111 protein-coding genes are annotated in these 102,047 nt (G+C 55.5%); 54 read left to right on the top strand and 57 right to left on the bottom strand.

The genetic code is table 11. The features are described from left to right. The 5 genes from WKI84_RS03595 to WKI84_RS03575 form a co-directional block, all read left to right on the top strand. Positions 1–256 (top strand): hypothetical protein (locus WKI84_RS03595; RefSeq protein ID WP_337862153.1); only part of this gene is annotated, 256 nt, incomplete at its 5' end. A 339-nt stretch (positions 257–595) separates the two neighbouring features. Further along, the gene (locus tag WKI84_RS03590) at positions 596–1,135 is read left to right on the top strand and encodes a hypothetical protein (RefSeq protein ID WP_337862152.1); all 540 of its coding nucleotides are present in this window, start codon (positions 596–598) and stop codon (positions 1,133–1,135) included. 197 nt (positions 1,136–1,332) lie between these two features. After that, complete coding sequence (locus WKI84_RS03585) at positions 1,333–1,518, top strand: hypothetical protein (protein WP_337862151.1); 186 nt, start codon at positions 1,333–1,335, stop codon at positions 1,516–1,518. Between the two features lie 97 nt (positions 1,519–1,615). Then, positions 1,616–2,071: a universal stress protein gene (locus WKI84_RS03580; RefSeq protein WP_337862150.1), complete on the top strand. Its 456-nt coding sequence runs from the start codon at positions 1,616–1,618 to the stop codon at positions 2,069–2,071. 105 nt (positions 2,072–2,176) lie between these two features. Continuing rightward, positions 2,177–3,337: a hypothetical protein gene (locus tag WKI84_RS03575; RefSeq protein ID WP_337862149.1), complete on the top strand. Its 1,161-nt coding sequence runs from the start codon at positions 2,177–2,179 to the stop codon at positions 3,335–3,337. A 115-nt stretch (positions 3,338–3,452) separates the two neighbouring features. On the opposite strand, the gene WKI84_RS03570 is transcribed toward WKI84_RS03575, so the two are convergent. The 4 genes from WKI84_RS03570 to WKI84_RS03555 all read right to left on the bottom strand — a co-directional run bounded on the left by WKI84_RS03570 (position 3,453) and on the right by WKI84_RS03555 (position 6,286). Next, the gene (locus WKI84_RS03570; RefSeq protein ID WP_337862148.1) at positions 3,453–3,788 is read right to left on the bottom strand and encodes a hypothetical protein; all 336 of its coding nucleotides are present in this window, start codon (positions 3,786–3,788) and stop codon (positions 3,453–3,455) included. An 84-nt stretch (positions 3,789–3,872) separates the two neighbouring features. After that, complete coding sequence (locus tag WKI84_RS03565) at positions 3,873–4,481, bottom strand: hypothetical protein (RefSeq protein WP_337862147.1); 609 nt, start codon at positions 4,479–4,481, stop codon at positions 3,873–3,875. A 66-nt stretch (positions 4,482–4,547) separates the two neighbouring features. After that, a complete protein-coding gene (gene phaC / locus WKI84_RS03560; RefSeq protein WP_337862146.1) occupies positions 4,548–5,723 on the bottom strand; it encodes a class III poly(R)-hydroxyalkanoic acid synthase subunit PhaC in 1,176 nt (391 codons plus the stop codon). Next, positions 5,720–6,286 carry a poly(R)-hydroxyalkanoic acid synthase subunit PhaE gene (locus WKI84_RS03555; RefSeq protein WP_337862145.1) on the bottom strand — a complete coding sequence of 189 codons (567 nt, stop codon included), beginning with the start codon at positions 6,284–6,286 and terminating at the stop codon, positions 5,720–5,722. The genes phaC and WKI84_RS03555 overlap by 4 nt, the downstream gene beginning before the upstream one ends. A gap of 1,006 nt (positions 6,287–7,292) precedes the next feature. Between WKI84_RS03555 and WKI84_RS03550 the strand changes: the two genes are divergently transcribed. Next, entirely contained in the window at positions 7,293–7,703 is a 411-nt protein-coding gene (locus WKI84_RS03550) for a hypothetical protein (protein ID WP_337862144.1), read from the top strand. Positions 7,704–7,964: 261 nt separating this feature from the next. Here the strand turns inward: WKI84_RS03550 and WKI84_RS03545 are convergent, their stop codons facing one another. Further along, entirely contained in the window at positions 7,965–8,558 is a 594-nt protein-coding gene (locus tag WKI84_RS03545) for a hypothetical protein (protein ID WP_337862143.1), read from the bottom strand. A gap of 81 nt (positions 8,559–8,639) precedes the next feature. Further along, complete coding sequence (locus WKI84_RS03540) at positions 8,640–10,760, bottom strand: 3-hydroxypropionate--CoA ligase (protein ID WP_337862142.1); 2,121 nt, start codon at positions 10,758–10,760, stop codon at positions 8,640–8,642. A 266-nt stretch (positions 10,761–11,026) separates the two neighbouring features. Between WKI84_RS03540 and WKI84_RS03535 the strand changes: the two genes are divergently transcribed. Continuing rightward, positions 11,027–11,560, top strand: a complete 534-nt coding sequence (locus WKI84_RS03535) for a thermonuclease family protein (protein ID WP_337862141.1) — start codon at positions 11,027–11,029, stop codon at positions 11,558–11,560. A 23-nt stretch (positions 11,561–11,583) separates the two neighbouring features. Here the strand turns inward: WKI84_RS03535 and WKI84_RS03530 are convergent, their stop codons facing one another. Next, positions 11,584–12,267, bottom strand: a complete 684-nt coding sequence (locus WKI84_RS03530) for a gamma-glutamyl-gamma-aminobutyrate hydrolase family protein (RefSeq protein ID WP_337862140.1) — start codon at positions 12,265–12,267, stop codon at positions 11,584–11,586. 86 nt (positions 12,268–12,353) lie between these two features. Between WKI84_RS03530 and WKI84_RS03525 the strand changes: the two genes are divergently transcribed. The 3 genes from WKI84_RS03525 (at position 12,354) to WKI84_RS03515 (ending at position 15,093) form a co-directional block, all read left to right on the top strand. Beyond that, entirely contained in the window at positions 12,354–12,815 is a 462-nt protein-coding gene (locus tag WKI84_RS03525) for a toprim domain-containing protein (protein WP_337862139.1), read from the top strand. Positions 12,816–12,909: 94 nt separating this feature from the next. Further along, entirely contained in the window at positions 12,910–14,361 is a 1,452-nt protein-coding gene (gene dnaG / locus WKI84_RS03520) for a DNA primase DnaG (protein WP_337862138.1), read from the top strand. A gap of 27 nt (positions 14,362–14,388) precedes the next feature. Beyond that, positions 14,389–15,093 (top strand): DUF120 domain-containing protein, encoded by a 705-nt coding sequence (locus tag WKI84_RS03515; protein ID WP_337862137.1) that lies wholly within the window; start codon positions 14,389–14,391, stop codon positions 15,091–15,093. On the opposite strand, the gene WKI84_RS03510 is transcribed toward WKI84_RS03515, so the two are convergent. Together WKI84_RS03510 and WKI84_RS03505 are read right to left on the bottom strand one after the other, a co-directional pair. Then, complete coding sequence (locus tag WKI84_RS03510) at positions 15,081–15,749, bottom strand: adenylyltransferase/cytidyltransferase family protein (protein ID WP_337862136.1); 669 nt, start codon at positions 15,747–15,749, stop codon at positions 15,081–15,083. The two genes, WKI84_RS03515 and WKI84_RS03510, sit on opposite strands and share 13 nt — an antisense overlap. Continuing rightward, on the bottom strand, positions 15,746–16,813 hold the full coding sequence (locus WKI84_RS03505) for a class I SAM-dependent methyltransferase (protein ID WP_337862135.1): 1,068 nt from the start codon (positions 16,811–16,813) through the stop codon (positions 15,746–15,748). The genes WKI84_RS03510 and WKI84_RS03505 overlap by 4 nt, the downstream gene beginning before the upstream one ends. Positions 16,814–16,897: 84 nt before the next feature. Here WKI84_RS03505 and WKI84_RS03500 point away from each other — a divergent pair, with 84 nt between their 5' ends. From WKI84_RS03500 to WKI84_RS03485, 4 genes are all read left to right on the top strand, one after another. Continuing rightward, on the top strand, positions 16,898–18,091 hold the full coding sequence (locus tag WKI84_RS03500) for a hypothetical protein (protein ID WP_337862134.1): 1,194 nt from the start codon (positions 16,898–16,900) through the stop codon (positions 18,089–18,091). 53 nt (positions 18,092–18,144) lie between these two features. Next, positions 18,145–18,447 carry a hypothetical protein gene (locus tag WKI84_RS03495; protein ID WP_337862133.1) on the top strand — a complete coding sequence of 101 codons (303 nt, stop codon included), beginning with the start codon at positions 18,145–18,147 and terminating at the stop codon, positions 18,445–18,447. A 90-nt stretch (positions 18,448–18,537) separates the two neighbouring features. After that, complete coding sequence (proS, locus tag WKI84_RS03490; protein ID WP_337862132.1) at positions 18,538–20,031, top strand: proline--tRNA ligase; 1,494 nt, start codon at positions 18,538–18,540, stop codon at positions 20,029–20,031. 23 nt (positions 20,032–20,054) lie between these two features. Next, complete coding sequence (locus tag WKI84_RS03485; protein WP_337862131.1) at positions 20,055–20,717, top strand: VTT domain-containing protein; 663 nt, start codon at positions 20,055–20,057, stop codon at positions 20,715–20,717. A 15-nt stretch (positions 20,718–20,732) separates the two neighbouring features. On the opposite strand, the gene WKI84_RS03480 is transcribed toward WKI84_RS03485, so the two are convergent. Beyond that, on the bottom strand, positions 20,733–21,041 hold the full coding sequence (locus WKI84_RS03480; RefSeq protein WP_337862130.1) for a hypothetical protein: 309 nt from the start codon (positions 21,039–21,041) through the stop codon (positions 20,733–20,735). A gap of 233 nt (positions 21,042–21,274) precedes the next feature. Here WKI84_RS03480 and WKI84_RS03475 point away from each other — a divergent pair, with 233 nt between their 5' ends. Next, complete coding sequence (locus tag WKI84_RS03475; protein WP_337862129.1) at positions 21,275–21,397, top strand: hypothetical protein; 123 nt, start codon at positions 21,275–21,277, stop codon at positions 21,395–21,397. Between the two features lie 33 nt (positions 21,398–21,430). On the opposite strand, the gene WKI84_RS03470 is transcribed toward WKI84_RS03475, so the two are convergent. The 5 genes from WKI84_RS03470 to WKI84_RS03450 all read right to left on the bottom strand — a co-directional run bounded on the left by WKI84_RS03470 (position 21,431) and on the right by WKI84_RS03450 (position 29,341). Next, positions 21,431–25,006: a chromosome segregation SMC family protein gene (locus tag WKI84_RS03470; RefSeq protein ID WP_337862128.1), complete on the bottom strand. Its 3,576-nt coding sequence runs from the start codon at positions 25,004–25,006 to the stop codon at positions 21,431–21,433. 103 nt (positions 25,007–25,109) lie between these two features. Then, positions 25,110–26,198 carry an inositol-3-phosphate synthase gene (locus WKI84_RS03465; RefSeq protein WP_337862127.1) on the bottom strand — a complete coding sequence of 363 codons (1,089 nt, stop codon included), beginning with the start codon at positions 26,196–26,198 and terminating at the stop codon, positions 25,110–25,112. Between the two features lie 33 nt (positions 26,199–26,231). Next, the gene (locus WKI84_RS03460; RefSeq protein ID WP_337862126.1) at positions 26,232–27,038 is read right to left on the bottom strand and encodes a GNAT family N-acetyltransferase; all 807 of its coding nucleotides are present in this window, start codon (positions 27,036–27,038) and stop codon (positions 26,232–26,234) included. Beyond that, the gene (locus tag WKI84_RS03455) at positions 27,022–28,203 is read right to left on the bottom strand and encodes a class I tRNA ligase family protein (protein WP_337862125.1); all 1,182 of its coding nucleotides are present in this window, start codon (positions 28,201–28,203) and stop codon (positions 27,022–27,024) included. The genes WKI84_RS03460 and WKI84_RS03455 overlap by 17 nt, the downstream gene beginning before the upstream one ends. Positions 28,204–28,258: 55 nt before the next feature. After that, on the bottom strand, positions 28,259–29,341 hold the full coding sequence (locus WKI84_RS03450) for a radical SAM protein (protein ID WP_337862124.1): 1,083 nt from the start codon (positions 29,339–29,341) through the stop codon (positions 28,259–28,261). A 119-nt stretch (positions 29,342–29,460) separates the two neighbouring features. On the opposite strand from WKI84_RS03450, the gene WKI84_RS03445 reads away from it, so the two are divergent. After that, complete coding sequence (locus WKI84_RS03445) at positions 29,461–30,171, top strand: LysE family transporter (RefSeq protein ID WP_337862157.1); 711 nt, start codon at positions 29,461–29,463, stop codon at positions 30,169–30,171. On the opposite strand, the gene WKI84_RS03440 is transcribed toward WKI84_RS03445, so the two are convergent. Together WKI84_RS03440 and WKI84_RS03435 are read right to left on the bottom strand one after the other, a co-directional pair. After that, entirely contained in the window at positions 30,157–30,486 is a 330-nt protein-coding gene (locus WKI84_RS03440; protein ID WP_337862123.1) for a DNA-binding protein, read from the bottom strand. The genes WKI84_RS03445 and WKI84_RS03440 overlap by 15 nt on opposite strands. Before the next feature lie 144 nt (positions 30,487–30,630). Next, positions 30,631–31,164 carry a hypothetical protein gene (locus WKI84_RS03435; RefSeq protein ID WP_337862122.1) on the bottom strand — a complete coding sequence of 178 codons (534 nt, stop codon included), beginning with the start codon at positions 31,162–31,164 and terminating at the stop codon, positions 30,631–30,633. Between the two features lie 403 nt (positions 31,165–31,567). Here WKI84_RS03435 and WKI84_RS03430 point away from each other — a divergent pair, with 403 nt between their 5' ends. Further along, on the top strand, positions 31,568–31,771 hold the full coding sequence (locus WKI84_RS03430) for a hypothetical protein (RefSeq protein WP_337862121.1): 204 nt from the start codon (positions 31,568–31,570) through the stop codon (positions 31,769–31,771). 37 nt (positions 31,772–31,808) lie between these two features. On the opposite strand, the gene WKI84_RS03425 is transcribed toward WKI84_RS03430, so the two are convergent. Together WKI84_RS03425 and WKI84_RS03420 are read right to left on the bottom strand one after the other, a co-directional pair. Continuing rightward, positions 31,809–32,114 (bottom strand): hypothetical protein, encoded by a 306-nt coding sequence (locus tag WKI84_RS03425; protein ID WP_337862120.1) that lies wholly within the window; start codon positions 32,112–32,114, stop codon positions 31,809–31,811. 28 nt (positions 32,115–32,142) lie between these two features. Beyond that, the gene (locus tag WKI84_RS03420; RefSeq protein WP_337862119.1) at positions 32,143–33,837 is read right to left on the bottom strand and encodes a hypothetical protein; all 1,695 of its coding nucleotides are present in this window, start codon (positions 33,835–33,837) and stop codon (positions 32,143–32,145) included. Positions 33,838–33,906: 69 nt separating this feature from the next. On the opposite strand from WKI84_RS03420, the gene WKI84_RS03415 reads away from it, so the two are divergent. Continuing rightward, positions 33,907–34,803 (top strand): DMT family transporter, encoded by an 897-nt coding sequence (locus WKI84_RS03415; RefSeq protein WP_337862118.1) that lies wholly within the window; start codon positions 33,907–33,909, stop codon positions 34,801–34,803. Here the strand turns inward: WKI84_RS03415 and pth2 are convergent. Continuing rightward, entirely contained in the window at positions 34,800–35,162 is a 363-nt protein-coding gene (gene pth2 / locus WKI84_RS03410) for a peptidyl-tRNA hydrolase Pth2 (protein ID WP_337862117.1), read from the bottom strand. The two genes, WKI84_RS03415 and pth2, sit on opposite strands and share 4 nt — an antisense overlap. Before the next feature lie 54 nt (positions 35,163–35,216). On the opposite strand from pth2, the gene WKI84_RS03405 reads away from it, so the two are divergent. The 5 genes from WKI84_RS03405 to WKI84_RS03385 are packed head-to-tail and all read left to right on the top strand — an operon-like array spanning position 35,217 to position 39,344. Continuing rightward, entirely contained in the window at positions 35,217–36,371 is a 1,155-nt protein-coding gene (locus tag WKI84_RS03405) for a geranylgeranyl reductase family protein (protein ID WP_337862116.1), read from the top strand. Positions 36,372–36,402: 31 nt separating this feature from the next. Further along, positions 36,403–36,582, top strand: coding sequence for a zinc finger domain-containing protein (locus tag WKI84_RS03400; protein WP_292638152.1), 180 nt, complete (start codon positions 36,403–36,405; stop codon positions 36,580–36,582). After that, positions 36,569–36,865 (top strand): elongation factor 1-beta, encoded by a 297-nt coding sequence (locus tag WKI84_RS03395; protein ID WP_337862115.1) that lies wholly within the window; start codon positions 36,569–36,571, stop codon positions 36,863–36,865. Before WKI84_RS03400 ends, WKI84_RS03395 begins: the two co-directional genes overlap by 14 nt. A gap of 47 nt (positions 36,866–36,912) precedes the next feature. Then, positions 36,913–39,114, top strand: a complete 2,202-nt coding sequence (locus WKI84_RS03390) for a CDC48 family AAA ATPase (protein WP_337862114.1) — start codon at positions 36,913–36,915, stop codon at positions 39,112–39,114. 8 nt (positions 39,115–39,122) lie between these two features. Beyond that, positions 39,123–39,344 carry a hypothetical protein gene (locus WKI84_RS03385; RefSeq protein WP_337862113.1) on the top strand — a complete coding sequence of 74 codons (222 nt, stop codon included), beginning with the start codon at positions 39,123–39,125 and terminating at the stop codon, positions 39,342–39,344. Positions 39,345–39,346: 2 nt separating this feature from the next. On the opposite strand, the gene cyoE is transcribed toward WKI84_RS03385, so the two are convergent. From cyoE to WKI84_RS03365, 4 genes are all read right to left on the bottom strand, one after another. After that, the gene (gene cyoE / locus WKI84_RS03380; RefSeq protein ID WP_337862112.1) at positions 39,347–40,237 is read right to left on the bottom strand and encodes a heme o synthase; all 891 of its coding nucleotides are present in this window, start codon (positions 40,235–40,237) and stop codon (positions 39,347–39,349) included. A gap of 60 nt (positions 40,238–40,297) precedes the next feature. After that, on the bottom strand, positions 40,298–40,681 hold the full coding sequence (locus WKI84_RS03375; protein ID WP_337862111.1) for a hypothetical protein: 384 nt from the start codon (positions 40,679–40,681) through the stop codon (positions 40,298–40,300). 133 nt (positions 40,682–40,814) lie between these two features. After that, on the bottom strand, positions 40,815–41,369 hold the full coding sequence (locus tag WKI84_RS03370) for a hypothetical protein (RefSeq protein ID WP_337862110.1): 555 nt from the start codon (positions 41,367–41,369) through the stop codon (positions 40,815–40,817). Positions 41,370–42,160: 791 nt separating this feature from the next. Beyond that, positions 42,161–42,853 carry an Lrp/AsnC family transcriptional regulator gene (locus WKI84_RS03365; protein WP_337862109.1) on the bottom strand — a complete coding sequence of 231 codons (693 nt, stop codon included), beginning with the start codon at positions 42,851–42,853 and terminating at the stop codon, positions 42,161–42,163. 444 nt (positions 42,854–43,297) lie between these two features. Here WKI84_RS03365 and WKI84_RS03360 point away from each other — a divergent pair, with 444 nt between their 5' ends. Further along, positions 43,298–43,537: a hypothetical protein gene (locus WKI84_RS03360; protein ID WP_337862108.1), complete on the top strand. Its 240-nt coding sequence runs from the start codon at positions 43,298–43,300 to the stop codon at positions 43,535–43,537. Between the two features lie 34 nt (positions 43,538–43,571). On the opposite strand, the gene WKI84_RS03355 is transcribed toward WKI84_RS03360, so the two are convergent. After that, positions 43,572–44,282 (bottom strand): Lrp/AsnC family transcriptional regulator, encoded by a 711-nt coding sequence (locus tag WKI84_RS03355; protein WP_337862107.1) that lies wholly within the window; start codon positions 44,280–44,282, stop codon positions 43,572–43,574. 118 nt (positions 44,283–44,400) lie between these two features. Here WKI84_RS03355 and WKI84_RS03350 point away from each other — a divergent pair, with 118 nt between their 5' ends. Together WKI84_RS03350 and WKI84_RS03345 are read left to right on the top strand one after the other, a co-directional pair. After that, positions 44,401–45,714: a plastocyanin/azurin family copper-binding protein gene (locus WKI84_RS03350; protein WP_337862106.1), complete on the top strand. Its 1,314-nt coding sequence runs from the start codon at positions 44,401–44,403 to the stop codon at positions 45,712–45,714. 2 nt (positions 45,715–45,716) lie between these two features. Beyond that, a complete protein-coding gene (locus WKI84_RS03345) occupies positions 45,717–46,145 on the top strand; it encodes a M67 family metallopeptidase (protein ID WP_337862105.1) in 429 nt (142 codons plus the stop codon). A gap of 6 nt (positions 46,146–46,151) precedes the next feature. Here WKI84_RS03345 and aspS read toward each other — a convergent pair whose 3' ends face one another. Together aspS and WKI84_RS03335 are read right to left on the bottom strand one after the other, a co-directional pair. Continuing rightward, positions 46,152–47,471 (bottom strand): aspartate--tRNA(Asn) ligase, encoded by a 1,320-nt coding sequence (gene aspS, locus WKI84_RS03340; RefSeq protein WP_337862104.1) that lies wholly within the window; start codon positions 47,469–47,471, stop codon positions 46,152–46,154. Positions 47,472–47,487: 16 nt separating this feature from the next. Further along, positions 47,488–48,015 (bottom strand): hypothetical protein, encoded by a 528-nt coding sequence (locus WKI84_RS03335; RefSeq protein ID WP_337862103.1) that lies wholly within the window; start codon positions 48,013–48,015, stop codon positions 47,488–47,490. A gap of 309 nt (positions 48,016–48,324) precedes the next feature. Here WKI84_RS03335 and WKI84_RS03330 point away from each other — a divergent pair, with 309 nt between their 5' ends. The 4 genes from WKI84_RS03330 to artG all read left to right on the top strand — a co-directional run bounded on the left by WKI84_RS03330 (position 48,325) and on the right by artG (position 52,795). Beyond that, entirely contained in the window at positions 48,325–48,717 is a 393-nt protein-coding gene (locus WKI84_RS03330; protein ID WP_337862102.1) for a hypothetical protein, read from the top strand. A 71-nt stretch (positions 48,718–48,788) separates the two neighbouring features. Then, the gene (locus tag WKI84_RS03325; protein ID WP_337862101.1) at positions 48,789–49,886 is read left to right on the top strand and encodes an ABC transporter ATP-binding protein; all 1,098 of its coding nucleotides are present in this window, start codon (positions 48,789–48,791) and stop codon (positions 49,884–49,886) included. Positions 49,887–49,908: 22 nt separating this feature from the next. Continuing rightward, positions 49,909–51,624, top strand: coding sequence for an ATP-dependent DNA helicase (locus WKI84_RS03320; RefSeq protein ID WP_337862100.1), 1,716 nt, complete (start codon positions 49,909–49,911; stop codon positions 51,622–51,624). 76 nt (positions 51,625–51,700) lie between these two features. Then, positions 51,701–52,795 (top strand): thaumarchaeosortase, encoded by a 1,095-nt coding sequence (gene artG / locus WKI84_RS03315; RefSeq protein WP_337862099.1) that lies wholly within the window; start codon positions 51,701–51,703, stop codon positions 52,793–52,795. On the opposite strand, the gene dinB is transcribed toward artG, so the two are convergent. Further along, positions 52,790–53,923, bottom strand: a complete 1,134-nt coding sequence (gene dinB / locus WKI84_RS03310) for a DNA polymerase IV (RefSeq protein ID WP_337862156.1) — start codon at positions 53,921–53,923, stop codon at positions 52,790–52,792. The genes artG and dinB overlap by 6 nt on opposite strands. 89 nt (positions 53,924–54,012) lie before the next feature. Here dinB and WKI84_RS03305 point away from each other — a divergent pair, with 89 nt between their 5' ends. Continuing rightward, positions 54,013–54,252, top strand: a complete 240-nt coding sequence (locus WKI84_RS03305; protein WP_337862098.1) for a hypothetical protein — start codon at positions 54,013–54,015, stop codon at positions 54,250–54,252. A 3-nt stretch (positions 54,253–54,255) separates the two neighbouring features. Here WKI84_RS03305 and WKI84_RS03300 read toward each other — a convergent pair whose 3' ends face one another. Continuing rightward, a complete protein-coding gene (locus tag WKI84_RS03300; protein WP_337862097.1) occupies positions 54,256–55,464 on the bottom strand; it encodes a phosphoglycerate kinase in 1,209 nt (402 codons plus the stop codon). A 266-nt stretch (positions 55,465–55,730) separates the two neighbouring features. Next, on the bottom strand, positions 55,731–56,447 hold the full coding sequence (locus WKI84_RS03295; protein WP_337862096.1) for a hypothetical protein: 717 nt from the start codon (positions 56,445–56,447) through the stop codon (positions 55,731–55,733). A gap of 159 nt (positions 56,448–56,606) precedes the next feature. Between WKI84_RS03295 and WKI84_RS03290 the strand changes: the two genes are divergently transcribed. After that, positions 56,607–57,218, top strand: a complete 612-nt coding sequence (locus WKI84_RS03290) for a DUF929 family protein (protein ID WP_337862095.1) — start codon at positions 56,607–56,609, stop codon at positions 57,216–57,218. 628 nt (positions 57,219–57,846) lie between these two features. Here the strand turns inward: WKI84_RS03290 and WKI84_RS03285 are convergent. Together WKI84_RS03285 and WKI84_RS03280 are read right to left on the bottom strand one after the other, a co-directional pair. Then, positions 57,847–58,047, bottom strand: a complete 201-nt coding sequence (locus WKI84_RS03285; protein WP_337862094.1) for a CDGSH iron-sulfur domain-containing protein — start codon at positions 58,045–58,047, stop codon at positions 57,847–57,849. 329 nt (positions 58,048–58,376) lie between these two features. Then, the gene (locus WKI84_RS03280) at positions 58,377–59,783 is read right to left on the bottom strand and encodes an alpha/beta fold hydrolase (protein WP_337862093.1); all 1,407 of its coding nucleotides are present in this window, start codon (positions 59,781–59,783) and stop codon (positions 58,377–58,379) included. A gap of 708 nt (positions 59,784–60,491) precedes the next feature. Here WKI84_RS03280 and WKI84_RS03275 point away from each other — a divergent pair. After that, positions 60,492–61,049: a hypothetical protein gene (locus tag WKI84_RS03275; RefSeq protein WP_337862092.1), complete on the top strand. Its 558-nt coding sequence runs from the start codon at positions 60,492–60,494 to the stop codon at positions 61,047–61,049. A gap of 154 nt (positions 61,050–61,203) precedes the next feature. Here the strand turns inward: WKI84_RS03275 and WKI84_RS03270 are convergent, their stop codons facing one another. From WKI84_RS03270 to WKI84_RS03255, 4 genes are all read right to left on the bottom strand, one after another. Next, entirely contained in the window at positions 61,204–61,548 is a 345-nt protein-coding gene (locus tag WKI84_RS03270; protein ID WP_337862091.1) for a CBS domain-containing protein, read from the bottom strand. 13 nt (positions 61,549–61,561) lie between these two features. Continuing rightward, positions 61,562–61,933 (bottom strand): CBS domain-containing protein, encoded by a 372-nt coding sequence (locus WKI84_RS03265; protein ID WP_337862090.1) that lies wholly within the window; start codon positions 61,931–61,933, stop codon positions 61,562–61,564. Between the two features lie 493 nt (positions 61,934–62,426). Next, complete coding sequence (locus WKI84_RS03260; protein ID WP_337862089.1) at positions 62,427–62,654, bottom strand: hypothetical protein; 228 nt, start codon at positions 62,652–62,654, stop codon at positions 62,427–62,429. A 62-nt stretch (positions 62,655–62,716) separates the two neighbouring features. Next, positions 62,717–64,990 (bottom strand): CDC48 family AAA ATPase, encoded by a 2,274-nt coding sequence (locus WKI84_RS03255; protein ID WP_337862088.1) that lies wholly within the window; start codon positions 64,988–64,990, stop codon positions 62,717–62,719. A 112-nt stretch (positions 64,991–65,102) separates the two neighbouring features. Here WKI84_RS03255 and WKI84_RS03250 point away from each other — a divergent pair, with 112 nt between their 5' ends. Together WKI84_RS03250 and hsp20 are read left to right on the top strand one after the other, a co-directional pair. Further along, a complete protein-coding gene (locus tag WKI84_RS03250; RefSeq protein WP_337862087.1) occupies positions 65,103–65,288 on the top strand; it encodes a hypothetical protein in 186 nt (61 codons plus the stop codon). An 84-nt stretch (positions 65,289–65,372) separates the two neighbouring features. Continuing rightward, complete coding sequence (gene hsp20, locus WKI84_RS03245; RefSeq protein ID WP_337862086.1) at positions 65,373–66,005, top strand: archaeal heat shock protein Hsp20; 633 nt, start codon at positions 65,373–65,375, stop codon at positions 66,003–66,005. Between the two features lie 175 nt (positions 66,006–66,180). Here hsp20 and WKI84_RS03240 read toward each other — a convergent pair whose 3' ends face one another. After that, positions 66,181–66,636: a universal stress protein gene (locus tag WKI84_RS03240; protein ID WP_337862085.1), complete on the bottom strand. Its 456-nt coding sequence runs from the start codon at positions 66,634–66,636 to the stop codon at positions 66,181–66,183. Between the two features lie 146 nt (positions 66,637–66,782). Between WKI84_RS03240 and WKI84_RS03235 the strand changes: the two genes are divergently transcribed. Both WKI84_RS03235 and WKI84_RS03230 read left to right on the top strand, forming a co-directional pair. Further along, positions 66,783–67,325: an Hsp20/alpha crystallin family protein gene (locus WKI84_RS03235; RefSeq protein WP_337862084.1), complete on the top strand. Its 543-nt coding sequence runs from the start codon at positions 66,783–66,785 to the stop codon at positions 67,323–67,325. A 262-nt stretch (positions 67,326–67,587) separates the two neighbouring features. After that, complete coding sequence (locus tag WKI84_RS03230; protein ID WP_337862083.1) at positions 67,588–68,028, top strand: CBS domain-containing protein; 441 nt, start codon at positions 67,588–67,590, stop codon at positions 68,026–68,028. 495 nt (positions 68,029–68,523) lie between these two features. Here WKI84_RS03230 and WKI84_RS03225 read toward each other — a convergent pair whose 3' ends face one another. Further along, the gene (locus WKI84_RS03225) at positions 68,524–69,867 is read right to left on the bottom strand and encodes a hypothetical protein (protein ID WP_337862082.1); all 1,344 of its coding nucleotides are present in this window, start codon (positions 69,865–69,867) and stop codon (positions 68,524–68,526) included. Between the two features lie 292 nt (positions 69,868–70,159). On the opposite strand from WKI84_RS03225, the gene WKI84_RS03220 reads away from it, so the two are divergent. Further along, positions 70,160–71,233: a biotin--[acetyl-CoA-carboxylase] ligase gene (locus WKI84_RS03220; RefSeq protein ID WP_337862081.1), complete on the top strand. Its 1,074-nt coding sequence runs from the start codon at positions 70,160–70,162 to the stop codon at positions 71,231–71,233. Here the strand turns inward: WKI84_RS03220 and WKI84_RS03215 are convergent. The 4 genes from WKI84_RS03215 to mpgS form a co-directional block, all read right to left on the bottom strand. After that, positions 71,165–72,568, bottom strand: coding sequence for a DUF4147 domain-containing protein (locus WKI84_RS03215; RefSeq protein WP_337862080.1), 1,404 nt, complete (start codon positions 72,566–72,568; stop codon positions 71,165–71,167). The genes WKI84_RS03220 and WKI84_RS03215 overlap by 69 nt on opposite strands. Positions 72,569–72,687: 119 nt before the next feature. Next, positions 72,688–72,855, bottom strand: a complete 168-nt coding sequence (locus WKI84_RS03210) for a hypothetical protein (RefSeq protein ID WP_337862079.1) — start codon at positions 72,853–72,855, stop codon at positions 72,688–72,690. Positions 72,856–72,940: 85 nt separating this feature from the next. After that, a complete protein-coding gene (locus WKI84_RS03205) occupies positions 72,941–73,162 on the bottom strand; it encodes a hypothetical protein (protein WP_337862078.1) in 222 nt (73 codons plus the stop codon). 99 nt (positions 73,163–73,261) lie between these two features. Further along, a complete protein-coding gene (gene mpgS, locus WKI84_RS03200) occupies positions 73,262–74,488 on the bottom strand; it encodes a mannosyl-3-phosphoglycerate synthase (protein ID WP_337862077.1) in 1,227 nt (408 codons plus the stop codon). Between the two features lie 105 nt (positions 74,489–74,593). On the opposite strand from mpgS, the gene WKI84_RS03195 reads away from it, so the two are divergent. The 5 genes from WKI84_RS03195 to WKI84_RS03175 all read left to right on the top strand — a co-directional run bounded on the left by WKI84_RS03195 (position 74,594) and on the right by WKI84_RS03175 (position 80,133). After that, on the top strand, positions 74,594–75,877 hold the full coding sequence (locus WKI84_RS03195; protein WP_337862076.1) for a cation:proton antiporter: 1,284 nt from the start codon (positions 74,594–74,596) through the stop codon (positions 75,875–75,877). 68 nt (positions 75,878–75,945) lie between these two features. Further along, entirely contained in the window at positions 75,946–76,347 is a 402-nt protein-coding gene (locus tag WKI84_RS03190) for a DUF2203 domain-containing protein (RefSeq protein ID WP_337862075.1), read from the top strand. A gap of 112 nt (positions 76,348–76,459) precedes the next feature. After that, positions 76,460–76,954, top strand: coding sequence for a hypothetical protein (locus WKI84_RS03185; RefSeq protein WP_337862074.1), 495 nt, complete (start codon positions 76,460–76,462; stop codon positions 76,952–76,954). A 139-nt stretch (positions 76,955–77,093) separates the two neighbouring features. Then, entirely contained in the window at positions 77,094–79,148 is a 2,055-nt protein-coding gene (locus WKI84_RS03180; RefSeq protein ID WP_337862073.1) for a S8 family peptidase, read from the top strand. A 34-nt stretch (positions 79,149–79,182) separates the two neighbouring features. Beyond that, positions 79,183–80,133, top strand: coding sequence for a mechanosensitive ion channel domain-containing protein (locus WKI84_RS03175; RefSeq protein ID WP_337862072.1), 951 nt, complete (start codon positions 79,183–79,185; stop codon positions 80,131–80,133). Positions 80,134–80,342: 209 nt separating this feature from the next. On the opposite strand, the gene WKI84_RS03170 is transcribed toward WKI84_RS03175, so the two are convergent. Together WKI84_RS03170 and WKI84_RS03165 are read right to left on the bottom strand one after the other, a co-directional pair. Then, the gene (locus WKI84_RS03170; protein ID WP_337862071.1) at positions 80,343–80,582 is read right to left on the bottom strand and encodes an Lrp/AsnC ligand binding domain-containing protein; all 240 of its coding nucleotides are present in this window, start codon (positions 80,580–80,582) and stop codon (positions 80,343–80,345) included. Positions 80,583–80,629: 47 nt separating this feature from the next. Further along, on the bottom strand, positions 80,630–82,027 hold the full coding sequence (locus WKI84_RS03165) for a hypothetical protein (RefSeq protein ID WP_337862070.1): 1,398 nt from the start codon (positions 82,025–82,027) through the stop codon (positions 80,630–80,632). A 28-nt stretch (positions 82,028–82,055) separates the two neighbouring features. Between WKI84_RS03165 and WKI84_RS03160 the strand changes: the two genes are divergently transcribed. Further along, complete coding sequence (locus WKI84_RS03160; RefSeq protein WP_337862069.1) at positions 82,056–82,958, top strand: prenyltransferase; 903 nt, start codon at positions 82,056–82,058, stop codon at positions 82,956–82,958. A 42-nt stretch (positions 82,959–83,000) separates the two neighbouring features. On the opposite strand, the gene WKI84_RS03155 is transcribed toward WKI84_RS03160, so the two are convergent. Continuing rightward, positions 83,001–83,345 carry a hypothetical protein gene (locus WKI84_RS03155; RefSeq protein ID WP_337862068.1) on the bottom strand — a complete coding sequence of 115 codons (345 nt, stop codon included), beginning with the start codon at positions 83,343–83,345 and terminating at the stop codon, positions 83,001–83,003. A 152-nt stretch (positions 83,346–83,497) separates the two neighbouring features. On the opposite strand from WKI84_RS03155, the gene WKI84_RS03150 reads away from it, so the two are divergent. Beyond that, complete coding sequence (locus tag WKI84_RS03150; protein ID WP_337862067.1) at positions 83,498–83,731, top strand: antitoxin VapB family protein; 234 nt, start codon at positions 83,498–83,500, stop codon at positions 83,729–83,731. Between the two features lie 34 nt (positions 83,732–83,765). Continuing rightward, positions 83,766–84,149: a type II toxin-antitoxin system VapC family toxin gene (locus WKI84_RS03145; protein ID WP_337862155.1), complete on the top strand. Its 384-nt coding sequence runs from the start codon at positions 83,766–83,768 to the stop codon at positions 84,147–84,149. Between the two features lie 336 nt (positions 84,150–84,485). Here WKI84_RS03145 and WKI84_RS03140 read toward each other — a convergent pair whose 3' ends face one another. From WKI84_RS03140 to WKI84_RS03130, 3 genes are all read right to left on the bottom strand, one after another. Further along, the gene (locus tag WKI84_RS03140; protein ID WP_337862066.1) at positions 84,486–85,022 is read right to left on the bottom strand and encodes an RDD family protein; all 537 of its coding nucleotides are present in this window, start codon (positions 85,020–85,022) and stop codon (positions 84,486–84,488) included. 191 nt (positions 85,023–85,213) lie between these two features. Continuing rightward, positions 85,214–85,486 (bottom strand): winged helix-turn-helix domain-containing protein, encoded by a 273-nt coding sequence (locus WKI84_RS03135; protein WP_337862065.1) that lies wholly within the window; start codon positions 85,484–85,486, stop codon positions 85,214–85,216. Beyond that, the gene (locus WKI84_RS03130) at positions 85,464–86,258 is read right to left on the bottom strand and encodes a hypothetical protein (protein ID WP_337862064.1); all 795 of its coding nucleotides are present in this window, start codon (positions 86,256–86,258) and stop codon (positions 85,464–85,466) included. Before WKI84_RS03130 ends, WKI84_RS03135 begins: the two co-directional genes overlap by 23 nt. A gap of 89 nt (positions 86,259–86,347) precedes the next feature. Between WKI84_RS03130 and WKI84_RS03125 the strand changes: the two genes are divergently transcribed. Next, a complete protein-coding gene (locus tag WKI84_RS03125; protein WP_337862063.1) occupies positions 86,348–87,583 on the top strand; it encodes an aldo/keto reductase in 1,236 nt (411 codons plus the stop codon). Positions 87,584–87,689: 106 nt separating this feature from the next. Next, positions 87,690–88,022: a putative quinol monooxygenase gene (locus WKI84_RS03120; protein ID WP_337862062.1), complete on the top strand. Its 333-nt coding sequence runs from the start codon at positions 87,690–87,692 to the stop codon at positions 88,020–88,022. On the opposite strand, the gene WKI84_RS03115 is transcribed toward WKI84_RS03120, so the two are convergent. Genes WKI84_RS03115 through WKI84_RS03095 form a run of 5 tightly spaced genes read right to left on the bottom strand, consistent with a single transcriptional unit; the run spans position 88,019 to position 94,821 of the window. After that, the gene (locus WKI84_RS03115; protein WP_337862061.1) at positions 88,019–88,945 is read right to left on the bottom strand and encodes a tetratricopeptide repeat protein; all 927 of its coding nucleotides are present in this window, start codon (positions 88,943–88,945) and stop codon (positions 88,019–88,021) included. The two genes, WKI84_RS03120 and WKI84_RS03115, sit on opposite strands and share 4 nt — an antisense overlap. 41 nt (positions 88,946–88,986) lie before the next feature. Beyond that, positions 88,987–89,607, bottom strand: a complete 621-nt coding sequence (locus WKI84_RS03110) for a gamma-glutamyl-gamma-aminobutyrate hydrolase family protein (RefSeq protein WP_337862060.1) — start codon at positions 89,605–89,607, stop codon at positions 88,987–88,989. A gap of 5 nt (positions 89,608–89,612) precedes the next feature. Beyond that, positions 89,613–92,573, bottom strand: coding sequence for a UPF0182 family protein (locus WKI84_RS03105; protein ID WP_337862059.1), 2,961 nt, complete (start codon positions 92,571–92,573; stop codon positions 89,613–89,615). Positions 92,574–92,605: 32 nt separating this feature from the next. Further along, complete coding sequence (locus tag WKI84_RS03100) at positions 92,606–93,769, bottom strand: DNA primase small subunit domain-containing protein (RefSeq protein WP_337862058.1); 1,164 nt, start codon at positions 93,767–93,769, stop codon at positions 92,606–92,608. Beyond that, complete coding sequence (locus tag WKI84_RS03095; protein ID WP_337862057.1) at positions 93,766–94,821, bottom strand: hypothetical protein; 1,056 nt, start codon at positions 94,819–94,821, stop codon at positions 93,766–93,768. The genes WKI84_RS03100 and WKI84_RS03095 overlap by 4 nt, the downstream gene beginning before the upstream one ends. A gap of 105 nt (positions 94,822–94,926) precedes the next feature. Here WKI84_RS03095 and WKI84_RS03090 point away from each other — a divergent pair, with 105 nt between their 5' ends. Continuing rightward, complete coding sequence (locus tag WKI84_RS03090; RefSeq protein WP_337862056.1) at positions 94,927–95,829, top strand: deoxyribonuclease IV; 903 nt, start codon at positions 94,927–94,929, stop codon at positions 95,827–95,829. On the opposite strand, the gene WKI84_RS03085 is transcribed toward WKI84_RS03090, so the two are convergent. Next, the gene (locus tag WKI84_RS03085; protein ID WP_337862055.1) at positions 95,797–96,183 is read right to left on the bottom strand and encodes a hypothetical protein; all 387 of its coding nucleotides are present in this window, start codon (positions 96,181–96,183) and stop codon (positions 95,797–95,799) included. The two genes, WKI84_RS03090 and WKI84_RS03085, sit on opposite strands and share 33 nt — an antisense overlap. Before the next feature lie 103 nt (positions 96,184–96,286). On the opposite strand from WKI84_RS03085, the gene WKI84_RS03080 reads away from it, so the two are divergent. Together WKI84_RS03080 and WKI84_RS03075 are read left to right on the top strand one after the other, a co-directional pair. After that, complete coding sequence (locus tag WKI84_RS03080; protein ID WP_337862054.1) at positions 96,287–97,072, top strand: 2-amino-3,7-dideoxy-D-threo-hept-6-ulosonate synthase; 786 nt, start codon at positions 96,287–96,289, stop codon at positions 97,070–97,072. Then, positions 97,065–98,138: a 3-dehydroquinate synthase II gene (locus WKI84_RS03075; RefSeq protein ID WP_337862053.1), complete on the top strand. Its 1,074-nt coding sequence runs from the start codon at positions 97,065–97,067 to the stop codon at positions 98,136–98,138. The genes WKI84_RS03080 and WKI84_RS03075 overlap by 8 nt, the downstream gene beginning before the upstream one ends. 38 nt (positions 98,139–98,176) lie before the next feature. Here WKI84_RS03075 and WKI84_RS03070 read toward each other — a convergent pair whose 3' ends face one another. After that, positions 98,177–98,950 (bottom strand): response regulator, encoded by a 774-nt coding sequence (locus tag WKI84_RS03070; protein WP_337862154.1) that lies wholly within the window; start codon positions 98,948–98,950, stop codon positions 98,177–98,179. A gap of 123 nt (positions 98,951–99,073) precedes the next feature. Here WKI84_RS03070 and WKI84_RS03065 point away from each other — a divergent pair, with 123 nt between their 5' ends. Continuing rightward, positions 99,074–99,229 (top strand): hypothetical protein, encoded by a 156-nt coding sequence (locus WKI84_RS03065; protein WP_337862052.1) that lies wholly within the window; start codon positions 99,074–99,076, stop codon positions 99,227–99,229. A 39-nt stretch (positions 99,230–99,268) separates the two neighbouring features. On the opposite strand, the gene tnpA is transcribed toward WKI84_RS03065, so the two are convergent. Further along, complete coding sequence (gene tnpA, locus WKI84_RS03060) at positions 99,269–99,676, bottom strand: IS200/IS605 family transposase (RefSeq protein WP_337862051.1); 408 nt, start codon at positions 99,674–99,676, stop codon at positions 99,269–99,271. Positions 99,677–99,713: 37 nt separating this feature from the next. On the opposite strand from tnpA, the gene WKI84_RS03055 reads away from it, so the two are divergent. Continuing rightward, positions 99,714–100,781 carry a transposase gene (locus WKI84_RS03055; RefSeq protein WP_337862050.1) on the top strand — a complete coding sequence of 356 codons (1,068 nt, stop codon included), beginning with the start codon at positions 99,714–99,716 and terminating at the stop codon, positions 100,779–100,781. A gap of 76 nt (positions 100,782–100,857) precedes the next feature. Next, on the top strand, positions 100,858–101,778 hold the full coding sequence (locus tag WKI84_RS03050; RefSeq protein ID WP_337862049.1) for a site-specific DNA-methyltransferase: 921 nt from the start codon (positions 100,858–100,860) through the stop codon (positions 101,776–101,778). Between the two features lie 6 nt (positions 101,779–101,784). On the opposite strand, the gene WKI84_RS03045 is transcribed toward WKI84_RS03050, so the two are convergent. Next, positions 101,785–102,018 carry a hypothetical protein gene (locus WKI84_RS03045; RefSeq protein WP_337862048.1) on the bottom strand — a complete coding sequence of 78 codons (234 nt, stop codon included), beginning with the start codon at positions 102,016–102,018 and terminating at the stop codon, positions 101,785–101,787. Positions 102,019–102,047: the final 29 nt, after the last annotated feature.

Here is a 102,047-nt window from a genome sequence, read left to right as displayed (position 1 = left end):
TCAAATCCCGCCCAGTCCACTCCCTTTCAGGTTTAGAACCTTTATTATCATTCTACATTGGCGACGTGATCCGAATAATATCCGCTTATTTGCAGCGGTAGTGCCAACAACATCCTACGCAGTATCTGCATACGACACAAAAATAAGCGCCACCGATACCCAAGGCAAAAATATGAAGCATGGTACATCCAAGACCAATATTCGCCCACTGGCTGGAGCTTCTATGCAAGAAAGACAACGTCAACAGGATTCATAAGCCCGCAACAGTACTCGGTAGGACAACCTTGTGACTCGTACACATATCAGATGAGGTTGAGAATAGCATACGATAGACCAACCTCCTCGTGGGTTGTATCGCATCAACAACCAAACGGCGCAACGTATTCAAAGTCATTTTCTGGCGGAGGTACAACCATTCAGAGCGGAACCTACGGTCACAATTATGCGGCCAATGTAATAGTAGCTAGTGACAGCCACTTCTCAACTGCACACGATGTATTCTTCTACCCCGCATATCCTATGTGCCCCGCTGCCCCGCAACCATAAAGAGAGAGAATGAGACCAACAGGTAAAAATTTCTCCTCTTTATTTTTGTATGAAAGACATGTACCTGATTAAATCGCGCAGAAATGCAGTTGCGGTGGCATCCATTGCTACAATAGCAGTGATTGCTTTATCGTTGTATTCCTATTCGTACATGAATTATGGGCGGCTCACTTTATGGCAGATCCATCCCAAACTAGTCTCATCCCTTACATCATTCAACGAGCTATCTCGGGAGACGGTTGACCACAACGCAAAATTAGCTGAGGCCATCAAGGAAGTCACAATCAAGTATGACCGTGCAACCCAAGATTGCCCTGCGCAGCGGCTTGTATTTTGCGATATCCCCTCTGCCACAAGGTACACAACCAGCGTAACGCTAGATGAATACACGTCGCTTGCAAACGCCATTTCGTTCGCTAACTTGGATGACAGCAATAATAATGACAGTAACACTTCTGCAGCCAATGTCAAATACAGATGTATGCATGAAAACTTGGCTGATAACACACATGAGGAATACTGCTATTACATCATCGAACTAGAACAAACAGTCATGTCTAAATGGCTGAAGATAAATCAGTCAACGTAGGCGGAGAATGGGGTGGTCAGCCTCATGGCGCTCAAGCAACTTGCGCTGAAACTTCTTCCCGGCGGTAGCGTGTTTAGAAGCCTTATATTGTCAGAGCCGGATTATCTCCCGCGGCAGGAAGCCTGCATTTGCATGCGGCGCGCAAATCATCGCGCAGCCGGCAAAAATCATTTTTAAGATTACTTCCTTTACTGTGTATGCAAACAGGGAAAAAAGAATTTGAAAAGCTGAATGAAAGGAAAAAGCACTATCAGGTTGTCGACGATGATACCATCCAGAGCCTTATCCGGTATTACAAGATAGAATGTGGCAGCCGCGAGCAAAGGGACGATATGTTGCGGTTCGTCAAAGACGTTGGGATAAAAGGCGACACGCTTGCCTAGCATACCTTGCCGTACAGGACGGCTCTAGAAACGGCGCGGGCTATTTCCCGGCCTGCGCGATGCTTATCTACACAGCGCCACAAACCATGGCTGTCATATGCTGCAAAGGATCTTGGTGCCCTACGACTTTTCCGAGCCGTCCGGCAGGGCGCTCCAGTTTGCGGCCGAGATAGCCCGCCTTGCCAAGAATTCGCAGCTCTGCGTCCTGCACATAGTAGTCGACGTCCCCACCCGGATAGGGATGGAAATAGCTCTGGGCGAAAACAGCAACAACAGCAGCGAGCTTGCCGAGTTCACCGACGACATGATGGCGCAGCTCAGAAAGAGCGTTGGAAAGGTGCTCAAAGACAGCGGTGGGCTGGACCTGAAATACGAGGTGGTGGTGGGAGGCGATCCGGTCGAGCGCATCCTCCAGGCAATCGGCAAGGACAAGATCGACCTGGTGGTCATGGGGAGCGCGGGGCACAAGGGCCTTGGCAAGCTGATGGGCATAGGCAGCGTGTCGAGAAACGTGATGGAAAAGTCTGCCAAGCCTGTCACCATAGTCCACTAGCTCCTCCGGGCAATTGGATGTGGCAGCATCATGCCATTGCGCCGCTCTGGCGCCCGGCACTGCCACACGCAGATTCTTTTTATATTAGACTTTTCTAGAGCGGCCATGAAAAGCTCGGCCATATCGACGCTTGCACTGGTCGTGATGCTTGCTGGTTCTGTCCTTTCCATGTCTCTCTTTGCCGGAACCGCCTCCGCCCAGGTTGCTGCTGTGATGACACTTGCCACCGACAAGGCCGCGTACAACCCCGGCGACCCCATAGTCGCAAGCGGGAACGTGGGAACGATCCAGCCGGGAGTGCTCGTCGCTTTCACGCTTATCGCTCCAAACGGCGCCATCCAGATACCGCTGGCAGTTACGCCCGACCCGGCGACTGGCGCATACACGGGCACCATCTCCAAATACACTGTGCCAAAGGAGGGCACGTACCGGCTGGTCGCAAGCTATGGCAAGGTCAAGGCCGAGGTGAAATTTGACATCGGCAAGGCCCAGCCTGACAAAGGCGTCAAAAACTGCGACGTGACTAAATACGTCTGCGTGACTGTGACAAAGCCAAATGCCGTATCAAAGTACATGACCGACTCTGGCTATGGCCTCCAGTTCAATCCCGGCGACACCGTGACGCTCCCCCTGTGGGTGAGCCGCGAAAGGAGCGGCAGCTCGTACCTCGTCCAGAGCGCGACGCTGACTGTCACCGGCCCGGGCACGACAAAGGCTTTTGACAAGACGTACGACTCGGACCACTTTTACAGGTACTGGTCAGACGTGCAGACCATGGGGATAGGGGGCGCCAAGTTCTACACCCAGACGTTCAAGCTGCCAGACAACGCGCCTGCAGGCACCTACACGGCCAAAATATACACAAGCGTCCCGAACAAGCTGCAGAGCCTGCTTGAAGACACGATAACCTTTACAGTCGGCAAGCCCCTGCCAAAAGGCTCGGGCGTCCTTGTCACCATGAGCGGGTCCGGCCCCGTTTATGTAAAGCTGCAGAGCATCAAAGACCAAAAGACGAACGCCGGCCCGCTCATCGCCCGGTTCACGATGGATTTCAACCCGCGGCCTTCTGCCGGCTACAAGCTGACTGCAGACAACGGCTGGGCGTGCAAGGACACGGGCGGAATGATCGACTGCGTCGGCACGAAAGGGCCGCTGGGGCCGGGCAAGAAGGTGACGTTCAAGGTAAACAGGCCGCTCGACGGGGTCAGCTGGTCTGCCTATGACGCGGCAGGCACGCTGCTTGACAGCGGCAGGGCCAAAAGGTAGCAGATATAGCGACGACAACGGCGGCAGCGGCGGCGCGCAGCAAATTCGCTAGCAAAGGCAGCGTAAAACCGGGTGCGCGGAAAAAAGAAAAGAGAAGGGACTTTCTCTCTTGCTGCTACTCGTGCTGCTGCTTTGATGACGACGATGATGGCTTGTTGGTACCTGCAGCGCCCTGCTCGTACTCGCTTCCTGTGGGCGCGGCGCCGGCCGTCCCCTTTGCCATGCCCTTGCTGCGCAGTATCTCCTTGGCGCGCTCGGGGTCTGTGCCTTCCTGTCCGGGCTCTACTATCTTTTGGTCAGAAGGGTCCCTCTTCACCGCTGTCGGCTCGTGCTCCTTTATCTTGGCCGGAGTCATCGGCTCTTTAGAGCGGTACTCCTTGAGCGGGTCGTCCTTCCTTTCCACTTCTGTCCCCTGAGCGCCTTCCTCGTATTGTCTTTCTTTTTCGGACATAGTAAAAGTAGGAATCTGGCATATTAACGAGTTTTTGCGCATGGAGACAGATCATACACTCCTATCTTTTTTCTTGAGGATAGCTCAATAGTCTACCCTGTCGTGCTTGCGGAATGCGATATAATACCCGCCGGCGGCGGCAGCGGCGGCGATCACGTACCAGACGGGGATGACAAAGCTGCCGCCGAGGTCTATGGCCCCGACGTGCATCGAAGTCCAGTCGGACGCCTGCATCAAGAGCCCGCCTTTTGGGTCGCTTGCGAGGGGGACGAGCGCCCTGTTTGCAAACCACGCAAAGTCCTCGACCGTTATCGCAGTCACCAGGTTTGCGCAGCCGAGCAGGAACGCCTTGCCGCGCTTGTGGCGGCCAAGCAGCCTGAACGTCATGTCGTCCCACATTGCGGCAAAGCTGATGAGCACGAATATGAACAGCATCGGGAACAGGTGGTACTGGTACATGTTGCCGATTATGGGCGCAGTCTCTCTGCTCCTGTCGCCGTTTGTATCGATCACCTGTACCTCGCCGTTGGAGATCTGGAGCGCAGGGTCCTTGATGTAATAGTACTCTAGATGCGCAAAGCTGACCGCAAAGACCGCGCAGACGACTGCGGTCGATATGAACTCGACCCTGCGGGCGCCCAGGTGCTTCAGTATGTGGTCGCGCTGCGATAGCCTGCTGTGATCCTCCACCACTGCATTGCACTATACACAGAAATCGTACTTTTGCTTTGCGGGCTGTGTTTCTCTCTTTTTGTTATCCTATTGCGAGCGCGCCTTGAGCCACTGGCCGACCTTTGGAAGCACGTTGTTCTGCGAGTACGAGCTGGCTATCAGGCCGACGTGGCCCGTGTGGAACCTCATCAGGCGCTTGTCCTGGCTTGACACCATGTCGTTGAGGGGCACGCTGCACTCCGGAGACACCAAGTGATCCTCGTCTGCCACGATGTTCAGCAGCGGGACCGTTATCCTGGACAGGTCGACTACGAGGTCGCCCAGCATGAACTCGTTCTTGGCGAGCAGGTTCTTCTGGTAAATGTCAGAGATCCACTGCCTGAACGTCTCGCCGGCTATGGCAGGCGTGTCGTACAGCCACTTTTCTATGCGCAAAAAGTTGCCGACAAACGACTCGTTGTCGATGTTCTGCACCAGATTAAAGTACTTGGCAACGCCCTGCTTGAACGGCTTGAGCGCCGAGTAGCAGGCGTAGAGCTGCTCCGGCGGGAAATTGCCAATCGTGTCGCGCATCTTGTCCACGTCCATGTTCTTGGCCATGTTGCCGATGACCGTGGAATCGCGCTCGGCGTCTATCACCGGCGCCAGGGTCGCAAGGTTGCGCACCTTTTCCTGGTGGAGCGCCGTGTACATAGCCGACATGGTTGCGCCCATGCAGTAGCCGTGCAGCGTCAGCTTGTCCTCCCTGGTCTTTTTCAGCACCGTCTCGACGCAGTCGTCTATGTGGCCGTTCACATAGTCGTCAAACGACATGTACTTGTCGACTGCCGCCGGCTCCTTCCAGTCTATGAGGTAGACGTCGAACCCCTGACTCAACAAGCTGCGGATCCAGCTCTTGTCAGGCTGCAGGTCAAGCACGTACGACTTGTTGATGAGCGCGTATACCGTGAGGATGGGCGTCTTGGCAGTCTTGCTGACGACAGGCTGGTAGTGCAAAAGCCTGTACGCCCTGTTTTCTGCCACGACCTCGTGCGGCGTCTGGCCCACCGGGACCGTGGCTGCTTTGTGCAGTATCGCCCTGACTTTTTCCAGCCTGCGATAGTTCTCCTGCAGCTCGTCCAGCTCTTTCTTTGCTGCTGCTACAGCAGCAGGTGCCGTCGCCGGCTGTTGCTGCGGCCCTGCTGTGGCAGGTGCCGGCGCGCCGGCCTGCGGCCTCTGGTCCGAGATGCTGGAGGATGTGGGCAAAGTTTCCTGCGCGTTCATTTGCCGCCTGCAGCCTCCTTTTTCAGGTTCCTTACCTCCCTCTTGAGCTCGTGTATGTCCTTCAGTATCTCGTCTATCTCGCTCCGGGTCGGCAGGTTGAGCACCTTGAAATTCTTCTCTGTGATGTTCTGGAGCGCCCTTGACATGTCCAGCTGCGCGCTGAACAGCTTGCCGTATGCGGTCGAGAACTCGGCAGAAGCAAACAACCCCGTGAACGCGTCTTCAAAGGCGTCGATCATTGCCTTGCGGTAGTTCTCGAAATCTTCCTTCGACGCAAGCTGCCTGGGGGCGTTCTGTGCCGTGTCAGCCGACGCCTTTGCGTACGCCGCGTTCACCAGAGACCAGTACTTGTCAAGGTGGGCCCTGATCTCGGCCATCGTCTTGCCAAGCTCTACAAACTCGTTTGCATAAGCCGAAAATTCCTTGGAGAACGCGTACATCGGGCCTATAGTGGGCATCTTCATGACCTCTGACCACATGTCAAACATCACCTTGCTGCTATTGCTGACCTGGTCCTGCGCCAGGATTTTGCTGCTATTATTGTTATTGTTATCTTCAGTCATCGTCGTCCAGTCACCTATTAATTATTGCCAACATTAGGACAGCACTGGCTAACTATTATAGTTTCTTGGTCTAGGATATTCATGACTGTAATAATGATATTGTAAATTTTACACTATAATCTGGAATTAGCGGGGGTTCTGCAATCGCAGAAAGTAGGTATTGTCAGCTGAGGTGGAAATTCGTCGCATGTGCAATTGCAGGTTTTGCATGTTTTTCTGATAAACATTTTATAAAGGAAGCGCCCGCCTTCCGGTGCCAGCACAGTAGCTGGCTGCGGGCTCGTAGCTCAGCATGGATAGAGCGCCTGCCTTCTAAACGCCGCATAGTCGTCGGGGACAGCCGGAAGTCGTGGGATCGAAGCCCACCGGGCCCGCTTTTTCCAAATATCGAGTCCATGCCTTAAAAGCGCAGAAAACACGAAATTAGCGGAGGGAATATGCAGCGAAACAACAGCAGCCGTAAAAAGAAGGACCTTCTGAAGGATGATGATGATGCAAGAAGATGGTACTAGAACCTGCGCAGAAGCAGCAAGCTGAATGCAAACGTGTGCCTGCAGGGGTAGTAGTTACACATCGCCACACCCACGTCCAGACTGGGTAGAATCTGACTACTTCGTAGTTCCCAGCAAAATATCATCAATATCGTAATATCAAATGGATTCCATCAGACACCCGGCTATGCCTCAAATAACAACCCAAACGACTACACTAAAGGAACAGGTGGAGGGCAAATATCAAGTTACAATACCAACCCCTGCCCATCTCCAATTTTCCGGGACCAGATAATAATCTGGTACAAGAGGGGAAGTGGATGGACATGGCGGCAACAGGGTCATATCGGATCCACCAATTTTGGAGAGCCTGATCCAGAAATAAACGATTGCCGTTGGCCGATCGATTGGTGGGGTTCATATGTATACTGGTGGCACAGTCGCTATTAAGCGACCTCCTGCATCTTTTATATTTTCTTTCCAACAATGAATCAAAGGAGTATATTGCAAGTTAAATGCCAAGAATGGTCATAATAGCAACAATATTCGTCGCTATCCTTATCGGCATTGGGGCTGTTGTTTACCTTTACAATTTTTTCGTACCGCCCCCGGATGAGCAAGAGTTGCCTGACAAGAAGATACTCAATAATCTTCGCCAAACACCAGAGGTCAAAGCATTTGCAGCAAAATATCCTGAATCGACTGCTATTGTTGACAGAAGCGGAAATATCGTTGTCCAGTATTCGCCAGACCCCTCAAGCACTACCGGAGAATATTCTCTGACGCTATTGGCACAAGTCTCTAACGAAGGCAGGCTCCAATCAATGCATATCCAATGCGTTTCCAATGACGGCCAACAGGTTGAGAGAATATATCTTGACCTAGTAAATTACATACAAACTGAGAGATGCCAAAACAAAATATAGTTTCGGAATGGAGTATTAAAGATAAATTTGAATTCGGACTCGATATAGCGGCCCGGTGATCCCTGACCCTGCAGTTTTCTCGCATGATAAAACGATGATGATAACTGTTTTATGAAATGCCTGTATGATAGTACCGCAGCGGCGTCCTGCAGTGCGGCAGGGGTTTCGGTTCCGTTCACCCTGCCTGCATGTTGCGGCGGGGAAAGGCCAAATACGGAACTGGCCGACAAGATAGCCCCGCCGCGCAGGGCCCTCTTTTCGCTATTTCTTTAAAGAAGAGGATGATGACGATGACGACGATGCAAGCGCGTACGCGCCTCCGGCGGCATACGACGCCGCAATGAGCATCCTTGACAGCATGACTGCGATGTCCTGGTGCGCTGCAAACAGCGAGCTGTCTATGACGAATGCGACGGGCAGCGCCGCAAGCGATATAGCCGCCACCAGCAGCTGCTCGCGGTTGTCAAGGCCGCTGTACCTTTTCATCATCAGATAGGTCGAGAGGTTGCCAAGCCCGATTCCAAGCAGTATGAAATACTGGTAGAACGCCGGCGCCAGGCCGATGGCTGCAAACGGGCCCGCCCACGAAACCCCGTTGAGGGCCTTTGCCGCCGTCGGCCACCTGACGCTGTTCTTCATCCTGCCCTTTATCGCCGGCACCGCTTTTCGGAACCTTGGCCCGGCAAGCCCAAAGACGGCTGCAAAGCTGCCTATCCATATCGCCGCGTAATAGTAGGCCGGCGCGCTGTTGAGGAATGCCAGCTCTGACAGGACCGCGCCTGCCCCCACTGCGGCAGAGACTGCCACGAACAGGACGCCAAACGCCCGCCTGGTGACAAGCGCCGAGTTTTCCATCGTGCTGCCCTCCTATATGCAGAGAGATAATTTAAAGTAAAAAGAAGAAAGAGAAAAAGGGAAAGGGGCCGTCGTCATCGTCTACTGCTTGGCCTGGCCGGAGACCTTGGCCCACTTGTACAGGGCGCCTGCCGCCGTGACCCACTCTATCACGGAATGGTAGACGGGCACGTTGGCGTCTTCGATGCGCCGCGAGATGTCCCTCGTGAACGGGCCTCCCATCGCGCCCACGACCACAGGCTTTTTCTTTTCCTTCTGGAACGACGCCAGCACGTCGACTATGGTCTCTTCGAGCGGGTCGTCCTGGAAGACGAACCACGGCATGATGATGTCGACGTTGGGGTCGTCCATGAACGCCTGGATGGCAAACCTGTAGTCGTCGGCGTTTGCAGAGCCGGTGATGTCGCACGGGTTGCCTATCACGTAGGTGGGCGGGTAGTGCTCCTTGAACGCCTTCTTGGTCTGCTCTGAAAGCTCTGCCACTTGCAGGCCGAGGCGCTCAAAGTTGTCGATGGCCGCTATGATGGGGCCTGCGCCGTTTGTCACAAGCGCCACGCGGTTGCCTTTCGGGGCAGGCTGCCAGTTGAGCGCCTTGAGCGCGCTTGTCAGCTCCTCGTACGAGTCCACAGATATTATTCCAGCCTGTTCCATCGCGCCCTTGACCACGCCAAACGAGCCTCCAAGCGAGCCCGTGTGAGACGCGGCCTGCTTGGCGCCCCTTGCAGACCTGCCGTTCTTGAACACGACAATCGGCTTCTTTCGCTCGGTTATGACGCGCTTGGCGGTGTTCATGAACTTGCGCCCGTCGCCTAGTCCCTCGACGTAGAGGCCGATCACCTTGGTGTTCGGATCCTCGGAGAGGTACCAGATCATGTCCGCCTCGTCGACGTCGGACCTGTTGCCGTACGAGATCATCTTGCTCATGCCAAACGCATCGGCAGTCTCCATGAAGGCGATGCCTACCGTGCCTGACTGCGACAGGAAAGCGACGTTGCCATCCTTTGGCCTGAGCATCCTCTTCTCGCCCTGGAACGCGCAGTCCAGCCTGTTTGCGCCGTTGAACATGCCGATGCAGTTGGGGCCGATGATGCGTATCTTTAGCTCCTGGGACAGCCGCTTGACCTCTGCCTCTATCGCGGCGCGCTCGCCTCCAAGCTCCTTCCCGCCGCCCGAGATAACGACAAAGTTGTGGTTGCCTTTTTTGGCCGCCTGCTTCAAGAGCTCTGGCACGAACTTCAGGTCCACAGTCACGATGACAAGGTCGACCTTTTCAGGGATGTCGTCGATGCTCTTGTATGCCTTTATTCCCATTATCTCCGGGTAGCCCTTGGCGTTGACCGGGAATATCTTGCCCGGATAGCGCTTCAGGCTCTCTAGCACCGAGTTGCCGACCTTGCCCGGCTCTGGCGACGCGCCGATGAGGGCGACTGATTTGGGGTTGAAGAAGAGGTCCATGTTGGTCGAGTCGGGCTGCGCCTCGGAGATGGCGCCATGGTCGACCTGCTGCCTCAGTATTATCTTGGCGTCGACTACAAAGTAGCTCTTTTCGTAAAAGATGACTGGATTAAAGTCGATGCTCTCATAGTAGGCGGCCATGTCTGTGCCCAGGTTGCCGATGCTTACCAGCGCGTCGGCTATCATGTTCTTGTCAACCGGCGCCGCGCCGCGGAAGCCTTCCAGTATCTTCTTGCCCTTCAGCTCCTCTATCATCGAGAGGGCGTCCTGCCTTGTGATGGGGAGCACGCGGAACGTGACATCTTTGAATACCTCGGTATAGATGCCTCCGATGCCTGCCATGATTATCGGGCCAAACTGCGGGTCGTTCTGCAGGCCGACTATGAGCTCGGCGCCGGGGGGCACCATCTTTTCCAAGAGCACGCCCTTGACCGTGCTGTACTGCTTGGACAGCCTGCCGTGCATGTCGCTGAACGCCTCCCTTGCCTGCGCCTCGTTCTGCAGGCCGACCTTGACCCCCTTTACGTCGGTCTTGTGCAGTATCTCGGGTGACACTATCTTGGCGACGAGCGGAAAGCCGATCTCTTTGGACTTGCTCTCTGCCTCGGCCTCGCTTGTTACAAGCGCGTACGGCGGGACATTGACGCCGTACTCTGTCAAAACCTGCTTAGCCAACTCTTCAGTGATTACCTTTTCCTTGGTTGCAAAAACGTCATCAAAGATCTTCTGGACCTTTTGATTGGCCATATCTGTGATCGTCGGAAAAGCTTCCCAAGCTTCTTTTAAAGTTAGCGAACGCCTGCCTAAAGATTTCTACATCAAACGTTACTTGGTTTAATAATAACACGCACACACATGCATACATGCGGAGAAGGCGCTGGCCGGTAAAAGCCCGCGTATTCTGGCAACATGGCGGCCATGCTTGACGGCCCGGAACGGTTCGCCCCGTGTAGAGCTCCTCCTTTGCAAGAAAGAAAGAGGTTAATTAGGCGCTAGCCGCCAGAAGGAAAAGAGTGAGAAAGGCTTCTCCTGCGGCTGCCGCGTCGGCAACAATACTGGTGATCTCGGCAGCCCTGCTTGTGATGCTGGCTACCGGCAGTAGCATGGCGGCGGCCCCTGCCGATAGCGCGCCAACGTCTGCCGGCAAAAAAACAGCATCAGCGGCGCCGGCAGCGGCGTGCGAAGGAAAGGCGCTGTGCATGGTGGATAAGGTCAAGAGGATAGTAGATGGCGACACGCTTGTGGTGGGCAAGCGCACCATCCGCCTGTCGCTCACGAACACGCCAGAGCGGGGCGAGCAGGGGTTCAAGGAGGCAAAGGCGTTCACGCGCACCATGTGCCCTGTAGGCTCGACTGCGACAGTCGACCAGGACGACCTGCAAAAGACCGACAGGTACAAGCGCACCGTTGGCAAGGTGACGTGCGCAGGCAAGGTGCTCAACGCCGAGCTGCTTTACAGCGGACATGCAGACATACTGACCCGGTACTGCGCCAAGAGCGAATTTTCAGACGAGTCGTGGGCCCGGCAATACGGCTGCAGGGCGTAAAGGCCGGTTTGCCAAAGAAAGAGTCATAGATTTTGGAAAAAGTTCCTGTAGACCAGGCGGCACTTTTCTTCAAGCGACGCAGCGATGTCTCTGGCTGCGGGTGACAGGATCTCCCGCTCGTCCAGCCCCTCGGCCTTTACTTCTGCTCTATACTCTTTGAGCCACGACCTTATCATGCGCTCGTCGACTTCAAGGTGGAACTGGACGCCGACTGCGCTCCCTATCTGGAAGGATTGCGGATAGAGGTCAGAGCGCGCAAGCACCTTTGCCTGCTCTGGGAGCTCGTACGTGTCGCCATGCCACTGGAACACCGTCATCTCCCTGCCTGCGCCGGCAAACAGCCCTTTCTGGCCCTCGGCAGTGATAGAGACTTTGTGCCAGCCTATCTCTTTCCTTTTGCCTTTAAAGACGCGCCCGCCTGCCGCCTGCGCTATCAGCTGCGAGCCAAGGCAGATGCCCAGTACTGGCACATTTTTTCCAATGGCGCGCCGTATCAGCTCCTGCTCTTGCTGCAAGTATTGCAAATTATCATAGACTGCCATCGGGCCCCCGAGTATGACAAGCGCCGAGTAGCCCTGCGCGTCCCTGGGCATCCTGTCTGTCTGCGCGCTGATGCTTTCGACTGCAAAGCCGTCCTGCTCCAGCAGGCGCTCAAACGTGCCAAGCGTCTCGCACGCAATGTTCTGCACCGCCAGGACTTTTTTCAACTGTATTGCACGGTAGTGATGGCAGCAGAGAGCGATATTTATTCCAAAAGTGTTAAATCGTCCTTGCGCCCAGTAACAGGCGCCCGATGGCGGGATATTATTATTACCAACCATCCTCATCATCACCTTCTGGCGACGAGCAGGTCATCGAAAAACTGCGCGGTTTTATAGAAATGCTCAACGAAGAGTACGAGCGTGGCTCGGTGGTGGTCGTCGAGGGCAAGAGGGACGCCGCGGCTCTGGAGCGCATCGGCTTTACCGGCAGTCCGGCCGTCTTTCACAACTTCAAGGGCGTCGTCGACTTTGTCGATTCCCACGCAGGCAGAAAGATAATCCTGCTCCTTGACATGGACCGGACTGGCCGCCACCTGACGAGCCGCCTCCTGTCGCAGCTCCAGTCCCGGCGCAACAGCGTCAGCCTCTTTTACAAGCACGCCCTGGCAAGGATAACAAACGGCAAGGTGAGGCACGTCGAGGACCTGACCATATACGCGCAGCAGATGGCCGGTGTGACGGGCTCCCGCAAGGACCTCTACTTCTACACCTGACCGGTCTCTCAAGTTCTACAAAAGCACTTATATTCGAGCAGGCGGGAATTTCAGTCGGTAACGAGTAAACCAGTTACGAGGTATTGAAGAAAAATTGCCTAGCACAGGAATAGTAAAGTATCATGTTAAGTTAAAGTTTGAAGTTGATGGGATGGTCGAAAAGGCTGACATTATCGGTGCTATTTTTGGACAGACCGAGGGCCTTTTGGGGCCGGAGATGAACCTCAACGAACTGCAAAAAGTGTCCAAGGTTGGAAGAATCGAAGTGAACGTCGAGACCAAGGGGAGCGTAGCCAAGGGCGACGCGCTCATACCCATGAGCACCGACATCTCTACTGCCGCGCTGATAGCCGCCGCGATAGAGAGCATAGACAAGGTCGGCCCCTTCCAGGCCAAGTTCCAGCTCGTCGGCATAGACGACATCCGGGCGATAAAGAAGAAGGTCATCGTCGACCGCGCCAAAAAAATAGTGCAGGACTGGGCCACCAAGACGATAAGCGAGGGCGAAGAGATGCTCAAGGACGTTTACGACGCAAGCAAGCCCGGCAAGCTCACATCGTACGGCAAGGCGCAGCTGGCCTGCGGCACCGGCGTCTTTGAATCAGACTGGATAATACTGGTAGAGGGGCGGGCCGACGTCATCAACCTGCTGCGAGCAGGGTACGACAATGCCATCGCAATCGAGGGCGCCAAGATAGACGAGACCTTCCTCAACCTCACGCAGGGCAAGAAGGTCGTGGCGTTCCTGGACGGCGACAGGGCCGGCGACCTCATCCTCAAAGAGCTGTCCGGCGTAGTCAAGATAGACAAGGTGCTTCGCGCGCCCACCGGCAGGGAGGTGGAGGAGTGCACGCCGCTAGAGATTTCCGAGATATTGAAAGGTGCCTTTGAAAACGGCCAGCTTGTCCCGCAGGAGGCGACAGCAGCTCCGCAACCGCCGCAGCACGAGGAGCCGATGCGCCACGAAAGGCGCGAAAGGGACGACCGGGGCGGCGGTGGCTACCGCGACCGTGGCGGATACCGTGGACGCGACCGTGGCGGATACCGTGGACGCGAAAGGGACGACCGGGGCGGCAGTGGCTATCGCGGACGAGACAGGGACCGCGACTATCGCGACAGGGAGTACCACGAGCGCCCGCCTCAACAGCAGCAACAAGAGTCGTACGAGCCGGCAGCCGTTGCCGAGCCTCAGCAGCAGGCTCCTGTAACGCCTGGAGTGCCATCCGGCGAAGCCGCAAGCGACGCGCCAGAGGTGCTGACTGCGATTCGCGACGTGTACCCGCAGATCAACGAGACGCTTGAGGCAGTCCTGATGGACGGCTCGATGAAGCACCTGCTCAAGGTCCCGGTGTCTGAAGTCATCAAGAGGCTCGACTCGGCAGAAGGCGCCAAGTACCTAGTGATCGACGGCATCGTGACGCAGCGGCTCGTAGACGCGGCAGGCAAGGCGGGCATCGAGTACATCGTAGGCCACAGGACCACCGACGTGAAAAAGTCACCCGAGATCAAGGTCAGGACTTTTGGCGATGTGGGCATCACGAACTAACCACAGTAACAACAATAACAGAAAACTATGATGCCGGCCGAGATAAAGCTCCAGCACATACTCACGATGGTGCAGCTCCTGTCAAAGGGGGCGCGCCACAACTTTGTGGAAGTGACCACCTCTGACCTTGGCAAGAACATCGGCCGCTCGCAGCAGGCGGCGTCCAAGCATTTGCTCGACCTGGAAAACTCGGGCTATATCGAGCGAACAAGGCGCGGCCAGAAATTTGCAGTGCGCATAACCGACAAGGGCTATTCCGAAATAGAGGGCCTTTTTGCGTCGCTAAAGTCGGCACTCGAGTCGGCGCCGGCCACCATCGACTTTGAGGGAAGCGTGGTGTCCGGCATGGGCGAGGGCGCGTACTACATGTCCCTTGACGGCTACCGCAAGCAGTTCCGGGACAAGCTCGGTTACGAGCCCTACCCTGGCACGCTCAACGTGCGCCTGGTGGACCCGCTCTACATGAACGCCCGGCGCGAGCTTGGGCGCCACCCGTCCATCTTTATAGACGGCTTTTCAGACGGCGCCCGCACCTACGGCTGGGTCAAGTGTTACCGGGCCACGGTGAACGGCGTTGTCGAGAACGCGGCCGTCCTGGTTCTAGAGCGCACGCACTATGACGACAGCATGCTTGAGGTGATAGCGCCGGTCTCGATCAAGGACGCGGCAGGCATCAAGAACGGCGACAGGGTCAAGGTGCGCGTGCACATCAGAAATCCTCAGATGCCGTAGATTGTGTCGCCAAGCTCTTCTTTCATCTTGGAGCTCTTGGAGCCCGGTATCGGGGTCGAAAGCCGGGTCACCTGCACGTTCAGGCCGCGCTTTTTGCAGTTCTCGGCCACGTCCTTTTCGCTGTGCGCCTGGTCGTACCCGAGAGCGATCACGTCCGGCCTGACGTACTCGACCGTGTCGTAGAGCGTGCCTTCCCTCCCTATCAGGGCAAGGTCTACAAAGTTGAGCGACTCGACCAGCTCTTTGCGCAGGCTCTCGTCGTGGTATATCTTGCGGTCTTTTTTGATCTTTTGGGCAGTCGCAGTGCGCGCTATTATGACTACAAGCACGTCGCCGATCTCTTTGGCGGCCTTGAGCGTGTGTATGTGGCCGGGGTGGATGAGGTCAAAGACGCCCCCTACGAGCACCACCTTGATGGCGTCGCGGCCGATAAAAGTGAGCTTTTCCTTGTCTTTTTCAACGAGGCCCTTTGCGGCAAGTGCCTTTATCCTGTCTTCAAAGAGTTCGCGGCTGACAGGGAGCCTGCGCCTTATCCGCTCGTAGGGCGCGACCGCCGGCTCTAGCGCGCTGGCATAGAGCGAAGCAAGCACTGCCTTGTCTACGGGGTCCATCGATGTGTGGCAGCCCTTGTCAGCTGCGCTTATGCTATAAATCATTGCTTTTGCCGTGGCTTCTTGCAGACGTAGTAATAGTTGAATATGTCGCCCTCGACTGTTTTTACTTGCGGCATACCGAACCCTGCCTCTGCAAGCATCTCCCTTGCCTTCTGCTCGCCCCACGCCGTGCCAAGGCCCATGCCCCCGTACGCAAGCGACACCGTCATGCAGTGCATCGTCGAGAAAGTATAGATGGCAGGGCCAAGCGGCCTGCCAATGTTTTCGTGAACGTTGCTCGACGCGGCGACATCCTGCATGAGGAACGTGCCACCCCGGCGCAGCGCCCTCCTGACAGCCCTGAGCACTTTGTCCGGCCGTGCCTGGTCGTGTATGGTGTCAAACGCAGTCACCAAGTCGTACTTTTTCCTGTCTGCCATCCTGGCCGCGTCTACTACTTTAAAGTGGGCGTTTTTCAGGCCCATCCTGGCCGCCTCCTTTTTTGCCGCCCTTATGCCCTCAGTTGAAAAGTCATAGCCGTAAAACCTGCTCTTTGGAAACGCCTTTGCCATCAGGTTGACGGCGTGGCCCGTCCCGCAGCCGATGTCGAGCACTTCTGCCCCTCCGTTCTCTAGTTTTTGCATCACGCCCTTGCCTGCAAGCGGCAGTATCTGGTCCAGAAGCCTTGCGTCAAAGACGCGCGCAGTCTCTTCTGCCTGCAGCTGCTGGAATTTCGGGTACGCCGAGTACGGAACCCCGCCTCCATTGCGGAAGCATTCTACAATCCTGTCCTCGACGTTTCCCATGAGGGCGATGTACTGTGTGAACACTGCAATGTTGTCAATGCCTGCCTTCCGGGTCAGGCATGCCGCGCGGTCGGGGGGCAGGCGGTATTTGCCGGCGGCAGGGTCGTACTCTGCTATTTTTCCAACGACCATTGCGCCCAGCCACTCGCGCACGTACCGCTCGTTCAGCTTTGCAGCTTTTGCGATCTCGGTGCTGGTGGAAGGCGGCATCTCGGCCATCACGTCAAAGAGCCGCACCTTGTACCCGACGCTCACCATCAGGCAGAGCATGCCGTCGTTTAGGATCTCTAGCATCCTGCTCCCAAAATCGTCGCTGCCCATACTACTATATGACGGCAGTATGGGGTGGGGATGAAAAGATAAACTTTAAGCAAATAAGGTACTGGCGTGCATTATTACTTCTGAATGTCGTCGTCGCCGGCAGAGATCAAGCGCCGCCTGGAGCAGAACTGGATCCAGTTCCTTGCCGCCAACTCGGCCAAGCTGTCGATGGACAGGCTCGACGGCGCGACGCCGCCTTCCGTCTTTGTCGGCAGGTACGGCTACCCGAAGGTGCGCGTCGGGCCGATGATACCCCCGATGCACGGCGACACCTCGATACTTGACAGGACAGAGATGTGGGTGGGCAAGAGCCTGGAAGAGATTGCGGCCTACCGCCTTTCCCTTGTGAGGGGGGTCGCAAACGTCAGCGTCGGCGACGTGACTGGCCGCTACATCGAGGGCTTGCAGGAGCTTGCCATGTCCGAGCGCCCCGCCGAGAGCGAGGCCACTTTTGAAAAGCGCCCGCTTGCAGACACGGATCTTGAAAGAGAGCTGCGGCTGAACACCGAGGCCGCGCCGTTCGGCCCTGCCGCGCCGATAAAGACGTTCAAGCCCTCGTCGTCGCTCTCTGCCGACCAGCGCATCGAAAAGGCGTTCTACGACTCTGACCTGAAGGCGTCAGACGCTGTCATGGAGCTCTACAACAGGGGCGTGGACGCAAGCAGCATACACCGCGTGCTCAGCGTTGGCATGCTCGGGGTAAAAAAGAACCGCCGGCTCGTCCCGACGCGCTGGAGCATCACTGCAACCGACGACATGATCTCTGGCAGGCTTGTGAAACAGAACGCGCAGTACCCTGCAATCGACCTTTACGAGGTGAGGCAGTATTCGCACCTTGGCAACTATTATTCGGTGGTTCTTGTGCCAGAGAGTGCATGGAACTTCGAGATGATCGAGTCGTGGTACGCCGGCGACGGCAGGATGGCAGTCGGCGCAGACTATGAAGACGCCCGGGGCCTCGACCACTACCCCACAATTGCCGGCGCCTATTTTGCCGCCCGCCTCGCAGTGGCAGAGCACCTGTCGAGGAGGCGCCGCAGCGCGTCGGCGCTCGTGTTGCGGGAGATCCACCCCGAGTACGTGATGCCTGTTGGCGTCTGGCAGATAAGGGAGGGTGTGAGGGAGGCCATGAAGAAAAGGCCGGCAAGGACGTTTGACAGCCTCGACTCTGCGATAACGTTTGCGTGCTCGACCATGTCGCAGTCCAAGGCCGAGATAGTAAAGCACAGCCGGCTGTACCGCACCCTGCGCACGCAGACGCGCATCACGGATTTTTGAAAAGAAAGAAAAGAAGAGTCATATACCGCCGTTACGGAGTGGGTGGCAGAGCAATGAGCGACTCACCACTCCCTGAAGGTGTCAAGCATCTTGTCCCTGTCAAACCGGTGGAAAAGGCACCCAAGCTGACCGATGAAGCCAAGAAGGAGCTGCAGAGCGTGGGCATGATGGACGACAAGGGCAAGCTAAAGATCAAGGGCGTGAGCCCCAAGATGCTCAAGCGCATGAAGCAGGAGGCAGTCGACTGCCCCGTCCTGCAAAAAGAGATCGCATTTGTGCAGTGCTACGTCTGCCGCAATTTCCACAGCCGCATCTCTGGCAAGGTCTACTGCAAGGGCGAGCCGCTCACCTACTAGTAGAAAAATAGCAGGCAGATCATCAGATAGCAGAGGTAGGTAGGTGGGTAGACAAAACTTCATAACCCTGCTAGATTGCTTGCACAGCTGGTGAGCTCGTCCCAAAAAGAATCAGTCGGCATCACGGTGAAAAAGGCCGACGACTTTTCAGAGTGGTACACGCAGGTAGTCATCAAGGCAGGGCTTGCAGACTATGCACCCGTAAAGGGGTTTATCGTGCTGCGCCCGTACGGCTATGCCATCTGGGAGTCAATCCGCGACCTTTTGGACAAGAGGTTCAAAGAGACGGGCCACCAGAACGGCTTTCTGCCAGTCCTGATACCTGAGAGCCTGCTTGCCAAAGAGGCCGACCACTTTGCCGGCTTTACCCCCGAAGTGTTCTGGGTGACAAAGACGGGCAACAACGAGATAGGTGAAAAACTCGCCCTCCGTCCGACTTCTGAAACACTGGCATACTCTATCTTTGCAAAGTGGATAACAAGCTACCGCGACCTGCCGCTTAAAATCAATTTCTGGAACACTGCGCTCCGGGCCGAGATCAAGGCGACCAAGCCGTTTGTGCGCACGTCAGAGTTCCTGTGGCAGGAGGGGCACACCGTTCATGCGACTGAAGAGGAGGCGGAGAAGGAGGTGATGGCGATACTTGACATATACCGCGAGGTGATAGAGGATTTCATCGCAGTGCCGGCTATCCGGGGCTTCAAGAGCGACAAGGAAAAGTTTGTCGGCGCAAAGTACACGACGACGCTTGAAGGCATGATGGCAGACGGCAAGGCGCTCCAGATGGGCACGTCGCACCACCTCGCCCAGAACTTTTCCAGGCCTTTTGAGATCAAGTTCCTGGGCAAGGACACCAAGGAGCACTTTGCGTGGCAGACCTCGTGGGGCGTCTCGTGGCGGCTGATAGGCGCGCTCATCATGGTGCACGGCGACGACAAGGGGCTGATACTGCCCCCGAGGATCGCGCCTGTGCAGGTCGTCATAGTCCCGATACACAAGGACAAGGACGCAGAGGCAGTCAAGGCGCACGCGCACGAGCTGGCGTCAGAGCTGCGCAGGGCGGGCGTGAGGGTGCACGTGGACGACCGGGACGAATACACTTCTGGATGGAAGTTCAACGAGTGGGAGCTCAAGGGCGTGCCGCTCCGGGTAAACATCGGCGCCCGGGATATTGAAAAGGGGCAGGTGGAATTTGTCAGGCGCGACAGCCGGGAAAAGAAGCAGGCGCCACGCGCCGCGCTGGTGCAGGAGGCAAACAGCCTGCTGGAAAGCATCCAGTACGATCTCTACAGCCGGGCAAAGCAGATGCTCGACTCTTTCATCAGCCGGCCGGCGACCTACGGCGAGTTCAAGGGCGTCATCGAGGGCAGGGGCGGCTTTGCCAGCGCAGGCTGGTGCGGCTCGCCTGAATGCGAAACCCGGATAAAGGAAGAGACGGGCGCCGACATTCGCGTCATACCGTTTGACCACCAGCAAGGCGGCCAGGATCGCAACAACAACGGCAACGACAGCGACAGCAGCAACAAGTGCATCTATTGCGGCCAGCCTGCCAAGAAGGTGGCCATGTTTGGAAGGGCGTACTAGGAAATGGAAGCGAGCTAGCCCCCTTGATCAGCCTTGACGACCTGTTCCCGTTCAGCGACGAACTTGGATACCTGAGCATTCTGCTCATCAGCTTTATCGGGAGCCTGATCGTCTTTGTCCCCGTCCCTTACTTTCCAGTCATCCTGGCCGCCGCCCTTTCAAGCAAGTTCGACCCGCACGTCATAGCGCTCGTAAGCGCGCTTGGCACCGTGATAGCCAAGACCATCATATTCTTTGTCAGCTATTACGGCAGGAAGGTGCTCTCCGACCAGACCAAGCAGAGGATGCTCCCGCTGCAGAGGCTGGTCAGCAGGTACGGCTGGCCCGGAGCGTTCATCGCGTCTGCCACGCCGATCCCCGATGACATCGTCTACATACCGCTTGGGCTTGCCCGGTACAGCCCGTGGAAGTTTGCCCTTGCGACCTTCGGGGGCAAGGTGGTGATGAACGAGGCCATAGTCTGGGGCACCGTGTATTTCGGCAGGCCGATTGCCGAGGATGTCATTGGCGGCGCGACTGACAACAACACACTGATCATCATAGGGGTGGCAAGCATCGCCGTAATGGGCGTCATCATATACTACACCCTCAAGATAGACTGGGGCAAGCTTCTTGGCAGGTGGTTCCCATGGGCTGTCAGAGAGGAAGGAGAAGGAGGAGGTGACGGCAAGGACAGCAAGACGTAATGATAATGATGACGATCAGGCGAGCTTTCTGTCCGAGTTTGCCCCGCGCTTTAGCTCAATGTCGACGTAATCCTCTTCCATGCCTGCGACGCAGTCTGTGACCACGAGCTTGACTGGCTGGAAGTGTATCCTGCCTTCGGGCACCCTGCCTGCCTTTTGCATCTCCTGCAGCCTCTTTTCAAGGCCGTCTTTGTGGTCGTCGCACACGACTGCCACCATGTACTCGCCGCTACCGTCCCTTGACTGGATGGATACGACGTGCGCCGGCGGCAGGTTGCACCCGACGCCGTCAACCTTTATCGAGCATGTTTCTGGCAGGAGCATATGTGTATCTGGCGACGCTTTTCTTTTGAAATCATGCAATATAAAACATGCAACCCTCCCACAGCCGCCAAGTTTTTGCGGCAAAGCACGATGATGGTGATGATGATGTGCGCTGCATACGCACATGCACAGGCCCGCAAACGGGGAAATTTATAAAACGGTGGTGTCGCCATGCTGGTGTAATGGGGAGCCGAAGAAGGAAAAGCGCGGCACGGCCAATGAAAAAGACTGCCATGGTGGATGGCCGATGCCCCAAGTGCACCACTATAGTCAAGTTCAAGGTCTCCGGGCCGGTCGGCGACGAGATCTATGAATGCACGGGCTGCATGTCAAAATTCCACATAGACCAGCTGTAAAAAAGGCCACCATAACACAGGGACGTTTTTTCTCTAGCCGCCCTCAGCGGTGCTGCTGTTGCTGCTGCTGATCTGTGCAAGGGGCACCTGCGCCGGGTTGCGGTACTTGACCACATGCGACACCCCCTGCCGCGGGTAGACGCCGTAGATGAGCGTCGCCTTGGCGACCGTCGAGTCCTTGAGCGTGACCATGATTATCTGGCTGTTCTGCGACCTCTCTGTCAGTATCTTTGACAGGCGCTCGGTGTTCTGGGCGTCGAGGTGGGCGTCAACCTCGTCCATCAGGTAAAAGGGCGATGGCTTGAGGGACTGCAGCGCAAGCAAAAAGACAGTCGCAGTTATCGTCTTTTCGCCGCCCGACAGCGCGGTGGACTCGCGGGCGACCTTGCCTGGGAAAGCGACCAGCAGCATGACGCCTCCTGAAAACACGTCTTCGGGGTTTTCAAGCTCCAGACGCGCAGACCCGCCCGTGAGTCGGGAGAACGTCGTCCGTATGTCTGCGTCAACCTTGGAGTAGGCTTCCATGAACATCTCTTTCTTCTCCTTCACTATCTGCTCGATGAACGAGACGATGGAGTTGCGCTCCGTCTCAAGCTGGTTCCTGCGGCTGGACATGCCCCTGTAGCCTTCCATCACCTGCACGTACGACTCGTCTGCGCGCAGGTTTATCCTCTGCTTGACCTGCTCGTACTCGGAGTCGAGCTCTTTTATCGCAAGATCCACGTCCATGGGGTCAAGCAGGCTCTTGTAGCCGAGCCACACCAGGTCGTTTGTCAGGCGCGATTCCTGTGCGGTAAGGTCGGCCACGTCCTTGCGCAGGAGCGCAGACTCGCGTTCCAGTATGTTGTTTTCCTTTGACAGTTTCCTTTCTTCCTCGGAGAGAGCCTTTATCCTGCGCTCGTATTCCTGGAGCACGCTGTACGAGTTGCCCGACGAGTCGATTATCTGCTGCTCCTGGTCGCGCAGCGCCTTCAGCTCGCCTTCAAGCGCCTGCGACCTTGTTTGCACTTCGTCCACCTGTTTTTTCCTCTGCTCCAGCTCAAGGAGCAGCCTGTCGCGCTCGGCGTCCATCTCGGCCAGCTGGCGGCCGTCCATCTCGAGGCGGTTCTCTATTCCGTTGAGCGAAGTAGACAGCTGGCCCGCCTCTATGTTGAGCGAGTCTACCTGCTTGACCACCTGGCCGCGCTCGACGTTTTTGGCCGCAAGCTCTGCCCTTGCGGAAGATTCGTCGATTCTCTGCAGCCTGCCTGCGATCTTTGCAATTGTGGGGGCAATGAGGTCCAGCCTGCGCCTGTGGCCTGCTATCTCTTTTGACAGCGACTCTCTTTCTGCCGCAAGCCCTTGCGTCGACGCGCCAAGCCCTGCAAGCGCCCTCTCTTTTGCGGCTATAGTCTCCTGCTCGGCGGCAAGCCTCCTCTGGCCGTCCTCTATTGCAAGTTGAAGTTTCATCCTGTCAGACTCTGCAGCGGCCAGGCGCTCTGCAGCCTCTTTCAGCTGCGAGTTCTTTTTCTGGACCATGCCGGCCAGCCTGCCAAGCATCTCCCTCAGCTCTTCGACCGAGTCGCCAAGGATTATCGCCTTTGTCAGGTCGGAAAAGCGCGACCCAAAGTCAAGCGCCATCGAGCCCCCTGCCGGCTCGAACAGCTCGCCCTCGACAGACACGGCCCTGTAGCCCTGCCGCGCAAGGCCGTACGCCGAGCTAGAGTTCCTCACCACGAGCGTGTCGGAGAACAGGAACTGCGGCAACTTTTCAAAATCAGAATACACGAAATCTGCGAGGCTCCCTACCACGTTCACGTCTTTTTTGCTTGCCGCATCATCATCGCCCTTTTGCTCCTGCTTGTACCGGTTCACGATGTCAAGGGGGATTATGCGGAGGCGCGGCAGCTTTTTCTCTTTTGCGTACGCGGCCATAGCTATCATTGACTTGACATCGTCGACGACGAACGCCTTCATCCACTCTGCGCCGGCTGCGAGCACCGACCTCTCGTACTGCGGATCCCACCTTATCAGGTCGTGGACTATGCCCCTTATCCCAAACCTCTCTTTTTCCTTTGTAAGCTCGGCTATTGCAAAATCCTCGTTCATGGCGTGCCTTGCGACGCTTGCCCTCTCTTCAAACTTGGTCGCCATCGTGTCTGCCCTGGCAAGGAGCGCGGCCGCGCCGGCAAGCTCTTTCTCCAGTCCGGTTTTTATCTCGTGCAGGTTTGCGCCAAGCGTTTCAGTCTCTGCCAGGCGCGCCCTGTCTGATTCGAGCGACAGTACCAGCCCTGCCGCCCTTGCCTTTGCCGCCTCGAGCTCTTGCGAGAGCGAGCGGGCCTGCGAGTCTGCCGACTCGGCCCTGTATGCGACCGTCTTGGCCTTCTCCTCTGCCCGCGCCGCCGCAAGCTCTATCGCGTTTTTCAGGTTTCCAAGCCGCCGGGCCCTGCCTTCGAGCTTTTGGCGGGCGCCCGCGTACCTTGCGATTACGCCGTTTATCCGCTCTACCTCTGCGTTTATCGATTCAAGCCTGGCCCGCAGGCCGGCAAGCTCCTCCTTTTTCTGGGCAAGCGACGCCCTTAGCCTCTCTGAATCTGCCTTCATGCCCTCCGCGCGCTGGGCAACTGCCTGCTTGCCGCCCTCTATCTGCGGCAGGCGGCGCTCGATGTCGGCTATCCTCCTCTGCGACTCGCCAAGCATCGCCTTGGCCCGCTCTGATTCATGCACGGCGGCAGTTATCCTGGTCGACACCTGCGCCCTTGCCTTGTTTGCCGCGTCCACCTCCTCCATGAACTTGGCCTTTTCCGTTTCGCGGGCCTCTATGTCCTGCCGCAGCCCGTCCAGGCGCCTGCCAAGCTCGGCTGTCCTCTGGTTGTTTGCCTCCAGAATCTGGGAGCTGGTCGCCAGCTTACTCCTCACCGCCCTTATCTCGTTTGAGAGCCTGACTGCCTTGAACCTCTTTAGCTCGGCGCCTATCTGCTCGTAGCGCAGCTGGTCGTTGCGCTCGGCCTCCAGCTCGTCTATGCGCTTGCGGATCTCGCCCATGCGGGCAAACGCCACTTCAAGCCTCCTGTCTGCCTCGTCGAGCTGCTTCATGGCCTCGGTCTTTTTCTCGTCGAAATACGAGAGGCCCACAATGTCTTCGATGATCTTGCGCCTCTCCTCCGAGTTGAGCTCGGATATCCGGGTTATCATGCCCTGCTGGACTATGTTGAGCTTGTTTGGGGCCGACAGCACTACCTCCAAGAGCTCCATTATGGCCGTCTTGGACACCTTGCGGCCGTTCAATAAATATTGAGAGTCGCCGGTCAGCCCCTCCATCTCTCTTGTGAGGGTGACCGTGTCCTCGTCCATCGGTATGCCCCTGTCCGAATTGTCAAAGCTGACGCTCACCCGCACGAGCCTGTGGCTTGGGTTCTGCGCGTCGTGGAAGAGCGACTGGAACTTGTCTACCCTCATGGCCTTGGGGCTGTTCTCGCCTATCGCAAACTGGATGGCGTCCAGTATGTTGCTCTTGCCCGAGCCGTTTGGGCCCGTTATCGCCACGAGCCCCTTCTCAAAGTGGATGACCGTGTTGCGAAAGCCAAACGACTTGAACCCGTACACCTCGAGCTTTTTGATGTGGACCAAGGGGCGGTTCTGGCTTGAGAATCGACGCAGGGCTAATTATGTGTACTAGCGCCGGATTCCGTCACCTTTTGGCGAACTATTTTTTATCATCTGTCTCTATAGGCTAGCGCTCGCGCTTGCCCTCAACAAACTCTAAAAAGTTGGCCTTTGCCACCGAGTAGGGCATCTGGACAGGCGGGTGCTTGAAGCAGTATGCGGAAATGCTCTCGAGCGGGCCTGAAACCCCTCTTTCGATGGCTATCTTGGCGCACCTGGCCGCGTCTATCATGACCCCTGCGCTGTTGTACGCGTCCACCACCTTTAACTTCAAGTCCAGTTCTACCGGTATGCCGCCGAAATACTGGCCTTTTATCGAGATGTAGCAGACCTTGTCGTTTTCCAGGAACTCGACATAGTCTGAAGGCCCTATCCTCATGGGCACCTCGTACGGGGCCATCGCCGCCACGGCAGACGTCTTGCTTATGCGCTTGTCCTCAAGGCGCTCCTCGTCGAGCATGTTGTAAAAGTCCATGTCGCCCCCGATGTTCAGCTGGTACGTCTCGTTCACCTTGACGCCTCTATCGACAAACAGTTTCACAAGGGTCTTGTGGACGACTGTGGCTCCAAGCTGGCTCATAACGTCGTCGCCGGCGCACGCCAGTCCCCTGCCGGCAAACGCCTGCTGCCACTTGGGCGTCGAGGCTATGAATACTGGGATGGCGTTGACAAACGCGCAGCCTGCGTCGAGGCACGCCTCTGCGTAATACTGCGTGCCGCGCCTGCTCCCGACCGGCAGGTAGTTGAGGAGCATCTCGGCGCCAGTGTCTTTCAAGACCTGCACCACGTTCACGGCGGGGCCGTCTGCAATCTTGATCTTTTGCGCCAGGTGGCGGCCGATGCCGTCGTGCACCTCGCCTTTCATGACCTTGACGCCGGTGGTGTCCATTTCCTTGATTACCCTGACCGTGTTGTTTGGCTTTTCAAATATGGCCTCTGAAAGGTCCTTGCCCACCTTTTTGGCGTTCACGTCAAAGGCCGCGACGAACTCGATGTCCGACGGCTCGAGGCCGCCCAGGTTGTAGGCAGTCAGGCCTATCCAGTCCTTGTCGGCCTTTTTCGCGTCGGGGTTCTCGCGGTAATAGCGCGTTCCTTGCACCAGGGCAGAAGCACAGTTGCCGACTCCGGCAATGGCAACCTTGACCTTTCTACGCATTACCTCTTTGCATCAAAACCTGCTTAATAATTGTTAGTTGGACTGGGGCTGTTCAAGCCTGTATATCGTCTTCTGGTACGCGACCTGAAACCCTGCCTTTTTGTAATAGTCAAGCAGGTTGTAGGATTCAAGCGTCTGCAGGAAAAGGAGATGGTGGGCACCTGACCTTTGCCGCGCCGCGCTCAATATCGCGCCGGCGACGCCCCTCCTCCTAAAGCGCGGGATGGTGCCCAGGCAGTACAACCCTGCAAGGCCATTCTTGAAAAACAGGGCGCCGCACCCCGCCGGCTCTGAGCCGGCGTAGCAGGTCAGGAGGTCAAGCCTGGCAGCCGCGGTGGTGCCTGCTCTTGCCATCGCCACAGTCATTATCCTTGCCACTTCCTGCCGCCAGTCTGCAGCGTCAAACGATTCTGTAAATACTTCGATCCATGTGTCAACGTCGCCGTCTGCAACAACGCGTAGTAGTGGATTGCTGCCACCACTACCACCGTCGTTGTTTTCAGCCTGCCCCGGCGCGCTGCCGATGCCTTCGACCGACTTTAGCACAAACATCCTGTCTGCAACAGGAAATCTCTGCAGAGCCGGTGGCCTGTCGTCGTCATCATCATCGTGGTGGTAGTAGAGGTAGCAATCCATCCCCTTTTCCCAGAAAAGCCGCGCGATTTTGTCGACGTCCTTTGCGTCGCTCACATGCGCCCTGTTAAAGAAATAGTCGCCTGCCAGCTTGGCGTTGAGGAGCGCCCTCGAGCCGCCGAAATCATGTTTTTCTGCAGCCCACATCTCGCAGAAGGACCATTCGTTGCCTTCCATCCTCTCTTTCTCTTCAGTATCTGAGGCCAAGAACCTTCACCATCGCCGCCAGTTCTTTTCTTCCTGGCGGCCTTTGACCGAGTGCTTTTTCCATCACCCTGATGGCACCCGGCGTGTCAAGGTCGTCGTCAAGCTGCCGCATGAAATCTTTTAGAAAATGGGAACGCCGCCGTCCTACATGCTTGTTTTTCTCATTGCCATCGCTGCCGGCAAGCGCACCGGCGATCTTGGCACTCAGCTCTTCAAATTCTGCTATCTTGCTCTCGTCAAAGTCAAACCTCTTCCTGTAGTGCTTTGACAGCAGGTATAGCCTGACTGCGTTTGCACCGTGCCTTGCAAGCAGGTCGCGTATCCTCACCACGTTGCCAAGCGACTTGCTCATCTTTTCGCCGCCCTTTGCGTAAACCAGCCCCGTGTGCGTCCACACCCTGACAGGCTCCTCCCGTTGTCTGTCTTCTGCCGCAATAGCACGCAGCTGGGCCCTGTGCGATTCGTGGTGCGGGTACACCAGCTCGCTTGCGCCGCCGTGCAAGTCGTACCTGCCTCCAAAATTTGCGATGGCGACCGACGTGTCCTGCATGTGCCACCACGGTATGCCGCTCCCAAGGACGCTGTCGTCAAAGGAAACGTCGAAATGCTCCACCCCGTTCCAGAGCAGTATGTCTGATGGCGACCTCTTGCCTTCGGATATGTCGAGCCGGCTGTCCTCTATCTCTTTTCCTGACATCCCGGCAAGTCCGCCAAAGCCCGTGCCTGTGACATCGAGGTAGACGTTCCCTGCCGCGCCGTACGCTGCTCCCTTTTGCAGCAGGCGCTTGATTGCCTCCTGCGCCGTGCCGACGTGGTCAGAGACGCGGGCCCATGCAAAGCCGTCTACGCCAAGCGCGGCCATGTCATGCTGCAGCTCCTTGATGAACCTGCCTGCCAGTTCGCCTGCGCTCACGCCTTCCTGCCGCGCCCTTGCAAATATTTTCGGGTCGATGTCGGTGATGTTTACCACTGCGCTCACCTTTGCTCCGCTTGCGCGCAGGTGCCTTGCCATCACGTCGTACGCAAGCACCATGCGAGCGTGGCCTGCATGGGAATAGTCGTAGACTGTCGGGCCGCAGAGGAACATCCTGATCGATCTCTTTTCATCTTGGGGCAGGAGCGCGATCTTTTTGCCCGAGCGCGTGTCGTAGACCTTTAAGGGCAAGCAAGGGAAAAGGCCCGGGATGAAGTTATAAGGGTTGTCAGTTGTTTTTTGCCGGCTAGGGGACTGCTTCTGCCAGCTCCGGGTTCTTCTGGCTTATCATCTTGCCCAGGCCGCGCATGTAGTTTTTGGCAAAAGTGGATACCGGCTGCGACGAGTACCAGATGCAGCCCAGCACTTCGCAGTCGTGGCACGTGCGGGCAATGTCCCACTGCGGCGCCTCCCATATCTCGTCCACGCTCTTTTCAAGGAGGCTGTACGTGTTCTGCGGGCTGTTGAACTTCCAGCATGGCACCATCACCGTCCCGTCGCCGTTGACAAAGACGCTCTTCCACACGCCGCACTCGTCAAAGACGCCCCTGCCGTGCTCCAGTATCTGCCGGAAATACTCTGGCGGTATCATAACCTGCGGCTCCCTCTTTGACTCGATGTGCGCAAGGATGCTCCTACAGACCTTTGCCATTTCTTCTCTGGCAGGGAGCAGAGAATAGTCCACGTCCGACCTGTCTTCGACAAACGTGAACGATACCGCGTTTGCGCCAAGCTCCTTTGCCCTGCCAAAATACGAGCCGTCTATGAACTCTTGCGTGTTGTATTTCGTGATCACCGAGTTGAAATAGTGCGGAACGTTGTGCTCTGTCAGCAAATTCAGATTTTCCATGACGCGCCTGTAGATGTGCTCGTTTACGCCCCTTACGCGGCAGTAAGGCTCCTGGAACACAGAGTCGATGCTGCACGTGACAAACTGGATGTATTTTTTCAGCTCGTCAAGGTCGATGGTGTGCAGGAGCGAGCAGTTTGAGATGAGCGTGACTGGCATCCTGATCCCGTGCAGGTATCTTACCAGTTCCATAAAGTCCGGCCTGCTGGTGGGCTCGCCGCCTTCGACTATGGACCAGACGCAGTGGCCTGCGACCTTGTCAAAAATCGTCTTCCACTGCTCGGTTGTAAGGTCACGCCTGCGCGCAGCCGCCATCTGGCCCTCCTTGTCGGCGTCTCCAAACGGGCACATCGGGCAGTAAAAGTTGCAATAGTGGGTAAGGCTGAAAACGGCTATCACCGGCCTGCGCCTGCCCACCGCGCGGTTTGCGCCCCACTTGCCAAGCAGCTTGAGCGTGCGGATGGTGTCTACCTGTACCATCTTTTTTTGTGCGCCTGCTGTTGTTGCCGGGCCGGCAGTATTTCTGCGTTATGTGTGCCTGTAGCATGTGTGCATGTACATGTTTTTAATAGCCGGGCAAAAGTGCCCATATCTTGCCTATGGCAGAAGGCGACGTGTTGCAGTTTGCAGCAGAAGTGGTGGCAGTCTCTGCATCCGGCGTCCTTGCGCCGGGGCCGCTGTTTGTGGCAAACGTACTGTACGGGGCAAAGGGTGGCAGGCTGTCCGGTATAAGGATGGCGCACGGCCACGCGGCCGTAGAGCTGGCCGTTATCATCGCCATTGCGGCCGGCCTCTTTACCGCGTCTGCCTTTGCCTCCAGCCTGAAGGGCATGATTGCGCTGGCCGGCGGGGCTGCCATGCTCGGCTTTGCCGCGCTCCAGATTGCGACTGCGGCATCTGAAGGGAGGCTGAAAAAAACCGGTGGCAGCATGGCAAAAGAAGGGGGCTTCTGGCCTGCTGCAGCAGCAGGCCGGGGCCCATTCGGGGTGGGGGCCGTGCTCACCGCGTTCAACCCCTTTTTCATTGCTTGGTGGCTCACGGCCGGCCTGAAGCTGATCTCCGACTCGGCGGCGTTTGGCCCGCCGTCGCCTGCAGCAGGCGTTGCGCTGCTGTTTTCGCTGCACGTCTGGATGGACTATGCGTGGCTTGGCGCCACTGCTTACCTTGCGGCAAAGGGAGGCCATCGCCTGCTGCAGTCGTCAAAATACTATCGCATGATGCTGGCCGGGCTTGCAGCCGCGCTGGCTTACTATGGCGTCCAGTCGATCATGAACGGGGCAAAAGAGCTGCTGCCGTTACTTGGTCCGTGAGATCGGGACTTCGATGGTGGAGACGTTGCGCACCTTGCCGTCTTCGGACGTCACCTGCTCCGAGCCTAGCTTGATCGGGCCTATCTTGTAGCCTATGGTGTCCATCCTCTTTACAATGATCTGGGCCACATCTACTGCGCGTGTGATGCTCTTGCCCCTTGCCTTTATCAGGACGGTCGGTTCGTTTGCCAGCTGGACCAATGTTGCCGTGACGTAGGTCATGAGTGGTTTTTTGCCGATGAATATTTCGTTGCTAGCCTTGCCTGGCCTTGGCGCGCCTGTGCTGCTGTTGTTGTTGGTACTGCTGGTAGACAATGGTGCAGTCTATTGAGCACAGTAGAATATAATGTTTGTTGGCAATGGCGTAGACGATTGATCCATGCTTCTTGCAAGCACAATGCCTGCACTCGCAGCCGCACCAGAAATCCCTGCAAATGAATTGCTTTCCCTACTCTTGCATCACTTGAAGGCGACTGTGATATAGAGCGCGTTCTCGGTGGCCTCAACGTCTGGCCTTGCGGCAACAAATTCCGACGTGGCTTCCTCAAAAAGCCTGGCCAAGTAGTAGGACCAGTTCCTGCCCATGTTGTGCTGTATCACGTACATGTGGTTGTTGTTATTGTCCGGGCCCACTTCGTGGTGGTAGCTAAATCCTGCGACCCGTATCCACCTCTCCGTGACTTCAAGGATCGACGCTCCTGAGCGTTTCTTGGACATTATCAGGAGGGTCTCGTCGGCCAGGCCGCGCGCACCGTTGCGGGCCAACACGTCTATCTGCTCGGGGGTGAGCGAGTCAAACAGTTTGGTGATCACGGTCTTGCGCACCGGGACAAATCCTGCCCTGGCCGCGTTGGAGTGCCATTCCAAATGCGCCCTGACTATCTGGTTCAGCAGCGTGTTGAGGCTGATCTGCTTGTGCCGCGCTTCCAGCTTTAGCTGCTCAAGGATAGCTCTGTCAAAGCGGAACGTCGCAGCCTCCGTCGACTCTTTCATATATTATTATATTCAGCCTCTTGTATCGGCATTTAGACCGTGTTATTATCTTTTGTAGAATATGACTAGATACTATCATAACAGTTAAATTCGTATCTATAATCAGCTTCTATTTTAGAAGACTGGAATTCCATTAGCATTTTTTGGAGCATACCGTCAGTTTCCGCAGCGGTTGTACACATTGTACCCCGCCTGTTTATACTCCGGTTTATGGGAAAAACTGTTGCATATGCCCAAGTCAGCGTGATCCTATGCCCTCCTTCCTTCCAGAAAAAAGGTTCACCTGCGTGCTGCATGGCAGGAAAGAAGGATGTGGATGGAAGGAGGGAGGGGGTGGATCCGCAAGATGGTGATCGTGCATCTGTGCGTGTGTATGTGGAGAAAAATGAATAGGGGAGATACAATGGGGTCAAAATTTAGCGAGATTGACAGGGAACGCCTGCTGTACGAGCAGCTGGAGAGGCTGGGGGCCGACATTGGCGAGCTTCAGAAATTGCAGTTGCCCCAAAAGGATCTGGAAGAGCTGGCAGACCTCCTTGAGTGGATGTGCAAACAGTCCAGGCGCAGCAGTTCGCCGGCAAGCGGTGAAAACGCTGGCAGTACCTGAGCGAGAGCGCGCTTTTGCCTCTGCGACTTTTTGATGATTACATGCCTGCGCGCCTTTTGAGGACCTGTTCCATTTTGGCGGGGTCAGCCTTTACCTCTGCCACCACGGCAGGATCCTCTATTTCATAGCAGTTGAGCGACTCAAAGTCGTCCTTGAAGAAAAGGTATGCCTTGTCTTCGTAAAAGCAGTAGTACAGCTTTTCCTGCTCCATCCTGTCCTTGTTGATCTTGATGCCCTCTTCGTTTATAGAGATCGGGTATTCGCCGGGGTTTTGGTTGATGACGACCAGGCCACTGCTATCTCTGTTGTCATCATCATCATCGCCGCCGTCGCCGCCAGACATCTCGGAAAATGGTGGGCGCCGGCCGTATTTATACCACGTTGACCCTGACTGCCTTTAGCACCGACACCTCGTCGTTCTCGGCGCCAAGCATCAGTATGTACTGGCCTGCCGGGAGGCTTGCTGCCGGGGTAAAGACGTACGACACCTGCCTGGATCCGCCTGCCGGGAGCTCGACTGACTGCTGGCTGAATATGCCTGTCGAGTCTCCGAGGCCGCCGGTGGGGGTGATGTTGCTTGAAGCGATCATCCTTGCCGCCGACGGCGAGCTGCCTGCGCCGTTGGACGAAGAAGAAGAGCTGACGTCGAGCTTTATCTCGGCGCTGTCTCCCCTTTTCACGGTTATCTCGTCCTGGGGAGCGGCCACGGAGAACGGCACCTGCCTGCCTGCGTCGACATAGCCTATCTTGTTCTCGCTCCACTCTGTAAACCAGACTCTGCCGCCGTCCGGCGCCACCGACATCTGCAGCACATTTGCAAGGCCGCAGATCTGGGCGCCTTCTGGGCAGTTGGCCCACAGCTCGTTCTGGGTGGGCACCCAGTACTCTGTGGTGGTCTCTGTGGACGGGTCGAACCTGCTTATCTTGTTGCCGGTGTGCTGGTTGAACCAGATGTTGCCCTGCGAGTCCAGGCCTATCCAGTAGGGAAGGGTGTAGGCGTTTGGCGGGGTCGATTCGCCTCCATAGATCCTTGGCGACGCGATGGAGGTCACGTACCTCGTCATCGAGCCATCGCCGGCGTCCACCTTGAAAAAGATGTTTGTGCCGTGGTCGGTGACCCACAGGTTGCCGCCTGCGTCCACCGTGGTGCCCACCGGCGAGTTGAGCTCCTGCGGCAGGTCGAACACCCTGATGTCTTTGGTTGCGACGTCGTACCTGAACACCTGGCCCTTTTGCTGGAACGCAAGGACCGTCGTCCACACCGCGTCGCGCTCCCTGTCTACTGCGACAGAGCCAGAGCTTACGCGCGACTGTTCAATGTTTGCAAAGGCGTCAAGAGGCAGCTTGATCTCTGTAAAGCCGTCAGAGGTGCCCGGCTGCATCTTGGATACTTCTGCAAAGTAGAGTGCCTTGCTCCTCACGCCGACCAGGTACACGTTGCCGTCGGCGTCAAAGTCAAACGAGATGGGATTGCTGGCAGGGGACTTGAAAGAGTCAAAGGTGCCGTTGGCGATGTTGAAGCGCCAGAGCAGCCCCTGCCTGTCGTCTGTGAACCAGACGTTGCCCCTGCCGTCCGCCTTGGCCGCCCAGGCCATGTTAAAGTCCGTCGGGTCAGAGCGCGCCGGCCACGCCGGTATCAGATACTCTTCAAACTTTTTGTCAGACAGGTTGTAGCTGCCAAGGGTGCCGTGCTTGGTGGACACGTACCACACCCTGCCGTCGCCAACGGTAATGCCAAGCGGCAGCTCGCACTCTGACGGCAGCACGAGCTCTGTCACGTATGAATTGGAGTTTGCCCTGCCGTCGCCGCAGAACCTTTCCTTGAACGCCTTTATCGACTGCTCCTTCGAGTTGTCTACGGCGGGGTTTTCAGAGTTTCCCAAGTTTCCAAAGGGGCTTCCAGACTGTAGCCCTGGCGAGCCCCTCGGGATCAAAGTGATCGAAACCGCGACAATGGCAAGGATGCCGATCGCCACATAAAACATCAAGCGCCTTTTACCTGTACTACTACTGCTACTGCCGCTGCCAGCCTTGCCTGACACGCGCAAAAATCCTGTTTTTCCCAATATAATCTCTTGTCTGGCTATGCCGCCGCGGGATGGATAAAATAGGCAGGGCGCCTGCAATACCGTGGAATGACAGAGCTGGAGCAGCACAGAAAGGGGCATCTGGGCTACCTGTCGGTGCTCCTTGCCTCGGCGCTCTTTGGCTCTGTCTTTACAGTCGCCAAGGTGCCGCTTGCCACCATAGACCCGCTTGCGCTCTCGGCCCTCACGTACCTAGTAGCCGGCTTGGCCCTTGTGCCGTTTGCCCGGGCGTCGTTCCGGCTGGGCAGCCGGCGCGAGCTGCGCTACATGGCACTGATAACGCTCTTTGGCGCCGTGGCAGCGCCGGTGCTCTTGCTGTACGGCCTGCAGCAGACGCAGGCGTCGGACGCGTCGATACTGACAAACGGCGAGGTGCTCTTTACCATAATACTTTCGTCGCTCTTTTTCGGCGAGAGGCCGAAAGGGCGGCTCGGGCTCTTTGCTGTCGCGCTGGTGGTGGCCGGCCTCTTTATGGCGACTACAAACATGCAGTTTTCAGAAACCATCATCCAGTTCAACGCAGGCAACATCATGATACTTGGCTCGATGTTCCTGTGGGCCATAGACAACAACGTCAGCCGGCGCTTGACCACTTTTTCGGCCATCAGCGCGTCCAAGATGGCGATGATAAAGTCGCTCTTTGGCGGCCTGCTTTTGCTTGCAGCAGTTGCCGCTACGGGAAGGTGGCAGGCAGTCGCTGCGATACCTGCAGACCTCTGGGCCATCATAATAGCCATGTCCGTCTCAGGCTTTGGCGCAGCCCTGCTCTTTTTCCTGGAAGGTATCAGGCGCATAGGGACGATCAAGACCATGTCTGTATTTTCGACGACGCCGATCTTTGGAATTGCGATAGCGGCTGTCGCACTGGGCGAGTCGATAAGTATTTTTCAAATAATAGCGACCGGCCTCGTTGTGACCGGCATACTGCTGGTAAGCCGGCGCTAGAGAAGCTTTAGCCTGTTTGTGACCTTGTCCACAAGCTCGGAGGGTGCCGGGCCGATGCCGATGCAAGTAGTGGTGCCGGGCGGTATCTGGGTGAGGCCGCTGTCGTTCACCTGCGCCACCACCAGCTTCAGGCTCTCTGCATGCTTTCTTACCTCCATCAGCTCTTCAAAGCTCTGCACCTTGACCACGACCTTGGCCTGGCCGCCTTCGAACCATTCGTAGAACCACTCTGGCTTTTTCTCCCTGCTCTTTTCTGCCGCCATCACGGCTGCGTGGGCCACCTGCGCGGCTATCTTGCCCGTGCCCATTCCCAGGTCGCGCCGAACGACCATCACCTGCTTGAATTCAGAAGAGCTCACTGCGCATTAGTTTAATTATCAGGCCGAGAAATACGTTGCTGGTCTTTCTCTCACATGCCAGATTTTGACGTCGTCGTGGCCGGCGGGAGCATCTCGGGCCTGCTTGCGGCCCGCGAGGCGGCGAGGGCCGGCGGCCTCTCTGTAGCCGTGCTCGAAGAGGACGCCGAGATAGGGACGCCGGAGCACTGCGGCGGTCTGGTCAGCATGGAAGGCGTAAAGAACCTGGGGATAATCCCTGCCGTCATTGAGAACAGCAGGATAAAAAAGGCGAGGATACTCCCGCCCTCAAAAAACAACGGCTTTGAAATCTCGGCTGAAAGGCAAAGGGTTGTCGTGCTTGACAGGCGGGAGCTTGACAAGCAGGCGGCGCTCCAGGCCCAGCGGGCCGGCGCGGAGATAAGGGTGAAATGCTCGGTCCGCTCGGCGGCTTTTGACAGCGACAGGAAACTCTGTACAATCAAAACGTCTGAAGGCGACCTGACCTGCCGCCATTTCGTCGACGCAAGGGGTGTCGCCTCGATAATATCGAGGAACAGGGAAGGCGTGCTCTTGTCTGCACAGTACGAAGTGTACGCAGACTGGATAGCGCGGGACACCATCGAAGTCGCGTTCGACAGCGAGAGGTATCCTGGCTTTTTTGCCTGGGTGATCCCGGCAGGCGACGGGCAGGGCAAGGTGGGCGTAGCCGGCAAGGGGATAAACGCGGCAAGCGCCCTGAAATCGTACATGGATTCAAAGGGGACCAAGTATTCTGTGGTGAGGAAGGTGTACGCCCCGATATGGGTGAGCGGGCCGGCGAAAAACTTTGTCGACGACGACAACAACACTGTCTACGTGGGCGACGCTGCCGGCCAGACCAAGCCGACGACTGCCGGCGGCATCTATACCTGCGGCATGGGGGGCATCCTGGCAGGCAGGGCAATTGCAGCCGGCGACCCGGCAGGCTACCCGCCGGCGTGGGAGTCGCTTTTCAAAGACGAGTTTGACAAGATGCTCCTTGCCCGGCGCCTTCTTGAGAGGCTGGACAACAGGGCAATAGACGACCTGTTTGCCGCCATCCCGAAAGAGAAGCTGGAAGAGGCCGCGTCGACAGGCGACTTTGACTTTCACTCGGCCGCATTGACAAAGATGCTGAGCGCCAAGGGCGCGGCAAGGATGGCAAAGGCGCTCTTGGGCAACGAAATCCGCCGGCTGGTCGACAACGGATAGATATAAATTCGGATATTTGCGTCAAAAATCTATGTCCAAACCACTGCAGCTGCCGGTCTGCACCTCTTGCAGCAGGCCGATCATGCCTAACGATGAATGCGTAAAATACTATTGCCCCAACTGCGGCTATGTCCTGATGTGGCGCTGCGAATCGTGCAGGGAGTTTGCCCGCCCCTACAAGTGCGTGGGCTGCGGCTTTGAGGGTCCGTAAAATGGCCCGTCTCATTGCAAGGATAAAGCTCCTGCCGGCAGACGCCGACATCAACCTCGACAGCGTGATAGAGGGGCTGAAAAAGAGCGTCCCGCAAGGAATGGAACTCAAAGGCTATGCCAAGGAGCCGATTGCGTTTGGGCTCAACGCCCTCATTGGCGACTTTTACCTCGATGACGCCGAAGGGCAGATGGAGAAGCTCGAAGACGCCGTCAAGGGCGTCGCAGGCGTCGGCGAAATCGAAGTCATGAACATCAGCCGCGCGTCGGTCAAGATGAAATAACAGTTGTTGATGATCTTCCTTCCCCCGTCAGCAGCGGAGGTTCTAACTTGAAAAAGGCCAAGGCGGGAAGCAGCGGCGGCGAGTCCCCGCAGGTGCAGCTGAGGGTGGCAGAGGCCAAGCACCGCGACGTGGGCAAGCGCAGGGCGCGCCTTGACTCTCACCACATGGAGCAGCTGGGCGTCCAGCCCGGCGAGATAGTCGAGCTGGCAGGCAAGCGCGCTACTGCGGTCACCGCGTGGCCGGCAGACGACGAGGAGAGCGAGAGTGACATCATACGCATCGACGGCCAGACGAGAAAGAACGCCGGCGTCGGCCTCAACGACCTGTTGACGGTTTCAAAGGCCGAAAGCAAGGCGGCCAAGAGCGTCACACTATCTCCAATAGGCGACAGCAGCATAACTGTGGACAAAGAGTTTTGCGAGTTTGTCAAGAGCAGGCTCAAGGGCTTTCCGGTGAGCGAGGGCGACGAGGTGTCTGTCGTCATCCTTGGAAACCCTATGGACTTTAAAGTCGAAAAGGTGTCGCCAAAGGCAATCGTCAGGATAGAGCGGTCCACGAAACTCTCCATAATGGCCGAGACGACGACTGACCGCAAGCCCCGCGTCACGTACGAAGAGATCGGGGGGATGAAGGAGCAGATAAGGCGCTTGCGGGAGATAGTGGAGCTGCCGATGCGCCACCCTGAGGTCTTTGCGCGCCTTGGCATCGAGCCCCACTCGGGCATCCTGATGTACGGGCCGCCGGGGACGGGCAAAACGCTGATTGCAAAGGCGCTTGCGTCCGAGTCGGAGGCCAACTTTTTCATAATAAACGGGCCCGAGATCATGAACAAGTACTATGGCGAGACCGAAGCGCGCCTTCGCGATATATTCAAGGAAGCTCGCGACTCGGCGCCTTCGATAATATTCATCGACGAGATAGACGCAATCGCCCCAAAGAGGGAGGAGGCGTTTGGCGACGTTGAAAAGCGCGTCGTGGCGCAGCTCCTCGCCCTCATGGACGGCATGTCAGAGCGCGGCCAGGTCATCGTGCTTGGCGCGACCAACAGGCCGGAGAGCCTCGACCCGGCGCTGAGGCGCCCCGGTCGCTTTGACAGGGAGATAGAGATAGGCGTTCCAAACGCCGAGGGGAGGCTGGAGATCCTCCAGATACACACGAGGGGCATGCCCCTTGCAGACGACATCAACCTGCAAGAGCTGGCCGGCGAGCTTCATGGCTATACGGGCGCGGACATCAAGGCTCTGTGCAGGGAGGCGGCAATGCGCGCCCTGCGCCGCTACCTGCCCGACATCGACGTGGAGGGCGAAAAGATATCGCCTGACATACTCGAGCAGATGGTGATAACGACCCGCGATTTCCGCGACGGCATAAAGGAGATAGTGCCCACCGCCATGCGCGAGTTTTACGTCGAAGTCGCTCGTGTAAAGTGGAGCGACGTGGGCGGGCTGTACGACGCCAAGAGGATACTGCACGACAACCTCATCACGGCCATCCGCGACCCTGACAGCTTCTCAAAGATGGGCATCAGGGCGCCCAAGGGGGCGCTGCTCTACGGGCCGTCTGGCACGGGCAAGACGCTGATTGCAAAGGCGCTTGCGACAGAGAGCAACGCCAACATCATAGTGGTCCGCGGCCCAGAAGTGCTGAGCAAGTGGGTCGGCGAGTCTGAAAAAGCCATAAGGGAGATATTTCGGAAGGCCAAGACCTCGTCGCCGTGCATCGTGGTGTTTGACGAGCTGGACTCGCTTGCCCGCCCAAGGGGCCAGAGCGACGACATGTCTGGCAACGAGCGGGTGGTGAGCCAGCTCCTGACAGAGATAGACGATGCCGGCAACTCGGGCGTCATTGTGCTTGGCATCACGAACAGGCCGGACCTCATCGACCCGTCACTCCTGCGCCCCGGCCGTCTTGACCTGATAATATACGTCGGCCAGCCTGACGAGAAGGCGCGCTATGAGATACTAAAAATAATAACGCAGCCGATGCCGCTTGACGCCGACGTCGACCTGGCCGCGATAGCGCAGACTACCAAGAACTTTTCCGGCGCCGACCTGCAGGCAGTGTGCCGCGAGGCCGCCGTGAACGCCATGCAGCGCGGCTCCGCCAAGGTCTCAAACGCCGACTTTGCAGCAGCGCTCAAGGTGGCAAGGCCGTCGATAACAAAAGAGGTCGAGGAATGGTACGAGTCGATGAAAAAGAACCTCACATACGCGGTGCCAAAGGCCATCGACAAGTCGTTCTATGGTTGAGATAAGACATGAAGTATCCACTACGTAACCTGGTATATGAAAAAATACGGCAGGCAGGCACCACCACCGACTCGGACCTCCTGAACGCGCTTGCCAAGGACGGCGTGACGCTGGCCGAGGCCGACTTTAACAAGATCCTGCTCGACCTGGAGATCTATGGGCTCGTACGCGTATCGTGGGTCACAAAGGAAAAGCGCAGGGTCGAGCTCGTCTCTGAAAAGACCGGCTGATTCTAGAACGGCCTGTAGTAGTAGAGGGCATCAAACGCAAGGGCTATGAAGACGACCACGAGGTACGGCGCGGTCACCTTGTACGCCTTCCACGCAAATTCCGGCGTCGGGTTCTTGGTCAGCTTGTAGTGGTATGCAAGCATCAGCGAGCCTGAAACCGCCGCGACTACTGTGTACAAAAGCCCGAGGCCGAAAAAGTACAGCGCCACCGAGTACGGCAACAGTATCGCAGTGTTTGCAAGGATATAGCTTGCTGTCTTTTCGTTGCCGATGAGCACCGGGAGCATCGGGACGCGCACGCTGGCGTACTCTTCTCTTGCCCTGATGGCAAGGCACCAAAAGTGGGGCGGCGTCCACATGAACACTATCCACCCGACAAGAAAGCCGAGCAGGTCTATCGAGCCAGTAGCTGCAGCCCACCCTGCCATCGACGCGGCGCTGCCGGCAAACCCGCCAATGACTATGTTGGAGGCGTTGCTGCGCTTGAGCCAGGCCGTGTATATTATCACGTAGAAAAAGATGCCAAGGGCTATCATGCCCGTCGCAACTGGGTTGAGCGTGAGCAGGGCGATTATGACGGACGCTGCGCTGACTGCCAGGCCGTACGCCAGCACAGAGCTGGGTTTGAGCCTGCCGGCAGGTATCGGCCTCCCGGCCGTCCTGTCCATCACCTTGTCGATGTCCCTGTCGTAGTAATGGTTGAGCGCGCTTGCGCCCATCGAGGCCAGGGCGCCAGAGAGCGTCAAAAACCCGAGGTGCCACCAGCTGATGTCCCACGCCACTTCGGGCGTCGCATCAAACCGGGTGGCTGCAAGGTACGAGGTGACCGCCGTTATCACAAGGACCACGACTATTCTTGGCTTTGAAACTTCGATAAAGTCCCGTGCGGTCACTAAGAATGCCTCGAAAGAGTTCTAGCCTTGCTTGCATTTAATTTATTCGCTGGGCCGCAGTCAGGCAAGGAAATGTTTCATGTTTGCCACCTGCAGCTTGAAAAACGTCAGGACTTTGCGCCTCAAAAGGGCGTGCTCTGCGTCTGAGAGGCCGCACCGGCATTTCTCGCCTTCTCCTTCTTCTTTCTCTCTTTTGTCTAGGCCGTGCGCCTCCGCGACCGACCTCACCTGCGCTATCCTGTCCCGGGCGCCGCCAAAGTCGTACAGCCCTGCAAGCCTCTGCGACTGCTCCAGCATGTCGAGCAGGTTCACGGCAGTCAGCCACGCGTCCCACACGCTGTCGTCGTCGCCTACCTCGAACGCGTCTGAAATGTACGAGTGCGGCGGTGGAGGCGGCAAAGAAGAGGGCGGCGGTGATGATAGTGGTGATGGTGATGATGGCAAGATTATGCATCTTTTTTGCAGCGGCCGCAACGTTAAGGCCGCATGTCAACAATTTTAGAGGCGCAGCGGAGGATTTTTTCCTTTAACAAAAGAAAAAGAAAGAGGAGAAGGAAGAGGAGAAGAAAAAACTCGGCTAGCGGATCAGCACGGTTATCGTGGCCGCCCTGTTTGCCTGGTCGGCAGCAGTCACGTTGTACTCCTCACCCTGCTGCGCGTCCTCCGGCAGGGTTACCTGCGCGCTGAACTTGCCCGTGCCGTCGGTCATGACTGTGGGAGGCTCTGTCTCGACCACGCTGTTCCCGAGCGTGATGGTGACTTGCTGGTTGCGCCCAAATCCGTCACCAGAGACTGTGACCGTATCGCCCGGCCGGGCCGGGTTGGGCCCCACCGCCACCGACGCTGTAGGGGCTACGTCTGGTATTGGCTGCTCGACCGTGTCGGCCGACCCTGCCCCGGGCGTCGGCGTCTTCTCTGGTTCGTAAGGGATCTCGCCAGGCAGCCTCTCTTGCGAGCTGCCGGGCGTGCTGCTTGGAATGGCGGGCGCCTGGGCCGCGCCGAGTGCCAGCAGTATCACTGCGACTGCGGCCACACCTACTGCTCCGATGATGGCATACCTCTTGAAGTTGCTATTGCTATTGCTACTGCCGCTATTGCTATTATTACTGCTCATCTGTACTCTTTTTTGCACAAGCTGGCAAGTTAAGGGACGCTGTGGATACCTGGTTTCACCCACCTCTATGCACGCATACATGTCATGCACAGGGAACGCGCAAGTGAATCAGCTACGACGCTGACCGTGGTGACTGCCGTCGTGCCAGATTCGTTTGCAGCTGACAGCTGGTAACTGCCCTCACTGTCAGGCAGGGTTATCGTAGCCTCAAAATCGCCGATAGGGCTGGTGGTGGCTATTTCCGGAACCGTCCATCAGGATAGTTGCCATTGCCAGCAATTGCGACCCTTGCCTGCTGATCGGGCCAAGTCGCTTCCTTGCACAGTGACTTGGCCGCCAGGCGGGCCAGACTGCGGGGCCGCGCTTATCTGCACTGTTGAAAATTTGGCCGGTATCGCAACGCCTCCTTTCCCTCCTCCCTCTACGTCCTCCTGGAGCACAATCACTACCACTTGCGACATAGTTGCAGAATACGTCAGATAGAAGACACAAGTGCTATCGCAATTACTGCCGTTATTGCCACTGCGACAATTGCACCACCGATCGCGTACAGCCTGTCCACAACTTTCTGGTTCACAGATTGAAAAGTTAAGGGACGCCACGGATAGCCAGTTCCGTCGTCACCACGGCCGTGCAAAAGCAGCAGAGCCTGTCGAGCCCCGGCTCGTCGCCATCGTCGTCACGTCGTTATTGCATGTCGTATCGTGCACGCCGGAGCCAGGATTCGCAGGCTGGCTGCAGTTCTGAAGAGAGAGGGGAAAAGGAGAAAGCGGCCCCTGCCGTCGTGCCTGCTTTCTCTTTCCTTTGGGTCACTGGGACTCGATGAGCAGCTGGTACGGCTTGCTGCTCCTGCCTATTACTTCGATAGACTCGCTCCACGAGATGTCCCTGACGCCATCAGTCGCCTTGATGCGCTCTATGAGCGACAGCAGCTCTGCGTTTGTCTTGAAGATGACGTCTGCCTTGAGGTCCATCGCGTTTTCGCCAAGCGTCTTGGTGACGCAGGTCACCATCTGGTCCATGTCGAGTATCTCCTTTCCGACTGCGGCAGTCTTGCCGTCGGAGGTCGAGATAAAGAGGGTCGCAGCCCTGTAGCCGAGCCTTTCGACCCTGAGCGAGTAGTTCCTCTCTATCAGGTTCGACTCGAGCCTCTTCCTCCTCCTCTGGATGGTGCTCAGCGGTATGTCGAGCTCTTTTGCCAGGGTAAGGGAAGTCACATGGCCCTCGGACGAGAACAGGTGGTGGATGATCTTTTTATCCGCGCTTGAAAGGATCGGCACAAACTCGCCTGTGGAGCGGGGCCTGCCGCGCTTTCTGTCGTGCTGGTGCTGGTGCGCAGCAACAAGGTTGCGCAGGCCGTTGAGGAGCGTCCCTATCGCCTCCATCGAAAGCGGCTCCAGCGCGTCCGTGTCCACGCCCATGATCTCTAGCTCGTCTATCATCTCGCTCCTTGAATGGTATTCATGGTGTCTGTTATTCCCTGTCGCTGCTGTTGCCTGCATTCCTGCGTCGAATTCTTGGCTTTCTTCGTCTGCTCCACTTTCTTCTGCGCTTTTTCCTTGTAATGATTTTAGTGATGCTTCCACTTACTTCACCTTCTATCTATGAAAAATAGAAGATTCTCATATAGGCAAGCTGCCCTCGTTCTGCAAATACTGTGAGGCTGTTTGCTATGCAGCGCATTCGGTGTGGGCAATTAAACCGGTTTTAACCGATGTGGCGCACGCTGCTCAAGACTAGTAACAAATTCCTCACTCAAGACACACGCTGCCAGAGGGCGCTTGTTAGCGCAAAAAATCTGCATCAAAATCGGGCCTATGTGGCAAAAAACAAGCTGGCGTGCAAAAAAAGGCGATCTTTATTGCTGTCTATTCGCAATTGTTAAAATAGCTGCTGGAAAAATCAACGACGTGGGACGGGGCGACAGCGGACCTGCACCAGCAGACATGGTGGTAGACGGCGCTGTTTTAAAGCAGGCAGTCCTTGGCCTAGAAACGGTGCTTGGCCCGTCAAACGCAAAAAACATCGTCAGCTACCTGGAATCAAAGGGCATTGTCTTTGAAAAATCGCAGTCATACTCTTTGCAGTCTGTCCGGGCCTTGCTCTGGGAGAGCTTTCATGCCGGCTCCGACCCTCTGGTCTACCTGATGCGCAGATACATACAGCAACAACAGCGGCAGAAATAGCGGCAGCGCAGAGGCGGCAATGTCGCAACAGGCGTTACCTGGCTGCCGCAGCTGATGTTACCCCTTCTTGCTTTCCTCCGTCTATTCTCGTCTGGATGATAAAGTCGCTGTTTGTGCCGATCGGCCCGATCACCTCGCTCCACGACACTTCCTGCACGCCGGCCGTAGACCTGATCCTGCCGATTATTTCTGCAAGCTCGGCCGTGCTGCGGAACGCCACCATCGCTATGATGTCTATCTTGTTGCCAGAGATCACGCGCACCGCCGAGATCACGCCGGGCATGCCAAGGATTGCCTTGCCCACCTCTGCCGGGCTTGCTGCTGCAACAGATACAAAGACGTGGCCGGTCTTCCAGCCAAGCCTATCGATCCTGAGCTCGTGCCTGCTTTCCAGGTATACCTCTTCAAGCTTTTTCCTGCGCCTCTGGACAGTGGTCAGCGGCATGCCAAGCTTGCGGGAAATCTGGACGGAAGAAACGGGCCTTTTTGACGAAACGATCATACCAAGTATCTGCCTGTCCTTGAAAGAAAGGAGGCCCGCATCCGGATCAAGTTGCTGCCGCCTATCTTTTGGGCCGGGGAGCTGGGCCCTCAGCAGGCCGATGTATATGCCTGTCAGCTGGTCAAGGGTGAGCCCTTCAAACGCTGTAACGTTGACGCCAAGCTGCGAAAGGGCGTTTAGGACCCGGTTCCTCGAGGAGACGACCTCCTCTCTGCTCTCAATCGCCTCTTCCTTCAGACCCAAAAGCACCGAGTATGAATTTAAATCTATATTTAAACATTTGTTGCAGCCGATCACAGGTTATTTCCATGCTTTTGCTGTGGACGGCTTGCCTGCCGTGTTTGCAGCGCAAAGATTATTTATGCCAAAAAAGTCCACATACTCAAACATGACTGATTGGGACCTGCTAACCCCGGGTATCGGTCTCACGTCAATCGGAATCACCGGCGTCGGCATCTCCCTCTCTGGCATTGCCAAGACGTTTATCGACGGGATGCACGCCGTCTCGCTCCTTACCATGTTTATTGGCATGATCTTTCTGGCCTCCGGCCTGTTCAAAGACGGCTTTCCAACTTCGGGCAGGGCCAAGTCTGCCACATTTCTCACGCTCGGCTTTCTCGTAACATTCGGCGTGGCCGCGGCGGTGACGGTCAGCACCCAGGTGCCGTCAATCTTTGCGTACATTGGCCTGATGACGATCATTGGCATCCCGGCTTCCGTCCTTGCTTTTATCGCGTACCGCAAGCCCCAGTATGTCAAGGCAATGGGAGCAATATTCATCGGCGGTGCAATAGTGGCCGGCATCACGTTCTACGCGTTTGGCCTCGTTGCGCCCAAGCCCCCCGCTGAAGAAGAGCCGGCGGCAGAGGGCGGAGCAGGAGGAGGAGGACAGAACGCGACATCCGGCGGTGAAGGGCCGGCAGCCGCGCCAGCAAACATCGTCAAGGCCGAGATCCTTGCAGGCGCGTCCTCGCAGGACAACCCCGACTATGCGCCCGATCCCGTGGTGGTGACCAAGGGCGACGGGGTAGAGTGGACCAACAACGACAACGCCCCGCACACGGTCACCCACAATGTTCAGGAAAACCCGCTTTTCGATTCCAGTATAATCAGTGCCGGCAAGACGTACCTGCTCGACACTTCGACGCTTGAAGAGGGCGAATACGAGTACTATTGCACACTTCACCCCTTCATGAGGGCAGCGCTGCAGGTGGTAGAAGGGGCAGCAGCGGGAGGAGCTCCTGCCAGCGGCGGCCAGGCGGCTGAAGGCAACTCTACCACTGCTGCCGCAGAGGGCGAAGCCAACGCAACTGAAGGTGGCGCTGCCGCCACCGCCACCACCACTGCCGGCACAAGCGGCAGCGAAAACGCACCTGAAGACCTGGTGACTGCCGTCTCGATACCGGTTGGCGCGTCTGCGCCCACAAACGGCGAGTTCTTTTCGCCGGCAGAGGTAGAGACAGTGGTCGGCGGCATGGTCACGTGGACCAACAACGACACGGCGCTGCACACGGCGACTTCTGGCGACGCCAAGGCGGTCAAACCGGACGGCGTGTTTGACTCGGGCTTTTTGAAGAAGGGCCAGTCGTACTCATTCGTGTTTGAGAAAGCCGGCGAATACGACTATTACTGCCAGCTGCACCCGTTCATGACCGGCAAAGTCGTCGTCAGCTGACCTTGACAGCCCGAACAATCTCGATTTCTGCAGAGCAGCTCGCCGAGCTGGAAGAGCTGGCCGAGAGGTCGCTGCCCGCCGAGTCGTGCGCGTTCCTGCTGGGGGCAGGTGCGGATGAAGCAACAGCAGCAATCGCAGTCAGGGAGGTGCTGCCGGTGGAAAACATCGACAGGTCCCGGGTCTCGTTTACGATGGCCCCCGACGACGTCCTGCGCGCTTACCAGGCTGCAGAAGAGCGCGGCCTTGGCGTGGTGGGCATATTCCATTCTCACCCGTCTGTGCCCTCGCCTTCTGGCACGGACGCGCGCTTTATGGAGGTGAACCCCGTCGTCTGGGTCATCTACTCGACGACAGAGAACCGGTTTTCCGCGTGGGTGTTTGACGACGACGGCGCCATAAAAAAGGTAGAGATTGTCACCGGCTCGCCCTGATGTTTGTTAGGGCGTGAGCCTGTCCGTGTCGCGGGGATAGAGCACCACGTCGCGCACGTTCTGCGAGCCTGTGAGCACCATCATCAGCCTGTCAAAGCCAAGCCCCCACCCAGAGTGTGGCGGCATGCCCCAGTCAAACACCTTGAGGTGCTCTGAAAAGCTGGCCGGGTTGAGCCCCTGCTCTGCGAGCCGGGCCCTCAGCTTTTCCGGGTCGTGCAGCCTGCGGCCGCCTGACGCAAGCTCCAGGTATCCATGCTGCAGGTCAAACGACTTGGACAGGCGCGGGTCGCTCTCCTTTTCGTGTATGTAGAACGGCTTGAGCTTGAGCGGCCAGTCCATGATAAAGTAAAAGCCCCTGTGCAGCTCGCCCAGCTTGCGCAGGGCAGCATCTGACAGGTCGTCGCCAAAGGAGAGCTTTTCGCCCTCTCTGGCAAGCTCGTCGAGGCACTGCTCGTACGTCAGGCGGTCTATTTTTTTGTCGCCAAGGGCGAGGTCTATTCTATTATTATTACTGCCGCCTGTTGCCAGCTCCAGGTCCACCCCGTGCTTTTCCTGGAACGCAGAGATGACGTTTCTCACCACCTTTTCGACCAGGTCCATCACGTCTTCATAGTCGAGGAACGCTGCCTCGACATCGACGCTTGTAAACTCTGACAGGTGGCGCACGGTGTGCGAGTTTTCGGCCCTGAAATAGGGCCCTATCTCGAACACCCTGTCCAGCCCGAGGGTGAGCTGCTCCTTGTACAGCTGCGGGCTCTGGGCAAGGTACGCCTTGCGCTTGAAGTAGTCAAACCCAAAGAGGTTTGCGCCGCCCTCGCTTGCGCTCCCGATTATCTTGGGCGTGTTGACCTCTATGAAACCCTCTGCACGAAGCGTGTCCCTGATCACCTGAAGGCCGGCCGAGCGCAGCCGGAATACCGCGGCCACGCGGGGGTTGCGCAGGTCAAGCGCCCGGGCGTCCAAGCGCTTGTCAAACGCCGACTCGACCCTCCCTGTCGGGTCTATGGGAAGCGGGTGCACCGCCCTTGTCAATACCGTAAACTCGGATACCTTGACTTCCACAGGCAGGCCCTTTGCCCTGCTCTTTTGCACCGTGCCTGCAAGTATGACTGCGCTCTGCCTTGGCGCCTGCACCGCCTTTTGCACCATGTCGCCTGTCACTATTGCCTGGCACGTGCCGGTGGCGTCGCGCACCGTAACAAACGCCAGCTTGCCGATGTCCCTTACGTCTTCTATCCAGCCGCCTATCCTGACCTGCTGGCCGATCAGGCCCTCGTCAAGCTGGCGCGCAAAATGGGTCCTGTGTATGTCCTGCTGTTCTGCCATGTCCTGCTACATTCCTCTACTTTTGCTCAAACTCTACCAAGAGTTCCATGTTCCTGACTGCCCTGGCTATCTTTTGAACCTTTTCGATGTCCAGCTTTTTCTGCTGGCCACCAGCAGCGGCAGAAGGGGCCCTGCCTGCCACTATGACCCTGGTCACCTTGCTGCCGTCGGGCATCCAGAACTGGTTGACAGTCGTTATCTTTGCCGGGTGGAACAGCCCTTCTATAAAGCCCCGCTCTGACGCCTCAGAGTCGAGGAACCAGACTTTCTGGCGGAACTCTTTCTCTACTTTTTCTGCAAGCGCAGGGTTGCTCCTGATCGCAAGGACGTCCGGGCCCCTGAGCGCAAGCACGAACTCGCCTTCCACCTGCGCACCCTTGGTGAGCGTGAACCTGTCAATTTCCTGGCTCTTGCCTGCCGCCTTTGTAAGCTTGACAGACGCGTCGACGTCGTCCTGGGTTATCTGGCCCGAGCGCAGCTTTTCCTCGCACTTGGCGCACAGCACGCCGGTCTTGGCGTCAAAGGAGCATATGGGAGTCTTCAAAGCCGTAAAGCTCCATTAGTTTTGGTCCACGGTTATATAATGCATGAGGGGATTGCACACTTGCCTGGGCACACCAGTACCGGCCGGAGAATTGCTCTGTGCGCGTCACAACTGCCGTCCTGCATAAGCGATCTGCTTACCTACTACTACCACTACTATCTGGAGATACAAGGACGCCATTGCGATTGAGATGGGAGGAGAACGCTTCTGAGTGCCGGCAATAACAGTAATGGTGCAAGGTACTGCCCGAACTGCGGCTCGCCGCTTCCCGGCGATGATGCGCTCTATTGCGGCAGGTGCGGCTTCCGGGTGGCCGGCGCGCCAGAGCCTGCCATGCCGCAGGGCGCTCCGGGGCGTGACCACTTCAAGCTGGGCCTCCTGCTCATCAAGGTGGGCGCCATAGTCTCGTTCGTCATCCCGCTACTGATCCTTGCCGGCATCAGCTGGACCGGGATACCGCTGCTTTCAGGCCCTCCAGGAGTAGGCTCTGGCATCACTGCGATATTCAGCTCGTTCATCATACTCGGGTTTGTCTTTGCAGTAGTCGCCCTGTACTTTTACCGGGAAATTGCGGCCGGCAAGAGCAGCAGGATAATGCATGCGATAATACTTGGAGTGCTGATGCTCTTTCTGAGCTCAAACGTCGGGGGCCTGCTGGTGCTGCTGGGCGCAATACTGTGCTACACATCGAAAAAACAGTAGCACAGACACATACACACACACGCAACAAAACCTCTTATATCAACTTGTACAAGCGGGATCAGCGCACCGCCGTGCCATCGCCCACACCCCCGCCGTCCCAATCCCGATCATCTCGCAAGTCCAACCCTGACGACAGAGGCGATGTTGGGAAAAAAGGCAAGCTGTCGGTGACAGGGCTTGCCGCCTACTATGCTACAGAGCGCGGAATGGTCAAGGCGGTAGACGGCGTAAACTTTGAGCTGGAAGAAGAAGGCGACTCGCTTGGCATCGTGGGCGAGTCTGCCTGCGGCAAGAGCACGCTTGGCGCCGCCCTCATGCGCTCGATGCAGGCGCCCGGCAGGATAGTGGCAGGGCAGATAGTGCTTGACGGCAAAGACGTGGCCGCGCTTTCAGACCGTGACTTTGACCGTCAGGTTCGGTGGAAAAAGATCGCGATGGTCTTTCAGGGGGCGATGAACGCGCTCGACCCGGTCTATACCATCGGCGACCAGCTGAAGGAGATACTGGACGAGCACGGCTTTGAGGGCGACAGGGAGGCCAAGGTGTCAGAGTCGCTTGCGCAGGTCGGCCTCGACCCGTCGATAGCGCGGCGGTACCCGCACGAGCTGTCCGGCGGCATGAAGCAGCGCGTCGTGATAGCCATGGCACTCCTGCTCGAGCCAGACATCCTGGTGGCAGACGAGCCGACGACTGCTCTTGACGTACTAGTCCAGTCGCAGATTATTTCCCTGCTGAACAGGCTGCGCAGGGAAAAAGGCGTAACCGTCATACTGATAACGCACGACCTTGCCCTCGTGTCGCAGATTGCGACCAAGATAGGGATAATGTACGCCGGCCAGCTGGTCGAGCTTGGGTCAAGGGAAGAGATCTACAAAAACCCCCGGCACCCCTACACGCAGGCCCTGCTGGCCGCAGTCCCGCGCCTGCGTCCGGCCGGTGGCGGCGGAATGGAAAAGCGCATCAGGTTCATCCCCGGCAGCCCGCCGAGCCTGCTTGACCCTCCTGCTGGCTGCCGGTTCTATCCCCGGTGCCCGCACGCGATGGAAGTGTGCAAAAAAGACCCGCCGGAATTCGAGACGCCGACAGGCTATGTCCGGTGCTGGCTCGAGGGAGAAGAAGGAGGAAGAGAAAAAGGCGAAAAGAAAGACCCAACCTTAAAAAGTACGTAGCTCTAACGCGCATGCATCGCCATTGTCGATACTCTCGTACTTTCCGTTTGACCAGATGCGCGACAGGCAGCGCACCGTCCTGCTAGAGATCGAGTCGGCGCTCAAATCAGGGTACAGGACGATATTTCTGGAGGCGCCCACCGGATTTGGCAAGACGCCGGTAGCAATAGCCCTGGCCCGCTACCTTGGCAGCTCGCACATATGCACGGCTACCAAGGACCTGCAGGCGCAGTACAGGCGCGACTTTCCGTTCGTCTTTGAGGTAAAGGGGCGGGGCAACTTTCCGTGCGTCGTCAAGGAGGACATGGGCCTTGACGAGAGCTGCGAGTACGGCCCGTGCGTGCAGGACGACAGCTACGACTGCGCGTTCAAGACCCGCCTGCTCGACTACAAGGTGGTCGGCGAAGGCACGCCCGGCGAGCTTGTGCAGCTCGACCCGCTTGCAGAGCGCGAGTACGTCAAGAACCTGCAGAAAAAGTCCAAGCTGGTGGAGCTGCAATGGCGGCCCTGCCACTATTTCCACCAGCGATGGATCGGGGCAAAGGCCAGCCATGCAGTCTACAACTACCGCTACTTTCTGTCAGACATATTCTACACGGGGACGACGCCCCGCCGCAAGCTCCTGGTGCTTGACGAGGCGCACCAGATCGAGTCAGAGGTCGGCGACTTTAGGAGTTTCACTGTCCACAAGAGCGCGCTGCGCTTCCTGCCCCGGGTGCAGATGCCTGATGGCAAGAACGTCGAGGAGATCGACACCTGGATCGACTTTTGCTCCAACCTGCACGACAAGCTGCTGAAATTCATAGAGCAGGCCACAGATGCAATCGAGCGCGGGCGGATAGCCGAGCCGTACACCGAGCGCAACCTGATAGACGCCATTGCGCGGGAAAAGAACCTGGCGTCTGTATTGCACGACATGCGGTCGAGCAAAAAGAACTGGATAGTGTCAAGCGTCCAGCGCGACCCGCACCACAGCAACGAGCTTGTGCGGGCTACCATGACGCCGCTAGAGACCTCCGGCTATTTTGGCGAGATACTGGACAAGGGCACGATCTCGTTTTTCATGAGCGCCACCATCCTGAGCAAGGAATATCTGTGCAAGGTGACAGGGCTCAAACCTGACCAGGTCAAGTTCGTCAGGGTGGGCGAGTCGGACTTTCCGGTCAAGAACAGGCCGATCCACATGATGAACGTGGCCTGGCTCAACGCCCGCAGCATGGAAGAGAGCATGCCCAAGATAGTCAAGGCAGTCGACAGCATCCTGATGATGCACAAAAACGACAAGGGCATCATCCACACCACGTCGTATTCGCAGCTGCAGCGCATCCGCGACGGCGTCAGCCCTGAAAACCGGTCGCGGCTGATAGAGACGGGCTCGGCGCTTGGCAGGGAGGAGGTGCTTGAAAAGCACAGGCAGAGCAAGAGGCCGACAGTCCTCATATCGCCTTCGATGCACCAGGGGGTCGACCTGAAGGACGACCTGTCGCGCTTTCAGATAATTGTCAAGGTGCCCTATCCAGACCTGACTGACAAAAAGGTGTCCAAGATGAAAGAGCGCGACCCCAGGTGGTACACGTGGTACACTGTGCTCAGGCTTGTCCAGTCGTACGGCCGCAGCGTGCGGTCCAAGGACGACCACGCCAAGACGTACATACTGGACGAGAGCGTCAGCTTTTTGCTCAAGAGCGCACAGGACATGGTGCCTAGGTGGTTCAGCGAAGCCATCGTCCAAAAGTAAGGATATGATAGGGGTAAGAGAGAAACCCTAGAACGTTTTTATGCGGTGCCAGCACACTGCATACCAGTACACGCAGTTGGTATCGGCAACAGGAGGCAGAGAGGAAAAGACAGTCCCGGCGCCCGGCAACACCACCACCACTACTACGATATTTGGGCTCAACTCCAGCGTCGCAGTCACGCTGGTGCTCATTTCGCCCATAATTTTCACGCTCGTCCTCTACTCTGACACGTTCGAGCTCGCATGGAACGAGGGCAGGGGCGGCTTTATCTTTGCCATGGCGTTCATTGCGGCCGAGCTGATAGGGATCAGGCAGCCTGTCAGCCAGAAAAAGTTCCTGATAGTGGTGGCACTTGCCGCAATCGCTATAGCGTATTTTGCCGCCCTGCCTTATGGCCTGCGGGATTCCATAAGGGAGGTGGGGCTGTCGTACGACATACGCAAAGAAGTCATTGGCAGCTGGGTGTGGATGTGGGACTATCTTGTGATGGCCCTGTTCGCCGGCACGTCGCTTGCCGTGCTCTTTGGCAAAAAGTGGTACAAGATTGCCCCTGCCGGCGTCCTGTACCTGGCAGGGACTGCAGTCATACTGTCGCTTGACGCGTTCTTTCCGTACGACACTCTGGGCCCGCTCCAGTTCATCGTGCCCATCTATCTGCAGATAGACCAGGCCGTGATCCGGTTTGTGGACCAGAACATCATGGACATCGGCAAAGGTTCCGTAGCGACAGCCCGGGACAACATGCTAGTCCTCAACGGGCTCAAGGGGCCGTTTGCCCTGCAGGTGTTCTGGCCTTCGGCCGGCGTGCACAGCATGATAATCTACACGCTGGTCATGCTTGCGTTCCTCCTAAAGATGGAGATCCCGCTCCGCCGCAAGCTGGTCTACTTTGCAATAGGCACGTTTGGGACGGCCATGGTGAACGTGGTACGCATCATCGCCCTGTCGTTCTACGCGCTCGTCGTGACCACGAACGTCAAGGAGTGGGAGGCTTTCCACTCGGTGGCAGGCGAGATAATGTTCCTGCCCTGGCTTGGCGTCTACCTTGCAATCGTAATGTTCACAGAGCGCAAGCGCTTGAGGAAAAAGATGCAGAGCAGCGCCGCCGGAGGCTCTTCCTCTTCTCCTACCGTCCCGTCCCCTCCCGCAGCCCCCTCTCCGCCGTCATAAAAAGTCTGACAGGGTGCCCTGGCCGGTGCTGTCCTGAAAGTCCGATATCCTGACGCCCAGCCGGCGCACCTCCCTTTTTCCCTCTGCCATTGCTCCGTCCAGGATGGCCCTTGCCGTCAGATGCAGCTGGTCGTAGCTGGCAGTATGCGACTTTAGAGTCCTTGACCGGGTGACGCTTTCAAGGTCTTTCAGTATCAGGATTATGCCGACCGTGCGGAACGCAAGGCCCTTTGCTTTTGCGCTTTCATGGACGGACCTGCAGACCTGTTCCAGCTCGCCGTACATCTCGGCGCTTGCCGCCGCGTCCTTTTTCAACGTGACTATGCGCATCAGCTGCTGCCTGTGCTCGCCGGCTCCTGACTCTGCGACAGGCTCGTCGTCGATGCCCCTTGCAGCGTTGTGCATGTAGGTTCCGTTTTTCCTGCCAAACTCCTCTATGAGCCTGAAGAGGTCGAATGACGCAAGGTCGCCGGCAGTCCTTATGCCAAGCTCGGCAAGCCTGCCACGCGTCTTGGGGCCGATGCCCGGTATCCTGTCCACTTCAAGCGCCGCCATAAAGGCCGCGGCGTCCTGCGGCCTTGTCACCGTGAGCCCGTCAGGCTTGTGCATGTCCGAGGCGACCTTGGCAAGCATCTTGTTTGGGGCGACGCCTATCGAGCAGCTGATCCCTGCCTGCGCCCTGACTGCGCCCTTGATCTCTTGTGCAAGGCTGCTGGCAACGTCAAAATCGTTTCCTGTCCTTGCCGACGCGTCCAGGTAGCACTCGTCGATGCCGACGTACTCGAAAACGTCGGTGTAATTTTTGATGGCGGCCATCGCCTTTTCCGACACCTGCCTGTAATATGGGGCGTCGAGGGGCAGCAGGAGCGCTTCTGGGACGCCTGCAAGCCTGGCCTTTGCAACCCTGATGGGCATGCCCGACTTTACCCCGTACCTCCTTGCGACATAGTTGGCCGTGCTCACGACGCCCGAGTCCCCGGTCCTGCCTGAAAAGACGCACACGACCACGGGCCGGTCCTTTATCTCCGGCCGGCGCAGCTCCTCGCACTGGGCGAAAAAGTAGTCAAAATCCACGTGCATGACCACCATCGCCGCCGTTCCTCCTGCCACCGCGCTGCCTGCGGCCACCAACGGCAGATGTTGTGGCTGCAAGTAATTAAAACCTGATGAGGCTGCCTCCCCGTACAACGTTATTAGGGGGAGGGGATGGACCATTTTTGGAAGCGTATGTACATGGCGATGGCACGGTGAGGCCGCCTCTTGGCGCAATCCTCAAAGGCATCTTCTATAACGCGATGCACCCTTTCATACTCGTGCCCCTCGTCGTCGTGCTGGCCGGCGCCGCCTACTATTTCTCTGCGCCTGAAGGCAGCGGCCAGTACGTGGCCGCTGCGGGGGCTGCCCTGATGCTTGCCATCATACTGCTGAAAATGAGGACGCGGCTTTTGGGCGACTGATCATTAGGCGCCGTTGAGCACCGACACGCCGGGCATCTCGTCGCCTGCCAGGTAGCGCAGGGTCGCCCCTCCGCCGGTCGACACGTGGCTGACCTCGTTCTCATTCACGCCCGACTTTTTCATCGCCTCCAGCGTGTCGCCTCCGCCTATGAGGGTCTTGGCCCCGCGCCAGTAGGCAAGGGCCATGCTCTTGGCTATGTTGACCGTGCCGTTTGCAAACGCCCTGACCTCGAACATGCCCATCGGCCCGTTCCAGAATATCATGCCGCTGCCGTTCGTGCCTGCGACCTCTGCTGAATAACGCTCTATCGTCTCGCTCCCAATGTCAAAGCCGGCCATGCCGTCCGGTATGTCGCCCTTGACCATGCTTATCGAAGTGTCTGCCGGCGACACCGCCGCCACATGGTCCGTGGGGAGCATTATCTTGTCGCCAAAGGCGGTCAGGGCCTTTGTGACCCACGGCAGGTGCTCGTGGTCGATGAGCGACTTGCCAGTCTTGACCCCCTTGGCCTTCAAGAAAGTATACGCAGCGGCGCCTCCGATTATCACCTTGTCTGCCTTTGGCAAAAGGTGCTCAAGCGCGCCTATCTTGTCCTTTATCTTTACCCCGCCGACGACCACCTTGAACGGCTTGGGCGGGTTCTCGCGCATCATCGACAGATACTCGACCTCTTTTTTCAGGTTAAAGCCGGCAAGCCGGGTGTCAAACAGTCTGGCGGCCCCGTAGGTCGAGGCGTGCTTTCTGTGCGAGGTAGAGAACGCGTCGTTGACGTAAATGTCCGCTATCGCGGCAAGCTGCTTGCAAAACTCGGCGTCGTTTGCCTCCTCCTCCTTGTGGAAGCGCAGGTTCTCCAAAAGCAGGATGTCGCCCCTGTTCATCTGGCTCACCTCGTTTGCCACCGCCGGCCCGACGCAGTCTGAGGCAAACCGCACCGCCATCTTTCTGTCCACGATCTCGGACAGGCGCTTTGCAACCGGCGCAAGCGTGTAATCGGAATCAAAGCCTTCCGGCCGGCCAAGGTGCGACGCAAGTATCACCTTGGCGCCCCTCTTTGCCAGGTACTCTATCGTGGGTATGGCCATGCGGATGCGATAGTCCTCGCCTACCGACCCGTTGCTTATGCTCACGTTGAAATCGACCCGCACAAGAACGCGCCTGCCGTCAAACCTTGCGTCTTCGATGTCGGATAACGTCCTGAGAGAGGAGGCCAACTTTTTTGACAGTCCGGTAAAACGTCAGGGGGTTAATGTATCTTTACGAGTATGCCACTAGAACAGGATTATTGTGGTAATGTTGCTACCGTGGAGCGGATTTGTGGATGCGTGTGGCAGCAGCGTATTTCCTCCCTACTGCCTCTCTTGTTGTGGACCGCGAGCGCGTGTTTCCAGTGGAAAACTGCCAAAACAATTGTTCTTTTATATCTCTTCCATTGTATGCGCGGCAAAGTGCGGCGGGAATAGAAAACCGCAGAGCTTGGCTAGCCGGATTCCCAAATTAATTGGGGCTGTGAAACTATGTAGACGCTGGTAGCGTTTTGCCCGCTCACAAAATTTGTCGTGGAAGGGTCGCCATCCCCGTCAGAGAACATGAGTATGCGCCTCCCGTAGAGGTCATCTGCCCAGAGATTCCCTCTGGGGTCTATCGCAACGGAGATCGGCCAGTACGATCCTTTGTCCGTTATCTTTGCGTCATAGGGAACTCTTGAGACATCATCTAAAGTGACAGTGGCGTTCAACGTCAACAAGGGACTCTGAGCATTTGAAAACCTTGATGTAAGAGGGTCGTGGTCGCCATCTGAGAACATCTGAATTACACCTATGCCAGAATCGGCAGCCCACAGATTGCCGACACGATCAAATTCTATGGTGACTGCGCTGAGCATACGATCATGATTAGGTCTGCTCGCACTAAATTCTACCAGCGGTCTGGAAAAATCGAAAGTGACATCCTGACCTTTGTACCTGGGCTCGTACATGAGCAGGGATTTTCTTGTTCCATTTGCGACCCACAGATTGCCGGAACCGTCAAATTCCATGTCAGAGGGGTAAAGCTTTCCTTGTAACGTTATAGTTTCTCCTGTGGTCATACGAACGTCTCTGGCAGAATATTCTTCTGCAGCCCAAAGTAATATTGCTGTTAGAGAAGAAACCGCGATAATGATGCCTGCAATGCCTATCAAAATCTTCCTAGACATTATCTTCCATATGCTTCACGGTGTTTTTAAAGCATAAGATTCTTCTGCTAGATTCCTCTATTGGCGAAAATGGTGGGTTAATTGGCAATATCGTAGTAGAATGTTTCTTTAGTATTACCACTAAAAACATTTAATAAAAATCCGCACCCTCTGCCGGACGTGAGCAGCAATTTCGTTCCAAAAAGGGTCCTTGGCAAGTTCATGCACGTTACCGATCAACCGTTAAAGAGGCCCGGCGGCAAGTCTCTCGTGTATTTCATGGGCGCAGGGTTCTGCCCGTTCTGCGCGGCCGAGCGGTGGGCAATCGTGAAAGCATTGGAGCGGTTTGGCAAGTGGGACGGCCTGGTGGAGGACAAGAGCGCCGGCCACGACGAAAAGTACCTCAACGTCCCGACGTTCAACCTGGCACGTGCCAGGTTCGAGAGCGATACCGTCGAGTTCATGGGCAAAGAGACTGCAGACCGCAACTTTGAGCCGCTGCAAGAGCTGGACGACAAGGATTACGAGATACTGGACATGTACAACCCCGACCAGATGATCCCTTTTCTCCTGATAGACGGCCAGTACATGCAGGTGGGCGCAGGGTTCAGCCCCGAGCTGATACAGGAAAAGTCGCACGCCGACGTGCTGAAAGAGCTTGGCAACCCAAACTCTGCCATAGGCAAGGCCATGAACGCCGAGATAGACAACATCACTGCCCTTTTGTGCAAGGCCACGGGCGGCAAAAGTGCAGCCTGTGAAGGCGTCAAGGCGCTGACTGCAAAATTATAATTAATTATCTTTCGATTTTGTTGCACAAGAAGTTGCGGACAGACCGGGTGCAATATTATATGCAACAACAGCAGAAACTATGCTTGTGTAGCAAGGATATATCATCCAAATGTTCTAGGTCTTCAGACGACCGCATCAATAGCTGGTCGTCTTTGCTGACTGCAAAATTAAAATACTCTATTTGATATTACAATACCTGCCTGCGGGCGGTTCCGTCCGTTATACGTGTATGTTGGGTGAAGACTTGACGTCCGTTTACGTCCGTTATCGCTCGCAGGCACCTCACCATCGTCACTCATTCTGCGCTCCGTTGCATTGTGTGGGAGGGCCTTGCAAATGTATCTTTCATACGCAACCCAAATACAATATGTCAATAAGAAGTGACATCGTTATCGATAGTTTCATCAAAATCATCAAATTAAAATAAAAAGACCGTCATGATTGGAAATATGTCGAGGCTTCTTTGATGTCACTGACTTATATCACTTCATTTCATAATTTTTCTCGGTATAATCCGAAGGTGGCTTGCGCTCAGACTTGCAAGTAAGTTTGGTAAATGAATGATCCTTTCTGCCTTTCCTCGCACGTCTGTTCAGGATATATACCGCCTGACCTTTTGGAACCAAAACTACTCCACCTTGGCTTCTGTCCTCGTACCGTCCTTGTTGTAGATGTATACCTTGCCTTCCTGTTCGTCAAGAGTCTTCTTATGCGAGCCATCACAGAAGGGCTGATTTGCAGAAAGCCCGCACATGCAGACCCATTTTGTCTCGTTACCTACCTTGACTGCCAGCGGTCCTTTGTCCTCTTTTTTTACTAGTCTTGCCATGTTGTCTTCTACCTTCTCTTGGGTTATGGAAAGAAAAACATACGAAGAAGATAAACCCGGTAGTAACGCCGTACTAACTAGGTAAGTATGCGTGGACTGACCAAAAGCGATTTTTTGATGCATGTGCCAATTTATGTTCTAGAAGTGTCGTCGGGATGGTCGACAAGGGAGCATCCAAAAATACATTGAGCACACAGGTACATTGCATTACCCCAATGCGTGCATGTCCTTGGCGTATACAAGAATGTCAAAAGATAACAATACACCCTTCTCTCCACCTCCTACATCTTCCTTCTGCAGTAAAGGAGCTACAATGTGCGCATCTATTGCTATGTATTTGAATGCAGTATCCACTTTGCCACTTCTGGCCACAGCTTCGAGTGTGCATGAGAACTGATGCACAGACCAACGTGGCCGCCCGGCATTTTAAGAACAGTTTTGTCACTGCTTGACACGTGCTCGTTAATAGCAAGAGTCGATTCTGGCGATACCAGATCGTCTTGCTCTGCCACAATAGTCAGTATTGGCATCTCTATCTTCTTGAGGTCAATCTTCTTCTTTTCAGCTTCGCTATTAACAACCCCCTCACTCCCATCACCGCCAACAACATCGACTTGCATGTTTCCCGAGATAAGGAGATTGTTCTTGTAGCAGTCATTGATGATCTGGCTGTACATCCTGCCGGGAAGCATTGGTGTATCATGGAGCCAGTTCTCTACAGCAAAAAAGTTGCTTACGAACTTTGCGTCACCAACTTTCTGAAAGAATTTCAAATATTTGTCAAACGTATATCGCGGAGGGTTGCGCATCAGGAAAGCAATGTCCAGCACTGCACCATCCATGTGGCCAAATTCGTCCATCATCTTGTCCACGTCTACAGCTCTTGCCCACGTTGCAAGGATTGTCTTGTCCTTGCTAAAGTCAACTGGCTGGGCCATCAGAATCAGCTTCTTTACGTTCTTGTTGTCGTTCAGTGCAGAATATATCAGAGAGATTATTCCGCCCCAGCAATATCCCAATATCGATATTTTTTCATGACCACTCTCCTTCTTTATTGCTTCAATCGCACTCCCGATATGCCTGACATAGTCGCCCAGAGACATTTCAGAGTCCGACCAATCAGGAAATCCCCAATCAAGCAAGTATACGTCGATGCCGTGTGACATGAGATTCCTCACCACGCTCCTGTCGGGGCTTATGTCCATGATGTGGAATTTGTTTATCGGGGCATATACCACAAGCAAAGGGGGCCTGCTAGTAGATTTGTCATAGCGGTCAGCAGGTGTCGCCCGATAGTGGAGAAGCCTTGTCTTGCCCTTGGCCCATACTATGTCAAATGCTGCAAAGTCGTAATCCTTTGGTATTGAGGCAAATACCATAAAACTTCTTACGTACGTATCAAAGAGCCAATCGAGAAAAAGGACAGGGAATCCTGCTTCTCTCATATCCTTCCTCAGGTTCACACCAGCTTTTGTGAGGTTGGAGATAAGGGTCAGGAACGGTTCTGACCGGAGATCCTTTTCAAGCTCGGCGTCCGTTAATTTAAGCCAGACTTCGTACAGGCTAATATTATTACCCTTCTCTTGTGCTTTTTCTTGCTGTGACGACACAATATCTACTGCTTGCCGGAATGTCCTTGCGAACAAGTCTGCGTAGAACTGATTTACCTTGATGCTATTGACGTACAGCTCAAACATTGCTGGAAATATCTGCGGAAATGAGGGAGTGGTCTTCATGTGTTGGGTCATCGTGTTCTCATGATCAGCTATTGTTTTACAATTCTCAATATATACCTCTTGTATGACATACAAATACTCATGCTACTAGAAGTAACGATTATTGTTAATCTGCTCTGCAAGCGTATTGCGCATATGAAGAGGAGCGGTCAGCAGAATATGATGATCTGTTCTGGCTTGCGCGTGTACGAGAATGCCAATTCTTTCGCTCTTTATTCATGTAATAGGCGAGTACTATAACGATAGCAATTAGTACAAATATCAAGGGATTAAAGAGCAACATCGCTACCGCAAGTATTCCAAGAAACATGAGCACTGCAATTATATGGCAATCGCAAGTACTGTCAAAATTCCAATCATTATCCTTCTAGCTTCAGATTCATTCCGGGTTTTCATATTCTATCTGCCGATCTTGGGAGCTTCGTGGCGAAGCAATCTTTCTTTTTCATAACACCAAGGTGCCATGATCCTATTTACTAGTGCGATTTTTCTGCAATGCTCTGCAATTTAGAATACAAATTGAATCAGGATGTGCCATTTGGTCAGATGCATTTAGCTAGGAATCCATCTTTCTTGGATTCCATATTCTGTTCTGTGCCGTACAGAGAAGTGACTCTGGAAAAGACGTTATCGCATATCATCAGACTAATTCAGTGCATTGCAAAGTACACCCGGATAATAAAAACTGAAGTCGACTAATGGTTGTACATGGAAGGAAAAACTATGGCGGAGCAAGCCAACTTGTGGGCAAAGAGGTTCATAATTGCAGCCATAATCCAAGGGGCAATAATCGTAGGACTTACTGCAGTTCTAGTTCTTGGACAGGCAACATTCATGAAGCCAGAGGTGTCTAGGGTGATCGCTGCAGGTGGAGCCGGCACCTGGTTCACATTCGGTTATATCATATACATAACAGTAGGAGTAATAGCTGTCGCGGTATCTGCCATTTTTTATCACTTTCTGGGTGGCAGCGATGTTGGATCGAAGATTCCCAAATCGCTCGCGTGGTCGCACCTAGTTCTCATGAACACCGGAGTGTCAGCCGCCTCGGGGTTAATGATGTATGCAGGTTATTTTGGAGGAGCAGCTGCATTGCCAGAAACAGTAGGCGGCAAGGGATTTGATCCTGCCCAGGTACATGCGTTGATGGCACCTTTTGTGGAACCCATTGCGATAGCAATATTGGTATTGATAGCAGGAATATTGGCAGGCGGAATGGGATTCCTGCTATCATATAGTAGATTCTCTGTTTCAAGGATCAAGTAAACTAGGATGATATATGATTCAATTCTTCTACACATGGCAACTTGGAGCCTGAGCAGCCCGTTCCAAAGCCAATTTTGATGCAGACTGGCAAGCCAATTTGCTCTAAAACAAGTAGCTGCATGTCAATGAGCAGCCGGCAAAGAATACGCTTCAACTAAATCCCTTGCTGTGACGATCCCAATAATTCTGCCATCCTTGTGATAGGTAACCGTTTTATGTCATTCGCAAACATTAGCTTTGCAGCACCCCTCGCACGTATGCCACTCTGCGCAGTCAGCATGAACCACGAACAATATTCTCCTACCCTCTTGTCCAGAAGCTTGTCCTCCACCAAGACCTTGCTGAGGAGGTCACGTTCAGTGAAAATCCCTTGGTAGAATCCATCCCAAGTCGTAACTATCACGCTACCTATTCTTCTCCTGTGCAATACTCTGACGGCGTCGTTTATTGATGCCCAATCTTGAAGGGTGGCCACCCTTTTTGACATTACCTTATCCAAGTCAGGGTTTTTGTCACGCAGTAAAAAATGCTCTGACAAGATCGGATGCTGTAATAATGCCTGCCACCCTTTCATCCTTTTGATCCAAATTGTCATAAACTAGCAGACGATGTTTTGAAAGGATCATTCTTCGCGCAGCTTCTTCTATGGTTGTTTCAGGTGATATTTTCGTAAATCCCGTGAGTTTGATTGCCCTGCATTGAAGGTCAGGAATTTTCTTGTACCTGTACAGATGTGCCAAGATTTCGCGTTCTGTTAGCAAGCCTACTACTACATTACCTCCGCCATTTTTTATCACAAGGTTTCCTATCGTACTCTTGGCCATGATAGTTACAGCATCTTTGAAAGGTAGATCATAGTCTGCAGAAACAATTTTGGATGTCATATACTAGCCTACCTGCAAAGGAGATTTTTTCATTCTCAGAAAATATGATGGAGTGCATTCTAATAAGTTGGCGGATAGCTCGCGCGATGCACTATCCGGTATTTGATAATCAGCATTATTACCCTGTGTTCTACAGAAAATATTTCTAGTAGCATAAAGCGCATAGCATCATTGGAGTCTCAAAATGAAAAAATAATCTCTGTAAGGTACAAGATCCAGTACATTGACAACAGGAATGAATGGCGCGATTTTGGGCCTTTTTTATTCCTATCAAAGGACCGCGCCAAGGAGTATTTTCTGACGCATTGGCATTTGTTCAAAACTGCAAGAGTCGTAAAGGTTATCGAAGAGGTAGACGAGTACATTGAACGATAATGCCCATTTCTCAGATGTCTAAAATTGCTTCCGCATCATATACGCCTGCGTCCTCCCTGCCTGCCTCTGCGGTTAGCAAGAAATGCCATGTCGGAATGAGCAAGTCAGTAGGGCAGACCTAGAATAGCCTGTAGATAAAGTCTCTTTCGATATAGGCAATTCCGGCAAGCAGGACCAGACCAATGATCAGACTCTCATATGGAGACATCAATTCTGCAGTGATCTCCCACGCCGCCCTCCATAACATAACTGCCGCCATGAACCCCAGTCCTGCTAGGAGCAGATTACTCCTATTTCGGTGACGTTCGGCTGCTTCTTTGTCCGCAGACATAATTTCTTTGCTCACTCTATCATCAGTGGCAGGTCAGAAATTTCTATGCGATCCGACGTTTGCTAGCTTGCGCGCCCTCATCTTTGATAAGACGAGGGCTTTACGTTGCTGAACCTCTCTGCAACATTCTTGTACATTTCAAGCTCTTGCGCTGACAGCGGCCTTATCTTTTTCATTGCCTCTTCAAAATGCTTCATGTGTATCTTGAGCTCTTTGGCGTTCTTCTCGGCTTCTTTTGGGTCTTTGTATTTTGAGATGTGTTCTCTGAGGGCAAGCATCACGGCAGCAGAAGACAGAGCCGCAATGTCGGCCCCCGTGTACCCGTCAGTCATGGATGCCAGCTTTTCAATGTCGAAATCCGCGGCCAAGGGTTTCTTTCTCGTGTGGATTTTTATTATTTGAAGCCTTGCGTTTCGGTCTGGTGGGGCGATGTACAGCAGCCTGTCGAACCTGCCCGGTCTCAGCAGCGCAGGATCTACAATGTCCGGTCTGTTGGTTGCGGCAATTACTACCACGTTTGTCAGCACTTCGAGGCCATCAAGCTCGGTCAGCATCTGGCTGATCACGCGCTCTGTAACGTGCGAGTCTCCTCCAAGTCCCGCCCCGCCCCTCGTAGGCGCTATGGCATCTATTTCGTCAAAGAATATTATGCAAGGAGCTGCCTGCCTTGCTTTTCTGAATACCTCCCTCACTCCCTTTTCTGACTCGCCAACCCACTTGCTCAAAAGCTCTGGGCCCTTGATGCTGATAAAGTTGGCCTCGCTTTCGTTTGCTGCCGCTTTTGCCAGCAGAGTCTTGCCGGTTCCAGGCGGACCATAGAGCAGGATCCCCTTTGGCGGCGTTGCATCTGCATAGGAAAACACGCCCTGGTACTTCAGGGGCCATTCAACGGCTTCCATGAGCTCCTGCCTTACGTCTTCTAGGCCGCCGATGTCTTCCCACTTGACATCTGGGACTTCTACAAACACTTCCCTCATTGCAGAGGGCTCCATCTCCTTTATGACGTCCATAAAGTCCTGCATCTTGACTACTATCTTGCTGAGAGTCTCGCCGGGAATGCTTTCGGCAGACAGGTCGATTTCGGGAAGCACCCTGCGTAGCGCGCGCATGGCCGCCTCTCTGGCCAGAGCTTGGAGGTCCGCGCCGACAAAGCCATGCGAGATGTCTGCAAGCTTTTCCAAGTTCACGTCTTCTGCAAAGGGCATGCCGCGCGTGTGGATCTGCAGTATTTCTAGACGGCCGTCCCTGTCAGGGACACCTATCTCTATTTCCCTGTCGAACCTTCCTGGCCTCCTAAGGGCTGGATCGATTGCATTTATCCTGTTGGTGGCTCCAATAACTACAACCTTGCCGCGCGAGGCAAGTCCGTCCATCAGCGACAGCAGCTGCGCTACCACTCTCCTTTCCACCTCGCCGGACACTTCTTCCCTCTTTGGGGCGATCGAGTCCAGCTCATCAATGAATATGATTGAGGGGGCATTCTTTTCGGCTTCTTGGAAGATGCTCCTTAATCGTTCCTCGCTTTCGCCATAGTACTTGCTCATGATTTCAGGTCCGCCGATGGTGTAAAAGCTGGCGTTCGTTTCATTTGCAACGGCTTTTGCCAGCAGGGTCTTGCCCGTTCCAGGAGGACCGTGGAGAATGACTCCCTTTGGTGCCTCGACGCCCAACCTTTTGAACAGCTCCGGGTGTCTTAGCGGAAGCTCGATCATTTCGCGCACTTTGGCGACCTCGTTCTTCAAGCCGCCAATGTCCTCATAAGTTATGGACGGCATGCCGCCTTCCTTCAAAGCCGCCGCGGCCTTGGCGGATTCTTCTGAAATCATTACTTCTGTAGAGTCAGATATTATTACAGGACCTGACGGATTGGTTGAAATGACCACCAAGTCGACGCGCCGGCCCATGATGTTCAGAGGAATGGTGTCGCCCTTTGTTACAAGCTGCCCGCTTAGAAACCCTGTCAAGTATTCCTCGGCCCCGACTATTCGGAGAGGCTCGGTAGGAGCCAGAGTGACTTTTCCGGCTTGCCTTGCGGCCACCTTTTTGACCTCGACAGTGTCGTTGATTCCCACGCCAAGCTTGTTTCTTACATAGCCGTCGATGCGGATTAGGCCTTTACCACGATCCTGCTGGTATGCAGGCCAGTTTAGAACTGTGGTTTTGCGGCCACCGCCGGCAGAAGATATCTCTACTGCGTCGCCTGTAGCAATTCCAAGTTCTTCCGTAACTTTTGGATCTATTCTGGCGATTTTTCTTCCGACATCTTTTCCAGAAGCTTCAGCCACGCGTAAAGAAAAACTCGTTTTACTTCCTTTCTGTTTATCCGCGTTATTATTGTTATTGTCTGGCATGATAGTTTACATCTCCTCCTACTATTCTCTCACTAATAACTAGGAGCTAATCGTGCCCTGTTTCTCTTGAGCACCTTCATAGTACTCTTTGGATCCCTTACCATAAGACCTCATGGCAAAGCCCGCAAATACTGTAACTCCTGCGACAGTTGCTGCCATAACCGTGCTCATCTGTGGGATGTTGAGTATTGAGCCAATAGCCAATGACAGGCCTGATGCTACTGCGCTCAGCGGAACCCATCTTGTCAAGGCATCTAGTGTCCTCTTGTTCATAGGATTATCCTGTTCATTAGAATAAAAAAAGAACGCGCATGCTGTGCATGGCACCGCGTTGGAAATGCTTAAGAGCAAACAGCGGCATCAATTGAGCTAGGTGAATTTGATGAGCTCTAAAGATAAAGAATTTGATGAATGGTTCAGGAGATTCTTTCCAGCCAGGATGACAAGGTTTGGCTTTGGAAGGGAAGGAAGCGGCAGCATATTTAGCGAATTTGAAGAAATGCGCAGAGAAATGGAAAAGATGTTCGAAGACGCATTCCGTGACACAGAAAAACTTCCAAAGGACCTTGTTCGTGAGTACGAAACAGAGGGCGGCGGAAAAGTAAGAGAAGTAGGCCCGATAGTCTATGGGTATTCTGTCACTATAGGGCCGGATGGAAAGCCAAGGGTAAGAGAGTTTGGAAACGTCAAGTCTCTTGGAGGTGCAGGCGGTGTTGGGACGACACCAGAGCTTACTTCTGAGAGGGAGCCACTTGCAGACGTCGTTACGTCAGACAAAGACATCAAGGTGGTTGTGGAAATGCCCGGCGTCACCAAAGACAGTGTCAAGGTGAATGTCTACGACAAGTCTATTGAGGTAAAGGCAGAAACGCCGCAGAGAAAGTACCGCCGAACGATAGAGCTGCCTCCTGAGGCTGACACCGATACTGCCAAGTCAACCTTCAACAACGGCATACTGGAAATAACTTTTGGGAAGAAAAAGCAGCCCAAAGGGAAGGAAATAAGGGTCGAGTAAGAAAGAAACAAACAAGCAGAGGCTCTGCTGTTTCTTATTCTCTCCTTCCTCCTTTTACCCTCTTTCTTTTTGCGCCATGCTTTGATTGAGAGTAAAAACCAAAAAATTGTTTTTAAAAAATGACTGGCACTGCTCTGCTGTTATTGTTGTTGTTGCTGAGTAGTAAATGTCCCTACTAATTCACTATCATTACAGGAATGGAGGATGTCTCTGAAACCCTCCTTGCGACGCTGCCAAGTGCCTTTATCTTTTCCTTTGTCGAGAGCCGCCTGGAACCCATAATTATCAGGCTTGCTTTTTCGTTGTCTGCTATGGCCACTATCTCCTCTGCCGGCGACCCTACCGCCAGTATGTGCCGCATCTTTATGCCCTGATTGGTGACTTTTTGAATCCTGTCCTTCAGCATGCCCTCTGCAGCCTGCTTTAGCAGTCTGACTATCTGCGTCTTGGCGTCTTCCAAAGAGGACTTTTCGCTCAGAAACGCAAGTGTTGTGCTGGGCGGCACGAAGCGGTCGTCGACCACATTGAGAAGGATTATTTCCGAGCCCAGTGCCTTGGCAAATTCTATGGCCTTGTCGAGTGCCTTGTCTGATGCTTCTGAGCCGTCATGAGGCACGAGAATCTTGGACACCCCAGCTACGGTTTGAGCTTTTGTAGAAGTAGCTGTTTTAGACATGTTGCAATTTTTCAAACCCTGCGTATATGTGCAATATGTATGCACTGCATTGCACTATGTTCTTAGAACTAAAATAACAACGAGCATTTCTCTCTCTGCATATGACATCGTCCGAAAAAACTGATGATATCTCCAAAAGAAACGAGTCAAAAGTAGCAGAGGAAAACAGATTTTTGGCCCTAAGAAGACTGGACAGCATTTTTGACAACTTTAGACGTGAAGTAGAAAGAACACTCGTGCGTCCATGGTCCTCACCGTTTGATTGGAATTTTGAATTCCCATCCCTGTTCGAGGAAGGCCAGACAGCAATAAGAAAGGCATTGTGCGACATGGTGGACAAGGGAGATCACTATGAGCTATCAGTCGAAGTGCCAGGAATTGAAAAAGAAAAGATCGATGTCAAAGCCACAAAGCATTCTATCGAGATTACTGGCGAACAGAAGGAAAAGACAGAAGAAAAGGCAAAGAATTACGTCTATAATGAAAGGTCGTATAGATCATTTTACCGCAGAGTTCCGATACCTGAAGAGATAGTGCCGTCAAAAATAGAAGCCAAAATGAGTAACGGAATCCTGAACGTAAAGCTGCCAAAGAAGACTCCTACAAAAGTGGAAGAAGAAAGCACCAAAGTAGAAGTAAAATGAGAAATTTAGCCTAATGTAACAGAATTTGCCATCTCCTTTCTTTTTTTGTAAGGTAAAAGCTTGTCGTTATCAAGAAACCTGATAATACGCAATAGTCCCTATCTTGATTTTCTATCATGATATATACGCGTGTTACTTATTCGCTAAATTTCCTCGGTATACATCCCACCATCTTCTACTGTGGTTGCAAAAAGAATGATGACCTGCGACGAAACATATGCTATTCAGCTTATATGCACGGATACTCTCAGTACTAGCTATCATGAACCAAACTACTGTTGAACGGTACATGAATGAACGGCTGGTTACAATCAATATCAGGAGCACTGCTAAAGATATAGCGAAATTGATGGACAAGAACAACGTCAGCTCAGTACTGATAACGGATGACAATAACGACATCATAGGAATTTTCACAGAACGCGATATCGTGAGGATTATCTCGCGCGATCTGCAGCCTGATAGGATTATTGCCATATCTCCGCCACTAGTATATGTCGATGCCAATACACCCATGGAACAGGCTTCTGACATCATGCTGAAAAATAAAGTCCGTCACCTTCTGGTCAAGGATCCGGTCTCTAAAGAGATAGTCGGAATCATCACTAATACTGATTTTGCCAAGTACCTGAGGAACCAGTCGGTAAGCAAGGGCTTTGAGTCTATTTTGGAAGCTGCAACTATTGAAATACTGAAATACTGAATCTAGTCGTGGTTTTTCATTGAGAGCAAGATTTTGACTGTTTCCTCAGGACCGGAAAAAGCAAGAGCTCAAACAGCAGAGTCTAGCAATAAAATTAGTTTAATTTGCCGTCAGCTTGACCTGTGGGCGCATCTGGCAGCGTAAACGCTCCTGACTCGAACATTTTCTGTGCCTTTTCGTCGTCTCTTTCTTGGTCCTTCTGGCAGCCCTTTACACAGTCAAGAGATAGAGGCCCAATGCCATGAGCTTCGCCTTACTACTCAGAAATTGCGGGTGATAGATGTCCCTGCAACTAACAATGTTATTATTTCAAAATCTGCCGGTTTTTGCGGCTTTTCGCTCACAGAAGCACCAGTAATTTTGATGCATAAAATGCAGGTTGAGAACTGGCACAAAACTCGACAAGATAAGGCACAAGATAACCAGCGGCTACAGCATGCAAGACCGCTCCTGTCTATGAATAGAACCTACAATATCAATATCCATCAACGTTGGTTATTGAAGGTTAAGAAGAACATCAAATCTGGCATGAATAGACTTTGCCATCTGTGCTTTAACGTGCTCTGGAATGCCACCATAACACTTGTTCAATACTTCCGTGTTCTCCCACCCGCCCAAGCTTGCCACATAAGCTAACGACCAATTCGTGGCTACCAAATAGTACTGTGCCATTGTATGCCTTAACAAATGCAAAGGGTGTCCGTTAAAGTATACTTCGTCCCCTAGTGCGTATATTCTAGTCTTTTCATTAATCCAACTTGCTTTGTCGAGCTCCGAAAATACCTTTTTGAACTTGACAGCCATCCTTGACATGACATAAGAAGCTTGCAGGGCATTTGCCTTGTCGCTGCCGGCATCATCAAAAAACAGAAATCTCTCTTTCTTTGGCAGCCTGTCATGCGCGGTCTCGACAACAGCCCTGCACTCTTCTGTAGGATACTTGACCCACCACTTGCCTTCCTTTGTCAGGTACCAGTCACCACGCTTTACCTTCGGTTCAAACTGCTCTACTCTGAATAAAGGTGAGAAAGCTATCCTGTCCCAGTTCATCGACGCCATTGCAAATGCCCTGGCTCCAGTGTGCAGGTCGATGTTCATAAACGACCAGGATTCCCAGTCACTCTCTTTTTCAAGGCGTTTGTTTATGGCAGCAATCTGCTCTGGCGTGAGCATAATTTCTTTGTATTCTCCGAGCCTCTCAGGAGTCGTTGACAGACCGTACCTCTTGCCTTCGCCATGGGCAAAGTTGACGCTGTGAGCTGACAAAAAGCTTCTATAAACATTGATGGCGCCTGTTTTTTGCATCCGAGGATACGCGCTATTAAACCATGCAAGGAAATTGCGCCAATACTCTATAGCTATCTCTTTTCTCCTTGCCGAGTCAATTGGTACTCCGTGGCTGACCAGTGTCTCTGGCATGACCATCAGCTGGTCCGAGATTCCGTGAATGACGTTTACCATGTACTGGATGCGCGTTGCTGGTATGCCGCCCGACTTTAGATACGTTATCCATTTCTGTATAGATGGCAGCTGGTTGAATGGTTCGCCGCCTCTTTCAAGGCGCCTGTATTCCTGTGCCAGCTGCTTTTGCAGCGAGATGACGATGTTGCCATTGGCATCGCGTCTGATGCCCCATTTACCTTCTTCCTTTTCCATCTCTGTCAGATAGCGTGAGACGGTGGTGTGATCCTTGCCAATGTCCAAGCCTATTTCCCTAGTTGTATAGTTGCCGTTCTGGACGCTAATTGCAATAGCTTCTTTGATCTTCTCTCTGTCCTTTACTTTCAGACCCTTGACACGCAGGCGGCTCTTCTTTCTCTGTACAAATGACTGAGCCACTAGGTATCCATCATCTCCTTGATTGTAGCATCACCAAGAACTGACAGAAGAAACAGTGACGTGGTAGGGGGATAGATATACCAAATAACAGATAATAAAGTCGGAAAAATTGTTAGTAATACTTGATGAATCTTTGCAAAGAAGTTTAGTGTCTGTGGATTTTCGGGACTAGCTCGAAGCTCCGCGCTTGTGCAACAAGTTATGCAACGCTTTTGTTGCATTAGACGCTTGGTAGAAGCGATATTCTCAAATAATTAATTGATTATTATACCGCACGAAATAATGTGCATGCATGCCAAGAACTTCTGCTGACAGGCTGGAAGACTTTATTTCGGTCCTGCAGGACTCGGCCGGCTACTCGTCGGGCCAGACGCTTGCCAGAAAAGCGGGGATTTCAAGGAGCGCAGTCTGGAAGCACATACGCAGGCTGCGCAGATGCGGCTACGATATCCAGTCGCTGCACGGCAAGGGCTACAGGCTGGCAGGCGGCACCGAGTATCCTGTGCCGTGGGAGCTTGGACGGCTCTTGCATACTAACAAGGTCCTTGGCAAAAAGAAAATAGTCTACCGCGAGATGGCGACTTCGACCCAGGCGATTGCAATTGCGCTTGCAGAAAAGGGCGAAGACGAGGGGCTGGTGGTCATTGCCGAGCAGCAGAGCGGCGGCCGTGGGAGGATGAAGCGGCGCTGGGTCTCGCCAAGGGGCGGGATATGGCTGTCTGTCGTGCTGCGGCCGCCGATACCGACTGCGGCAAGCACGATGCTGCCGTTTGCTGCGGCAGTGGCAGTGTGCGACGCCATCCGCCAAGAGGCAAAAATCAACGCCACGCTAAAGTGGCCAAACGACGTGATGGTCGCAGGCAAAAAGGTGGCCGGGATATTGCTTGACCTGAGCGCCGAGGCCGAGACCGTCAACTACGCCGTCGTGGGCATCGGCATAAACGCAAACGTCGATACGTCGAAACTGAAAATCGAGGGCAGGGAAGGGAGGCCGGGGATAACCTCGCTTGCGCAGGAGGCCGGCCACGACATAAACAGGCTCCGCCTGACAGGGGCGCTCCTTGAAAAGCTAGAGCACTATTACTTTCTGATGCTGGAAGAAAATGAGAAGGAGGGAGAGGGGGGACAGCGGGCCGTGATGGAGGAATGGAAAAAGAGGTCTGACATGCTGGGCAAACAGGTGACTATATCGCAGCAGCAGGGCAAAAAGCCTATACGCGGCACGGCAGTGGATGTCGCCGGCGACGGTTCGCTAGTCGTCAGAGTGGAGAACGGAGAAAAAGAGATCCGCGTAGTGTCAGGCGATGTCATGGTCGCCGGCGGCAGCAGTAGTAGTAGTAGTGGCGGTGTCAGCACGTCGCAGTAATACCACCGCTGCAACGTCGTTCACGTTGGTGCCAGTCCTGCCGGTGAATATCAGCGACTTTATCTTTTTTAGCGCGTGGTAGCTGTCGTGTTCTGCTAGGAACTTCTTGGCGTCTATCTTTTCTGATAGCAGCATCGACCTCTTCGATATTATGGCGCCTGCCGCGTCCGAGTTGCCGTCGATGCCGTCGGTCCCGATAAAGCCTGCTATCGCCTCACTGCCTTTCTTTCTTCTGCCTGCAAGTGCAAAGGCAAGGGCCGCCTCCTGGTTGCGGCCGCCTTTTCCGCGCTTTTTCTGGCGGCCAAGGCGCACCGTGGTCTCGCCTCCTGCCACCGCCGGGCAGGCAATGCCTGCCATCTGCCTTCCAAACCTGGCGGCGTCGCCCGCAAAATCCGAGCCGAGGTACCTGGCGTTGACGCCCCTGCGCTTCAGATACGCGACAGCGGCCCTGCATGCCAGCTCGTTGTTGCCTATTATGAAATTGTGCACCCTGCCGAATGCCGGGTCGCCGGGCTTGGGCGTCTCCTCTATCAGCCCGCCGGCGCCTTTTGACAGGTGCCGGATGGCAGCCGCCGGCCCTGCTATCCTGTATTTTTTGATTATCCTGGCGGCGTCTGCAAACGTTGACGGGTCAGGCGACGTCGGGCCCGAGGCTATCGAGCCAAGGTCGTCGCCTATCACGTCGGACAGGACAAGCGAGACTATCGTGCACCTTGCGCCCTGCACCAGCCTGCCGCCCTTGACAGCCGAAAGGTGCTTGCGAACGACGTTCACCTCCTGGATCGACACGCCGGAAGCAAGCAGGCGAGACGTCATCTCTTGCTTGTCTGCTATGGTCAGGCCCTTTGCAGGGAGCGGCATCAGCGCCGAGCCTCCGCCGGAAATCAGCACGAGCACAAGGTCGTCGTCGCCTGCACTTCTGACAACGTCGACAATCCTTTTCGCCCCTTTCAGTCCGCTCCTGTCCGGGATGGGGTGCGACGCGTGGGTCACCTGTATGCGCCTGTCGTTTATCCTGTCGCCTGCGCCGTCGCGGGGCACGTTTATCGCGCCTCCTGCCACCCTGCCTTTCAGGATGGAGCACGCCGCGTCGGCCATGGCCGCAGTAGCCTTGCCTGCCCCTACAATGTATACGTCCTTGAATCCCTCGAACCTGCGGACGCTGTCGCCTGCGATGTCTCGTACGACAAGGTGGCCATTGGTGCCGTCGAATTTCATGGCGCGCCTGACAAGCCTGCCCGGCTCGACGCTCTTTATCGCGGCGTCAAGCGCGCCAAGGACGATTCCTGCCTCTCTGCCGTGGAACTCCTCCAGCTCGGCGCGGTTTCTTATCAAGCAACTTTTGATTCGAGGTCTGCTGATATTTCTCTATATTGCTTGCTGTATTGAAAAACATGCTGAATCACAAAATGTTTCTGCTATGCAGCCGCCAGAAAATTAACGGACTTTTCTTGTCAAAGGCTTAGCTGGTTGAGCTCGCGCTCTATGATGCGGCCGCCCCAGTGGCCCCTGTCACTGACCTGTTTTCTGGCCTTTTCTGCACCGTCCTGCGAATCAAAGACGCCGAAAATGTCCGTCGCGTTGCCGTAAGGCGTGGTCTTGAAGACGACCCAGACTTTCATGCGCCTTTTCTGGGCGGCCGGGCCTAAATATTGTTGTTGTGTCTGCCGTCTGCCGGCTGCCGTGACTGCTCTCTGCCTGCTACTGCTATTTCTTTATGGTGTAGAGACAAAAGTCGCACTCTTTGCAAAAGTAATACAGGCTGTCAAAGTCGGAGCACAGCGTCATCGAGTCCCTGCACCTTGGGCACTCGATCTCATGTTCAAGGATTTCGACCTGTCGCTGCTGCTCCTCTTGTCCCTCTATTTCTTCTTCTACTGCCCCGGCCTCCAATGCCGCGCTTTCTTCTTCAAGCCTAGTTTCAGACACACAAGCTATGCTGCAAATAGTTCTTTTAAAGGCTGGAGCACGGTGGGGGGAGGGAGGGGGAGTAGGTGGGTGGACGGGCCGGGAGAAGGGGCCGCCGCCCTACTTTAGGCCGCCGTGGCGGAAGAACGTCTCTGCCTTTTCCCTCACGCCCTTGGCAAACTCGGCCATGGGCACCGAGCATACCGGCTCTATGAGGGGGTAGCGTTTGCGCCAGTCCGTGTTCTTGCCGCTGCCTGCCGAGTCGGATATCTGCGCCATCTGGGCCTGTATCGACTCGCGAAGGTCGTCGGGGCAGATCTTGCTTGCAGCTATGATGCCAAGCGACGCCTCAAGCATGTGGTTGAGGTGCGACTTGCCCTTGTCCTCGTGAAAGTGGGGGTTGCGGGTCTCTATCTGGAATATCTCGACGCCCTTTTCGCCCATCCGCGTAAAGTTGGTCGGGATGAGGCCTCCGAACTTTTCGAAAATGTCCACTATCTCGTACGGCTCGACCGAGTACCCGCTTGAAAAGTGCAGGCACTCTGCAAGGGGCATGGAGAGGGCGTGCTCGCCCGAGTTGCCCGTCTTGATAACCTCCGTCTCAAAGCCTGTGATGCCTGCAAGCAGGGCGTTGAGGTTCCTGTTCGTTATCTCTGACACCCTGCCCCACTTTGAGAACTGGAGCGAGTTGTTGCGCACCTTGGGCTTGAAGACCCACGAGACGCGGACGTTTGTGTATGGCGTGGATGCCATGCCAAACCCTGCAGCAAATATCTTGACGTATTCGTTAACGGCGCCGGGCACATAGTTGTCGCTGTCTATGAACCCGACATAGTCCTTGTCGTACATCTTGGCAAGAAGCAGGCCTATCACCATCCCTTCCGCCTTGCCGTTCCTCACGCTGCCTGACGAATCAAGAATGGAGGTGTATCCTATCTTTTTGAACAGCTCGCCAAGGGCAGGGTCGCGCTGGTGTATGATGGCGATTCGCTTGTCCATGAACCTGTCAAGCTGGCGGACCGTCTCTGCCTCCATCGCAAAGCGGTCTACGGGGCCCCGGGGGCTGTTTGACACTATTATCACGAGGCATTCGTTTGGGATGCCCGAGAGTACTCCCTCCAAGAGCTTTAGCTTTTCCTCCTTGACAGGCACCACTATGGCCATCTCGTGCAGGATGTTGGATATCTCGTCATAGTCGAATTTCTTGATGGTCTGGTGCGACGAGAGGAAACCCTTGGACTTGCCCGAGTCCAGCTCGTATATGCGCTGCACGGCGTGGATGCTAGCCGCGCCCAGCCTCTCGGTATACCTGGGAAAATCCAGCTTCACGTCAACTGTGGACGCCAAAAATTTAAAAAAGTTATGTAACTATTTTTTTCCTGCGGCCCCTGCCCGTGCACACATGGTGTAAAAGCACACAAGGGTTATCTTGCGGCTCTGCTCACCGGAGCCATGGCCGCCGAGGAACTTTTTGTAAGCGTCATCATCATCCTCGTAGCGGCGCGGGTGCTGGGCGAGCTCTTCCAGCGGATAAAGCAGCCGCCGCTCGTGGGCGAGATCCTGGCAGGCGTGATCCTCGGCCCCTCGCTTTTCGGCATCATCCACTTTAATTCGGATCTTGGCGTGCTGTCCGACCTTGCGGTCTTTTTCCTGATGCTGCTTGCCGGCCTGGAGATGGACCCCCGGGAGATACGAAAGGCCGGCCGGTACGCAATGGTGATATCGCTGATTGCGTTTGTAGTGCCCTTTGCGGCCGGGACTGCCGTGTCTCATTTGTTTGGCCTTGCGCTAGAGCAATCGCTGTTCATGGGCCTTTTGCTCTCGATAACCGCAGTCCCGGTAAGCGCCATAGTGCTCATGCAGTTTGGGATACTGCGGAGCAAGCTTGGCAACACCGTCATCACGTCGGCTGTGATAAACGACATCATCTCGCTCGTCGTGCTCTCTATAGTGCTGCAGGTCGGCCAGGCCGAGGCTGGCGCCCAGCTCGACTTTGGCGGCGTGGCGTGGTCTGCAGTCAAGATAGGCGCGTTCCTGGCCGGCATATTCTTCTTTGACTTTTTGCTGCGTGGGACGAGCCACTGGCTGCCTGCGCGCGTCGAGCCATACTTTAAAAAACTGCAGACCAAGGAGGCCGCGTTTGGCATACTGCTCATAATCACCATCGCCATATCGCTGGTGGCGCAGGAGATAGGGCTCCACTTCATCATAGGCACCTTCTTCTCCGGACTTGTCATCTACAAGGAGATAATTGGCAAGCAGAACTTTGACCGCGTCTATGGCATAATATCTGCGATAACGTTTGGGTTCTTTGCGCCCATGTTCTTTGCCATCATCGGCATAGAGATAAACCTGCAGTCGATTGCAAGCTCTATCCCGTTCTTTGCCGCGCTGCTGGCAGTCGCCGTAGCGACAAAGATAGGCGGCGGCTACCTGGGCGCCCGCATCGTCAAGTTCAAGAACGACACCAGCCTTGCGATAGGCTTTCTGATGAACGGCAGGGGCATGGTGGAGCTGGTCATCGCGTCTATCGGCTTTGCCGCCGGGATAATCGACCTTACCCTGTTCTCGATTGCAGTCGCCATTGGCTTTGCCACCACACTCATGGCGCCTGTGACGGCCAGGCCGTTTGTAGTCCGGGCCAAGACGCATGACGGCCAGGCAGTCGCAGTGGAAGAGGGGGGCGGCGACGGGCGGGACGGTGGCAGCGGCGGCAAGGCGGCGTACGAGGTCTAGTCTGCCACTAGCCAGGCAACTGCGCTAGGCATAAATTAATGCTGGTGCCCCTCGAATGCTGATAGGCTATGTTCACCATCTATACTCCCCAGACTGCTAACAAGGCGCTGCCGGAGGTAAAGCGCATGTTTGCCGCAATCGTGGCGCAAAAAAACCGGGTGATGGTGCTGCAGAGCGAGCTCCAGGCCATAGTAGAGTCGGGGGGCGACTTTGAGCGCTTTATGAAGAAAAAGCAGGAGCTGAACACGGCCGTGACTGGCCTGTACAAGGCCATCGAGGCGCTTGAGGCGATGGGAGTCATGATAAAGAGCGTGGACGAGGGGCTGCTTGACTTTCCCTCAAAGAGGTTTGACGAGGAGGTCTGGCTGTGCTGGAAGGCAGGCGAGGACGAGATCAAGTTCTGGCACGGCAGGGACGAGGGGTTCATGGGCCGCAAGCCGCTGGAGAGCACAGGCATAATCGAGCCCTGAAAAGCATGCAGGGGCAACAACCAACCAGGCAGCCAATGAATTTGATTTCTCTGCATGAAAATTCCCTCATTGTGTCTGCAAACCATTAATACAATGCGCACAAAACGTGCCCATGCAATCATCCCAGAGCCGTCCTACGGGCGTCACGATAATCGCCATCCTGAACATAATAGGAGGGATAATAATGCTGGTAGGCGGTATATCCGCATTGACTGCCGGCGCCGTCCTCCCGATGATGGGCGGCACGCTGGGGCAGACCGGCGTGCCCGGGACGGGGACGCCAGAGCTGTCAAACATCTCGACCTCGCTCCTTGGCGGGGGTGCAATCGTGGTTGGAGCCGTGATGATAGGGCTTGCCATCTTTTCATTCGTAGTCGCATGGGGCCTGCTCAAGGGCAGGGGCTGGGCCTGGACCGCCACCGTAGTACTTGCAGTGATAAGCATAGTGATGAACGCCATATCGCTCGTGGCTGGGAACTGGGCAGCGATAATCAGCATCATCATAAGCGGTGTCATCATCTACTACATGTACAGGCCGCACGTCAAGGCGTTCTTTGGCAAGAGCCTCAGCCACGGTACAGCAAGGGGAGATACGGCTGCTGCCTGAGCGCTGGCTGCCAACTTTGGCAGTCCTGCGCCATGCTTTTGCCAAAGCAGAGCGCTGTTGAGAGAAAAATACCGTACTGGGATAACAAAGTGGACTATATCGCTTTATTCTGCGAATAGCCCCACTAGGACGATATTTTTTGTCCGACAGAAAAGACAACAGCAACAATAACGAGAACCGCTGCGAGAAAAAGCGAAAAATTTCTTGTACACTTGTCCTGGCGGCGTTGCTCCTGGCGGCGGCGCTTGCCAGCAGCACTGCCGTCACCTTCCTGCCTGCTGCAAGCGCAGCAAGCGGCAACGATGATGATGACGACGGAGATGGCGGCAACAACGAGCAGGAGCTTCTGGTCAAGTTCAAAGACGGCGTGCGGCTTTCAAGCGAGAGGGCCGTCCACAGGTCTATCAACGCGTCCGTGGTGGACACCTTTCCGGAACTCGGGATAGACGTGGTGGCGGTGCCTGACGGTTACACCGCAGGCGAGGCGGCCGAGCACTATGAAAGCTCTGGCCTGGCCGAGTATGCCGAGGCTCCTGCCGTGCGCAAGATATCTGCCATACCCCGGGATCCTGACTTTGCAAGACAGTGGGGGCTTGATGATGCCAGCGGAGGCAACCACGACATCGACGCGCCCGAAGCCTGGGAGATTGCCAAAGACTGCTCCGGCGTCATAGTGGCAACAGTCGACACGGGGATGGACTATATGCACGAGGACCTGAAAGGAAGCTATGCAGCGGGCGGGCTTGACCTGGTTAACGGCGACGACGACCCGATGGATGACAACGGCCACGGAACGCACGTTGCAGGCATAATGGGCGCTACCGGCGACAACGGGGTCGGGGTCTCGGGCGTGTGCTGGGACGCACGGATTGTCGCCTTCAAAGTGTTCGACGCAAGCGGCGCCGGGAGCACGAGCGACGTGGTGGACGCAGTCGACAGAATAGTCCGGCTGAAGGAGAGGGGGGCCGACATCCGCGTGGTGAACATGTCGTTTGGCGGCAAGGACTACAGCCAGGCCGAATATGATGCCCTCAGGGCGCTCCGGGATGCAGGGATACTGGTAGTCGCCTCTGCCGGCAACGAGAGGCTGGACAATGACGGGGTGCCAAACTACCCGTCAGGCTATGACCTTGACAACATCATCTCCGTGGCTGCAAGCGACAACAACGACATGCTGGCGTCGTTTTCAAACAGGGGCGCCAAGAGCGTCGATATGGCGGCTCCTGGCGTGGGCATCCTGAGTACCTATTCACGATCTGGCAGGCAGGGCTACGAAGAGCTCAGCGGCACGTCGATGGCCGCTCCCTATGTCTCTGGCGTGGCGGCCCTTGTGGCGTCTCACGACCCGAGCCTTGGCTACCTTGAAGTAAAGCGCCGGATACTGGAGGGCGCCGACAGGGTGAGCGGGCTTGACGGCCTTGTCGCAGGATCTGCACGCCTTGATGCGCATGGGGCGCTAGGAGGCGCGGCCGGCAATAACAACAACAATAACAACGACGACGACACGCAGCTGACGCTGACAGTCAAGTCGGTGGACCTTGGAGGCAACCCAATCGCAGGGATGTGGAGCACGGTAAAGTCCAGGCCGTCAGGAGAAGGGGGAGGAGCATCAGCTGCAATAGTGGCGCAGTCCAAGTTCACGCCCGCCTCCTTTGTCCTTGGAGGGGCGGCGGGAGGAAACGGCGGCAGCGGCAGTAGGGGGCCGCAAACATACTCTGTGACTGCGCACGACTATCGTAACATACTCTTTGACCACTGGGAGGACGGGAGCAAGGCCCGGACGCGCACAATCAGCAGCACGGCTACAAATTCACCGGCCACGTCCGAATCTGAAATCACCGCATACTACAAGGTGTCTGGGGCATCCAAGCGCGGGTTCACTCCGCTTGCATACGCCGGCGAGCCGCCGCTTCAGGTCCGGGCCGTGTTGCTTTCCGGCGACGATGGCGGTGGCGGTAGTGGTAGTGCCAGCAGTGGCAGCGCGAAGGAACAGCAGCTTGCAATGTGGGCGATAATCGAGCCAGCAGGGCCCAACAAGTACACAGTCACCGTCCACAACTACAAGGAGCTTGCATTTGACCACTGGGAGGACGGGACGACAGAGAGGACAAGGGTCGTGCAGACAGAGTCAGGAGGTGGGCACAGTGTTGCGGTGGTGACTGCGTACTACCACTCCCGCATTGCAGGCCGCTGAAAGTCATTAAAGCAATAGTTACGTCTCTGTATGCATGAACCTTGGATTTGTTGACGTCGTGTTGCTCCTGACCGCATTGCAGACGGCCGGCCAGGGCGTAACAGAGCCTGTCACTGATGCATTAACCGAATTTGGCACCACCGTGGCAAACGCCCTGCCGCTGGTGATAGCGGCGCTGATACTGCTTGGCATCGGGTACCTGGTGGGCAAGGTCGCCGGCTGGGCCGTAAAAAAGGTGTCACGCGCGCTCAACCTCGATTCGTACTGGGGCAAAACCGGCATAGGCAAGGCCGCGTCGCGCTCTGGGTGGAACATGACCAAGATATTCTCGACTGCCACCAAGTGGTTCATCTACCTGTTCTTCATATCCGCAGCAGTAAACGTGCTCCAGTTCGAGCAGGTGTCCCAGGCGATAAACTCTGTCTGGCTGTGGGTGCCAAACGTTATAGCGTTCCTGATAATCCTGGTGATAGGCTCGCTCATAGCAGACTTTGTCGGCTCGTGGATGCAGCGCGAGCTCCCTGCAAGGGGCGTCATGGGCGGCAAGACGATAGGGCTGGTCATGACCGGAGTGCTCTATGCAATCGTGCTCGTGGTGGCGACTTCGCAGCTGAGGATAGGCGAGCAGATACTGAACTCTGTCATCTCTGCCCTCGTCTGGGGCCTGGCAGCCGCAATCGCAATCGGCTTTGGCGCCGGGCTTGCCTACGGCCTGCGTGAGGCGTTCCCTGCCTGGATAAAGGGCAGCATGGTGGTGCAGCCTGCCATGAAGCCTGGGCAAAAGATATCGTACGACGGGTTTGCCGGCACGGTGCAGCAGGTGGGCGCCTTTAGCGTCATTCTCAAGGACGAGCAGGGCAAGACGGTGGTGATGCCGACAAAGAACCTGGCAGACAGGCCGATAGTGATCGAGTCGGGCCCAAGCCCCGAGACGCAGGAGGCGCTGACGGAAAAGCGCGCCTCTTCCTTCTCAGAGGCAGCCTGACGCTGCCTCTTTTTCTACCACCAACCAACCTTTCTTCTTTTTTCATTTCCAAAACAGAGCGAGAGGGAGGGGGAGAGTGCCTGCAGGCTTGCAAATCAAAAGACCTTGTGTTGTTGTTGGCAACGACCCGCAGGCAGCCAACGTAAAACGAGTGGCACTTAAAAGGAGTGGAGCACTATGGGGGGGAGGGAGGGGGTACGGCGGTTTCCTTACGACCCCTGACCCTCTATGACCATCATTGTCAGGCTCGATTTTATTCCTTGGTGGGAGCGGATCTTGGCAACGGCCTTTTTCAGGTCTTCGTCGTTCCCGGCGTTGACCCTTGCGATGATGTCGTAGACCCCGAACACGCCCTTGACTTCGGCAACCCCTGGTATCGCCTTCAGCTCCTTTATGACGTTGTCCTCGGATCCAAGCTCGCAGTTTATGAGAATATATGCCTCTGCCATTGGAATGCCTTCAATTCCATCATTAATGAACCTTTTCAAACCATCTACTAGTCCATGCTCCGGGCCATTTTTACAAGCTCGTCGAGCTGAACAAAACCCGAGAACCGGTAAGCAGTGTTTTCTTCTGCAAAGGCGCGGATGGCTACTGCCCTCTCTCCTTCGTAATAAGATAGAATCAGGTCTTCGCTACCGTCAAGCTCTGTCAGCTTTATCTCTGTTATCACGGGAAACTGCCCCTCGACGAGTTCGTTATAACTGTCGCGTAAAGAAGGAGCCGAATCGCGGTCATAGTATTTCATCCCCAAGACAGGCACCAGACCCTGCGACTCTTCGTCCGGCACCAGGTCATAAATGGAATCAGGGTAGGGGTTGTAATTTGGATACGGCCTGTATCCTTGCAATTTTTTCTCGTAGTGGTCTATCGCAGTCTGGTTCGCATAGACATAGCTCACGGCCTCGGTCGAGAACTCGGCATAGCACACGGGCTTGAAGCCGGCCGGGAGATAAGAAGGAAAAGCAAGTTCAAAGTTCCTCTCCCGGTACAGCGACTCTGCAATCCTGCCGTCGATGCAGCCTACATAGTATTTCAGCGACGAGACCAGATCCCCTTCAATCCCGGTCTCTTTGATGTAGTAGTGGTAGACGGTGTCGTCGAGGCTTGACCAGTTTGGCGTAAGGTGAAAAGCCGTCATCTTGCCCGGAAGTATTGTCCGGCTATCTCTGTGCTGCGCGTTTGACGTTATCTCTATCGTGACCGGGAAAGCGAGTTCGTTGATAAAGAGGGCAGTGTTGTTGAACGGGACGTAGGTGACAGGCGTTTCTGAACTCCGCCTAGGGCCGTCGACAATCCTGACAGGCACGTATCCCCTGTCTCCATTAACCTGCTCCGTCGACGTGAACCAGAATACGATCTCGTAATAGTTGCCGCCGTGCGTCACGGTGCAGGTAAACCTCGTCTCGCGGTTTGTAAAGATCCCGTCGATGCTCTTGCCCACGCCCGAAGTCATGTTGAAGCTGTATGCCTTGGCGATATTGAGCATTTCCTTCTTGTCAAGCGGTATTACTGTGCTTGCCACCGGCTCGTCTGACACCACCTGTCTCTGCCTGACCATGTCTTCCATGTCTGCAAGCGACGATGCAATCGTTTTATGTTTTACAAGAAACTCATCGTCTATCGCAAAGCAGACCTTGTCCTGTTTTGGGATGTGGGCCATCCATGCAGTCGTCCTTGCTGCCCCGAGAAGCTCTTGTCTCTGCAGCTCCTCGCCCTGCTCGATAATGTATTCCGAAAGGTAAAGGAACGAAAACAGCACGCCCATCACCAACACAGACACAAGGATTGCAGAGCGGTTGCTGCTGACAGTTGCTGCCACGTCAGTCAAAAAGGCGCCGGCCTTTTGAGCTTTTATCCTAATCTTCTCTTCAAAAGAGTTACAAGCCTCCATGCACTGCTAGCGTCTGGTAGGAGTGGCGGTGGTGGTGGTGAAGGCGACTCTCATCCTTTCAAGCTGGCTGCGGGCGATCCGCATACGGTTCCTGCTGGCGTCAGTCATTGCAGTCAGCAACGGCCTTGCCATAGCCTACTGGAAGTACGGGCAGTTTGACCCGCTCTATGCGGGGCTCACCTACGCCGGCGTCGCCTTTTTGCACGCAAGCGTCGACCTGCTCAACGACTACTGGGACCACAAGCGCGGCATAGACTCGGCAACAACCCGGACGAAATTCTCTGGCGGAACCGGCGTTCTGCCGGAAAATGTCCTGACCCCCAAGGCCGTCTACGCAGCCGGCGTAGCGTTCCTTGTGCTTGGCGTCCTCGTAGGCGCCTACTTTGTGGCAGTGCGCGGCATAACGATAGCAGTTATACTCGGATTTGCAGTCGTCGCCATCTACTTTTACTCTACCTCGATAGTGAACTCGGGCCTTGGCGAGCTGTTCGTCGGGATCAAGGGGGCAATGATAGTGCTCGGCACGTTCTACGTGCAGACCGGCGTCATCGACGCTGCTGCTCTGTTTGTCGGCATAATAGTCGGTCTGCTGTCTGCCACCGTGCTGTTTGTAAACTCGTTCCCTGACTTTGAGGCTGACAGGTCAAAGGGGAGGCGCACGCTCGTGATTGTGATCGGCAGGGAAAAGGGTGCAAAGGCGCTCCCGCTTTTCATGGTGGCGGCGTACGTGCTCATCGCCGCCGGGGTTTTGCTCAATTTTACCAAGGTGTACTCGCTTGCAAGCTTTGTCTCGCTGCCTTTTGCGATAAAGGCGGTGGCACGCATGCGCCAAGATCACGACACGGTGCAGGGACTTGTGCCTGCGATGGACGCCACAGTCACGTATTCAAGGATAACCGGGTTTGTGCTTGCGGCAAGCCTGCTCTTTTAGGCAGGCTGCATGATAGGTCAGATCTTTTGACTGTTGTCTTCGCTATGCTATGCCTGCCCTCTGTTCCCTGCTCTGCAACAACAGCCTGCCAAGCTCTTTGCCCACAGACTCGAAAAGCTCTTCCATGCCCTCCTTGAGCGCCGCGTCGTCAGGCTTGGACTCTTCCTTTTTTTGCTTCCCTATGACTATGGCAGAGCCTCTGGGCCTGATGATCTCAAGACCCATCTCTTTGAGCTTCTTTTCGATAAACTTGGCCGCGCTTCCCGCCACGAACGATTCGAGCTTGGTGTCAAAGGCAAAGCCCGCCTTGCCCTTCGGGTCCTTGTTATTTTTCTTCAGCCTCTCTAGGTTGACGATTTCATAATATTGCTGCGGAATGTGAAACATTCGGTGTTTCATATTATATTATAAGGCCTTTTCCTATTTTTGGACACAGCAGATGACTGCAAGACGTTTTCAGTCTCACGTTGAGCTTGCAACGAATTTCGAGTTTTAGTAGGGTTTCAAAGTTTAAATACACATATGTGTATTATATTGTCATGCCAACAAGGACGCTGTCAATTACAGACAAAGCATACAAGGCACTAAAAGCCTCAAAGAAAGAGGGGGAATCGTTTACGGATGTCATCCTCCGACTAACTGGAAACAAGGGCAGCGCTCAAAGGCTGCTAGAGATGATGGATGATCTGCATTCGCCAGAGCTGGCCGACAGGGTCGAACAGGCAAGCAAGGAATTCCGCAAAAACTTTCGGACCCGAGACGTAGAGCTTTAGCAGTAGTGTGGTTGTGTCTGGAGAAAAAGAAATAATGGCCTGCCTTGACACCGACTTTTTGGTTGCTTACCTGAGAAAAGACTCTGCAGCAAAAAGCAAGTTAGAAGAGCTGGAATCGATGCAGGAGCCGCTGCATACCACGATGATAAACGCCTTTGAATTGTACAAGGGGGCGTATAAATCAACAGACCCTAAGAGAGAACTTGCTAAAGTTGACGCACTTTTGGACGCCTTCTTTTTACTTGTACTTGACAGAGACCCTGCAAGGATGGCAGGGGCCCTCAACAACGGGTCAAACCCTGTCGGTGAATCTGACCTTCTGATAGCAAGCATTGCCCTTGCAAACAAGCAGACGCTGGTAACCAGAAACAAAAAGCACTTTGAGCGTATGCCTGGACTGCGCGTAGAAGGCTGGTAATGAGGGCGAGACGGGGTCATAAAGGCTGCAATAAATGGCATCAGAATGCCCCGCCGCGTCCTGCTAAAGAGCAGAAACGGGATATACGGACGGCGAGCAACAGAAGAAGGCCTGTAGGCAGTCAAGTACTGGTGGGAGCCCCGACTGCCAAGAGGTCATAGTCCTTTGCCGCAAGCCGTTCTTCAATGCCTGCCGTCCTGATGCTGACTGCTTCAGCCTAGACTCCTGCTTGCTGCAGCCCCTTTGCCAGGCTGCGGGCTATTTTCTCGGTGTTGCCAAAGACCGTGTCAAACAGGACGAGCGCCCTTTTCATTTCGGCCACTCCTCTGCTACTTTTTACTTGTCTTTCCTGTACCTGACGTTTCCTGTCCCTGCGTCTTCTGCAGGAACCTTGACCACTATGGTGTTTGCAGCCCTGCTCAGCAGCCTCTGCCTCTTGTCGTTTGTGAATATCCACCCGAGGAGCACGTCTATTGGCAGCAGGAACGCCTTGCCAAAGCTCTGGATTGCCGCGCTCTTTACGTCCGGCGCCTTGCTGCCTGACAGGTCAGTCGTCTTTATCTTTAGCAGCTTTTTGCCTATTGACTGCCCTGTCGCGCCGGCGGCCGCCGACTCAAAGTATGTCCAGTATGCAAAGAACATCAGGCTCTGCACAGCGTACCTTGCCGCCCCCAGCGCCGGGTTGACACCCTCTTCCCCGGCGCCCTGCAGGAAGGCAAGCGGAGAATACGCTATTGCAAAGAGTATCTCTGCCGCAGTCGTTACTATGATGAAATCCACTAGCCATGCCCAGAACCTCGTCCCCCACCTGGCCAGCACAACCTCCGGTACCTGGCCCGGTTCATGCTGATCTTTTGAATCCAGTGAAGCCATGCGTGCATTACGCAGCCGTCGTATTATAACATGGGGATTGCTTTGCAGCGCACTGCCGCTGTGCGTGTTTTCCGGAACATTCTTGTCGTTATGCTGCGCGCCTGTTCCTTGGCGCTACATACGGCTGACCTGTCGTGATGATGATGGTGGTGGGGTGGGAGGGAGCGGCAATGGCGGTGCCAAGCCTCTTGCTACAGGCCCGCGCTCTCGATAAGGCGCGTCAGGTCGTCGTACTGCTCGATGAACTTTTTTCCCTTGGCGGTTATCGCCACAAGGCCGCTCACCCTGTGGATCATGCCCTTTTCCTCAAGCTCGGACAGGTGGTTCATCATCTTGTCGTACGACAGGCGCGTGAAATGCTGCACGTGGGTCGGCCTTGCCACCTCGTTGCGCACGCAGTCCTCCTCTATCGCACAGAGTATCTCGTAGAACAGCTGGAGCTTATGCCGCTTTTCCTGCTTCAATCTCTCCAATCCCCTCCTTCTTCCTCCTGGCTACTGCGTGGTGCATGGCGTAGGCAAACAGGGCCAGGCCGCCGATCCTTGCCACAAGCGAGCCGGCAAACGCGACTGCGCTATTGTCAAAGTACGTCATCACAAGCGAGTACTGCTCAAGCCACAGGAGCGCAAACGCGGCAGGCACATACAGCATCCTTGCGCTACCTGCCTTGGCAAGAGAGAATATCGCGCTCTTGAATATGTATCCTAGCACCACCATGTTGAATATGCGCATGTAGAGGCTGAAATCTGCCAGGCTTGCATAGTTAAAGTAGGGCTTGGACGCAAGCTCCGAGGTGGGCAGCATGAACGGTATGGCAACCATCGCAAGCGGCAGCAGGACCATCCCCACGTCCCTTGGCCTGACGCGCCTGCGGCTGTGCGCCCCGCCCTCCTTTCCGGAATCCTTGAAATAGTACGAGACTGCGATGAGCGCAAACGCCTCTGACTGGAGCAGGAGCTGGATCCAAAAGAGGGCTGGGTGGAGCACCGGGTAGTCCAGGTATGCAAAGCTTGCAAGCTCGAAAGCAAACGACGCGGCAAGGAACATGAACCCCGCCGGCAGGCCGAGAAGGTACCCAAAGCCGGAGAACCTGTACGAGTTGAAAAATCTGCGCGACCCCGACACTGCAAGGGCTGCGGACGCGGCCGTGACTGCCACCACCGCGGCAAGGGCCAGCGCCGGCGACTGCTGGGAAAAGAGCACGAACGGGTTGAGCACGTTCGGGTCTAGCGCCACAAATACAATTCCACTCCTGGAAAGATAAGGCTTGCTCCCCTGAAGGGAGCACATCGTTTATTATCGCCGTCGCCGCCCTTTCACATGCATTGCCGTCCGATGCCGTTGCTACTGGTGGTGATGATAATGATAACGATGGTCATGATAGCCACGATTACCCGGTGATCAAAGGGTTTGCCACGCCGCAGGGCACGGAGAAATTTGTGCAGGCGGCAGCGGCAAAGGGCAGGCCGCCGGGCCATTTCAGGACGTTTGACGGGCTGCGCCTGTCAAGCATCGGGATGGGGACGTACCTGGGCGACCTTTCAAAAGAGGACGACCTGGCAGTTGAAAACGCAGTCTATCGTTCAGTCTCGTCAGGCGCGGTAAACGTCATCGACACTGCGATAAACTACAGGGCGATGAGGTCAGAAAAGAGCATCGGCAGGGCGCTTGCGCGCCTTCAAAGAGACGGTGTTGCTTCACGCGACCAGCTGTTCATCTCTACAAAGAACGGCTACATCACAAACGACGGGGACTTTCCAGGAGTGGACGTCATGGAATACGTGTACAGGATGTACATTGCAGCCGGTGTCATGACGGCCGACGACATCAGCTCCGGCTACAACGTGATGAAACCGGAATACCTGGCCCGGTGCATAGACAAGTCGCTTGCAAACATGCGCCTGTCTACAATAGACCTAGTCTACATCCACAACGCGTTTGAGAGCTGGCACAAGGACGTGAGCAGGGAGCAGTTCATGGAGATGCTGGCAAGGGCGTTTGAGCTGTATGAAAGATACCGGGAGGAAGGCAAGCTGCGGTACTATGGAATGGCAACCTGGACGTGCTTTCGCGTCATGCCCGAAAGCGACGAGTACCTGTCGCTAGAGTCTGTCGTCAGGGTGGCAGAGCAGGCTGCTGCTGGAGGTGGCGGCAGCAGCAGCGGTGGCAACAAGAAGAACCACGGCTTCAGGTTCATACAGCTGCCGTACAATCTGGCCTACAGCGAGGCGCTCCTGTCCAAGAACCAGAAGGTCGGCAGAGAAACGATGACCGTCCTTGAAGCCGCTGCAAAGCTTGGCATCGGGGTTTTCGCAAGCGCGCCTCTCTTCCAGGGCAGGCTCTTGCGGGCGCAGGTCCCCGACTATGCAGGCGCTTCCGACCCTGTGTCAAAGCTGCTGCAAATAGTGCGCTCAAGCCCGTCAGTGATTGCCCCGCTGGTGGGGCAGAAGAAACCGGAGCACGTCGAGGAGAACCTGAAGGTGGCAGACCTGCCGCCGCTGTCAGAGCAAGAGTTTCGAAAAGCGGTGGACACGCTGATGAACAGGCCGATGTCTGGCTAACGGCATCTGCATGATATGCACTTGTTTTACGGCTACCACAACAATAGAGATAAATCCGCAATGCCTGCCCTTGAAAAATGAAGGAAGGAAGGAAGAGAAAAAGGAAATGGCCGATCCAGAAAAGCCCAAGTTCATGACCTCTGCAGCAGACCCTGTCCGCGTCATCGCCTCGTTCAAGGCAAGGCCGGGACAGGAGGGCGCGCTCAGGCAGGTGCTCGAATCGCTGATAGCGCCCACAAGGAGCGAGCTTGGCTGCATCGAATACGTGCTCTACCGGGACGCCGCAGACCCTCTGCATTTCGTGTTTGACGAGCTGTGGGCAAACATGCCTGCGTTTGCGATGCACTCGGCGATGCCTTACATACAGACGCTTCTGCCCCGGATAGCGATGATGATAAGCGAGCCTCCGAGGGTGGAGGCGTTCTACAAGGTCGCCTAGAGCTGCGATATTGCCTCTTCGATGCTCTTTCTGTCTGCAGCCGCCGGCGTCTGGGCCAGGTATGTTTCCAGATCCTGCTTGGCGCCGGCGTTGTTGCCAAGCTGCATCCTGGCTATGGCGCGGTTTTTGTATATCGGCCCAAAGCGCGACGGGTTGATGCTTGTCGCCTTGGTGTAGTGGGCCTCTGCAAGGGCATAGTCTTTTTTCTTCAGGTAATAGTTGCCAAGGCCCCTGTAGGCCAGATAGTATTTCGGGTTCAGCCTTATTGCCCGCTCGTAGCAGGCCACCGCCTGGTCTGAGCCCTGCTCGTTGTACGCCCCGCCAAGCTGCGACCACGCCGCGGCGTTTTCCGGGTCGGCCCCCGTCGCCTGCCGCAGCTTTTCTACTGCGGCGTCCATCCTGCCCTGGAGGCGCAGCCTCTCTGCCTCAAGGCACAGCCTGTTTGACTTTGCAAATTCCAGCCTGTCGTTTTTCAGGAGATCCTGCATGTCTGACGGCAGCAACAGTATCATGGTCGAGTCGTCCTGCTCCCAGTCCTGCTCAAACTTTGGTTCGGGGATGGCGCCGACCGTGTCCGGCTCTGGGACGTAGGTCAGCACCCTGCGCTCGTCGCTGTCATAGCCAGAGACTATGGTGGCATGCTGCGCCACGTCCTGGATGCCCGGCATTATCGCAATCGGGGGAACGCCCTGGTCAATGCGCTTTTTGATGTCCTTGAGCGAGCCCTTGCAGACGTAGCATGCAAGGCCGGCTTTTTCTGCCAGCTCGATCCCGTCTATGAGTGTAGAGATCCGATTCTGTTGCTGCCACTCCGGGGCTTTAAGGTCCTCGCCCCAGTACTTGGCCACGACATCGATTGCAAGCGGGACTGCGCCGCCCTTGCTCACAAGCGGCAGCGCTATGAAATGCTCTGACCGTTCCAACTAACTGTCTCTTCTTTCAAGCCCTGCCAAAGGCAAATAAATCATACTCTTGTGGCAAAGCTGGCTATCAGGTCCTGCCCGTCCTGCCCGCTCTTTTCGGGGTGGAACTGGGTGCCAAAGATCTTTTTCTCCCTGTGGGCAAACATCTCGTACTCGCAGTACTGCGAGCTGGCGAGGCGCTCAAACTCTGGCGGGAGCCTTGCGACGCAAAAGCCGTGGCTTTCATATACCGACAGCCTGGCCTTGTCGCCTGTCAGCGCGTTGGGAGCCGCTGCTATCTCGATTGGCCCCTGCACTGAGCGGGGCATCTTTTTTATCGAGCCTCCAAGCGTGAGTGCTATTATCTCGGCGCCGTAGCAGATGCCGAGCAGGGGCTTGCCGGTGTCGTGGCAGTGGCGTATTATGCGCGAGTTTGCCGCGTTGATGGCAGGGTCGTTCCTGCGCCTGCCAGACAGTATGACCTTGTCGCACTTTTCCAGATCCTGCGCGGTGAACTCAAAGTGCTTTCTGTATGTGTATTGCACGATTCTGCCACCCCCACTACCACTACCACCGTCGTCGCCTCCTGATGCCACCCTGTCAAGGCATTTCAGTATCTCTGGAGTAAAGGGTGAGAGGTTGTCTATTACGAGCACCATAGTCGTCGTCTTGTCTGCGGCCAATGCGATCAGCCACTACTGCTACTACTGCCGCTTGTGCTGGTGACGACCTCTACTGCGATATAGTGGTTCTCCACTATCCCGTCAGACAGTATCAGCACACCAAAGTTGGCGACCCTGCCGTCTTTGCTCTGCCATTCGTACACCTTTTCTGGCGAGTACTTGGCGACAAATTCTTCGACTGCCTGCTGCACTCCCTGCAGGTCGTCCTCTGAATGGTACTTTACGTCGGCCTCTCTGAACTCTAGCGGCACCGATACCGCAGTCGGCCTGACCACCTGCACGCCTGCGTCCTCAAACATCTTCTCTATTGCCTTGACCCTGTCCTGCGAGCCGCCGGGCTGGCCCACCGTCTCGCTTTCCAGCGGCTGGCCCGCAGGTTCTTGTCCTGCCGACTTGGACAAATAGTTCTCAAAAGCCTCGACCGGCGTGTCGCCAAGGCCGACGTAGAACGTGCCTGTCACCGACGCGCCCACCGCCGCTATGGTGCCTATCTGCGAGACCACCCCGCCCGAGTTGCTTGCCGTGTATACAGGTATGAAATAGACCTCCTGGTCGCCTATCTTGTACAGTATGTTCTCGCCGACCTTGGGCGTGCCCTGAAGGAGCGTCTTGATGTTCTTGTACTCCCTGTCCTTTTCAAGCGCCTCCCTGGCCGCGGTGGGGCCTATCAGCTTTGTCGGCGAGTCCAGAGGGACGGAGTAAAAGGTCATCCTGCCGAGGCTTTCAAGGTCGTTTTCCACTATCATATAGCCCACCAGGTTGCGGGTCTGCGAGCCGGCAAGCTCGAGCGACTGGAACCCTACAAACGCCGGCTCGGAAAAGCCCTGGGGCTTGGTAATGATGTAGTATGGAAGCACGTCGCGGGCCGGGTCCTTGGGTATGTCGTAGAACTGCCGCGCCTCTATGAACGTCTTGGGGTCTGTGACGTGGTACTTGTTGAACTTGGATATCTTCCAGATGAACATCTCTTCGGGGTAGCGTATCTGCTCGCCAAGCCACGCCGGCACCTCACGCGTGGCGCCAAGATCCCTGTACTGGCTGTAAAACATCTCCGAGAACGCGTCGTCGCCTGTCACTATCACCTGCACGCTGCCGTTGTACGTGTCGATGAGGGCATACCCCACCAGGTCCAGCATGAAAGGCGACCCCCACGGGACGCGGGACGTGTCGAGCGCGACTATGAGCGGCATGAGCCAGTACGTGTTTGTGCCGTCGCTCACAGGTATGACGCCTGTCTTGTGGAACTCGGGCGCGGCCGAGTCGGCAGTCGCAAACTCGTAGACGAAATACGGGTACAGAAGGTCCATCCTGTCGTGTATGTCCTTGTACCTCATGATGTGGACCGGCGTGTCCGGATACGACAACATAAAGTTGGGCTCAAACATCCAGCTTGCAGGTGGCGCCACGTCGATGCCTCCCGTGCCGTTGTAAAAGAACTGGTCTATCTCGTCGCTTGACTCTCTGCCCACCGGATATGCCGACCAGCTCGTGGAGAACAGGCCGCTGCTCTGGCCGCTCAGCCCGTAATAGACGCGCTCCTGCCTGAAGAACCTGTCCTCGTCGACCAGGTTGCCCGTGTCTGCCTCGAGCATTTTAAAGCCGGGGTTTGCGTGCGTGTACACGAAATGCTGGTTGAACCACTCGTTGCCCCTTGCCAGGCTGTCGGGCAGGTTTGGAGTGGTGATGCCGGTCCAGTACATCGTGCCTCCAAAGCGCAGTATGTCTGTGTCTGCAAAGCTGATGTCGTTCCTCTGCCCAAGCTCTGGCTTTAATTTCTGGGTGGCTGCCTCTTCATCCCACAGGCGTATGTTGGCAAGCGTCTCCCTGTTCTCGTCCACTATTGCGCGTATGGCAGAAGGGGCCACCGACGGCGGCTTGACGTCATAGTTGACCACGTCCACCTGCCCAAGGCCGGCCATCTCGCGGTTGACCGCTATCTCTTGCGCGATGTAGGGGCCGCTGTATTCTACCTTTTTTGCGCCTGCAATGCTTGCGTTCACCACGACTATCGAGCCGACTATGGCCACTATGGCGGCCGCTGTCAGTAGCCGGGCGTAGACGTGCCTGCGGGTCGGGTATATCATCACGCGGGAGCGCCTCTTGTCGAAAAAGCCGAACGCGATGAACGCGGCGCCAAGGACGAGCGAGCCGGCTATCAGGTACTTTGTGTTAAAGTCGATTGACGAGCTGAAGAATATCGTAAACCCTGCCCAGAACACGGCCGCGCCGACGATTATCTCGACGGTGGATATGTACGAGAGGAACTTGGGCTTGCGCTCGCCCGCATCCAGTATGTACTGCGAAACGACGTGGACCACTCCTGACACGCCGACGTAGAGGAGCAGGCGCATGCCTGCTGCGCCCAGGAGCGGCAGCACCAGTATCGCAAGGGCCGGGATCGCCGGGACCACGTTTTCCCGCGAAAACGAGCCGTCGTCCTGCAGGACATCTGCAAACGGCAAGCCGAATATGCCCTGCACGGCGGCGAGGCCCAGGTCTTGGCCTCCTTCAGGTGATGACGACAGGTACGCAAGGGCCATGCCAAAGCCCAGGTTTGCAAACAGCGGCGCCAGCAGAACCACCTTGGTGACCTGCCACAGGCCAAAGCTGAGCGGGCTCATGCGAAAGTCGGAATACCGCAGCGGCTTGCGCGCCTCGCCAAAGTCGCCCCTCCTGACAAACGCCGTTATCATGTGCAGCGCGTACCAGACGACGGAGTGGCGAGAGACGAAATTGACCCTGACAAGCGCGATGGCGGCAAGCGCAAGGCCGGAGGTGACGGCATAGTCGAGCGTCTTTGTGTAGGTGCCGCCAAACTCGGACACGTTCATCAGAAGGTTGATGAGCTGGTTGCCGGCCACGATGAATATCACTATGCCCATGGCTGCGAGTATGGCTATCCTTGCTATCCTGCCAATGTCGGACCGGGATGTCCTCCTGTCCTCGCCGCTATAGGCGTCCCACAATCAATGAGCGTTATGCCAGAGGCTCTTTTAATTCATACCGCTTCGGCCAGGCCCTTGCAGACGAGGTAGACTGCGGCAAACGCCGGCAATTCGGCAGTTTCTTTGGATATGTTGAACGGCTCGCCCTTTAGCCTGAATTTCACGTGCGTCTTTACCTTTACCTTTGTCTTGGCGCTCCCAAGCAGGCACGCCTCTGTGAACGGGTCAAACGAGTCCAGCCTGTCAAGGTCGCACTTTACCTTGGCAAGGCCGCTCTTGCTGTTGAGCGTGCCGGGCATGCGGAACACGCGGTGGACGTCGGTTGTCACCTGCGGGTCTATCCTGACGCCCATCTCGCGGGTCATCCTGTCAAGCTCGGCCTTGAACCCTGCGTAACCTCCCTTTTCCTTCAGGATGTGCGTGAGCCTGACTGCTGACGACTGGTCTATCTTTAGCCTGTCAGCTACCTTTTTCCTCCATCCAAGCGCAAGGCCGCTCTTTGGGAACTTGACAAACTCGCCCTGCGGGGACCTGCGCACTCCGATACTTTCTGCCATCAGGCCGACGCCGGCAAGGTAGCCCACAAGGTCGGACCGGGCCTGCGAATCAAGCGGCCTGTACGAGTCGTCTTTTATGTGGAAGTGAAAGCCGTTGTTGCCGGAAAAATAGACGTTTACCCTGCCTTTATCGATGCCGAGGTCGCCCGTCAGGAACTCGACCAGCCGCCTGGCCTCCTTTTTTGACCCCTCGACGCACCTGGCGCAAGGGATCGAGATGAGCTGCTCGGCCTTTCTGCCCCCGCATGCGGGGCATGAGTATTCTTTGCTCTTTTCATCATCATCATCGTCGCCGATAGGAGATGAGACGCGCTTGCAGGCCGCGCACACCGGATACGAATGCGAGGGAACGCAGGGGAGATCCAGGTCCTTGCCGTCTATGTCAAATATCAGGTCGGCTCCGAGCCACTGCTTTTCCTGCATGGCAAGCGTCGGGAACCTGTAAAGAGCGTTGGAGCAATAGACGTCGGACGGCACCTCTCTGACAAGGGTGGCGACCAGCTCGCCCACGCTCCTGAAGGAGAGGTGGCGCACCATCCCCGGCACGCCAAGCTGCGCGTACCCAAACTCGCGGCTCTCGATGGCGTCTGGCGCCTCTATGGCCCTTGCCGCGTGCTTGAAATAGTATTCTCTAAAGGCTGACTTTACAAGCTCGCTCATGGCTCTTTTTTCCTGAACCTCCTGCCAAACTGCACGGGGTTGATGATGCCGGCGCACTCGGCGGTCGCAAAGCAAAGGTTCTCGGTGCGCAGCTTGTCGCACGACGGGACGGAATACCTCGTCCTGCTGCCTTTTGCGCCGGACAGGTGCTCCACCTGGTAGCGCGTTATGCGCTCGTTAAAGTCCGGCGCGCTCCGGAACACCTCCACTATCTCGTCAGTGCTCTTGCCCACGGCAAGCATGTAGGTGGCAAGCATCACCCTGGCAGAGTGGGGCAGGTTTTCGCCCCTGCCCATAACCTCCAGCGCATGCTTGACGCACGGGGGGTAGTCTTTTGCCGCGACCGTGCGGTACTCGTAGCGCGGGGCAAGCTCTGTCCGCAGGGCGTCGACCTGCTCCTGGATTGCCACAGGAAGCGACGACGTCGGAGGCAGGCTCATGGCATGGACGCGGCTTGATATCAGCACGGCAAGCTCGCTCCTCACGAGGCGCACCGTCTCGTCAGGGTCGAGGTAGACGTAGCCCCCGTCGACCAGCCTGTTTATCATCTTCCACTCCTGCTCGTGAAAGTGCGACGAGCGCGCCAGGTAATCGGTGACCTTGACCTTGAACAGCCTGCCGTCTCCGGTGACCTCTATCGCAAGGCCGAACAGCTCGTAAAATATCTTGGCAAGCAGGGCCCTTTTCTGGGCGTCGTTGTGCCTCTTCAGGTCTTCTGTCAGGAACTTTTCAGCGCGGCGGGCCTCTGCCAGCGCATACTTTTTCAGTACGGGCTCTATTCCCACCGCCTTGACCATTATGAGCGTGACAAGGAACGTGATGATCTCTGCCTCGTACCTGTCGAGCTTGTCGTACACCGAGCCTGCGGCCCCTGCCCTTATGCGCTCTGCCGCCCGCCAGACTATCTCCTTCATGTCGGGCCGGCCAAGCTCGTCCCAGCCAAAGCCTGACTGGCGCAGGTACTCCCCCGCCTCGTTGAGGAACGGGTACTTGGCAAGATCGCCGGTGCCAAGCCGGATCGATGGCGGGGACGGAGATGGCGATGAAGACAAGCAGTGTGTGGTAATGGTGAAGCAGAACTGCAATAAAACGCCATCGCAATAACTTTAGTAAGCCCTTTTCGCAAGCCTGCTCTTGGTAGTAGTAATATAGTAACAATGACAGCGACAGCAAACGCCGGCTACAGGGTGGGGTTCCACGTGTCGATAGCAGGCGGCGTGGCAAACTCTGTCCAGAACGCCCTGGACATTGGCTGCAGCGCGTTCCAGATATTCAGCCGCAACCCCCGGGGGTGGGCCGCCAAGCCGCTTGCTCCTGCCGACGTCGGGCTCTTTCGAGAGCGGATGGCTGCCAGCGGCATATCCCGCGACTCTACAGTGGTGCACATGCCCTACCTGCCCAACCTGTCCGGGCCGCCGGGCGAGTCGTACGCCAGGTCGGTGGACACGCTTGCCGGCGAGCTGGAGCGCTGCGCCGAGCTGTCGATACCGTTCCTCGTAATCCATCTTGGGAGCCACATGGGCGCCGGTGCCAAGGCCGGCATAGGCCAGCTGGTGAACGCCGTGAACGTCGGACGCGACAAGGCGGCCGGGAAAAAGAGAAAGGGCGAGACGGTGACGGTGCTTCTTGAAAACAGCGCAGGGCAGAAGAACAGCGTCGGGTCGCGCTTTGAAGAGCTGTGCACAATTCTGGACCGCCTGAGAGACGATGTGGCCGTGTGCGTCGATACGTGCCACGCCTTTGCCGCAGGCTATGACCTGAGCACCCGTACAGGGGTGGAAAAGACGCTCGACGAGTTTGACCGCACAGTCGGGCTCGACGCGCTCAAGGTGGTGCACCTGAACGACTCAAAAGGCCCCCTGGGGTCGAACCGGGACAGGCACGAGCACATCGGCCTTGGGAGCATCGGGGCAAAGGGGCTCGCCGCGTTTGTGCGCCACAGGTCGGTTGCAAGGCTGCCGATAATAATGGAGACGCCGATAGACGAAAAAGGCGACGACACCCGCAACCTCGCCGCGTTCAGGTCGCTAGTGGCTACCACCACCACTGCCGCCATCTGAGTCATTATCATCAGCAGTAGTAGTAGCAGCAGCGGTGGCCAGCCTGTGCGACTGGATGGCATATCCGTTCTTGGTGTACGTGACTGTCACGTGGTCGCCTATCTCGTATGGGCAGTTGTCTATCTGGCGGGGATGCTTGTCTGATAGCTCTATCGAGCAGACACTGCCCTGCTTTAGCATGATTACTGTCTCTTCTGTCAGGGTCTCCCTGAAGAGGAGGTCTTTGAGTGGAAAGCCCTGGACCATCTGGATGACCATGAAGGCGCCAAAGAACGCCAGGCCAAACAGTATCGCAAGCCTCTTGCCAGAGGTCTTGGCAAACATGCCCCCTCCGTCGTCAGGCTCGTAGCCCATATCCTTTTCAGGGCGTGCTTTTTTAAAAACCTGCGCGCCGCCTCTTTGTCAGGACGGCATATGACTTTTAAATAGGGTGCCAAGATTCAATCACTACACCCATATGGTATTTGGCAGGGACGTGCGGCTCGGCAGGATACTGAAGGACGGCAAGATGCTGTGCATACCGATGGACCACGGCATCAGCAACGGCCCAATAAGGGGGCTTGAAGACGTCCACGGCATGATATACCAGTGCGAAGACGCCGGTCTCACCTGCGTTCTTGTTAACAAGGGGATAATCAAGACGATGCCCCGGCCCACAAAGAGCATCGGCCTCATCGCCCATTTTTCGGGGAGCACGTCGCTTGGCCCGGCTCCAAACCGCAAGATGCTGATGGGTAGCGTCGAGGAGGCGCTCAGGCTCGGCGCCGACGCCGTTTCTCTTCATATCAACATCGGGGCCAAGGAGGAGCCGGAGATGCTCCAAAAGCTGGGCATGATGGCCGACAAGTGCGACGAGTGGTCCGTCCCGCTCGTGGCAATGATGTACCCCCGGGGCGAGGGGATCAAGAACCCGCACGACCCGGAGATAGTGGCCCACGCGGCAAGGGTGGGCGCAGAGGCCGGCGCCGACATTGTCAAGGCAGTCTACACCGGCGACGTCGACTCTTTCAGAAAGGTGGTCAAAAGCGTGCCGGTGCCCCTCGTAATAGCAGGCGGCCCCAAGGCCACCACCGACCTTGAGATACTGGAAATGTGCGCCGGAGCAATGAAGGCCGGCGCCAAGGGCGTCACTTTTGGCAGGAACATATTCCAGCACAAGAACCCGCCGGCAATGGTGAGGGCTCTGCACAAGGTGATCTTTGAGGGCAAGAGCGCAAAAGAGGCGGCAAAGCAGCTTGGCTGATTCTGCTCCAATTCAAAAGAGCCGCGACCTCATCGTCAGGCCGACAGTCTCAAAGGCTGCACTCGACAAGTTCATTGCAAAACTAAAGGGCGTCTCGGTGCTCAACGTCGACCCCAAGCTGGTGCCGGGGACCAAGTTCATGACTTTGTACGAGTCCCAGGACGCCAACATGGTAGTCTGCAAGACGTTTGACCAGATGAAGGCAGCCAGGGCAGCCGGCAAGAATTTCGGCTTTTACAAGAAAGTGACGAGCAACGCCGACGTGGACGAGATACACAGGGCGTCGCTCGCAGGCGCCTCTTTCGTCATAGTCGAGGTCAACGACTGGAAGATAATCCCGCTTGAAAACATTATCGCCAAGCTGCACAAGTCAAACACCAAGGTCTACACCACCGCCTCGTCGTCAAAGGAGGTCGCCACCATGTTCTCTGTCCTTGAGCTTGGAGTGGACGGCGTGATACTCTCGACAGACAGCGTTGAAGAAGTCGAGAAAGCAAGCAGACAGCTTGAAACCGTCATGTTCCCCATCAAGGTCGCCAGGGTCCTTGAGGTGAAGGATGTGGGCACGGGCGAGCGGGTCTGCGTTGACACCGCCTCGATGATGGGGATGGGCGAGGGGATGCTGGTCGGAAGCAGGTCCAATTTCATGCTGCTGGTGCACAACGAGTCGGTGGGCTCGTCGTTCACGTCGCCCCGGCCGTTCCGGGTGAACGCCGGCGCCGTGTACTGCTACACGATAACGCCTGACGGCAACACCCGCTACCTGTCAGAGCTCGAGTCGGGCACCGAAGTGTGGATAGTGAACAGAAAGGGCCAGTCAAGGAAGGCCACTGTGGGCCGCTCAAAGATAGAGACGAGGCCGCTCCTCCTCATACGCGCCGAGATAGAGGGCGAGGTCGGCACGGTGATACTGCAGAACGCCGAGACGATAAGGCTGGTCAGGCCGGACGGCAAGCTGCTGTCGGTGACCGAGGTCAAAAAGGGAGACGAGGTTCTCGGCTTTGCCAAGCCTGCCTCGGGCCGCCACTTTGGCATGGAAGTAGACGAGTACATCGTCGAGAAATAGAAAGAAGAAAGAAGAAGAAAGGATAAAAAGGATAAAGATCAGGACACGACCGCGTCTATCTCGCGAAATAGCGAGCTTATGCTTATCGGCTTCATGAGGGCCGACTCGATCACCTTTTTCCTTTTCAGCTCCGCCACCATGTACTTGTCAAGCTCGTATGCGCTGATGAGGACGATGGGAGACGCGCCGAGCTCTTTCAGGCGCTCCGCCACCTCGCTCCCCGGCATGTCCGGCAGGCCGTAGTCGAGCAGGACCAGGTCGATATCCTTGCCCTTGATGACGCTCTCGACGTACTTGCCTATGCATTCCACACCGGACTTGGCCGTGATGATGTTGTACTTGACGTTGAACGCCTTGGTATACAGTTCGAGCAGCTCCTGCTCAACGTCGCCTATGAGTATCGTTTTTTTTGAGTCGGCCCTGGATTCTTTTGGCATTGCCTGGTTTATGACAAGCAGGCTCTGCAAGAGCTCTATGAGGTTTGGAAGCGATATCGGCTTGGTTATGAACGCGTCCACCTTGAGGGAGGTCAGGAGCAGGTCGAGCTCCTTTTTGTCTATGGCGTACGCCGTGATCAATGCAATTTTGACCGTCTGGTTTATCTTGCGCACCTCGCGGGAAAACTCGATCCCGCTCATGCCCGGCATCCTTATGTCTATGAGCAGCAGGTCGTAGGCGTTGGGATTTGCCTTCCAGTGCTCCAGCGCCTTGATGGGGTTGGAAAAAGTGTCTACGGTCATCTTTTGGGTGGTGACGTGCCTTTCAAGTGCGATCTTCATGCTCAGCAGTATGTCGCGCTCGTCATCAACCATCAAAATTTTCCATTCCTGGGGCACGTTGGCGAGAATAGCATCAATGAAATTTAAGGCTTTAGGTCTGTAACTCTGGAATATACTTAGCGTATAGAGAGAGGTTGCATTGTTCTATCGGAAAACATGAAGGATAGTCACTACGAAAAGACAAAGACGCTGAACAGGCAGAGGGTTGCTGTTGCTGTTGTTGTTGCGCGCACCACCCGGAGGCCGACTGCGGCGCGGCACCGGCACAGCGCCCCGGGCGAATGCTTTTCAGTCAGCGCATATCATGGCTAGTATCTTTTTATAGAATTTAACGGCAGAAGACCTCTGGTTTTAACCAGAGGATAATGAATGCCGTTCCTGCTCACGGATGTATCTCTCAATGACTTCAGCCGAGACGTGGCCTGCGGTTCCAATGTAGTAAGATGGAGACCAGAGCACACCACGCCAGAGTTGTTTTTCAAGCTCTGGGAACTTTTTGAACATCCGCAAGCCAGTAATGCCTTTGAATATCTTGACTATGTTTATCGGAGAATCAAAGGGGTTGGCTTCAATGAATAGATGGATATGGTCTGGCATGACTCTCAACTCAAGAATTTTGTAACCCTTTGTCTCTGCTATGGTGCGAAGCTGGTCTTCTAGAAATTCTTTGACCTTTTCGGTCAGTATTGCCTTCCGGTATTTCGGACACCAAACGATATGGTAATTGATGTTGTAGACGGCTGAGCTGGCTCTGCCCATAATGCTTTTAAACCTATAGGATATAGATAAGGTTAACGTGGCGACCAAGTGCTACCATTGCAAGATAATAGGACTTACCAATATCAAGCAAGAAGCACTCTCTCAGGAATACAACAACCTACAACACTACCTGCAGACAAGGGAAGACAAAGGACTGTACTCAGCCATAAAGCAGCAAGCAGACCGGTCCTATAAAGTCATCAAGAAGGACAAGAAATATCCACTGTCTGTGCGCAACGACCTGTTGAAGATAGAAAAGAACAAAAACGTGTTGACTGAATACTGGTGCAGGATCCCAGTCAAGGCAGTAAGAGGGGGAATTTGGGTAGGCATCAAGCCGTATGAACCAATCCCTTCCAATGCCAAGGTGTGCGAGTCCAAGGTCTTTTTCAAAAACAAGGACTGGTGGCTGGACATTGTTGTCAAGAAGAATATTCCCGAGAAGACAGAATACCAGAACGTGATGGCAATTGACATGGGAATCAAACACATAGCCTGTTCTGTGGACATGGCTAGTGGCAAGACTGTTTTCTATGGCAATGACCTGAACCGTGTCAGAGGGCATTACTTCTGGTTGAGAAGAAAGTTAGGCATGAAGAAAGCAATAGACACTATCAAAAAGATAGGACACCACGAAAAAAGAATTGCGAATAACATAGTCCACAACATCAGCAGGGAGATTGTCAACCAAGCGATTGAGACGGACTCCATAATTGTGTTTGGAAATCTGAAGTATCTGCGAAAGAGAAAGCAGAGACAATATAGAAGACGTATGGCAAGGCTGCTCTCAGGCTTTCCATACTACAAGCTGATGCAATACATCAGATATAAGGCAGCACTTGCAGGCATCAAAGCGATAGAAGTCTCTGAGGCATGGACTAGTCAAATATGCAACAAATGCAGAGAACGAGGACAGAGAAAGACGCAGGGATTGTTTGAATGCCAATGTGGTGTCAAGGAAAATGCAGATAGAAACGCTACTTTCAACATAGCCAAACGAGGCTTGGGATATTGTTCCAAGCTAGGGGTAGTTGTGAGCCTGCCCAGAACCGTTGCTAGGGTAGACAGGAACCCGATGATGACAATGGAGGCTACCGGTCTTTGACCGGTAGTAGTTCACCAGCTAGTCTAGGATTGTAAAGTATGCGGGATATGGACGAACGCGGCAAGCAAGGTCTGCAATGCTCGCTCAGGAAGAACAGCTCGCAGACCGGCTGATTGTCGGCAACTGCAAGGACGTGCTGCAAAAACTTCCCGAGAATTCTGTCCAGCTTACGATTACTTCGCCGCCCTACCGGAACGCCATCAATTACGAGATGCACGCGTCAGGCAGCGGCGGCTATTACAGGGGAAACGCCGGCGTCGAGACGGCAGAGTACCTGGACGAGATGGCCCGGATATTTGGCGAGCACGTTTTCAGGGTGACCAAGGATGGCGGCTACTGCTGCATAGTGATCGCAAACGAGGTCGTCAACGGGACGATACTCCCCCTGCCCCACATGCTGCTGTCCCGGCTAGTACAGCCGTTTGGCAAGTGGCAGCTCCACGAGGAGATAATCTGGCACAAAGTTACTGGTGGCACCAACCGCTACGGCTCTTTTGTCCTCAACCCGTACCCGAAATACTACCGCGCAAACGTGATGCACGAGTTCATACTGGTATTGAGAAAGGGCGACGTGGCAAGCGGCAGAAAGAGGCAGGGCGAGCTCCCGGCCACGCACGAGGAGTGGACCAAAGAGATAGCCAATTCTGTCTGGCACATTGCGCCTGTCCCTCCCGGATACATCAACCACCCGTGCCCGTACCCTGAAGAGATACCGTACAGGCTGATGCAGGTCTACTCGTACAAGGGCGACGTCGTGCTCGACCCGTTCAACGGCAGCGGCCAGACGACCAAGGTGGCGCACGGCACGGGGCGCAGGTACGTCGGCATCGACATGGTCAAAGAGTACGTGGAGCTGGCGCGTTCGCGGCTTGAAAACGAGCCCCTGCACATCAGGCAGGAGACGCTCATCGCAAACTGGAAAAAGATACCCTCGCACCACTATTACAAGAACAATAATAATAATAGCAACAACAACAACGGCAGCAACTATCGCTAATAATAGTTAGTTTGGCCTTGTGTTGCGCTCTTTGAGCAGCCTGCCAAGCGCCTTTTGCCTTATCGCAACGTCGACGTATTCAGAGTCGCAGCTGCCGCACACCGTATAGACAGCGGCGCTGTCCTGACTTGGCGTCACGACCTTTTCCCACCTGAGCGGGAACGAGTTTTTCGAGCATATTACGCACGCGGCCCTGTCTTCAAGGGCCGAGCCTGACGCCCCCGTGTACATGGCATACATCTCTTAGCCGTCGTCGGCCAGCGGCTTCC

The sequence above is a fragment of the Nitrososphaera sp. genome, from assembly GCF_037447015.1.
Classification (GTDB): domain Archaea; phylum Thermoproteota; class Nitrososphaeria; order Nitrososphaerales; family Nitrososphaeraceae; genus Nitrososphaera.
The sequence above is the reverse complement of the archived record's forward strand: the minus strand, read 5'-3'. Positions and strand labels throughout refer to the sequence as shown.

Bases quoted from the DNA above. Each gene is read 5' to 3' on its own strand.
- WKI84_RS03550 (WP_337862144.1), top strand. From the start codon at position 7,293: ATGCCAAGAATGGTCATAATAGCAACAATATTCGTCGCTATCCTTATC.
- WKI84_RS03435 (WP_337862122.1), bottom strand. From the start codon at position 31,164: ATGAAAGAGTCGACGGAGGCTGCGACGTTCCGCTTTGACAGAGCTATC.
- WKI84_RS03275 (WP_337862092.1), top strand. From the start codon at position 60,492: ATGGAAGGAAAAACTATGGCGGAGCAAGCCAACTTGTGGGCAAAGAGG.
- WKI84_RS03510 (WP_337862136.1), bottom strand. From the start codon at position 15,749: ATGATTTATAGCATAAGCGCAGCTGACAAGGGCTGCCACACATCGATG.
- WKI84_RS03145 (WP_337862155.1), top strand. From the start codon at position 83,766: ATGGCCTGCCTTGACACCGACTTTTTGGTTGCTTACCTGAGAAAAGAC.
- WKI84_RS03545 (WP_337862143.1), bottom strand. From the start codon at position 8,558: ATGGAAAACTCGGCGCTTGTCACCAGGCGGGCGTTTGGCGTCCTGTTC.
- hsp20 (WP_337862086.1), top strand. From the start codon at position 65,373: ATGAGCTCTAAAGATAAAGAATTTGATGAATGGTTCAGGAGATTCTTT.
- WKI84_RS03430 (WP_337862121.1), top strand. From the start codon at position 31,568: ATGGGGTCAAAATTTAGCGAGATTGACAGGGAACGCCTGCTGTACGAG.
- WKI84_RS03065 (WP_337862052.1), top strand. From the start codon at position 99,074: ATGAAGGATAGTCACTACGAAAAGACAAAGACGCTGAACAGGCAGAGG.
- WKI84_RS03415 (WP_337862118.1), top strand. From the start codon at position 33,907: ATGACAGAGCTGGAGCAGCACAGAAAGGGGCATCTGGGCTACCTGTCG.
- WKI84_RS03185 (WP_337862074.1), top strand. From the start codon at position 76,460: ATGCAATCATCCCAGAGCCGTCCTACGGGCGTCACGATAATCGCCATC.
- WKI84_RS03255 (WP_337862088.1), bottom strand. From the start codon at position 64,990: ATGCCAGACAATAACAATAATAACGCGGATAAACAGAAAGGAAGTAAA.
- WKI84_RS03210 (WP_337862079.1), bottom strand. From the start codon at position 72,855: ATGAAAGTCTGGGTCGTCTTCAAGACCACGCCTTACGGCAACGCGACG.
- WKI84_RS03155 (WP_337862068.1), bottom strand. From the start codon at position 83,345: ATGTTTCACATTCCGCAGCAATATTATGAAATCGTCAACCTAGAGAGG.
- WKI84_RS03540 (WP_337862142.1), bottom strand. From the start codon at position 10,760: ATGGCCAATCAAAAGGTCCAGAAGATCTTTGATGACGTTTTTGCAACC.
- WKI84_RS03450 (WP_337862124.1), bottom strand. From the start codon at position 29,341: ATGGTACAGGTAGACACCATCCGCACGCTCAAGCTGCTTGGCAAGTGG.
- WKI84_RS03220 (WP_337862081.1), top strand. From the start codon at position 70,160: ATGCCAAGAACTTCTGCTGACAGGCTGGAAGACTTTATTTCGGTCCTG.
- WKI84_RS03590 (WP_337862152.1), top strand. From the start codon at position 596: ATGAAAGACATGTACCTGATTAAATCGCGCAGAAATGCAGTTGCGGTG.
- WKI84_RS03475 (WP_337862129.1), top strand. From the start codon at position 21,275: ATGGTGGATGGCCGATGCCCCAAGTGCACCACTATAGTCAAGTTCAAG.
- WKI84_RS03165 (WP_337862070.1), bottom strand. From the start codon at position 82,027: ATGGAGGCTTGTAACTCTTTTGAAGAGAAGATTAGGATAAAAGCTCAA.
- WKI84_RS03500 (WP_337862134.1), top strand. From the start codon at position 16,898: ATGTCGTCGTCGCCGGCAGAGATCAAGCGCCGCCTGGAGCAGAACTGG.
- phaC (WP_337862146.1), bottom strand. From the start codon at position 5,723: ATGAACGCGCAGGAAACTTTGCCCACATCCTCCAGCATCTCGGACCAG.
- WKI84_RS03360 (WP_337862108.1), top strand. From the start codon at position 43,298: ATGGTGGTAGACGGCGCTGTTTTAAAGCAGGCAGTCCTTGGCCTAGAA.
- WKI84_RS03070 (WP_337862154.1), bottom strand. From the start codon at position 98,950: ATGGTTGATGACGAGCGCGACATACTGCTGAGCATGAAGATCGCACTT.
- WKI84_RS03350 (WP_337862106.1), top strand. From the start codon at position 44,401: ATGCCAAAAAAGTCCACATACTCAAACATGACTGATTGGGACCTGCTA.
- WKI84_RS03175 (WP_337862072.1), top strand. From the start codon at position 79,183: ATGAACCTTGGATTTGTTGACGTCGTGTTGCTCCTGACCGCATTGCAG.
- WKI84_RS03555 (WP_337862145.1), bottom strand. From the start codon at position 6,286: ATGACTGAAGATAACAATAACAATAATAGCAGCAAAATCCTGGCGCAG.
- WKI84_RS03515 (WP_337862137.1), top strand. From the start codon at position 14,389: ATGATGCCGGCCGAGATAAAGCTCCAGCACATACTCACGATGGTGCAG.
- WKI84_RS03140 (WP_337862066.1), bottom strand. From the start codon at position 85,022: ATGGCTTCACTGGATTCAAAAGATCAGCATGAACCGGGCCAGGTACCG.
- WKI84_RS03445 (WP_337862157.1), top strand. From the start codon at position 29,461: ATGGCAGAAGGCGACGTGTTGCAGTTTGCAGCAGAAGTGGTGGCAGTC.
- WKI84_RS03525 (WP_337862139.1), top strand. From the start codon at position 12,354: ATGGCGGGATATTATTATTACCAACCATCCTCATCATCACCTTCTGGC.
- WKI84_RS03170 (WP_337862071.1), bottom strand. From the start codon at position 80,582: ATGGCAGAGGCATATATTCTCATAAACTGCGAGCTTGGATCCGAGGAC.
- WKI84_RS03090 (WP_337862056.1), top strand. From the start codon at position 94,927: ATGACAGCGACAGCAAACGCCGGCTACAGGGTGGGGTTCCACGTGTCG.
- WKI84_RS03190 (WP_337862075.1), top strand. From the start codon at position 75,946: ATGTTCACCATCTATACTCCCCAGACTGCTAACAAGGCGCTGCCGGAG.
- WKI84_RS03230 (WP_337862083.1), top strand. From the start codon at position 67,588: ATGAACCAAACTACTGTTGAACGGTACATGAATGAACGGCTGGTTACA.
- aspS (WP_337862104.1), bottom strand. From the start codon at position 47,471: ATGGCAGAACAGCAGGACATACACAGGACCCATTTTGCGCGCCAGCTT.
- WKI84_RS03385 (WP_337862113.1), top strand. From the start codon at position 39,123: ATGAAGTATCCACTACGTAACCTGGTATATGAAAAAATACGGCAGGCA.
- WKI84_RS03505 (WP_337862135.1), bottom strand. From the start codon at position 16,813: ATGGGCAGCGACGATTTTGGGAGCAGGATGCTAGAGATCCTAAACGAC.
- WKI84_RS03465 (WP_337862127.1), bottom strand. From the start codon at position 26,198: ATGCGTAGAAAGGTCAAGGTTGCCATTGCCGGAGTCGGCAACTGTGCT.
- WKI84_RS03580 (WP_337862150.1), top strand. From the start codon at position 1,616: ATGCTGCAAAGGATCTTGGTGCCCTACGACTTTTCCGAGCCGTCCGGC.
- WKI84_RS03050 (WP_337862049.1), top strand. From the start codon at position 100,858: ATGCTCGCTCAGGAAGAACAGCTCGCAGACCGGCTGATTGTCGGCAAC.
- WKI84_RS03425 (WP_337862120.1), bottom strand. From the start codon at position 32,114: ATGTCTGGCGGCGACGGCGGCGATGATGATGATGACAACAGAGATAGC.
- WKI84_RS03575 (WP_337862149.1), top strand. From the start codon at position 2,177: ATGAAAAGCTCGGCCATATCGACGCTTGCACTGGTCGTGATGCTTGCT.
- WKI84_RS03265 (WP_337862090.1), bottom strand. From the start codon at position 61,933: ATGACATCCAAAATTGTTTCTGCAGACTATGATCTACCTTTCAAAGAT.
- WKI84_RS03250 (WP_337862087.1), top strand. From the start codon at position 65,103: ATGGCAAAGCCCGCAAATACTGTAACTCCTGCGACAGTTGCTGCCATA.
- WKI84_RS03480 (WP_337862130.1), bottom strand. From the start codon at position 21,041: ATGCTCCTGCCAGAAACATGCTCGATAAAGGTTGACGGCGTCGGGTGC.
- WKI84_RS03235 (WP_337862084.1), top strand. From the start codon at position 66,783: ATGACATCGTCCGAAAAAACTGATGATATCTCCAAAAGAAACGAGTCA.
- WKI84_RS03570 (WP_337862148.1), bottom strand. From the start codon at position 3,788: ATGTCCGAAAAAGAAAGACAATACGAGGAAGGCGCTCAGGGGACAGAA.
- WKI84_RS03585 (WP_337862151.1), top strand. From the start codon at position 1,333: ATGCAAACAGGGAAAAAAGAATTTGAAAAGCTGAATGAAAGGAAAAAG.
- WKI84_RS03495 (WP_337862133.1), top strand. From the start codon at position 18,145: ATGAGCGACTCACCACTCCCTGAAGGTGTCAAGCATCTTGTCCCTGTC.
- WKI84_RS03285 (WP_337862094.1), bottom strand. From the start codon at position 58,047: ATGGCAAGACTAGTAAAAAAAGAGGACAAAGGACCGCTGGCAGTCAAG.
- WKI84_RS03280 (WP_337862093.1), bottom strand. From the start codon at position 59,783: ATGAAGACCACTCCCTCATTTCCGCAGATATTTCCAGCAATGTTTGAG.
- WKI84_RS03120 (WP_337862062.1), top strand. From the start codon at position 87,690: ATGGCCGATCCAGAAAAGCCCAAGTTCATGACCTCTGCAGCAGACCCT.
- WKI84_RS03400 (WP_292638152.1), top strand. From the start codon at position 36,403: ATGTCCAAACCACTGCAGCTGCCGGTCTGCACCTCTTGCAGCAGGCCG.
- WKI84_RS03080 (WP_337862054.1), top strand. From the start codon at position 96,287: ATGGTATTTGGCAGGGACGTGCGGCTCGGCAGGATACTGAAGGACGGC.
- WKI84_RS03365 (WP_337862109.1), bottom strand. From the start codon at position 42,853: ATGCAGGCAACAGCAGCGACAGGGAATAACAGACACCATGAATACCAT.
- WKI84_RS03045 (WP_337862048.1), bottom strand. From the start codon at position 102,018: ATGTATGCCATGTACACGGGGGCGTCAGGCTCGGCCCTTGAAGACAGG.
- WKI84_RS03195 (WP_337862076.1), top strand. From the start codon at position 74,594: ATGGCCGCCGAGGAACTTTTTGTAAGCGTCATCATCATCCTCGTAGCG.
- WKI84_RS03150 (WP_337862067.1), top strand. From the start codon at position 83,498: ATGCCAACAAGGACGCTGTCAATTACAGACAAAGCATACAAGGCACTA.
- WKI84_RS03295 (WP_337862096.1), bottom strand. From the start codon at position 56,447: ATGTCTAGGAAGATTTTGATAGGCATTGCAGGCATCATTATCGCGGTT.
- tnpA (WP_337862051.1), bottom strand. From the start codon at position 99,676: ATGGGCAGAGCCAGCTCAGCCGTCTACAACATCAATTACCATATCGTT.
- WKI84_RS03405 (WP_337862116.1), top strand. From the start codon at position 35,217: ATGCCAGATTTTGACGTCGTCGTGGCCGGCGGGAGCATCTCGGGCCTG.
- WKI84_RS03085 (WP_337862055.1), bottom strand. From the start codon at position 96,183: ATGGGCTACGAGCCTGACGACGGAGGGGGCATGTTTGCCAAGACCTCT.
- WKI84_RS03100 (WP_337862058.1), bottom strand. From the start codon at position 93,769: ATGAGCGAGCTTGTAAAGTCAGCCTTTAGAGAATACTATTTCAAGCAC.